We start from the raw sequence: 93,631 nt of genomic DNA on the forward strand, positions 1-93,631 counted from the left end.
AGAACTCAACGGACGACCACGCCAAACCCTCGACTGGCACAATCCAGCCGAGGTACTCCACAAACACCTGGTTGCAACCGCCGCTTGAAACCGCCAGGCCGGGACAGCGCGGTTTCCAGGAAGCCGAGTCGACCACGGCCCGGCGCACGGCCCGGCGCACGGCCCGGCGCACGGCCCGGCGCACGGCCCGGCGCACGGCCCGGCGCACGGCCCGGCGCACAGCCGGGCGCTGCGCGGGGTCAGCGGCCGAGGATCAGCAGCAGCACGGTGGTCAGCAGACCTGCGCCGAGGACCACAGTGATCGGTCGGGGGCCGAGCACCGCGTGTCGGCGGTCGGCCAGCACCCGGGCCGGCACCAGGCCGACCAACGGCCCGAGCAGCGTCACCACCAGCGCCAGCACCGGTAGTCCGACCGCCAGGTCCCCGCCGTACCCGACGCCCAGCGCTCGGGCGCCGGCGCCCAGCGCGTACGCCAGCACACCGCCGGCCACCCCGCAGAGCGCGAGCAGCGGGTTGACCGAGCCCGGCAGCTCACCCGGTTGACCGGCCCGGTCGAGCAGGTCACGGGCTTTAGCGAGCAGCAGCACCGGGTCGGTGGCCCCGACGCCGTTCGCCGGGGCGGGCGGGCCGCCGAGGCGTCGGGCGCCGAGGCGCGAGCGGACCTGCTGCCACAGGTGGGCCACCTCCGCGTCGACCCGTTCCTGCTGCTCACGGGCGGCGACAAGCTCCTCCTCGGCGCTCTGGAGCTGCTCGACCGCGTCGGCGACGGCCCCCTCGGCAGCAGCACACTGCCGCTCGTGCCAGGTGTGCGCCTCCGCGCGCTGCTCGCGCACCCGCGCGGTGAGGTCGGCCAGCCGCCGCAGCTGCGCCGCGTACGTCTCGCTGGTCACCGGTTCGTTCATCGTGTCAGTCCATACGGGATGATCACCTGTCCGGTGCGGTGGACCGCCCGGTCGAAGAAGAGCCCCCGCCAGGGGCGGGGATACCAGTCCGGGCCGCCGGTGCCCGGGTAGAGCGACGAGCCCAGCTCGCCGCCGTGCGCGTCCAGGGCCACCCAGGCGCCGATCTGGTCGGTACGGGCGGCCGGCCCACCGAGATCGGCGCGCATCCGGGCCACACCCCGCCACCAGGCCAGCACGTGCGTGCGTCGTTCCGGCCCGTCGTGCATGATCCGGCGCAGCTGCTCCAGGCCGGTACGCCGACCCGCGCGGGCGGCCAGCGCACCCGCTGCCGCGTCGACAGCGAACAGCAGCAGGTAGTGCGGGCTTCCCGGGCCGCTGAGCCCGTCGGCCGTCTCGGCCATCAGCTCGCCGACGGTCTCCTCGTCGTACCAGGCGGCGTCGTCGGCCAGGTCGTCGTAGAGGGCGCGGGCGATCGGGTCGGCGTCCGGGTCGAGGCAGGCGATGGAGAACCGGGCGGTGCCCGGCGGGTGCTGGCGGGCCAGCGACCGGGCCGCCGCGTCCAGCACCGCGCACGCCTCGTCGACGCGGGTCCCGAGCACCGCGAGGTTGCGGCCCGGGGCACGCGGCAGCCGCAGCGACGCCGAGCGGGACTGCACGTCGATGATCTCGCCGAGCAGCGCCACCGGGTTGCGCGGCGCGGTCCCGTCCGGGGGTGCGGCGAGCGCCCGGAAGTCCGGGGCGTCCGCCAACCGGGGGATCGCGTCGCCGTCGAAGAGCCGGGCGGGCGCCGCGTCGGGGGCGCGCATCCGCCACAGCCGGTGCTGCAACCCGCTCCAGGTCTCCCAGTCGCTGGCCGACGGGATGCGGGCGACCTCGTTGCCCTCCACCATGCCCGACTCGGCGTTGACCACCGCGTGCCAGCGCGGCAGCGACTGCGCCGCGTCGTTGCGCTCGGCGAGGATGCGCAGCGCCTTGGGCAACGCGATGCGCAGGGTGAACTGGGCGACCAGCGCGGGGCGGCCCCACAGCGCCTCGATGCCCCGCACGTCCTGCGATGCCAGGACCAGGTGGATGCCCTGGGACCGGCCGCGGCGGGCCAGGTCCTCCAGCAGGTCGGCCGCCTCCCGGGCGACCACGTCCCGGCCGGCCAGCAACATCTGGAACTCGTCCACCACGGCGACGATGCGTGGCCAGTGGCCGGTCGGGTCGACCGCCCGCAGCTCGGCGAGCTTGGTCACCTCGTGTTTCTTGGCCGCGTCGGCGCGCCGGCGCAGCTCCTCGGCGAGGAAGCGCAGCAGCGCCAGCCCGAACTCCCGGTCGGTGTTGACGTTGATGCCGACCAGCCGCATGTGCGGCAGCCAACTCGGGTCGCGCCGGCCCTGCGCGAACCGCGCGAAGGAGACCCCCTCCTTGAAGTCCAGCAGGTAGAACTCCAGCTCGGCGGGGGAGTAGCGGGCGGCAAGGGCGCCGATCCACGCGAAGATCAGGTTGGTCTTGCCGGTGCCGGACGGCCCGCCGATCAGCGCGTGCGGTGGGTAGTCGCCGAGCGTCAACCGCACCGGCCGGCCCTGTGGGCCCTCACCGATCGGCGCGGTCAGCCCGTCGGCGGAGTCCTCCCGCCACATCAGCTCGGGCGGGGGCAGCAGGTCGGTGAAGGGAGTCGGCGGGGGGCCCGCGTTCACCCGGGCGGCGACGTCCCGGCAGGTCTCGGTGACCAGCGTCGCCGGTGGCGGTGGGTCGAGACGGACCGGCAGCCCGGCCGAACCGCCGATCCGTGCGCCGGACACCCCGGCCACCACGCGGGTCACCGTCGGATCCTCCGGCAACGGCACCCCGTGCACCACCAGGTGTACGCCGCAGGCCGCGCCGGCCCGCACCACCCGGTCCAGTTGCCCGCGCTCGTGCCGGTTCAGCTCCTCACCACCGAGCAGCACCGCCACCCGCCACGGCTCGGGTCGCCGGCCGGTCGCCGCCGCCAGTTCGCGCAGCGACGCGTACTCGCCGGCGAGGACCGTCTCGTTGATCCGGCGGATCTGCTCCACCAGATCGTCCAGCAGCGGGCCCAGCCCGCCCGGGCCGACGAAGGTGAGCAGCCCCGCCGTGCCCAACGGGGCGAAACCGGCCAGTCCGCCGCCGAGCTGATCAGGGTCGTACCCGATCAGTCGTACCGCCCCGGGGTCGGCGCGGCCGACGGCCCGCAGCAGCAGCGCGGACACGACGGCGTCGCAGCCGGCGCGGTCGTTCCCGGAGAGGTGGACGTGCCCGGCGTCGAGCAGCGGCACCAGCGCGGGCACCGGGTCGACGCCGTCGATCCGGACCGTGCCGACCCGCAGCGAGCCGGGCGGCTCGGCCCGGCGGGCGGGCGTCGGCGTCCATCCGGCCCAGTCGGCCCCCGCGCAGCCGGGCGCCTCCTGGCGGGCCGCGTCGGCGGCCCGCCGGGCCAGCTCGGCGATCCGGGTGGAGTAGCGGGCGTCGATCTCGGCGATGCGGCGGTCCCGTTGGGCGCCCACCCGCGTCGGCACGGCGGCGGCGGCCCGCTGCACGCGGGCCAGTCGTTCGCGCCCGGCGGTCAGGTCGGCCTGGGCGGCGGACAGCCGGGTACGGGTGGCGCCCAACGCCTCGGCGAGGGTGTCCCGGACCCGGCTGGCCAGCTGACCGCGCCGGTCAGCCATCGGAGCCCCGACGCGTCGGCGCGTCCCGCCAGGGGCTGCCCGAGCGCGGGGGCAGCCCACCGGGGGGCGGCGGCCGCCCATCCGCGCGCAGTGGCAGCTCATCCGCGCGCGGTGGCAGCTCATCCGCGCGCGGTGGCAGGCCACCGGAGCGCTGCGCGGCGGCGCGGCCCGGCCGCTGCATCGCACTGCCGGCGCGGGGAACCGCGCCCGGTCGCCCGGTCCCGCCCGGTTGCTGCGCGCCCGTCGGTTGCCCCGCGCCCGTCGGTTGCCCGGCCCGCGCCGCTTGCCCCGCGCCGCCCGGTTGTCCGGTGCCCGCCGGCTCTCTGGCGCCCGCCGGTTCTCTCGTGCCGCCGGCCGGCAGGTCCCGGCCTAGGCGGGCGAGCAGCAGCCCGGTCGCCACCCCGGCGGTGACCGCGGAGTCGGCGGCGTGCGGTGGCTCCCCGGAGGCGCGCGGTGGCGGCATCCGGCACATCCGGGTCAGCAGCGTCTCCAGCACCGGGGGCGGCAGCCCGGGCAGCAGGTCGCGGACCCGCCCGTCCAACTCGCCGCGCAGCCGCCCGAGGTCGGTGGCGCGCGGCGGGTGCCCGAGCAGCTCACCGGCCAGCTCGCGCAGCAGCGGCGGCGCCAGCGCGGCCATGCCCAGCCCCACGTCGGCCGGGGCCCGGCGCAGCTCCTTACGGAGCCGGTCCCGGTCGCCGGAGCGGACACCACCCGCCACCCGGCGCAGCAACTCCTGGGAGTCGTCGACCCGCTCGTCGGGCTCGTCGTCGGCGCCCTCGCGCCCGCCGGTCAGCTCGGCCACCCGCACCGACCACCAGCGGCGCATTCGCACCTGCTCGGCCGGCTCCGGCGCGGCCGCTGTGGGCCCGGACGCCGGTGGCGTGTCGTGTCGGGAAGCGCGTTGCTCAGGGCGGGGCGCCGGGGCGCCGTCCGCGCCGAGCCCGATCGCCGTCAGGTAGGCCGACAGCTGTTCCTGTGCCACCCGCAGCGCGTAGCCGGCGCTCTCGGCGTGCTCGGTGGCGGCGGACAGCTCGGGCACCCCCATCGGGTTGGCCGACTCCTGTCGGACCCAGCGCAGCCGCTCCGCGGCCAGGCCGAACTTCTCCAGCGCCTGCCCGAGCAGCGCCACCGGGAACTCCTCGGTGGCGGCGCGGACCTGCCCGCCGACATCCTCGATGATGGACATGGCGGCCTACAGGGTGGAGACGTAGAGCTGCGCCTGCTCCACCGCGACAAGTGTCGCGGCGAGACACTCCTCCAGCTCCTGGCTGGCCTGGGTCAGCGACGCCTGGGCCGCCTCCACCGTCTCGTGCCCGCTGCCCTCCAGCGCCCCGGCCAGGGTCTGCTGTGCCTCGGACAGTTTCTCGCCGGCCGCCTGCACGGCTGTCTGCCCGTCCCCGATCTGTTGGAGGGCGACATCGATGGCAGCCTTCAGCTCGGCGACGCTCGCCACGGCGGAACCTCCTGGGGGCGGGGAGATCTCCATTAGAGCCTATCGGCGGTTCCTAAAGAACATCCGCCCTGTCGGTGTTCCTGCCCGCCTGTCCGGAAGGCCCTCGCAAGTGCCGGGAGTCCGATCTGTGGGAGTCCCAGTGCGAGAATTTCTCAGTTGCTGGTCGGGTTCTCCCGGAGCCAGCGGGGGCCGTACACCTCTGCGCCCAGCGCCGTCACCCGCCCGCGCAACTCCCGGTCGGCGGTGACCACCAGCCGCCGACGACGCGGCGCGCCCTCCACCAGCTCGACCACGGTGTCGTCGCCGGAGCCGGCGGCGGAGACCACCCGGACGCCCTCGGTGCCCGGCACGTCCCGCGCGGCCCCCTCGACCACCAGGACCACCTCCACCGGGGCGGTCAGCCGGGCCGGCAACCCGACGCTCGCCACCGGGGCGAGCGAGTCGCGCAACCGGGCCGCGGCCCCGGCACGATCACGCCACCAGCCGTTCGGGCGCGAGCCCACCACGTTGGCGCCATCCACGATCAGCAGCGGGGTCTCATCCATCCCGTCAGCCTGCCACCATCGGCCGGCCCTGACCCGACGCCACTCCCGGGGATGCCGGTCCTCCGCCACCTGCGGCGTTTGTCGGGGCGCGCGCCGGGTAGCCCCTGCCGACCGTGCCGAGCCCTACCGCGGAGGACAGACATGATGGGACCCGGTGACATCGGCTCCGACCCGTGGGACGAATTCCTGGCCAGGTACTTCGGCCGGGGCGAGGGAGGGCGCCGACCGCCGCACCGGGTCGACATCACCCGACTGATGACGGCCGACGCCCGGGAGATGCTGGCCGACGCGGCCCGGCGGGCCGCGCAACGGCAGAGCAGCGACCTGGACACCGACCACCTGCTCTGGGCGGCGCTGCAACGCGAACCGCTACGTGACCTGGTACGCCGGGCCGGCGCCGACCCGGACACCCTGCTCAACGCCCTCGGCGGAAAGGGCGACGGCGCGCCGCGCGGGGAGGTGCCGCCCAACCTGTCGCTGACTCCCGCCGCCAAGCGGGCGCTGCTCGACGCCCATCAGCTGTCCCGGGCGATGGGCGCCAACTACATCGGCCCCGAGCACATCCTGATGGCGCTGCCGCTCAACCCGGAGTCGCCGGCCGGGCGGATGCTGGCCGCCGGCCGGATCCAACCCGAGTCGTTGCAGGCCGCCAACGCCGAGCGTGGGCCGATGACCGGGCCGAAGCCGGACCGCGGCACCCCCACCCTGGACCAGTACGGGCAGGACCTCACCGACCTGGCCCGCAACGACCAGATCGACCCGGTGATCGGGCGGGCCGACGAGATCGAGCAGGCCGTGGAGATCCTGTCCCGGCGGACCAAGAACAACCCGGTGCTGATCGGCGAGGCCGGCGTCGGCAAGACCGCCATCGTCGAGGGGCTGGCCGAACGGATCTGCGACGGCGACGTGCCGCAGACCCTGCTCGGCAAACGGGTCGTCCAGCTCGACCTGGCCGGTCTGGTCGCTGGCACCCGCTACCGGGGCGACTTCGAGGAGCGGCTGAAGAAGGTGATCGACGAGATCCGGGCGCACCGGGACGAGCTAATCATCTTCATGGACGAGATCCACACCCTGGTCGGAGCCGGTGGCGCCGGCAGCGAGGGCGGAATGGACGCGTCCAACATGCTCAAACCCGCCCTCGCCCGGGGCGAGCTGCGGGTGATCGGCGCGACGACGCTGGACGAGTACCGCAAGAGCATCGAGAAGGACGCCGCCCTGGCCCGGCGCTTCCAGCCGGTGCTGGTGCCCGAGCCCAGCGTCGACGACACCATCGCCATCCTGCGCGGGCTGCGCGACCGGTACGAGGCACACCACCAGGTGCGCTTCTCCGACGAGGCGCTGGTCTCGGCCGCTGAACTGTCCGACCGGTACGTCACCGACCGGTTCCTGCCGGACAAGGCGATCGACCTCATCGACCAGGCCGGCGCCCGGGTGCGGTTGCGGACCCGTACCCCCGCGTCCGACGTGCGCGAGCTGGAGCAGGAACTCGACGAGGTACGCCGGGACAAGGAACAGGCCGTCACCGACGAGCAGTACGAGCGGGCTTCCGCGCTGCGTGACCGGATCTCCGAGTTGGAGGAGGACATCCGACGCGCGAACGGCGAGGACGGCGCGTCCGGCTCCCAGGTGCCCGAGGTGGGCCCCAAGGAGATCGCCGAGGTGGTCTCCCGGGCCACCGGTATTCCGGTCAGCCAGCTCACCGAGGAGGAGCGCGACCGGCTGCTGCGCCTGGAGGGTCACCTGCACCAGAGAGTGGTCGGTCAGGACGACGCGGTCACCGCGGTCGCCGAGGCCGTGCGCCGTTCCCGGGCCGGGCTGGCCGACCCGGAGCGGCCGATGGGCAGCTTCCTGTTCCTCGGCCCGACCGGCGTCGGCAAGACCGAGTTGGCGCGGGCCCTGGCCGAGGCGTTGTTCGGCGAGGCGGACCGGATGGTCCGGGTGGACATGAGCGAGTTCCAGGAGCGGCACACTGTCAGCCGGCTGGTCGGCGCTCCGCCCGGATACGTCGGCTACGAGGAGGCCGGTCAGCTCACCGAGGCGGTGCGTCGCCGCCCGTACGCGGTGGTGCTGCTCGACGAGATCGAGAAGGCCCACCCGGACGTGTTCAACATCCTGCTCCAGGTGCTCGACGACGGGCGGCTCACCGACAGCCAGGGTCGCACCGTGAACTTCAAGAACACCGTCCTGATCATGACGAGCAACCTCGGCTCGGAGCTGATCACCGGCGCGCAGCGCTCGGTCGGCTTCGGCACCGGCGACGTGGGCAGCGAGCAGGAGAGCAACGAGCTGCGGGAGCGGCTCATGCGCCGCCTCCAGGAGAACTTCCGCCCGGAGTTCCTCAACCGCATCGACGAGGTCATCATCTTCCGCCGGCTGGAGGCCGAGCAGCTGCGCGACATCACCGCCCTGCTGCTGGAGGAGACCCGCCGCCGGATGCACGCCCAGGACCTCCAGGTCGAGTTCACCACCGCCGGCATCGACTGGCTGGCCGAGCACGGCTACCAGCCGGAGTTCGGCGCCCGCCCGCTTCGCCGGGTGATCCAGCGGGAGGTGGACAACCACCTGTCCCGGATGCTGCTGGAGTCGGCGATCTCGCCGGGGCAGAAGGTCATTGTGGACGTCCGCGACGGCGCTCTCACCTTCGACGTGACAGCGGGCGAGCGGGGGTACACCGCCGCCACGACCACACACCCGCGATGAGCGGGTCGGCGCGAACTGACGACCACGAGGACCCGCACCGGAGCGCGGAGTCCGGGAAACCCCGGGACGAGGACGACCATCCCGACCCGATCCTGGCGCCGCCCACCGCCAACCCCCGCCGCACGCGGGTGCCCGCGGAGGGCCTGCATCCGAAGACCGACCAGGACGACCCGGAGACGTCCGGGCCGCCGCCTGCGAGAGGAGACCAGATGGTACGCGAAGCGCGGCTCGACCCCGAGGTGGAAGTGCTCTGGGAGGACTTCCACGCCGAGGTCAACGTCCCGTCGGAGCAGCTGCGGACCTGGCTGCTGACCCGGGGTTCGGGGGAGGAGTCGTTCAGCCCGAACCCGAACCTGGACCTGCCCCAGCCCGGCCGGGAGATCCTCAAGGTGCTCAACAAGCGCAAGGTGGACCTCACCCCGGAGGACATCGAGGTGATGCGGGAGGCGGTCGAGCGGATCCGCGAACTGATGGACGCCAAGCCGTCGCGCGGCAACGCCGACGACAGCTGGCGGCACTCCCTGCTGGACCTGGGCCACGACCCGCTCGTCGAACTCTGAGCGAGGTTCACCCGCGACGGTGCCGTCCCGAACCCGGGACGGCGCCGTCGCGGCGCGCTACTGGCCCTGGTCGGGCTCCAGGCTCGCGATGGTCAGGCCCGCCGCGTCGGCGGCGGCGTCCCGGTCGCCGCGGGTCTGGTCCTCCCGGGTGAGCAGGTTCGCGTATTCGGTCACGTCGGCCGGGTCGGGCACCGTCGGCAGGCGGCGCAGGAACGCCTCCACCTCGCGGGTGGCGGCGGTGTGCGCGGCAGCCGCCTGGCGCAGCAGTTCGCGGTCGTCGGCGGGCGGGTAGAGGTCGGTCATGTCCGCCAGATACCCGGCCCACGGCGGTTCGCACCGCCAGCGGCCGGGAATACCGGCAGCTCAGCCCGGTCGGACCCCGGTGGGCAGTCGGACGCCGAAGCCCGGGTTGCGGGGCAGCCAGGCCAGGTACGCCGGATGCGGCGCCAACGAGTCGACGTACGCCGCCTTGGCCGTCTCCAGCACCAGCTCCGCTCCCTGAGCGGCGGGGGAGTCCGGATGCCAACCGAGCAGTAGCCGCCAGCGCAGCGGCGTCCCGGCGAGTTGACGGGTGACCAGACCGCTCACCGGGCGGAACGTCGCCTGGCACAGGGCCACCGCCACTTCGGCCTCCACCAGGTCGACGCAGCCGCGGATGTCGGTCTCGTACACCTTGCGGGGGGTGAAGCCGGCGCGGGCGCAGGCAGCGGCGAAGCAGTCGGCGAAGCAGCCGTCGCCCGGCGCGGCGACCCACTGCTCGTGGCGCAGGTCGGCCAGGCGTACCTCGTCCTGCGCTGCGAGGGGATGGGTCTCCGGCAGCAGCACCAGCACCGGGTCGACGGCCACCTCCTGCCAGCTCAACCCGAACCCGGCCGACGGGCTGGCGTCGCCGCACACGCCGGCCAGCGCGAAGTCCAGTCGACCGCCGGCCACCAACTGCGCCAACTCGTCGACCGACCAGGACGCGTACGTGGTGATCTGGGCGGGCGGCTGCTCGGCTGCCAACCGGTGCACCATCCGACCCAGGATCGGGCTGTTCACGCCACCGAAGCGGTAGGACGGCAACGTGTCGCCCGCCCCGGCCAGTCGGGCGGCCTCGTCCTGCAGGCCCTTCATCGCCGGCAGCAGCACCCGGGCGCGGGCCAGCACCAGCTCACCGAGCGCTGTGGGCCGGGCCCCGCGCCGGTCCCGGTCGAACAGCGGGCCGCCCAGCGTCCGTTCGATGCGTTGGAGCTGGGCGGTGAGCGCCGGTTGGGCCAGGCCGAGCGCCGAGGCCGCCTTCGTCACACTTCCCGTCTCCGCGATCGCGCAGACCACCCGCAGGTGACGCAGCTCCAGGTTCATAGGGTGACGGTAGGACTACGCGTCTGCTGGCGGAATAGCCCAAGCGGATCGGTGATAATGAATGCATTGCCTGCGGTGGCCGGTCACCGGTCGCGCGGTGGCTCCGGCAGGTCCGCCAGGTACGTCGGCCGGCGGGTCACCGCGTCGAGGACCTTGTCCACCACCCCGACCGCCGGCTCCACGATCCGGTTCCACGGAGGGGTGGCCGGCGTGCCCGGGTGCGGTCGGGTCGGCGCGGCCTCCTCGGCGATCTCCAACCGGTTGCCGAGCCGGATCAGCTCCTCCTCGGTCGCGACAGCGCGCAGCTCGGCGACCAGCGCGCCCACCCCGTCGACGTGCCGGCGGACCCGCTCGGCGACCTCGGTCAGCGCCTCGTCCGTCAGCCCCTTCAGCGCGGTCAGCAGGGCCGCGTCGGCGTTGATCTCCGCGTCCACCCGCTCGGTGGTCGCCGGCAGCGCCGCGCGGACCGCCGGCAGCAGGTACTGCTCCTCGGCGGACACGTGCCGCGACAGCGCGGCGGTGAGCACCGCCAGCCCCTCCTGCGGCGTGGTGTCCGGGCCGGAGAGCTGGTCCAGCAGCGCCAGCAGTTGCTTGTGCTCCCGGTCGACGATGTCGGCGATGCTGCGACCGGCGGGTCGGTAGCCCTCCTCGGGTGCGGGCGCGGGCGGCAGCGGCGGCAGGGGAACAGCGGACATGGTGCCCTCCTCGACTGGCGGGCGGAAGCTCCGGCAGGGACGTACGGTCGTGGGCGGCGGTACCCGAACGCGGCCACGGCGAAACCGGCCCGTCGATGCGTCCCCCCGCGCCGGCCTGTCGAGCAGCCCGGGCTGGTATGAAGAGGCGATGACGAGCGATGCCGCCTCCGCCCGACCCGACCCGACCGCAGAGGTCGTGGATCTCTGCCGCGACCTGCTGCGCATCGACACCACCAACACGGGTGACAACGACACCAGCGTCGGCGAGCGCCGCGCGGCCGAGTACGTGGCGGAGAAGCTCGCCGAGGTGGGCGTGGAGTCCGTCCTGCACGAGTCCGCGCCGGGCCGGGCGAACGTCGTGGCTCGCATCCCGGGCACCGACCCGAGCCGGGGCGCGCTGCTGGTGCACGGCCACCTGGACGTGGTGCCCGCCGACGCCGACGAGTGGTCGGTGGACCCGTTCTCCGGCGAGCTGCGCGACGGCTACCTCTGGGGCCGGGGCGCGATCGACATGAAGGACTTCGACGCGATGGTGCTCGCCGTGGTGCGGCACTGGCAGCGCACCGGCGTGCGACCCCCGCGCGACATCGTGCTGGCGTACACCGCCGACGAGGAGGCGGGCAGCGACTACGGCGCGCGTTTCCTGGTCGACAACCACCGGGGCCTCTTCGACGGCTGCACCGAGGCGATCGGTGAGGTCGGTGGGTTCTCCTACTCGGTCAGCGACAGCCAGCGGCTCTACCTCATCGAGACGGCCGAGAAGGGCATCGACTGGCTGCGGCTGCACGCCAAGGGCCGCCCCGGGCACGGTTCGATGATGCACGACGACAACGCCGTCACCGCGCTCGCCGAGGCGGTCGCCCGGATCGGCCGGCACCGCTTCCCGGTGGTCGTCACCGACACCGTGCGGGCCTTCCTGACCGAGGTCTCCGACCTGCTCGGCATCGAGTTGGACCCGGACGACCCGGAGACGGCCATCGCGAAGCTCGGCCCCATCGCCAACATCATCGGCGCGACCATCCGCAACACCGCCAACCCGACCCGGTTGAGCGCCGGCTACAAGGACAACGTCATCCCCGGCCGGGCCACCGCCACCATCGACTGCCGCAGCCTGCCCGGCCAGTCCGAGCTGCTGGAGCGACAGCTGCGCGAGCTGGTCGGCCCGGACATCGCTATCGAGTACGTCCAGCGGCAGCCGGCGCTGGAGACCACCTTCGACGGTGACCTGGTCGAGGCCATGTCGGCGGCACTGCGCGCGGAGGACCCGGGGGCGCGGCCCGTCCCGTACATGCTCTCCGGTGGCACCGACGCCAAGGCGTTCTCGCAGCTCGGCATCCGCTGCTTCGGGTTCGCCCCGCTGCGGCTGCCCGCCGACCTGAACTTCTCGGCGTTGTTCCACGGCATCGACGAGCGCGTTCCGGTCGACGGACTACAGTTCGGCGTGCGGGTTCTCGACCGGTTCCTCCGCACCTGCTAGTCGTGTCCGGCGGTGACCGCCGGCACGCAACCTCCCCATCGTGAAGGGACTGCCCCACATGACCGACCAGCATGGTGAGCTGGACGCCGCTCTCGAGCGGGTGATCGAAGCGGCCCGCCACCACCTGGCTGCCGTACGCGCCGCGCAGGGCCGCGTCGACGACGACGACGTCTGGCAGGCGTACGTGGCGTTGAACAACGCCTCCTTCGCGTACGACGAGCGACTGCTCGACGCCTTCGGCGAGGTGACGCCGTGGGATGTCGACTCGATCGACCCGGACGAGGCCGACGAGCGTTTCGGCGGCGGCGAGGGAGCCGAGGCCAGCGACCCGCACCCCCGGGTGATCTCGGTGCGTCAGCGTCGTGACTACCGGGTGCCGAGCGTCGCCGCGCTGCTGCGGGTGGCCGAGGCGGCCCGCCGCGAGGGCACCCCGGAGGACGACGAGCCCGCGCCGGTGGAGGGCGTCGGCGAGGCGGTGCTGGAGCTGCTGCAGAGCGGCGACGGCTCACTCGGCGCGTTGGACGTCCCCGAGTTGGAACCGCTCGACGGGGTGGTCATGGTGAGCGAGGTGGGCACCCCGGTCGACCTGGAGTCGTTCGACGACGACGACGCGATCGGCCCGTTCCAGCCGGCGGCCGACGACCGGCTGGTCGGTCGGCTCGACGAGCACCCGTTCCTGGAGCTCGACGACGACCACGACCACGCCGGGCACCAGCACTAGGCCGGGTGCCGCCCGGGGCCGACTCCGGCCTCGGGCGGCACCGCCGGCTCGTCAGTAGGACAGACCCGGCTGCGGCTGGTTGACCCGCCGACGACGCAGCACCACCTGCCGCGTGCCGTCCCGGTACAGCCGCACCCGGGCCAACTCCCATCCGGAGAACTCCGCCTGGATCGCCAACTGCGCCGCGGCGGTCAACCGGTCGACGTTCGGCGGCAGCCGCAGTGGCGCGTACTCGTAGTCCATGCCCTCCATGCTGCCCAGCCCAGCGCCCCTCCGCCACCCCCTCCGGAGTGACCAACGACGCCACCGCGGGCGCCCCGTCCCGCCCCGTCCCGCCCCGTGCCCCCCGTGCCACCCCGTGCCCCCGTCCCCCCGTGCCCCGTCCGGTCCCTCGCGCGCCGATCTTGCACGTTCTGTCGCCGAGATGAGTGGAACGCTCCCTATGTCGCGACAGCAACTGCAAGATCGCGGAGAGGACCGGCTCCGGCCGGTCGATCATGGAGTTATGGTGTCTGGTTTGGTCTTGTTGCGGTGGCTTTGTCGCCCACCACAACTCCATGATCGGCGAGGCAGTGCTGCTCGGGGACTCAGTCAGCGGGGAGGTTCGCCGTCAGCAGGGCGGCGAGGGCCGGCGCGGCCAGGGCGACCGCTCGGGCGCTGCCCGGGTCGACCGCCAGCCCCCAGGACGGGTCCGGCCAGTCCTCGAACAGCTCGGCGCAGGGCAACGCGACGAACGGCACCCCGTCCCCGGCGAACGCGTTGAGCGCCCCGGGCGAGGTGAAGACCGGCAGCAGCGGCGCGCCGGTCGCGTCGCCGACCACCGTCCACGGGAAGTCGGCATCCGGCGTCGGTTCGCCGGAGAGGGGGACGCACACGGTGGCGCCGGCCAGCACTCCGAGGTAGCCGGGCAGGTCACGCCGGTCGACGGCCGCCGCGAGCACCGCCACCACCGCCGGCTCCGCGTCCTCGGCGGGCGCCGATCCAGGTCGCGCAGCCGGCACCGCCGGTCCAGGCTGAGCAGCCGGCGCCGCCGATCCAGGTCGCGCAGCCGGCGCCGCCGGTCCAGGCTGAGCAGCCGGCACCGTCGGTCCAGGTCGCGCAGCCGGCACCGCCGGTCCAGGCTGAGCAGCCGGCGCCGCCGATCCAGGTCGCGCAGCCGGCACCGCCGGTCCAGGCTGAGCAGCCGGCGCCGCCGATCCAGGTCGCGCAGCCGGCGCCGCCGGTCCAGGCTGAGCAGCCGGCACCGTCGTTCGGGGCCGCGCGGCCGGCACCGCCGCCGGGCCGGGCCGCGCGGCCGGCGGCAGCGCCCGGCAGGAGAGCGTGCCGGGCTCGTCGGTCAACACCTCGGCGGCGGTACGCGTCACGAACGCGCTGAGCCGCTCCACCTGCTCCGGAGTGCGCGCCGCCTCGTACCACCAGCCCTCGTCGCCGGTCGGGCGGTGCCAGCCGAGCGCGGCCAGGCGTGCCTCGTCGTGGCCGGGGCAGATCACCCGCACCACCTGGCGGCGCACCAGCAGCCGGATCCCGCGCGAACCGGCGGAGAGCTCCAGGTCGGTGTCCCGCTCGCAGCGGGCGACGGTGTCCCGCAGCCGAGCGGCGATCTCCGGCCAGGTCGGCGACGGCGACGTCACGCCGGCGCGCCCGGCAGGCGGTCGTCCAGCCGCCCGAGCTTGGCCACGGTCTCCTCCAGTCGGCCCAGCGCCGAGAAGTCCCCCGGCGTGCCGAACAGGTCGCCGAGCCCAGCGCCGAGCGCGACGTCCAACCCCTCGGTGTGCTCGTCGACGTGCCCGGAGGCCACCTCACGAGCCCGCCGGTACGCGTCGAGCACCAGCTCGGCCACCCCCTCCGTGCCGATGCGCAGGGCGGCGGGCGCGAGGGTGAGGCCGATCAGCGCGCCGGTGGCGTCGACTGTCGCCGAGACCAGCCCGCTCTCGTCGGCCGCGGTGCCGGACAGCTCGGCCAGGTCGTCGCGGAGGCCCGCGAACCGGCGTTCGATGTCGGCGATCCGCCCGGCGAGCGCGTCGAACGCGGACGTCGGGTCCGTCATGAGATTCCTCCCCGTGGATCGTGCGACCGGGTGGTGCCCGGCGGCCGGGAGATCGTATCGTCGGTGCGCTCGACTCATGGGGGAGGAACGGCATGCCACCGGATATCGATGTCGACGTGCAGGCGGTCCGTCGACTGGAGACAGCCGCCAAGCAGGTCGCCAGCTCGCTGGCCGCGCTGGAGGGGCAGATCGTCTCGGCCGGCGACGTGCCGTCTGACGCCTTCGGCCACCTGCCGTTCGCGAGCGACATGCTTCGTGACAAGTACGCCGAGCAGGTCACCGGCGGCAAGGAGTTGTTCGCCGCCGCGAACGCCGCGTTCGGCCGGGTCGCCACTGCGCTGGCCGACACGGCCGAGGCGTACGAGCACAACGAACGGGACCTCGACGCCGGGTTCAAGGCCATCCAGTCGGGGTTGCCCGGATGAGCGGCCCGGCCGGCAGCGCCGTCGAATTGTGGAACGGCCTGGACAGCGCGCTCTCCGGGGTGCAGGACGCCGTCGACAGTGTCTGCCGGACCCTGGCGTGGCCACTGATCCAGCTCGTCGACCTGGTCGACGGCGAGCCCGCCGTGCTGCGCGCGAAGGCCGCCGAATGGGACACGCTGGCAGCGCAGGTGCGCGACCTGGCCCAGGGGCACCGAGGCACCCGGGAGTCCGCGCAGGCCGGCTGGCGCTCACCGTCCGGTGTGGCGTACGGCCAGCGGTTGGCCGAGGTGGAGCAGCAACTCCTCGACGTCGCCGAGCAGTTCGCTGCGACCGCGGAATACCTGCGCAGTGTCGCCGACGGCCTGCAGACCGTGCACGACGTGCTGGTGGACCTCTGCGTGGAGTTCGTGAACTTCCTCCTGGTGACGCTGGTGACGGCGTTGCTGATGGCGCCGGTGACCATGGGCGCGTCCTGGGCCGCCGGCGTGGGCGTGGCCGTCACCAGGGGCCTGATCGTGGTCACCCGGATGTTGAAGGTCATCCGGCCGCTCGCCGTGCACCTGCAGAAGGTCATCCGGCTGCTGCAACGGGTCCTGCTGTACCTGCGCAAGCTGCGCACCCACCTGGACAAGCTGGTCGACATGCAGAAGGCGCTGCGCGCCGGCAAGAAGTACGCCGACAAGCGCCGCGCCGCCGGCAAGCTCGACAAGTGGCACCACAAGTTCCTCGACCCCTCCAAGGGCACCTACAAGCTGGGCAAGTCCGGTTCCCCGTTCGACATGGGCGCCCTCGACCGGGCCGCCGCGCTGCGCGCGCACGGGGTCGCCGACGGGGCTCGGGTGATCGCCCGGGACTGGGCGACCCACCTGCCGTGGAACGTGCCGAACTCCGTCGTCCACGGTGTCACCTGGGGGACTGTGGCGTTGACCAGCGGGCTCTCCGTGCCGGGCAGCGAACAGGTCGGCGACCAGATCGACCAGGCGGTGCAGGGCGGCGCCGACTGGATCGACCAGAATGTCTTCGGGCAGCCGCCGGCAGGTCAGCCGGCGGGCCGCTAGGGAGGCGACGGGTGATGTCAGGGGAGCGGGGTCGGCTGGGCCGGTTCACCGACGCGATGCTCGGCGGCGCGCGGGCCGCCCGGGACAAGGCCCGTGAGCTGCGGGACGAACTCCGCACCAGCGACGAGCCGGAGCGCGCCCTGGTGGCGCCGCTGCTGGCCGGGCAGGACCTCCGCTACGTGGGGCTCGGGCCGGTGCGCCTGTCGCAGACCCACCAGGCCGGTCGGCAGCTCGCCGACGACGTCAGCGCCGAGTTGGCCGACGCGCTCGACCCGAAGGTGCTGTTCGGTCTGCTCAACATCGTCAACCCGGTGGTCTGGGTCGACGCCGTGCTGGCGCCGGTGCGGTTGGCCGCGGGTGTGCTGCTGCTGCCGGGCAAGGCCGGCGCCATCGCCGCCGGGGTGCCGGAGTTGGCCGCGCCGGAGCCGGGCCTGCCCCAGCAACCCGCCCAGCGGGAGCCGATCCCGCTCACCGAGGAGCAGGAGGCGTTCCGCGCGCTGTTCCGGCTGAGCCTGTACCGGCCGCTGGCCGAGCAGCTCGCCGAGATCGCCTACCGCCGCCGGTACGTCTTCAGCGGCGACCTCGCCACCCTCGCCGGCAGCCTGCTGCTCTTCCTGGAGCGTTACAGCGGCACCCCGTTGGCGGTGACCGACACCCACCTGCACCTGCTGCGGATGGGCCCCCGCCCGGACGCCGACCGGCCCGACCGCCGTCAACCGCGGGTGCTGTGGAGTGTGCGCCGCGACCGGGTGGCCCGGGTCGACTCCGAGCGTGGGGCGAGCGGGCTGGTGCAGCTCACCTCCACCATCGTCTTCGACGACGGCTCGTGGGTCCGGCTCACCCAGCCCGCGCTGCGCGACGACCAGTCGCGCTTCCTGACCGCCATCCACGACCTCCCCGGACAGCGCCCGACGCCGTGACCCGGGGGCGCGGGGCCAGCCGGGACCCGGCCGGCGGGTCAGCCGTCTCGTTCGGGGTAGCCGACCGGCACCGCTGACACGTCGTCCAGCGCGGTGGTGATCTCCTCGGGCAGGGTGATCCGTTCCACTGCGAGCGCGCCGAGCAGCTGCCCGACCGTGCGGGCGCCGAGGATCGGCGCGGTCACCCCAGGCCGGTCCCGGATCCAGGCCAACGCCACCTCCAGCGGCGACACCCCCAGCCCACCGGCCGCTGTCGCCACCGCCTCCACGATGCTGGAGCAGCGCGGCTCCAGGTAGGTCGAGACGAACCGTTCGAAGTGCGGCGACGCGGCCCGGGAGTCGGCCGGACGGCCGTGCCGGTACTTGCCGGTGAGCACGCCCCGGCCCAGCGGCGACCAGGGCAGCACGCCGAGGCCGAGCGCGTCGCACGCGGGCAGCACCTCCCGCTCCACACCGCGCTCCAGCAGCGAATATTCCACCTGGGACGCGACCACCGGCGCCCGCCCCGGCCAGGCGGTCTGCCAGGCGGCGGCCCGCGCGGTCTGCCAGCCGGAGAAGTTCGACACGCCGACGTAGCGGACCTTGCCGCTGGCCACCGCGTGGTCCAGGGCGGCCAGGGTCTCCTCCAGCGGGGTGTCCGGGTCGTACCCGTGCACCTGGAACAGGTCGACGTGGTCGGTGCCGAGCCGGCGCAGCGACGCGTCCAACGTGCGCAGCAGGTGCCCCCGGGAGCCGTCCCGACGTCGGCCACTGCCGGGGCGCAACCCGGCCTTGGTGGCGATCAGCAGATCTTCGCGGGGCACGAGGGACCCCAGCAGCGAGCCGATCACCGACTCGGCGTCGCCGTCGCCGTACACGTCGGCGGTGTCGATCAGGTTGCCGCCCGCGTCGAGGTAACTCTTCAGCTGAGCGGCCGCATCGTCGGCGTCGGTGTCCCGGCCCCAGGTCATGGTGCCGAGCGCGAGCCGCGAAACCGCCAGCCCGCTTCGGCCGAGCGGTCGCTGTTGCATGGGTGAACCTTATTTCGAACCTGCCGCCACCGATATCCTCGCTCCCGTATCTCTGCCGGTTCTGCCGGTTCCGCCGCCCCGGGCTGCCCCGATGGAGGGGGAATCAACTGTGTCGAGCCGGTGAACGAGTCCGTTATCGGCATTGCGTAACCTGGGGCGACCTGTGCCACGGATGGGGGAGGACCAGTGCGACTCGGGCTCAGTCTCGGATACCAGACGGCGTGGAGCACACCGGCCGACCACCTGGCGCTGGCCCAGGAGGCGGATCGGCTGGGCTATTCGGTGGTGTGGGCGGCGGAGGCATACGGCTCCGACTCGCCGAGCATGCTCGCCTGGATGGCCGGCCAGACCGAACGGATCGACGTCGGCGCCGCGGTGATGCAGATCCCCGCCCGTACGCCGGCGGCCACCGCCATGACCGCCGCCACTATCGACGCGCTCTCCGGCGGCCGGTTCCGGCTCGGCCTGGGTGTCTCCGGCCCGCAGGTGTCCGAGGGCTGGCACGGCGTGCGTTTCGCCAAGCCGCTCGCCCGGACCCGCGAGTTCGTCGACATCGTCAAGCTGGCCATCGCCCGCAAGGAGGTGGCGTACGACGGCGAGCACTACACGTTGCCGCTGCCGGACGGCCCGGGCAAGGCCCTGCGTCTGGGCTTCCACCCACCCCGCGAGCACATTCCGATCTACCTGGCCGCGGTCGGCCCGAAGAACCTGGAGCTGGCCGGCGAGATCGCCGACGGCTGGCTGGCGGTGTTCTACGCCCCGGAGTTCGCCGAGGAGCAGCTGGCCTCGGTGCGCGCCGGGCGGGCCAAGGTCGGCAAGGAGTTGGCCGGGTTCGACGTGGTGCCGTCGGTGCCCGTGGTGATCGGCGACGACGTGGCCTCCTGCGCCGAACTCGTCCGCTGGTACGCCGCTCTCTACGTGGGCGGCATGGGCAGCCGGCAGCAGAACTTCTACAACCAGCTCGCCACCCGGATGGGCTACGGCGACGCCGCCCGCGAGGTGCAGGACCTGTACCTGGCCAAGCGGCAGCGCGACGCCGCCGCCGCCGTACCCATGGAGTTCATCGACCGCACCTCGCTGCTCGGCCCGAAGGAGCGCATCGCCGAGCGGATGCGGGAGTACGCGGCGGCCGGCGTCACCACGCTGTCGGTGACCCTCTTCGTGGCCGACCGGGACAGCGGTGTGCAGACCCTGCGTACCGTCGCCGAGGCTCTCGACCTTTCGGGAGTCGGCGAGTGACCTGGGTCGAGGCCATCGTCCTGGGCATCGTCCAGGGACTGACCGAGTTCCTTCCGGTCAGCTCGTCGGGGCATCTGCGGATCACCTCGGCGATCTTCTTCGACCGGGACGCCGGCGCGTCGTTCACCGCGGTCACCCAGCTCGGCACCGAAGCGGCCGTGCTGATCTACTTCGCCAAGGACATCTGGCGGATCACCCGGACCTGGCTGGTGGGCATCCGGGACAAGTCGGTCCGCTCCAGCCTCGACTACCGGATGGGCTGGTACGTGATCGTCGGCTCGATCCCGATCGGGCTGTTCGGTTTCGTGTTCAAGGACCAGATCAAGACCGCCGGGCGCAACCTGTGGGTGGTGGCGACCACGCTGATCGTGTTCGCCTTCGTGCTGGCCTTCGCCGAGTACTGGGGGCGGCAGACCCGCACCCTGGAGAACTTCCGGATGAAGGACGGCATCGTGATGGGCTTCGCCCAGGCCATGGCGCTGGTCCCCGGGGTGTCCCGCTCCGGCGGCACGCTCACCGCCGGCCTGCTGCTCAACCTGACCCGGGAGGCGGCGGCACGGTACTCGTTCCTGCTGGCCATTCCGGCGGTGGTGATGTCCGGCGTGTTCAGTCTCGGGGACGTCTTCGAACCGTCCGCCCCTGGCACGTCAGTGCCCACCGTGGCCCAGACGATCGTGGCCACCCTCATCGCGTTCGGCATCGGCTACGCGGCCATCGCCTGGTTGCTGCGTTACGTCGCCCACCACACCCTGTACGTCTTCGTGCTGTACCGGGTCGCGCTGGGCACCCTGGTCCTGGCCCTGCTGCTGACCGGCACCATCGACGCCACCTGACCGATCTGCCGACGGCCCCCGGCTCCGCCCGCAGGCGAAACCGGGGGCCGCAGTCGTCGGGTCGCCGCCCGCGACGGCCCGGCCCGGGGGCCAGGTCATAGGGTGGTCCCGTGGCGACCCTTCTGCTTCTGCGACACGGCCGAACCACGGCGAACGCCGATGGCGGTCTGGCCGGTCGGCAACCGGTCGAGTTGGACGACACCGGGCGCGCCCAGGCCAGCGCGGTCGGCGAGCGGTTGCGGGCGGTGCCGCTGGCCGCCGTGGTGACCAGCCCGCTCATCCGCTGCCGGCAGACCCTGGAGTTGGCGCTCCCGCAGGCCGCCCCGGTGGTCGAGGACGGGTTGATCGAGTGCGACTACGGCAGCTGGGAGGGGCAGCCGCTGAAGAAGCTCGCCAAGGAGCCGCTCTGGCCGGTGGTCCAGCAGCACCCCAGCGCGGCGGTCTTCCCGGGTGGGGAGGCGATGGCGGCGATGGCGGCGCGTGCCGTGGCGGCGGTGCGTTCCTGGGACGCCCGGGTGAACGCCGAGCACGGGCCCGAGGCGGTCTGGTTGGCGTGCAGTCACGGTGATGTGATCAAGGCCATCGTGGCGGATGCGCTCGGCGTACACCTGGATGCCTTTCAGCGGATCGTGGCCGATCCGGCGTCGGTGACGGCGATCCGGTTCACGCCGCTGCGTCCGTTTCTGGTGCGGCTCAACGACACCGGTGGCGACCTGGCGCCGCTGGTGCCGCCGCCGGCCAAGCGGCGTCGGCGCGCGACCCGCGTGGCCGACTCGGACGCTGCCGTCGGCGGTGGGGCGGGTGCGTCGCGGTGAGGCGCGTCACGACACCACCCCCGGTCGGGGCGTCAGCGCACCCCGCAAAGGCCGCCACGCCCGGGTTTAGCCCCTGGTACGCCGGGCGCGCCGTGGCTGCGGCGATTCGTGTCGGTGGGGTGCGCGATGCCGAGGCGGGCCGGATAGGGTCGTGGGTATGACCCACCAGGTGCACGCCTTCGAACCGCCGGAGCGGTTCGTCGCCGGGACTGTCGGGGCGCCGGGGGAGCGCACGTTCTTCCTGCAGGCCCGCGGCGGCGGCAGGCTGGTCAGCGTCGCGCTGGAGAAGGTCCAGGTGTCCCTGCTCGCCGAGAAGCTGGAGGAGCTGCTCACCGAGGCGCAGCGTCGCTTCGGGGTGGACCTGCCCGAGCTGGCGCCGGTGATCGGCGACAACGAGCCGCTGGACACTCCGGTCGACGAGGAGTTCCGGGTCGGGACGCTCGGGCTGGCCTTCGACGTGGACACCGCGACCGTGGTGATCGAGGCGATCGCCGCGGGCGAGGTGGAGCCCGAGGTCGAGCTCGGCGACGAGGACGACGATGACGAGGACGACGACGAGGACGAAGAGCCGGACGAGGACCTGGATCGGCTCCGGGTCCGGCTCACCCCGCAGGCGACCCGCCAGTTCATCGAGCGGGCCCGGCGAGTGGTCAACGCGGGCCGGCCACCGTGCCCGCTCTGCGGCCAACCGTTGGACCCCGCCGGGCACCTCTGCCCGCGGCACAACGGTTATCACCGGTGACCTCGTCCGGCCTCCAGCCTCGCCAGGACGGCGACGCCGCGCTGCGGCTGCTGCGTGACGGCGTCCTGGACCTGGAGGGTCGCCTGATCGACGCGTCGAACACCACGCTGCGCGGCATTCTGACCCTGGACGGGCTGACCGCCCGCTGCGTCTACAAGCCGGTCCGGGGCGAGCGCCCCCTCTGGGACTTCCCCGACGGCACCCTGGCCGGTCGGGAGGTCTCGGCGTACCTGGTCTCCCGGGCCACCGGATGGGACCTGGTGCCCCCCACGGTGCTGCGGGACGGCCCGTTCGGCCCCGGCTCCTGCCAGCTGTGGATCGACGAGCCGGAGGACGCCGAACCGCTCGTCGGTTTCCTGCCCGCCGGGGAGTTGCCGCCGCGCTGGATCCCGATCGCCGCGGCCCGGGACGACGACGGCGCCGCGTACGCCCTCGCCCACGCCGACGACCCACGGCTGGCTCGGCTCGCGGTGCTCGACGCGGTGCTCAACAACGCCGACCGCAAGGGCGGTCACGTGCTCGTCGGTGCCGACGACCGAATCTACGGCGTGGACCACGGGGTGAGCTTCCACGTGGAGGACAAGCTGCGGACGGTGCTCTGGGGTTGGGCCGGCAAGCGGCTGCCCGCAGACGCCGTGGAGATGCTCGACGCGCTTGCCGGGCAGGTCGCCGGTGCGCTCGGCGCGGAGCTGGCCGACCATCTGACGATCAGCGAGGTGGCCGAGGTGGGCGCCCGGGTCGACCGGCTGCGCGAGACCGGCTGCTTCCCCCAGCCTCCGGAGGACTGGCCGGCGATGCCCTGGCCGCCCATGTGACCCGCTGTCATCTTGATCACCCGTGGGGCGCTCCGGCGTTGTCGCAGGGCTGGCTAGGCTGATCCCATGGAGTCTTGGGCGGGACACGAGGTGCCACGGCTGCCGGGCAGGGGCGAGCCACTGGCGTTGTACGACTCGGCGCGGCAGGGTGTCCACCCGAGTGAGCCGACCGACGCGGGAAGCATGTACGTCTGCGGCATCACCCCGTACGACGCCACCCACCTCGGCCACGCCGCCACCATGATCACGTTCGACCTGGTGCAGCGGATGTGGCGCGACGCCGGCCGCCCGGTGCGCTACGTGCAGAACGTCACCGACATCGACGACCCACTGCTGGAGCGGGCCGCCCGCGACGGCGAGGACTGGGTGGTCCTGGCGATGCGCGAGACGGCGCTGTTCCGGGAGGACATGGAGGCGCTGCGGATCATCCCGCCGGCGCACTACGTGGGCGCTGTCGAGTCGATCCCGGACATCGCCGACAAGGTCGAGGTGCTGCTCAAGGACGGCGCCGCGTACCAGCTCGACGACGGCACCGGCGACGTCTACTTCGACATCTCCGCCACGCCCCGCTTCGGCTACGAGTCGAACCTGACCCGCGAGCAGATGCTGGAGATCTTCCCCGAGCGCGGCGGCGACCCCGACCGGGCCGGTAAGCGGGACCCACTGGACCCGCTGTTGTGGCGCGGCACCCGCGAGGGCGAGCCGTCCTGGCCGGGCGGCGAGCTGGGCCCGGGCCGCCCCGGTTGGCACATCGAGTGCGCTGTGATCGCGCTCAACCTGCTCGGCGACCGGATCGACGTGCAGGGCGGCGGCAACGACCTGCTGTTCCCGCACCACGAGGCCTCCGCGGCGCACGCCGAGCGGCTCACCGGCCAGGCGCCGTTCGCCGAGCACTACGTCCACGCCGGCATGATCGGTCTGGACGGCGAGAAGATGTCCAAGTCCCGCGGCAACCTGGTCTTCGTGTCGCGGCTGCGCGCCGACAAGGTCGACCCGATGGCGATCCGGCTGGCGTTGATCTCCGGGCACTACCGCAGCGACCGCACCTGGACCGACGACCTGCTGACCGCCGCGCACGAGCGCCTGGCCCGTTGGCGGCGGGCCGCCGCCGCGCCCGCCGGGCCGTCCGGGGCTGAGCTGCTGGCCGAGGTACGCGCACGCCTGGCCGACGACCTGGACACCCCCGGAGCGCTGGCCGCAGCCGACCGCTGGGCCGAGGCCACCCTCGCCGGTGCCACCGACGACCCCGAAGCGCCCGCCCTTTTCGCGAACAGTGTCGACGCCCTCCTGGGCATCCGCCTCTGACAGCCCACGCGCGTGGCGCCGTGCGCCCGCGTTGATCGACTCGGTTTTCAGCCGAGTCGATCAGACGGCTCAGTCGGGGCCGGGGCGCGCCCTCGATCGGGTCACGGAATGAACCTCACCTCGGGGAAGGACCGGCTCGGGCCGCTCAGCAGGTGGCCGCCCCGGTGCCGCAGGTGCAGGTCGAAGAATGCCAGCGGGTACGCCTGCCCGATGCGGACCGCGCGGGCGGGGTCGAGTGCGCCGACCCAGCCGGCGAGCTCCTCGTCGCTCATCCCGATGAGCCGTGCCAGCTGCGGTATCAGCCACTGGTTGTCGCCGTAGGACGAGTGGATCGCTTCGTCGGCCTGGACGTTGAGTCGCCATCCGCGTAGGTGCGTGAAGAACTCGGCGACGGCGGGCTCCGCGGCCTGGGTGAACTCCGCCGTCATCAGCATGAACGGCCGGTACAGGTCGACGGTGGGCAGCGGCTGGGACTGCATCGGGGCGTCCAGGCTCAGCCCCGCTCGGATCCGCCGGTCGGCGCCCATGGTCAGGGCCGTCGCGGTGCCGCCCTTCGACCAGCCGAACATGCCGATCCGGCTCAGGTCGAGGGCGGAGCCCAGCCCGGCCGGCAGCGGCGCGTGGTCGACGTCGGGGTTGCCCCCGGCGGCGAGGTCGGCGATCTGGTCGAGGACGAACCGGACGTCCCGGGTGTAGGTCCAGGGGGTGGCATCAAAGTCTTCTTCCTGGACGGTGACCCGGCCGTCGGGGAATTCGCCGAACCCGTCGTACGTATGGTCCACAGTGACCACCACGTACCCGTGGCTGGCGAGTTCCTGCACCACGATGGTGGTGTCCGAACGGTGGCTGCCGGCGCCGTGCGAGTACAGCACCACCGGCATCCGTCGACCGGAGTGCCGCACCGGGGCGCCCTCGTGCCCGGCCGTCAACGGCGCCAGCGCGGCGTGGGGGTCGAAGCCGGCGGAGTCCAGCAGCATGCGCATCGAGGCAGCTGTCATCCACGGGGAGCGTGGGTAGCGCCGCTCGTTGCGGGCGGGATACCAGACGCTGACCATCAGTTCCCGATACCGCCCCGGCCCGGCCAGCGGTTCCGGCCGCGACCGGTCGACCAGATGCAGCGGCACCACACCCACGCGGTACGGCCCGGTCGGCCGGGGGAGAGTGAGCCGGACCGGACCCGAATCGGCGGTGGCCGCCGTGGCACGGCCGGCAACGCCCATCGGTACGCCGACCCCGACCGCCAGCGCGGCTCCGACAAGGCAGCGACGCGTCATCCCCCGTGCACCAACAGGTTTCACGGTTGGCATTGGTCCTCCCCTGGTTGCCCGACGCCGGAACAGGACTGCCCGGCCGTCAATACACCCGCAGTATATATACTGAGTGTATAGTTGCAACGATGGCGGCACGAGAATTCCCAGAGCCCACCCCCTCGCCCGTCGCCCGTCGCCCCTCGCCCGTCGCCCCGCGCCCCGCGCCCCGCGATCTTGCAGTTTCTGTCCTGGCTAAAGGTGCAAAGCCGGGCATAAGTACGACCGAAAGTGCAAGATCGCCGGGCCGGGCCGGGCCGGGCCGGGCGGGGCCGGGCCGGGCGGGGCCGGGCGGGGCCGGGCGGGGCGGGGCGGGGCGGGGCAGGGGCGGGGGCAGGGGCCGCGAGGTGACCGTCAGCCCAGGACCAGGCCGGGGTCGGGTTCCGGGTCGGGGGTCGGGCCGGGGATCTTGTACTCCTCGGTGAGGGTGGTCATCGGGCCCGGCCAGGTCGCCTGGGACACCTCGATCGGCTTGCGGTGCGCGTCGTATGCGACGTGCAGCAGGTGCAGCACCGGGGTGTCCGGCCGGATCTGGAGGGTCTCGGCCTCCTCCCGGCTCGGCTGGCGGGCGCTGATCGTGTCGGTCGCCGAGACGTACCGCCGTCCGGTGGCTTCCTCGGCCTCCTGGTAGAGCGGCCGACCGAACGCCTCGGTGCGCTCCAGCGAGGTGCCGTCCGTGTCGCGGGGAAGGAACCAGGAGGCGCCCACCTCGACGGGGGAGTCGTCGGTGCGGACGAGGTGCCGGCGGCAGAGCAGGTTGGTGCCGTCGGCCACGCCGAAGGCGTCGGCCACCTCGGCGGGGGCGGGGGCGTGCCCCACGGAGACGAGCTGTTGGCGGTAACGGGCGGCCAGGTCGGTGTGGTAGCCGCGGAAGCCGCCGTACCGGCCTCGGGAGAGGCGGTTGAGGCGGCGGCGGGTGCCCCGGACGTACGTACCGGAGCCGGGTTTGGTGATCAGAATGCCCTCGACCCGCAGCTGGTCGACGGCGCGTTGCGCTGTCTGCTTGGCGACGCCGAACATCTCGGCGATGGCCGGAATGGACGGTAGCCGCTCGCCCGGCCCCCAGTCGCCGCGACGGACCTGGGCCTTGAGCTGCGCGGCGATCTGTCGGTGCGGGAACTCGGCGGCCCCGGGATTGATCTGCACACCCGCCTCCTTGATCACATCTAGGTTCCTAGGATGCCCTAGCAGGTGTGACGGCGCTACCCCGGACACGCGAAAACGGGCCTCCGGACCACAAAAGGTCCGAAGGCCCGCAGCGGGACAGTGCTACCAGGAGCCGGCGGTGGGGCCGGCCGAACCGCCCCGGCGGCGCAGGTACTTCTCGAACTCCTGGGCGATCTCGTCACCGGTCAACGGGGTGATCCCCTCGTCACCAACCCGTTCTTCCAGCTCGCGGACGTACTCGCCCAGCTCGGCGTCCTGCTCGGCGGCGCTGCGCACCCGCTGCTCCCACTCGGCGGACTCCTCGGCCAGGTCGGCCATCGGCACCGGCAGGTCGACGACCTCCTCGACCCGGTGCAGCAGGGCGAGGGTGGCCTTCGGGCAGGGCGGGTTGTTGGCGTAGTGCGGCACGTGCACCCAGAACGAGACGGCGTCCACCTCGGCGCGGGTGCAGGCGTCGTGCAGCACGCCGACGATGCCGGTCGGACCGTCGTACCGGGTGGGGGTGAGCTGGTAGCGCTCCGCGGCCTGCGCGTCGGAGGCGCTGCCGCTGATCGGCAGCGGTCGGGTGTACGGCACGTCGGCGAGCAACGCGCCGAGCAGCACCACCCGTTCCACCTCCAGGCTGTGGCAGATCTCCAGCACCTGCTCGCAGAACGTCCGCCAGCGCATGCTCGGCTCGATGCCGCGGATCAGCACCACGTCACGGTCGGTGCCCTCCGGGCTGGCCACCATGAACCGGGTCGTCGGCCACTCCACCCGCCGGGTCTCCCCGTCGGCCATGGTGATGGTGGGCCGGCTGACCTGAAAGTCGTAGAAGTCCTCCGGATCCAGCTCGGCGATCTGCCGGGCGTTCCAGACCTGCTCCAGGTGCTCGACCGCGGCGGTGGACGCGTCGGCGGCGTCATTCCAGCCCTCGAACGCGGCGATCGCCACCGGGGACCGCAGCACCGGCAGTCCGTCGAACTCGGTCACGCCGTCACCTCACCCTGCTCGTCGCGGCTGGCGCCGGGACCGCGCCCGGTCGTCATACCGTGTGGCACGGCGGCGTCCCTGTTGTCCTTCACGTCCGTCAGCCTACGTGCAGGGCGAGGGTGCGGCCCGTCGGCCGCGCCGGTCGGCCGCTCCGGCAGCAGGTCATACCCGAACGAACCAGACAGGGTGATCCCCGTGACACAATAGGGGATCGCTCGAGGATGGTCGTGGAGTCCGGCCGAATCGCACTAACCTGAACGGGTGCGGACTTCATTGATGGATGTGCTGGCTGATCGCATTCTCATCGCCGACGGCGCGATGGGCACGATGCTTCAGGCCGCGGACCTCACGCTCGACGACTTCGACGGGCTGGAGGGGTGCAACGAGATCCTCAACGTCACCCGCCCGGACGTGGTGCGCGGAGTGCACGACGCCTACCTGGCCGTCGGCGCCGACTGCGTGGAGACCAACACCTTCGGGGCCAACCTCGCCAACCTCGCCGAGTACGACATCCCGCACCGCATCCGCGAGTTGTCCGAGGCGGGCGCCCGGATCGCCCGGGAAGCCGCCGACGCGGCCAGCACCCCGGCGCGGCCCCGGTTCGTGCTCGGCTCGATCGGGCCGGGCACCAAGCTGCCCACCCTCGGGCACGCCGCCTACTCGACACTGCGCGACGCCTACCAGGAGAACGCAGCGGGTCTGATCGTCGGCGGCGCGGACGCGCTGATCATCGAGACCTGCCAGGACCTGCTCCAGGTCAAGGCGGCAGTGGTCGGGTCGAAGCGGGCGATGGCCGAGCTGGGCCAGTCGGTGCCGATCATCTGTCACGTGGCCGTGGAGACCACCGGCACCATGCTGGTCGGCAGCGAGATCGGGGCGGCTCTCGCCGCGATCGAGCCGCTCGGCGTGGACCTGATCGGGCTCAACTGCTCGACCGGCCCGGCCGAGATGAGCGAGCACCTGCGCTACCTGTCGCAGCACTCCCGCATCCCGCTGTCGGTGATGCCGAACGCCGGCCTGCCGGTGCTGACAGCCGACGGGGCGTACTTCCCGCTGACTCCCGTGGAGCTGGCCGAGGCCCTGGAGCGGTTCATCACCGAGTACGGCGTGGGGCTGGTCGGCGGCTGCTGCGGCACCACCCCGGAACACATCCGGGTGCTGGCCGAGCGGCTGCACGGCGTCACCGCCACGGCCCGCGAGCCCCGGCACGAGGCGGGCGTCTCCTCGGTCTACCACCCGGTGCCGTTCGCCCAGGACGCGTCGGTGCTGATGGTGGGGGAGCGGACCAACGCCAACGGCTCGAAGGCGTTCCGGGAGGCGATGCTCGCCGGCGACTGGCGGGCCTGTGTGGAGATCGCCCGCAGTCAGGCGCGCGACGGCTCGCACCTGCTCGACCTGTGCGTGGACTACGTCGGCCGCGACGGCACGCAGGACATGCGGGAGTTGGCCGGCCGGTTCGCCACCGCGTCCACCCTGCCGATCATGTTGGACTCCACCGAGCCGAACGTGGTGGAGGCCGGGTTGGAGATGCTCGGCGGTCGCTGCGTGGTCAACTCGGTGAACTTCGAGGACGGTGACGGCCCCGAATCCCGGTACGCCCGGGTGATGCCGATCGTTCGCGAGCACGGCGCGGCGGTGGTGGCGCTGCTCATCGACGAGGAGGGGCAGGCCCGTACCCAGGAGTGGAAGGTCCGGGTCGCAGCCCGGCTGATCGACGACCTGACCGGCCGGTGGGGCGTGGACCGCTCCGACATCCTGATCGACGCGCTGACCTTCCCGATCGCCACCGGCCAGGAGGAGACCCGCCGCGACGGCATCGAGACGATCGAGGCGATCCGGGAGATCTCCCGCCGCTACCCCGGTGTCAACTTCACCCTGGGCATCTCGAACATCTCCTTCGGGCTCAACCCGGCGGCCCGGCAGGTGCTCAACTCGGTGTTCCTGCACGAGTGCGTGCAGGCCGGCCTGACCTCGGCGATCGTGCACGCCAGCAAGATCCTGCCGATGTCGAAGATCCCCGACGCGCAGCGCGAGGTCGCCCTGGACCTGGTGTACGACAGGCGTCGCGAGGGGTACGACCCGGTGCAGCGTTTCCTGGAGCTGTTCGAGGGCGTCGACGTGACAAGCGCCCGGGCCACCCGCGCCCAGGAGCTGGCCGCGCTTCCGTTGGACGAGCGGCTCAAGCGGCGGATCATCGACGGTGAGCGCAACGGCCTGGAGGCCGACCTGGACGAGGCGATGGCCGGCGGCCGGTCGCCGTTGTCGATCATCAATGACATCCTGCTGGACGGCATGAAGGTGGTCGGTGAGCTGTTCGGCTCCGGCCAGATGCAGTTGCCGTTCGTGCTCCAGTCCGCCGAGGTGATGAAGACCGCGGTGGCCTACCTCGAACCGCACATGGAGACCATCGAGGACGGCGGCAAGGGCCGCATCGTGCTCGCCACAGTGCGCGGCGACGTGCACGACATCGGCAAGAACCTTGTCGACATCATCCTGTCCAACAACGGCTACGAGGTGGTGAACATCGGCATCAAGCAGCCGATCAGCGCCATCCTGGACGCCGCCGAGCAGCACCGTGCCGACGCGATCGGCATGTCCGGGCTGCTGGTGAAGAGCACTGTCATCATGAAGGAGAACCTGGCCGAGATGGCTACGCGCGGGGTCGCGGAGCGCTGGCCGGTCCTGCTGGGTGGGGCGGCGCTGACCCGGGCGTACGTCGAGGACGACCTGCGGTCGACGTTCCCCGGGCAGGTGCACTACGCGCGGGACGCGTTCGAGGGTCTGTCCCTGATGGACCGGGTGATGACCGCCAAGCGCGGCGGCGCCCCGGTGATCGACCCGGAGCGGGAGGCGGCTCTCGCGGCTCGGCGGGCGCGCCGGGAACGTCAGCGCTCGATGGTCACCACGTCGCTGCCCGAGCTGCACGACTCGTCGGTCCGCTCCGACGTGGCCGCCGACGTGGCGGTGCCCACCCCGCCGTTCTTCGGCACCCGCGTCGTCAAGGGTGTGCCGATGGCGGACTACGCGGCGCTGCTCGACGAGCGGGCCACCTTCTCCGGGCAGTGGGGGCTGCGCGGCGCCCGGGGTGGCAGCGGACTTTCCTACGAGGAGCTGGTCGAGACCGAGGGCCGACCGCGCCTGCGGTACTGGCTGGACCGGCTGATCGCCGACCAGGTCCTTGAGGCAGCCGTGGTGTACGGCTACTTTCCCGCGTACTCCGAAGGCAATGACCTGGTGGTGCTCGACGAGAACGGGCACGCGGAGCGCGCCCGGTTCTCGTTCCCCCGGCAGCGGCAGGAGCGGCGGCTCTGCCTGGCGGACTTCTTCAGGCCCCAGGGCGACCAGCTCGATGTGGTCGCGTTGCAACTGGTCACCGTCGGCCAGCCGGTCAGCGAGTACGCGGCGAAGCTGTTCGCCCGCAACGAGTACCGCGACTACCTGGAGGTGCACGGCCTCTCCGTGCAGCTCACCGAGGCGCTCGCCGAATACTGGCACCAGCGCATCCGTGCCGAGATGACCCTGCCCGACGGTCGTCCGCTGGGGCACGACGACCCGGCGGACCTGGCCGGCATCCTGCACAACGACTACCGGGGCTGCCGGTACGCGTTCGGCTACCCGGCCTGCCCCGACCTGGAGGACCGGGCGAAGATCATGGATCTGCTCGGCGCGGACCGGATCGGGGTCGAGCTGTCCGAGGAGTTCCAGCTGATGCCGGAGCAGGCCACCGACGCGATCGTGGTCCACCACCCGGAGGCCAACTACTTCAACGCCAAGTGACGGGCGCAGGTGCCCTCAACTGCACCTGAGGTCGTCCGGGAGGCTGCTGAACCCTGAACAGGGCCCGGCGGTAGCCGGCGGACGGCCCTTCTCCTGCGACCTGTGCACCCACGCCATGATCTTCGCGAGCATCTTGGAAACGAAGGTACCGATGGCCGTGTTGGTCTAGCGCCCTTCGCCAGGCTGGGGGTGGACGTTGTTGCACAGTGGAGTTCGGCTGGTGACGGTTTCCGGTGAGGGGAGTGGACGTGATCAGCGAACGACTGCGTCAGGAGCTGCAACGGCAGCCTCGGTGGTGGCCTTGGGCGACGCTCGTGTCCGCGGGGTGCACGTTCGCTTCACTGCTGATCAGCGATCCTAGTCACCGGTTCGGCGGTGAGGTGCTGTACGTCGTTGTCCTGGCTGGGTCCGGTGCGCTGGTCGCCCTGTCGATTGTCCTGCTGGTTCTGCGGAGTCGGACCGGCGGGGTGTCCCGCGGGTCCTGATACCCGATCTGCGAGGAGGCCCTGACGCCAGGAAGCGCAGCTGGCATGAGTCGGAACGGTCGGTGGTTACGATCCGGACATGTTCCGTGCGGCGCGGCCTGACGACTTCACGCAGATCATTCGCCTCTACCGGCAGTTGAACCCGGACGATCCGGTGCTGGAGGACGGCTCCGACGTGGACGCCTTCCAACGGATCCTCGGTTCACCCGGGCTGCGTCTGTTCGTCCTCGATCTGGACGGGATTGTCGTCGCCACCACGTACCTCAATGTGATCCCCAACCTCAGCCGGTCGGCGTCGCCGTATGCCGTCATCGAGAACGTCGTCGTCGAGGAGTCGCGGCGGGGCAACTCCTTACGGGCGAGTGCCTGATGCCAGGGAGTGCCTCCGACTAGGTCACCCGGCAGGGTCGTGGGTCCGCTGACTGCGCTCCGGGATGCGTGACGGCGGTGCATGGCAGCGGTAGCGTGGCAGGTGGGGGCCCGCCGGCGTAGAGGCCGGCGGTGCTGCCGCCCAGTCCTCTACCTGGGAGCGGCACCATGGCACCACACGTCGACCCGCGCTTCGGCGCGGCCCTTCGCGAACTCCGAGAACGCCGCGGTTTGTCTCTGCGCGCACTCGGTGACCTCGCCCACCGCGGTAAGAGCCACCTTCAGCAGCTCGAGGCCGGCGCCAAAGCGGCCACCGCCGACACCGCCCGCCATCTCGACCAGGTTCTCAATGCCGGCGGTGCTCTCGTCGGCCTCGTCAACGCGCCCGTCGACCACGCGGCCGAGGCCGACGAACTGCGCCTGCGGGTTGCTGCCAGCGACGTCGGCGCCGACACTTTGGACGGCATCGAGCAAGGCGTCGATGACCTGGCGAGCGCCTACCCGACCACCGCGCCCGACCAGCTGCTGCCGATGGTGCGCCGGCACCTGGCCTACGTGGTCAGGCTCCTCGACGGACGGGTCACTCTCGCCCAGCAGCGGCGTTTGGTCGTCGCAGGCGGTTGGCTGGCGGTCCTACGCGCCACCGTGCACATCGACCTGCAGCAGCCGACCGCAGCGACGGCGCACTTGCGGGCAGCCGCCGATCTCGCCGGCCACGCCCAACACCCTGAGATCCGGGGATGGTGCCTCGAAACCAGGGCGTGGGAGGTGCTCACCCGTGGCGACTATCAGTACGCCGTTGACCTGTCCCGGCAAGCGCAGCAGGTGGCACCGAACGGCAGCTCCGCACACATCCAGGCCACAGCGCAGGAGGCCCGGGCCCACGCGCGGATGGGTGACGTGAGGGAGACTCGGCGGGTCCTGGGCCGGCTTGACCGGCTTGTGGCGAACCTCCCCGTGCCGGAGCAGGCCGAGCACCACTACCGGTACGACCCGGCGAAGGCCGCGGCCTACACGGCTACCACCCTGGCGTGGGCCGGTGATCCGAGTGCGGAGCAGGTCGCCCGGTCGGTGCTGCGCGAGCTTGACCCGGTGGGGGACGGCGGTGCCCGACCCCGCCGGTCGGCATCCGCCCGTCTCGACCTCGGGCTGGCCTTGATCGCCGCGGGTCGGCCGGATGAGGCGGGTGCCGTCGCTACCGAAGCCGTCACCTCGGGACGGGTAGTTCCGTCGAACTGGTGGCGGGCACGGGAAGTCCTCGCCCGGGTAGAGCACGCTGGCGCGCCCGAAGCCGCCGGCCTGCGCGAAGCATGTGAGGAATTCGGCCCCAGTCGACGTCCGGCAGCAGCGGACACGACGGCCGGTTAGCGGACAGTCACGTTCTGGATCAGGCCCCCCGCGCGGGTGACGCTGTCTTCGTAGGCGGACGCAACCCCCGGCGACACCAGTAACACCGGCGGTCCGCGCCCCCACGCGAGGGGAGGGCGCTCATGGGCAAGATAATCGGATTCTGGCGCCGGCTCGTCGACGGGCCGTCAACGCCGCCCGCCGAACCTGCAGGGCCGCGCCACCAGGAACGCGAGCAGGCTGCCGCGAAGGATCGACTGCTGATCCAGGCTCGCCGCCGTGCCGCCGAGCATCGTTACGACGGGCTGAACCGGTGACCGCCCGGACGATGCCCGCCCAGGGCACCCGGCTGTCGGTCCGACCCGGGGAGTGGCAGATCCGACCCGGGCAGCCCGGCCACACCTACCACGACATCCGGGTCGTGTCTGTCCACGATTCTGACGACCCCGCGTATGCCTGGGTGTACGGCCACGGGTTGGAGTGCGCGTGGGAGTCCGCCGACTGCACGGCGCCGTTCTGCTGGGAGCTACTGGTCAACGTGGACGTCCTGGTCGCCACGGCAGCGGGGGAGCGCTCGTGATCGCCCGGACCTTGACCCGGCCGGCGACGCAGCCTCATCGAGTACCAGGCGGTAGACGGCCGCTGCCCGCGCCGCGGAAAGTGGGCCGAGTCGCTCGGGCAGCTCGTCGCCCGCGACCTACTGCTTCCCAGACAACCCGCGCGTCGGCAGCGAGATGACGACCCACCTCCCGGTCACGCCGGCCTGGATGTGCGGCGGCTGCGGTGCCGACTGGCCCTGTGCGACCCGTCGGCGCGAGCTGCTGGCCGAGTATCACCGTGCCCCGGTGTCACTTGCCCTCTACCTGGCCGCCCACCTCGTCGACGCCGCGCAGGACCTTGCCCACGTTCCCGCCGGGCACCTGCATTACCGCATTCTCGGATGGACCCGATGAGCATCCTGCGGCCGGGCGACGAAAAGTTCCACTACAGCGACGGCTCCCACAGGTGGATCCCGCCGGACCCGCACTACGACCAAGAGGTCTGGGACGAGCAGGTCCGCCAGCACAAGAACGGCCACCTCAGGAACGAGCGCCCGAAGGTCCGCATCCAACGTCTCGTCTGACGGCCAGCACCACAGCAACGAAGTACAGCAACTGTGCTAGCGCCGAGATCGATGGTCAGCCTGACGCGCTCGCTCTGATGAAAATAACCCGGCTCAGGAAGGGCTCACCCTGATGCTTGGGGCCCCAGACAACTGACCGCCTCAGACCTTTGTGTTCGCCACGACCCGATCAAGGACGAGGCGGCCCATGTCGTACATGACGGGGTTGGTCTCGACGTAGTACCAGATCGCACCGAGAGCTTGTTCGAAGCTCCATGCCTTACTGCGCTCCCACTCCAGGTCGTCGCAACCCAGCTCGTCACGGAACACCGCTCGGGAGGCATCGTCGAAGAAGTACCAGCCACACATGGCATCGAGGGCGGGATCGGCCGGTGCGAAGTCGCCGGTGTCGAGCACACCCACCAGCCGGCCGTCGGCCACCAACACGTTCAACGGCTGCAGATCGCCATGGGACATGACGTCGGCCGACGTGTGCGGAAGCTCTCGGAAATGACTCCACAGACGCCGAAGCATCGGGACGTCGAGCAGACCCTGGCTCTTCTCAAAACACTCCTCGACCCACTCGTCGTGGTCGGGTAGCTCGCCGCCACGGTTGTCGCCCTGGAACCGGCGACCCTCGGTATCGGCGGCCCGAAGCGCGCTGATCAAGGAGGCCAGGTCACGGGCGAGTCCCACGGACCCGTCGATGTCAACGGGGGCGATGCTCCCCGGCACCCACGACTGCACCGACCACGGCAGCGGGTAATTCTTTCCCGGGGCTCCGATCGCAATCGGCAGGGGAGCCGGGAAGGGGCTGTGTTCGGCGAAGCGCCGGGCGGCCTCGGCCTCGCGCTCGAGGAGTTCAGCGGCCACGCTGACATCGCGTGACCGCAGCAGGAATCGGGCCGCCACATCGTCGCCGATGCGGAAGATGGCGTTCACGGTGCCGTTCGACTCGACGCGCCGGACCGGCGCCGTCTCCCACTGAGGAAACTGGCTGGCGATCAGCTCTCGGACGGAGTCGTCGCTGATGGCGATCTCATCGTCATGCATGGCCATGCGGAAAATCCCCGATCCTGGTCGGTTAGACGGCGCACGTTAGTCGATCACACTATCGGTCAGGCATGGTCAGCCCTCGACGACGGAGCAGAATGTCGAGAGCGGCCACGTGGCTCCGTCTCGGGGGAGGATGCGGTCGCTGGGACCGCACCGGAGCAGGGAGATCCAGCATGGCGATCCAGCGGATGGACAACGTCCTCATCGTTGTCGAGGACGAGCTGGCGAGGTTCCACCGGCCGACGGCGATCAGCGGGGAACCGAAGGACGCGCCGGCCAACACGCTGGGCATTCGACGGATCATGTTCGCCGTCGACGACATCGAGGGCGTGATCACCCGGCTGCGCGGTCACGGCGCCGAACTCGTGGGGTCGTTGGAGCGGTACGAGGACGTCTACCGGCTCTGCTACGTCCGCGGCCCCGAGGGCATCATCGTCGGCCTGGCCGAACAGCTCCGCTGACGGCCGCCGCAGCTCGGTCCCACCCGCAACGTCGGGATGTAGGGGCCTCGTGGGCGGCGGAGATCACCACATCCCTGTAGTAGTGCGGATCTTGGGGTGCGCTAGGACCCCGAGCCGCGCGGGAAGGTTTCGCGTAGGGCCGGGTCCAGCGGGCGACCGCTCGTGGGTTCGATGAACAGGTCGGCGAGCAGGAGGTCGGCGAGGTAGCTGGGGTTCACCCCCGATTCCTTGCGGCCGATGGCCTGTAGCGCGCCACCCAGTCGCAGGGCGGCCTTCGCGGCGCCGGACGGCATCCGCGCGACCCGGCGGCGCCGACCGACAGCCTCTGCGATGCGCCCGATCATGTCGGTCCAGGTGAGGTTCTCGTCGGCGACCGGGATGTCCGCTCCGCTGGCCTGCTCCAGGGCGTCGACCGCGACCTCGGCCACGCTGCGGGCGGAGGCCGCGGCGCTGCCGCCGGTCGGGGCGACCAGCGGGGTACGCGAGCGGGCCCACCGGTCCAGCGGACCGGCCCAGTTGGGCAGTCGGTCGCCGGCCCGACCGAAGACGAAGGGCAGTTCGAGTACGGCGACCGGCAGGCCCTCGCCGGCGGCCGCCCGCCCCTCCTGGGCCTGCTCCAGGCGGCACCGGATGTACGTGTGGCGTTCGGCGAGGCGCCACTGCGGGTGGAGCCGGTCGAAGTAGGTGTAGTAGGAGCCCATCACGACGCCCCGGGTGAGACCTTCGAGGCGGGCGGCGGTGAACAGTCGTACCACCGGGTCGACGTTGTCACTGCGGAACTCGGGATAGATCGGTTTGGGCAGAGGCCGTTGCTCCTCGGTGCGGGTGGCGTACACGACGCCGTCGTGACCGGCGAGCAACGGCCGCAGGTCCTCGATCGAGGCGGACCCGACATCGAGCAGATGGTCGACGCCCGGCTGGGCGGTACGCGCCACAGTGGTTGCTGCATGGCCACGCTCCCGAAGAACGTCCACGACGTGAGCGCCGATCAGGCCACTGCCACCCACCACAAGAATTCGCACGGTGCATCGTCCACTCTGGAACCGGCCCTTTGTCAAGCCGCAGAGGCTGCGGCAACGGCGCGGCTCGACCAGAATGGCACCCGCCCCAGCAGCTGCCACCTCGCCGCGGCGCAGGTTGACAACGGGCGAGGATGGCGTCCGCAACCCCGACATTCGCCTAGGTTCGAGGTACGGAACACCATCGCTGTGAAACGGGGTTGAGGATGCCGGAACCGCGCGCCTTCTGGCTGGACGAGCAGTTCGACCGCGAGCACGGCACCGACGGGCGCGGCCGGTACGAGGCCGAGGTGTTTCGTCGGATCGACGAGTTCGCCGACTCCTGGGATGACTTCGCGCCCGTGGCGTTCGCGGTGACCGCCTGGCGGCTCGCCACCGAGCTGACGCCGGGCTTCGTTCGCTGGCACCGGCGGATCATCTCGGCTACCTGCGCGCGCAGCCCGTGGGACGGCAGCCTGGTCTGCGCGGTGACAGTGGCCTCCCGTTGGCCGGCCGAGCTGACCTGGACCAGGCAGTGGCAGCGCGACCGTGGTTGGCAGAACTGGCCCCAGATGTTCGGCCAGTTCACCACACCCACCGAGCAGGACCAGACGCGCCGCCCGCATCTGCGCGCGATGCTCCAGGTGGAGGCGCCGGTGCCGCTCGACGACCTGCCGCCGACGCCGGCCGGTCCGGACGACGAGGTCGCCGTAGCGGCGCGCCGGGCCGTGGCGGTGCTGGCCCGGGAACTCAACGACCTTCTCGCGCCGATGATCGGGCAGCTCGACGCCGGGGTGCCGGCGGACTCCTGAAAAGCCCGCCGGCCGGTAGGGTCGTCGGCGTGGATTCCGACGACATCGCCGCCCGGCTCGGGGTGCCCGTCGAGGAGGTCGACCGCGTGCACCGGCTCGCCGGTGACAAGCCGTCAGCCCCGTTGCCCGCCAAGGCCGACGCGCCCGCGCTCCTCGACCGGCTCGCCGTGCCGCCGGACGACGTCGCCGAGGTCATGGCGGGCTGGCCCGACCCGGACTCTCCGCTCTGGACCCCGGAGCTGCGCTGGCTGCTCGACCGCTCGATCGCCCTGGTCCGCGCCGACCTCGGGGGCTACGAGTGGCTCTCGCCCGGCCCGGAGTTGCCGCGAGAGCGCGGGCTCGCGTGGCGACACCTCTACGTGTACGCGTACCTGGCTCTGGTCGACGTGGTGAGCGCGTACCACAGCGACCACGGCGTCCCCGAGGCCGTGACCTGGGTGACCCTGGCCGACCTTGGCCGCAACCTCGCCATCGACCGACGGATGCGCGGCGAGGGGTGGCCGATCATGCAGAGCTGGCTGACGCTGCACTCGCGCGGCAGCGTCTACGAGCTTGGCCGGCTACAGCACCAGCGTGGCGACGGCGCCATCGGCCTGCACGTCCCCGATTCGGGGCCGTTGACCCCGGAGGCGGTCGCGGCGTCCCTCGACGAGGCCCGCGCGTTCTTCCCGCGGCATTTCCCGGACGAGCGCTACACCGCGTTCTCCTGCGCCTCGTGGCTGCTCGACCCGCAGCTGCGGGAATACCTTCCCGAGGCCTCCAACATCGTGCGGTTCCAGCGCCGCTTCGAGCTGGAGCCCTACGACGAGTCGGCGGGGCCGGACGCCGACATCGAGGTGCTGCGGTTCGGGTTCCGGACCCTGACCACGCCGCTCGACGAGCTGCCGCGCCGCACGGCGCTCCAGCGTGCGATCATCGACCACCTGCGGGCCGGCGGCCACTGGCACTGGCGCCACGGCCGCTTCCCGGTCTAGGCACCCGCGTCCCACCACGCGCCGTTGGCGGCCGCCTGGCCCGCCGGTTCGATGACCTCCCACACCTCCGCGATGAATCCGTCGGCGATCCGCAGGACGTCGACGACCACGATTTCCGGCCCCGCGTCGGGGAGTCGGCGTCGCGAGTGCACCACGACGTGGTCACCGTCGGCCAGCAGGTGCAGGATGTCGACCCGCATGCCGGCGGTCGGGCCCAGCGCGGCGCGGACCGCGGCGAGCCACTGCGCCCTCGTCGAGGTCGTCGAATCCGACCGGTGATGGGTGAAGTCCTCGCTCAGGTACGAGGCGAGCGTGTCGACGTCGCCGGCGTCGACCAGCCCCGCCAACGCACGTCCGACGATGCTCTTGTTCTCGGTGGTCATGGCCGCAAGTGTTTCCCCGGCCCGGGAGCCTGTCGATGACATCGCACTTCATGGCGTTCCGAGCGACGATGAGTAGGCTCATGATCGTGTATGCGGTCGGGGAACTCCTGCGGCAGTGGCGCAAGCGCCGGGGGCTCAGCCAACTCGACCTGGCGATCGCCGCGGATGTCTCGGCTCGGCACGTCAGCCTGGTCGAGACCGGTAAGTCCACGCCGAGCGCCGACATGATCCTCCGGCTCGCCGACCAACTCCACGTGCCGTTGCGTGATCGCAACCAGCTGTTGCTCGCCGCCGGCTTCGCGCCCCGGTACGCGCAGCGCCCGCTTGACGACGCCGCCCTGTCGGGCGCCCTCGACGCGGTCCGCAGGGTGCTCCGGGCGCACGAGCCGTATCCGGCGCTGGTCTTCGACCGCCGGTGGAACATCGTGCTGACCAACCGCGCGGTCGACCCGTTCTTCGCGTACGCGGCGCCCGAGCTGTTGCGGCCGCCGGTGAACCTGGTTCGGCTGGGCCTGCACCCGCGGGGGCTCGCCCCCCTGGTCGTCAACCTGGCGGACGTGCGGGCGGTGTTCCGCAGTCGGATCTCGCGCCAGCTCGCCGCCGCCCCCGACGCGGAACTCGCGGCGCTCTACGAAGAACTGCTGAACCCGCTGCCCGAGGAGCCGCCGGCCCAACGGGTCGACGCCGACGTGGTGATCCCGATGATCCTGCGGATCGGTGGACGCGAGCTGCGGCTGTTCTCGACCATCACCACGTTCGGCACCCCGATGGACATCAGCATCGAGGAGATCGCTGTGGAGTCCTACTACCCGGCGGACCAGCAGAGCGCCGCCTACTTCACGCGGTAGGGCCCGGCCTGGTCACCGCCCAGGCCGGGCCCACCACGTGCGCGTCAGCCGGTGGTCAGGACGAACCTCTCCCAGGACCCGACCGACGCCCGGTTGGCGATCAGTGATCCGGCCCCGGCGTTCTCGGCGGCCACGATCTGGTTGTTGATCGTGGCCCGCAGGCTGACCGTTCCGTCGGAGTTGTTGATGATCTGGAACGTCTCCCACGGTCCGATCGCCGTGCGGTTCGCGATCAACGGTTCCGCTCCCGCGTTCTCGGCGGCGACGTACAGCCCGTTGGCGCGGGACCGCAGGGCGATGTTGCCGTTGCCGGCGTCCACCCGGTCGAACTGCTCGGTCGTGCCGACGCTGGCCTTGTTCGCGATCAGCGCGGTGCTGCCGACCGCCGACACGTACTGGTTGTTGACCTGCGCCCGCAGCGTGGTCACCGGGGTGCCGCTGCTGGTGCCGGTGGTGAAGGTGAACGCGTCGACGTCGAACAGGTTGCCCGAGCCGCCCTTGAAGACCAGGTACAGCGTGGTCGTCGAGGAGGGCGGGTTGCTGATGGCGGTGGAGACGTCGACGAAGGTCTCCCAGCTACCGGTCACCGGCACCGTGGCGGTGCCCAGCAGGGTGCCGGTGGCGGACCCGGCGCGTACCTCGATGGTGCCGCCGGCGCCGGCCGAGGAGACCCGCGCGGTGAACCGGTTCGCGTTGGACAGGTTGTACGGCTGGTAGGAGATCCAGTCGTTGTTCTCGATGAACCCGGCCGTACGGCCGCCCTCGGCGTTGGTGTGGTCGGTGGCCTGGACACCGGACTGGGCGCTGAAGTGCTCACCCTGGCGGTGCTTCGGTTGCAGCGTCTTGATGCTGTGCGTGGTGAGCCCACCGTTGTCGGTGTACGCGGCGTCGAAGACCCCGTAGATGTTGGCCGCCGCGTCATGCTCACCGTCCGTCGGGACGGTGATCGTGCCGCTGCACCCGGTCTTCGAGGTGATCTGGTGTGCGTGGCTGTCGTGGCCCAGCGCGTACGTCAGGCTCACCTTGGAGCAGTCGATCGTGCCGTCCTGCGGGTCGCTCACCGAGATCTGGTACGGCACCGTGTCACCGAAGGTGAACAGCTGTCCGTCGGTGGGCGAGGTGAGCGACACCGTCGGTGCGGTGTTGCCCACTGTGACGATCAGGCTCGCCGTGCCGGACAGGCCGGTCGGGTCGGTGACCTTCAGGGTGGGGCTGTAGCTGCCGTTCGTGGTGTACGTCTTGGTGGGGTTGGCCGCCGTCGACGTGGTGCCGTCGCCGAAGGTCCACAGGTAGCTGAGCGCGCCGCCCTCGGGGTCGGAGCTTCCGGCCGACGAGAAGTTGACAGTCAACGGGTTGGCCCCCGACGTGGGGTTCGCCGAGGCGACCGCGATCGGGCTGCGGTTGCCACCACCGATGTACTCGATCCGGAAGAGCGCCTGGTTGTTCGAGCCGGTGCCGTAGTCCAGCACGTACAGGGCGCCGTCCGGGCCGAAGGCCATGTCCATGACCTGGGTGCCGGTCCACGGGAAGTTGGAGATCTCCCCGCGCGAGCCGTCCGAGTTGACAGCGATGGCCTTGATCCAGCGGCGGCCGTACTCACCGGCGAAGAACTGACCGTTCAGCGAGGCCGGGAACTTGATGCTGGAGTTCAGCGAGGCGTCGTACCGGTAGACCGGCCCGCCCATCGGCGACTCCGAGCCGCTGCCGAACTCCGACGGCGAACCGGAGTCGCCCGCGTACTTGATCCAGGCCGGCTTCGCCGCGGGCAACGTGCCGAGCCCGGTGTTGCGGAACGAGTTGTTGGTCGGCCCGCCCGTGCAGTTGTACTTCGACTGCGACGGCCCGGACGGGAAGGTGTATTCATTGTATGTTTCCGTGCTGGTGTTGCTGCCGGTGCAGTACGGCCAGCCGTAGTTGCCGGGTGCCGCGATGCGGTTGAACTCGACCTGACCGGAGGGGCCACGGCTGGAGTTCGTGGACCCGGAGTCGGGGCCGTAGTCGCCGAGGTAGACGACACCGGTCGCCTTGTCGACGCTCATCCGGAACGGGTTGCGCAGACCCATGGCGTAGATCTCCGGGCGGGTGCCCGACGTGCCGGGCGCGAACAGGTTGCCCGACGGGATCGTGTACGTGCCGTCCGCCTGCGGCTTGATCCGCAGCACCTTGCCCCGCAGGTCGTTGGTGTTGGCCGACGAGCGCTGGGCGTCGAACTGCGGGTTGCGGTTGGTCTGTTCGTCGATTGGCGCGTAGCCGGACGACTCGAACGGGTTGGTGTCGTCGCCGGTGGTCAGGTACAGGTTGCCGGCGCCGTCGAAGTCCAGGTCACCGCCGACGTGGCAGCACTGCCCACGGTCGTTGGCCACCTGGAGCACGATCTTCTCGCTGCCCAGGTTGAGCGTCTCGTCGCTGTTGAGGGTGAACCGGGACAGTCGCAGGTGCCCCTTCCACCGGTCCCAGTCGGACTGCGAGCCGGTGGTCGGGGCGTCCCCGGACGGGGTGCTGAGAGTGGGGGAGTAGTACAGGTAGATCCACCGGTTGCTGGCGAAGTTGGGGTCGACGGCGACGCCCTGCAACCCCTCCTCGTCGTGGGTGTAGACCGACAGGGTGCCGGAGACCTTGGTGTTGCCGGCCACGTCGGTCACCCGTAGGACACCATTGCGGGCGGTGTGCAGCACCGAGCGGTTGGGCAGAACGGCCAGGGACATGGCCTCACCCAGCTCGCCCGAGCCGGTGGCGAGCTTGACCTGCTGATAGTCGGAGGCGGGGATCACCGCAGCCTGTGCGGTGGACGGTGCAGCCACAGCGAGGGCCGCGCTCGCGACGGTGAGAACCGCCGCGAAGAGCGCCCGGGGCCAGCGCCGGGGGTACGAGAGCATGATCGTCCTTTCTCGACGATCGGTGGACGGGCGCGCGGGGGCGCGCCACGACCAGGTGGGGGTGGTGGAGAACGAGCGGGGGGACCGGGTCAGTTGGTGGTGACCAGGTCGAACTTCTCCCACTGACCGATGGCGGTCCGGTTGGCGATCAGCGGGGACGCGCCCGCGTTGTCGGCGGCGACGTAGCGGTTGTTCACAGTGGCCCGCAGGCTCACCGTGCCGTCGGAGTTGCGGACCAGCTGGAACGTCTCCCAGGCGCCGGCGGTGGCCCGGTTGGCGATCAGCGCGGCGGCCCCGGCGTTCTCGGCCGCGACGAACTGCCCGTTGCTCTTGGCGCGTACCGCCACGTTGCCGTTGGCGAGGTTGACCAGGTCGAACCGCTCGCTGGTGCCGACGGAGGTCTTGTTGGCGATCAGCGCGGTGGTGGCGTTGGGCGCGCTGACGTACTGGTTGTTGGCGCGGGCCCGCAGGGTGGAACCGCTGGCGGTGGGCGGCGGGGTCGTCGTGCGCGGCGAGCAGTCGGCCGTCACGGAGCCCGCAGCGACCTGGAGGCCGCCGAGCAGCATCCGGGTGAAGTTCGGGTCGGTGTACGACGCCTCGGTGTGCCCGAGGCCCGTGTACCAGGCACGCCCGCCGCCGTACGCCTTGCACCAGGTGATCGGGTGGTCGCCGCTCATGTTGCCGCCGCTGTAGGACGACTCGTCGAGGCTGGCCAGCACCCGCGCGCTGGACCGGGGGTTGGTGCGGTAGTTGTACCACTCGTCGGAGCGGACCCAGGTGGTGCCGAGGTGGGCGGTCGACGGGTTGGTCTGGTCCTCGATCTTCACGGTCGCCGTCTGGATCGCCGGGTGCGAGTCGAACCACGCTCCGACCAGCGAGCCGTACCACGGCCAGCTGTACTCGGTGTCGGCCGCGGCGTGCACGCCGACGTAGCCACCACCGGCGGCGATGTACGACTCGAACGCGCTCTGCTGACTGGCGTTGAGGACGTCGCCGGTCGTCGACATGAAGACCACCGCCTGGTATTGGGCCAGGTTGGAGGTGGTGAACTGGGCGGCGTCCTCGGTCGAGGTGACGGTGAACCCGTTGGCGGAGCCGAGCTGCTGGATCGCGGCGATCCCGTTGGGAATGGACGAGTGCCGGAAGCCGGCGGTCTTACTGAACACCAGCACCTTGGTCAGGGGTGCCGCCGAGGCGGGGGTCGGCAGGGCGACCAGGCTGGCCAGCATGACGGCCAAACCGGTGACGAGTGCCAACAGGCGGGGACGGGAACGCATGGTCTTGCTCCTCTGCTGAGCGTCGACCTCAGGCCGTGCATGTGAGCAGGCCAGGGGTCGCGATGGCGGTGGTGCGGAAGCCGGGCCGCCGACGCTCGGCTGAGGTGGTGCGGGGTGGTGGGGATGGGTTCGGTGAGACCAGTCGACGAAGCAGACCACCACTGTGGATGGTCACATTTCATCGACTGGCATCGTTGACGCAGTAAACCTCCGATGTCTGGCCCCGTCAAGCCCACGGGCCCCGGCCCGGGTGACGGCGAGGCTTCAGCCGCTCAGCGCACCGGGTCCGCTGCGAGAGCGCGCCAGTTCAGGCGGTCCCGGTAGCGGTGTCGCAGGACGAACCAGCTGACCGAGAACGGGATGGCCCCCATGGCCACCACGCCCAGGACGTCCGCGCCGACCACGTCGAAGACCGCCCCGACGTCGCCGAACAGCTGAGCGACCGTCTGGAAGGCGACGTGCAGGCCGATGCCGGCCCAGATGTCGCCGGTGGCGGCGCGGAAGGCCCCCAGCAGCAGCGCGAAGACGAGGAAGAGCGCCAGTCGGTCGACGGATCTGGCCGCCCCGATGAGAAACCCGAACACCGTGAACAGCAGTGCCTGCCCGATGACCGCCTGCCAGGCGGGCAGCCGGGTGGCGAGGTTGTGTTGCAGGTACCCGCGGAAGAGCAGCTCCTCCGGCAGCGCCTCCTTCAGGAAGACCAGCACGACCAGCAGCGCCGCCACCCGCAGCACGTCCGCGACGGACGTCCGGACGCTGATCTCGACCCAGCCGAGGCCGAGGCAGAGCGCGAACCCCGCCGCGGCGGGGACGAGCCAGCAGGCCATGCCGAACAGCAGACGCCGCCAGCCGGCGCGCAGCGACGGCATCCCGAGGCCGGCCCAGGGCCGTCGGTCCAGGACGCGACGGGCGACGATCACCAGGGGTACGACGACAGCGGTGGTGAGGACCGCCCCGACCGCATGGGTGGGTCGGTCGTAGTCACCGTCGAGCAGGGTGCCCAGGAACAGCCAGACCAGCACGGCGGCGGTGGCCACGACGAGGATCCGCCAGGGCAGGGCGAGACGGGATCCGGCGCTCACCACGCGCAGCCTAGCCAGCGGCGTCAAGGGTGGACGGTCAACGGCCGAGGACGAGGTAGCCGAGGCCGAGGACACCCCGGTAACCGCCGACGTACTGGCGCAACCGGTCGTCGAGTTCCGCGCGGACCTCTGCCGCACGGGGATCCTCCGGGTACGCCAGCAGCCACTCCTGCCGGCCGGCGAGCCAGGTGGACTCGAAGTCGTCCCACTCCCGCTGGTCCGCGGTGCTCAGGTGCAGCAACCGCCAGCCCCGCTCGCGGGCGGCCTCGACCAGCCCGGGGAGGGTCGGAACCTCCGGGCCGAAGACCTCGGCGATCTCCGTGGTGGGGGACCGATCCCAGTACGCGTCGCCGAACAGCAGCCGCCCACCGGGCCGGACCACCGTGGCGAGGGCGTCGAGGGCGGCCTCGGTGCCGCCGAAGGCGTGTGCCGAGCCGATGCAGAGGACCCGGTCGGCCGGCTCCTGCCAGGCCGCCGCTTCCCCCATCACGAAGGCGACGTGCCGGTTGAGCGACCGCCCGGCAGCAAGCCGCCGCCCTCGGGCGAGCGCGGCCTCGTCGGTGTCGACGCCGACGCCCCGCGTCGCGACCGGGCCGGAGACACCGCCAGCGGCGACCGCCCGCAGCAGCAGCTCACCCCAGCCACAGCCGAGGTCGAGCACGCGCGCGCCGGGGCGGACGTCGAGCCGTTGCAGCAGCAACGCGGCGTGCTCCGGCGAGAGCGGAGTGTTCCAGCGCATCCGTGCGTGACGGCTGGCGGCGAGGTGGTCGGTTGACTGCATCCGTTGAGGGTGTCAAGCGGTGCGCCGGGTCCGGCACCGGGGCGTACGGCAGGATCGGTGGGGTGGACGCGGAACGTGCGGGGCCGCCGCGGCGGCCGACCCCGCAGGAGGTGGCGGCGGCGGCCGGCCGGGGTCTGCCGGACATCATCGGGCCCGGGCTGCGCGTGCTGTTCTGTGGCTTCAACCCGGGCCTCTACTCGGCTGCGGTGGGGGAGCCGTTCGCCCGCCGGGGCAGCCGCTTCTGGCCGGCCCTGCACGGGGCCGGCTTCACCGACCGCCAGCTGCACTCGTGGGAACGCGACGAGCTGCTGCGGCAGGGTCTGGGCATCACCAGTCTGAGCAACCGGGCCACCGCCCGCGCCGCCGAGCTGACCCCGCAGGAGTTGGTGGCCGGGGTGACCGGGTTGGCGGTGAAGGCCGAGCGTTACCGGCCGCGCTGGGTGGCGATCCTCGGGGTGACCGCGTACCGGATCGCCTTCGCCCGACCGAGGGCCGGGCTGGGCCCGCGACCGGACCGGCTGGGGCCGGCCCGGGTCTGGGTGCTGCCGAACCCCAGCGGCCTGAACGCGCACTTTCCGCTGCCGGCGTTGACCGTCGAGTTCGCCAAGCTGCGGCGGGAACTCGACCCCTAGCCGGCCGCGGCGACCAGCCCCTGGTAGTAGGGCTGCATCGCCGGGTGGTAGTCGTCGAACTCCGGGCGGGGCGAGCCGTCCCGGGAGGCGACCAGCAGGTCCAGGTAGTACTCCCAACCGGCGCCCACCTCGGCGATGCCCTCGACGCTGCTCAGGTGCTGCACGAACCGCAGCTCGGTGGCGCCGTCGCTCTCGGTCAGCGACAGCTCCAACAGCCAGCTGCCGTAGCTGTCGACCATCGACACGGCGAGGCGCTGGTGCGGTTCACACGCGTCGATGCGCACCTCGCACCAGGGCTGCTGCTCCTCGTACGCCATCTGGACCCGGATGGTCCGTCCGGGCCCGGCGTCGCCCTCCCACGGGCCGAACCAGCGGGCCGTACGCTCCGGCTCGGTCAGGCTGGCCCAGACGTCCGCCGCCGGGGCGCGGAAGGTCCGGGTGAGGACGAGATCGTGGCCGGTGTCGGTGCGAAACAGGCGTCCGGCGGGTGTGCGGATCATGCCGTGTGCTCCCTTCGGTGCTCCGCCGGGCCGCGGCTGCGGCGCTCTCGGCGGGTGCGATAGACCTCGGTCTCCAACGCGTCGAGGTGCCGGCCCCACCTGTCGACTGTGGTGAGCGCGGTGAGCCAGTCGAGCAGCGGGGCGAGCGGGCCCGGATCGAGCCGGTAGATCCTCCGCCGTCCGACCAACTCGTCACGGACCAGCCCGCTGTCGCGCAGCAGCCGCAGGTGGCGGCTGATGGCGGGCCGGCTGATCGTGAACCGCTGGGCGATCTCGCCGGCGGACAGAGATTCGGCGCGCAACATGGTCAGGATGTGCCGCCGTACCGGGTCGGCGATCGCGACGGCCACCTCATCCATCCCGGAAGCGTAACCTACAGGTTACGGGTCTTCGCCATCCCTGCGTCGATGGTGGGCACATGATCACCTGACCTGGCACTCTGTACGGCATGGCCGCCCTGCTTCGCTCCCGCCTGACCGACTGGACCTTCGCCGTACCCGTGCTCGCCGTCCTGGTACTGATCGTCACCTGGGGACGGAACCTGCCCGGCCCGGTCATCGTGGTGGTCGCGGTGCTGCTCGGAGGCGCCGTGCTCGCAGCCGTGCACCACGCGGAGGTGGTCGCCCACCGGGTGGGGGAGCCGTACGGGTCGCTGGTGCTCGCCGTCGCTGTCACCGTGATCGAGGTCGCCCTCATCGTCACGCTGATGATCAGCGGGCCGGAGAAGACCCAGTCGCTCGCCCGGGACACCGTCTTCGCCGCCGTCATGATCACCTGTAACGGGATACTCGGCCTGTCCCTGCTGCTCGGGGCGCTGCGCCGTCGCGTCGCGGTGTTCAACCCGGAGGGCACCGGCGGAGCCCTGGCCACGGTGATCACCCTGGCCACCCTGAGTCTGGTCATCCCGACCTTCACCACGGCCCGACCCGGCCCGGAGTTCAGCCCGGCCCAGCTCGCCTTCGCCGCCGTCGCCTCGCTGGCGCTCTACGGGCTCTTCGTGCTCGTGCAGACCGGCCGGCACCGCGACTACTTCCTGCCGGTCGACAGCCGGGGCCAGGTCATCGACGCGGAGGAGCACGCCAAGCCCCCGACCACCCGCGCGGCGCTGGTCAGCCTGGGGCTGCTGCTGGTGGCGCTGGTCGCGGTGGTCGGCGACGCCAAGACCGTCTCACCGACCATCGAGGCCGGCGTCGCCGCGGCGAACCTGCCGCACGCGTTCGTCGGCGTGATCATCGCCCTGCTGGTGCTGCTGCCGGAGACCCTGGCCGCCGCCCGCGCCGCCCGCCGCGACCGGGTGCAGATCAGCCTGAACCTCGCGCTCGGCTCGGCGATGGCCAGCATCGGCCTGACCATCCCGGCCATCGCGATCGCCTCGATCTGGCTGGACGGCCCGCTGCTGCTCGGCCTCGGCGGCACCCAGCTCGCCCTGCTCGCGCTCACCGCCGTGACCGCCGTCCTCACCGTGGTGCCCGGCCGGGCCAACGTGTTGCAGGGCGGCGTACACCTCGTGCTGATGGCCGCCTTCGTCTTCCTGGCCGCCAGCCCGTGACCCGCACCGCCCGCCGGATCAGCCGGCGGGCGGCGGGTCGCCCCCGAGACGCTCGGCGCGGGCGTTCAGGTAGCGCTGCTGCGCCAGGTTCGTCGAGCGCGCCGCCGCCATCCGGTACGCCTCCCGCGCGGCGACCCGCTCACCCTCCCGCTCCCACAGGTGGGCGCGGGCGGCCGGCAGTCGAGGGTCGTCGGCGAGGCGGGGGTCGTCGGCCAGGTCGGCGAGCAGCGCCAACCCGGCCGGCGCGCCCCGGCTCATCGCCACCGCCACCGCGTGGTTGAGCGCCACCGCCGGGTTGTCGGACATCCCCAGCAGCACCTCGTACAGGGCGGTGATCTGCGCCCAGTCGGTGGCTGCCGCGCTGGGCGCCTCGTCGTGCACGGCCGCGATGGCCGCCTGGAGCTGGTAGGCCCCGACCACCCCGCGCGACAGCGCCGAGGTGATCAACTCGACCCCCTCGGCGATCTGGTCGGCCCGCCACCGGGAGCGGTCCTGCTCGGCCATCGGCACCAGCTCACCGTGCGCGCCGATCCGGGCCGGCGCGCGGGCGTCGGTGAGCAGCATCAACGCGAGCAGCCCGGTCACCTCGGGATCCTCAGGCACCAGCCGGCGCACCAGACGGGTCAGCCGGATCGCCTCGGCGGTCAGGTCGGCGCGCAGCAGCCCGGGCCCGGCCGTGCGGGCGTACCCCTCCGTGAAGATCAGGTAGAGCACATGCAGCACGGCGGCGAGCCGGTCGGCGCGCTCCGGACCGGTGGGCGGCGCGAACCGCAGCCCACTGTCGCGGATCCGCTGCTTGCCCCGACTGATCCGCCGGGTCATCGTCGCCTCCGGCACCAGGAACGCGCGCGCCACCTCGGCGGTGCTCAGCCCGCCCACCGCCCGCAGGGTGAGCGCGATCTGCGACGCCGCCGACAGCGACGGGTGGCAGCACAGGAACAGCAGGATGAGTGTGTCGTCGGCGTCCGCCGGCGGACGGTCGGCGGCGGGGGCACGCCACTGCTCCGGCAGCACCCACCGGGCCACCGTGTCCTCCCGCCGCATCCGAGCCTGCTCGCGACGCAGCAGGTCGGTCAGCCGACGGGACGCCACGGTGATCAGCCAGCCCCGCGGATTGTCCGGTACGCCGTCGCGCGGCCAACCCTCCGCCGCTGCGATCAGCGCCTCCTGCACCGCGTCCTCGGCCGTGTCGAAGTGCCCGTAGCGGCGGACCAGCGCGCCGAGGACCTGCGGCGCCAGCTCGCGCAGCAGGTCCTCGGCGGGAATCTCCGGCACCGGGTCAGCCGGCCAGGTCCTCGACACCGTCGAGCACCGGCCGCACGTCCACGTACCCACCGGGGGCGTCCGGGTCGACCAGTCCGGCGGCGATCTCGGTGGCCCGGTCGAAGCTGGCGCACTCCACGATGGTGTAACCGGCGAGGACCTCCTGCGTCTCCGGGTACGGGCCGTCGGTGACCACTGGTGCTCCCTCGCGCACCTGCACCCGGCGGGCGTGCACCGGCTCGCTCAGGCCCCGGGCGTCGACCAACTCGCCGGACTCGGCCAGCGCCTGGTGGAAGGTCTCCATGTGCTGGTGCATCGCCGCGATCTGCTCGGCCGACATCGCCGGCCGGTCGGAAGCCCGCCCCGACAGCACGTCATAGTCCTGCTGGGACCCATAGAGCAAAATCATGTACTTCACGGTTCTCCCCCTCCTCCTGCGGGACACCACCCCGGCGCCCCCACAGAGAACGTCGAACCCACCCCTCGCATCCGGACACACCCCCAGGTCTCCCACCCCTCACCCGAACCGGTGATCATGAAGGTGGCGTCACGACACGCCGAGTGGGATGACGCCAACTTCATGATCAACGGGGTCCGGGGGTGGTGCGTCGGGCCTAGGTTGGCGGGATGACTGTGGTGTGGGTGGTGGTCGGGATCTTTGTGGTGGTGGCGGGTGTGGCGGTTGGCGTTGTCGTGCGGCGGGGGCGGATCCGAGAGGTTGGGGGTGACGACCTTCGGGCTGGGCGGGACGCTCGGGCGCGGCAGCAGCGGTACGAGGCCGAGCGGCATGGTGACCAGGGCGACACGTGGCAGCGCGACCGGGAGTCGGGCGGTTGAGCGACCCTACCGGCCGTACGAGCGGCGCAGTCGACCCGGGACCACCGGGCGTGAACCGTCCGACCACCTCGTGCGTGAATCGGTGATGGGCGTGGCGGTCGTATCGTCGGGGTACATCGCGGCGCGAGCACCGATGTCTGGGGAGGCACAGTGGGCGCACGGTTCGGACGCGACGCGCGGGGCCCGCTGGCGGGACTGCTGATCGCCGCCCTGGTCTCCCTCGCCTGCGCCGGTGGTGGGCTGGCCGAGCCGGAGGCCGAGCGCCCCGGGGCGAACCCGTCGGCCGCCTCGCCGGGGCCGAGCACCACCCGGGCCGACAGCACCACCAGCGTCGCCGAGTTCGAGCAGGACGTCGCCGACGCGCAGGCGGTCGCCGAGCGGTACTGGGCGGCCCAGTTCAAGGAGTCCGGGCAGCGGTTCCGACCGATCCGGCGGATCACCCCGTACCAGCGCGAGGGCGAGGTGTCCTGCGGCGGCCAGTCGTTGCCCCGCAACAACGCCGTCTACTGCTCGCAGGGCGACTTCATCGCGTACGACGTCGCCTGGTCGGTGGCGGCGTTCCGCCAGGTCGGCGACGCGTTCGTGTTCTACCTGCTCGGGCACGAGTACGCGCACGCCATCCAGGTGCGGCTCGGCATCAACTACAGCTTCACCATCCAGCAGGAGTTGCAGGCCGACTGCATGGCCGGGGCGTACCTCGGCGACTCGGTGCGCTCGGGTGCCCTGACCCTCGCCGAGGGCGACCTGGACGAGTTCCGGGAGGGGGTGGCGGCGGTCGGCGACGACCCGGACCAGCCGTGGTTCGCGGAAGGGGCGCACGGCACCGCCGAGCAGCGCACCGACATGTTCTTCCGGGGGTACGAGGGTTCGCTGGAGGAGTGCGACCTGGGCTGAACGGGGTTGCCCGGATCACCCTGGCGCCCGTTGCCGCCACCGGCCACGGAAGGTGCTGGCAGGATCGCCGGTGTCGGTCACGACCCTGGAGGTTCCGCTGAGCAGCCATCACCCCGCCGCTGTGCTCTTCGACATGGACGGCACGCTGGTCGACAGCGAGAAGCTGTGGGACGTCGCGTTGCAGGAACTCGCGAAGGAGTACGGCGGGGAACTCTCCCTCGACGCCCGCCAGTCGATCATCGGCACCGCCATGGCCGAGTCGATGCGCATCCTGCACGACGACCTGGGGCAACCCGAACGTGATCCGGAGATCAGCGCGGCGTGGATCAACGCCCGCATCCTGGAGTTGTTCCGTACCGGTCTGCCCTGGCGGCCGGGGGCGTTCGACCTGTTGCGCGCGGTCCGCGCGGCGGGGATCCCCACCGCGCTGGTCACCTCCAGCCCACGGGCGCTGGTCGAGGTCGCCCTCGACACCCTCGGTCGGGACAACTTCGACACTGTTGTCGCCGGCGACGAGGTGGTGGCGGCCAAGCCGCACCCCGAGCCCTACCTGACCGCGGCCCGGCTGCTGGGTGTGCCGATCGAGCGCTGCGTGGCGATCGAGGACTCGCCGACCGGCGTGGCCAGCGCGGTGGCCTCGGGCGCGGCGGTGCTGGCCGTACCGGCGGAGGTGGCGTTGCCGAGCACTGTCGGCGTACACCAGGTGGAGAGTCTGACCGGCGCGGACCTGGAGTTGCTCGCGGCGCTGCTGACCGATCGGGCCGCGGCCTGACGGACGCGGAAGGGGCCCCGCGACGGGGGCCCCTTCTGCGTCACGGCGTCAGTCGTGGGCGATGGCGCCCAGGACGTTGATCCGGGCCGCCCGGATGGCCGGGAGCACCGCGGCCACCACGCCGATGATGGCGGCGAGACCGAGGAAGACACCCATCTGCCCCCAGGGCAGGATCAGGTCGGTGATGCCCTCGTCCTTGAGGGCCTCGACCACCGCGGCGCCGAGGCCGGTGCCCACCACCACGCCGAGCAGAGCGCCGAACACCGAGATCACCACCGCCTCGACGGTGATCATGCCCATCGTCTGGCCGCGGCGCAGGCCGATGGCCCGCAGCAGACCCAGCTCGCGGGTCCGCTCCAGCACCGACAGGGCCAGGGTGTTGATGATGCCCAGAACGGCGATCACGATGGCCAGCGCGAGCAGGATCTGGATCATCGTGAGCAGCCCGTCGAGTGAGCTGGTCTGCTGCTTGATGAACGCGTCCCGGTCGGCCACCGACACCTCGGGGCTGTCCGCGAGCAACGCCTCGACCTGTGGCTGGACGTCGGACACCCGGGTGCCCGGGTCCAGCTGGATGAAGCCCTGGATGGGCTGCGGGATGGCGAAGTCCTTCGCCGCGGTCGCCGGCAGCGTCACCGGGTTGGTCAGCTGTGACGACTCGTAGATGCCGCTGATCGTGTAGGTGCGTGCCTCGCCCCGGGTCAGCTGCACGTTGACAGTGGAGCCCACCGACCAGCCACGGGACGTGGCCGTGTCCGAGCTGGCGAGCATCTGGGTCGGCCCGAGCCGATCGATGTCACCGGCTGTCGGCTTCGCGCCGAAGATCTGCCGCAGCGACGCGATGTCGCTGCTCGCCGCGACCCAGGTGCTCTCACCGTCGATCCGCCCCATGTCGCCGTACTCGCCGTCGACCAACCGCACACCGGGCACGGCCTTGGCCTTGTCCAGCACGCCCGGGTCGAAGGTCGGCGGACGCGGGCCGCCCTGCTGGCCGGCGATCACCAGCTCGGCCTTGATGGTGTCCTGGGCGAGCGCGCTGATGCTGCCCTTGGCCGAGTCGAGGATCACCGTGACGCCGGTGACCAGCGCGATGCCGACCATCAGCGCGGCGGCCGTGATCGCGGTACGACGTGGGTTGCGCCCGGAGTTGAGCCGACCCAGCTTGCCCGGCACCGACCAGGAGAAGATCGCGCCGAGCAGGCTCACCACCGGCCGGCTGATCAGCGGGGTCAGCAGCGCCACGCCGATGAAGGCGAACAGCACCCCACCGAGGATGGTCGACAACGTCTGACCGCCGGCGTTGCCGCTGAGCCCGAGGAACAGCAGCACCGCGCCGACGCCGGTGACCAGCGACCCGGCCACCGTGATCTTGGTCAACGGGCGGTCCGGGGTGGCCACGTCCTGCATGGCCGCGATCGGCGGGATCCGGGACGCCCGCAGCGCCGGCAGCAACGCCGCCACCACGGTGATCACCAGACCGACGGCGAACGAACCGATCACCGCAGCCGCCGGCACGCCGATCCCGGCCAGGGTGAGCCCACCGGCGAGCTTGCCGAACAGGAACGCCAGCAGCGCGCCCACCCCGATGCCGGCGGCGAGGCCGAGCACCGACGCGATCAACCCCACCGCGATGGCCTCCAGCACCACCGAACCGATGATCTGCCGGCCGCTGGCCCCGATGGCGCGCATCAGCGCCAACTCCCGGGTCCGCTGCGCAACGATGATCGAGAACGTGTTGAGGATCAGGAAGGTACCCACCAGCAGCGCCACAGCGGCGAAGCCGAGCAGGATCTTGTTGAAGAAGGACAGGCCCTCCTTCAGGCTGGCCGAGGCGTCCGCGGCCACCTGCTCGCCGGTCTTCACCTCGAAGTCCGCGCCCAGGGTGCGCGCCACGTCGTCGCGCAGCTTCTCGTCGGAGACCCCGCCGGCGGCCTGCACGGTGATGCTGCTGAACACGTCCGGCTCGCCCAGCATCAGCCGCTGCGCCACCGGCGTGGTGAAGAAGACCTCGTTGACCCCGCCGATCGAATCCCGGTCACCGCTGTAGCCGAAGACGCCGACCAGTGTGAAGTCCCGCTTCTTCGACTCGAACGCGGTCAGCACGCCGACCTTCTGGCCGACCTGCACCTTCGCGGCCGTTGCCAACGCCTTGTTGATGACGATCTCGTCCTCGGCCTGCGGCGCGCGCCCCTCACGCAGCTTCAGCAGCTCGCTCTCGCCGGTCCAGTTCTCGCCCAACTGCGGCGGGCCGAACGAGGTGACGACCTTGCCGTTGCTGCCGATCACCCGGGCGCCGTCGGCGTTGACCACGCCGGTCGCCGAGGCCGCCCCCGGCACCTGCTTCACCCGGTCCACCAGAGCGGCCGGCAGCGGGGCGACGGTCTGCTCGCCCTCCATCTCGTTGACCTGCACCTTCGGTTTCGCCGCGACGTTCACGTCGATCTCGGAGAAACCGTCGGCGAAGACCGAGTCGAAGGAGCGACCCAGCGTGTCGGTGAGCACGAACGCGCCGGAGACGAACATCACCCCGAGCACCACCGCCAGGCCGGACAGGATCAGCCGGACCTTACGGGCCAGCAGACTCTTCAGTGTCGCGCGGAACATCAGTTGCCCACCTCGGCCGCAGTGTCCAGCTTCTTCATGGTGTCCAGCACCGTCTCGGCGGTCGGCTCGATCAGCTCCGAGACGATCTCACCGTCGGCGAGGAAGACCACCCGGTCGGCGTACGCGGCTGCCGTCGGGTCGTGGGTCACCATCACGATGGTCTGGCCGTGCTCCCGCACCGAGTTACGCAGGAAGTTGAGCACCTCCGCGCCGGAGCGCGAGTCCAGGTTGCCGGTCGGCTCGTCCGCGAAGATCACCTCGGGGCGGGAGACCAGCGCCCGGGCGCACGCCACCCGCTGCTGCTGCCCACCGGAGAGCTGCGCCGGCCGGTGGTCCAGCCGGTCCGTCAGACCCACCGTCTCGATCACCGTGTCGTACCAGGCCGGGTCCGGCTTGCGCCCGGCGATCGACAGCGGCAGCAGGATGTTCTCCTTGGCGGTCAGCGTCGGCAGCAGGTTGAACTGCTGGAAGATGAAGCCCACCTTGTCGCGCCGCAGCTTCGTCAGCCCCGCGTCGCCCAGCCCGGTGACAGTCGTCTCACCGATCGACACCGTCCCCCGGGTCACCGAGTCCAGGCCTGCCAGGCAGTGCATCAACGTCGACTTACCGGAACCCGACGGGCCCATGATCGCGGTGAAGCGGCCACGTTCGAACTCCGCGCTGACCCCCCGCAGCGCGATGACCTGAGCCTCGCCGCTGCCGTACACCTTCCACACGTCGTTCGCCCGGGCCGCGGCCTGCGCCTGCTGGCCTACCGTCGCGGTCACGTCATCTACCTCTTCCGTCTGTCCGAAAATGCACGCCGCCCCCCGATGGTCCGGCGCGACTGTTCAATCATCGGTGCTGAGTACGCCCACCCCGTCCGACCCTGGGGGGACCCGGCGCGGATTTCCCGCTGCGGGTGCACCCCCATGCCGCATCAGGGTTGCCCCTGAGTCGACTGCCGGTCGACCGTTTTTTCCCACTGCGGCGGGCGGCAGCACCGACACTTGCACCTGACGCCACAGGAGGGTCAACCGAACCGAGCCATCTCCGGTCACGGTAGGTGACGGCGGCAACGGCAGCCGTCCCCCCATGGAGGGATCTTCGAGTACGCCGAGTGAGGTACCCGGGCCGGCGGAACTACGCCCGTGGGCGGACCAGACCCGACTCGTACGCCAGGACGACCGCCTGCACCCGGTCGCGTAGCCGCAGCTTGGTCAGCACATGCCCGACGTGCGTCTTGATGGTGGTCTCGCTCACCGACAGGACCGTCGCGATCTCGGCGTTGGACAGCCCTCGGGCGACCTGCACGAGCACCTCGCGCTCCCGGTCGGTGAGCGCTTTGAGCGTCGCTGACGGCGTCGCCGCCGGGTCGGGCAGGAGTTCGGCGAAGCGGTCCAGCAGTCGCCGCAGGATCCGGGGTGACACCACCGCGTCCCCGCCGGCGACCGTGCGGATCGCCGCGATCAGGTCCTCAGCCGGCACGTCCTTGGCCAGGAAACCGCTGGCGCCGGCCCGCAGCGCGCCCACCACGTACTCGTCCAGGTCGAAGGTGGTGAGCACCAGCACCCGTACCGGCAGTCGGGCGTCGACGATCGCCCGGGTCGCCGCCACCCCGTCCATCCGGGGCATCCGGATGTCCATCAGCACGACGTCGGGCAGCAGCCGGCGGGACAGGTCCACCGCCTCCACGCCGTCACCGGCCTCCGCCACCACGTCCAGGTCGCTCTCGGCGCCCAGCACCATCCGGAACCCGGTCCGCAACAGCGGCTGGTCGTCGGCGAGCAGGATCCGCACCGGCCGCGCCGAGGGCGCCTGGTCGCTCATCTCGTCTCCCGTCCCGCCGACGTCGTGGCGCGCACCGGTCATCCTCGCGCACCGGAGCCGGTGCGTCGCGGATCACCGTAGAGGCCGGCCGGTCGCCCTGTCCCGACCGTGGCGGCACCGCTGCGGTCGGGTCTTCGGCGTGCGGCGGCGTGCGGCAGGCGGTCCCGGCGGCCTGAATCGCCGCGTCGGGCGTACACGTCGGTCAGGAGGCCGTCACTCGTCGGCGCCCGGCGCCACCGGTGTGGACCGGGAGTCGCGCAGCGGGTCGGCGCTCGCCGCGGCGACCGGGAACGGCGGCGGGGTGCCGCCGAAGCTGGGACAGAGCGCCTGGTGGCTGCACCAGTCGCAGAGCCGGCTCGGCCGGGGCCGGAAATCCTGCCGGGCGGTGGCCTGCTCGATCGCCCGCCACAGCGCCACCACCGTGCGCTCGAAGCGGACCAGCTCGTCGGCGTCGGGGGTGTAGTCCAGCACCTCGGCGTCGCGGAGGTAGAGCAGCCGCAGCACCCGGGGGACCACCCCCCGGGTGCGCCACAGCACCAGGGCGTAGAACTTCAGCTGGAACAGCGCCCGTGCCTCGAACGCCTCCCGCGGAGCACCGCCGGTCTTGTAGTCGACCACCCGCAGCGCGCCGTCCGGCGCGACGTCGAGCCGGTCGAGGTAGCCCCGGATCAGCAACTCCTCGTCGACGACGGCGGAGATCAGGCTCTCGCGTTCGGCCGGCTCCAGTCGGGTCGGGTCCTCCACCGCGAAGTAACCCTGCAACAGCCCGGCGGCGGAGCGGAGGAACTCCACCGGGCCGGCCGGCTCCGCGCCGTCGAAGATCCCGGCCAGCTCCGGCTGCTCGGTGACCAGCCGGTCCCACTGGGGGGCCACCAGGTCGCCGGCCGCCTCCGGCGTGCGGCCGGTGGCCGGCAGGTCGAACAGGCGCTCCAGCACCGCGTGCACCAACGTGCCCCGGGCCTGCTCGATGGTGGTGCGCTCGGGCAGCCGGTCGATGCTGCGGAACCGGTAGAGCAGCGGGCAGGTCTTGAAATCCGCCGCCCGCGACGGGGACAGCGAGGCCCGCACCGTCGGCGGCGCCTGCGCCGGGGGGGAGGGCTGGGAGGTGGTGACCGATTCCGCCGTCATGTCGGCAAAGGTTAGGGCACCGGTGTGACACCGACCGCCGCCCGCCCCACACAGCGACGGTCCGTAGCATCGTGGCGATGGAGCAGACAACCAGGCCGCCGCGCCGACCAGACCGACGCCTCGGCCTGAACGTCGGCCGGGTGTTCGGGGTGCCGCTGCACCTCAACGGCTCCATGGTCCTGCTCGCGGTGCTCATCGCGGTGCTGTACGGCGAGTTCGCCCGCCGACAACTGGACCTGCCGCAGCTCAGCGGCTACCTGATCGGCTTCGGGTTCGTCGTGTCGCTGCTCGGCTCGGTGCTGCTGCACGAGCTGGGCCACGCCCTCACCGCCCGGCGGTACGGCATCGGTGTGCGCGGCATCACCCTGGAGCTGCTCGGTGGTTACACCGAGATGGACCGGGACGCCCCGTCGCCCCGCGTCGACCTGCTGGTCTCGCTGGCCGGCCCGGCGGTCTCCGCGGTCCTCGGCGTCCTGGCGGTGGCCGCCACGCTCGCCCTGCCCGAGGGGACCGTGGCGCACCAGCTCGCCTTCCAGCTCGCGGTCAGCAACGTCATCGTGGCGCTGTTCAACAGCCTGCCCGGGCTGCCGCTCGACGGCGGCCGGGCGCTGCGCGCCGCCGTGTGGGGGCTGACCCGTGACCGGCACCTCGGCACCGAGGTCGCCGGGTGGGCCGGCCGGGTCGTCGCCGTCGGCACCGCGGCCCTGGTCCTGCTGCTCACCGTCGAGCGGCGGCTGGCACCGCTGGCGCTGCCGCTGATGCTGCTGGTCGCCGTCACCCTCTGGCGTGGCGCCGGGCAGTCGATCCGGGCCGCCCGGGTCAGCCGCCGGTTCCCGCTGATCGACCTCGCCCGGCTGGCCCGTCCGGTCTGGCCGGTGGCCACCGGTACGCCGCTGGCCGAGGCCCAGCGTCGACGCGCCGAGAACGGGCAGTTCGGCGCCGCGCTGCTGGTGACCGACTCCACCGGTCGACCGGTGGCGCTGGTCGACCCGGTCGCCGCCGACGCGGTGCCGGTCGAGCGCCGACCGTGGTTGGCGGTGGACGCCGTCGCCCGGTCGCTGGGCACCCTTCCCACGTTGTCGGTCGGGTGGGACGGCGAGCGGGTGATGGAGGCCGTACAGACCCACCCGGGCGCACAGTACGTGGTGACGTCAGGCGAAGATGTCGTCGGCATTCTGCACATCGCGGACCTGGCACAGCTCCTCGAACCCAACCGGAAGATGACACCGTGACCGCAACTCCCTCCACCGTCGCCGCCGACCCCGCCAACCCGGCGCTGACACCCGTGCACCGAGGGCCGTTCCGGCCCGGCGACCGGGTCCAGCTGACCGACCCCAAGGGGCGGATGCACACAGTGACGCTGGAGCCCGGCAAGGAGTTCCACACCCACCGAGGCATCCTGGCGCACGACGCGCTGATCGGGCTCCCCGACGGCAGCGTGGTGACCACCTCCGGGGGCGGCACCGCGTTCCTGGCCCTGCGGCCACTCCTGTCGGACTACGTGCTGTCCATGCCGCGCGGCGCCCAGGTGATCTACCCGAAGGACTCCGCGCAGATCGTCGCGATGGGCGACATCTTCCCCGGCGCGAAGGTCCTCGAGGCCGGCGCCGGCTCCGGCGCGCTGAGCTGCTCCCTGCTTCGCGCCGTCGGCACCGAGGGCGAGCTGCACTCGTTCGAACTGCGCGACGACTTCGCCCAGATCGCCAAGCGCAACGTCGAGGCGTTCTTCAACGGGCCGCACCCCTCGTGGAACCTGCACGTCGGCGATGTCGCGCAGTGCCAGGAGACCGGCTTCGACCGGATCATCCTGGACATGCTGACCCCCTGGGAGACCCTCGACATGGTCGAGCGGGCGCTGGTGCCCGGTGGGGTCTTCATCGGCTACGTCGCCACCACACCGCAGCTCTCCGAGCTGGTGGAGGCGCTGCGCGAGCGCGGCGGCTGGACCGAGCCCCGGGCCTGGGAGTCGCTGGTGCGCGACTGGCACGCCGAGGGCCTCGCCGTCCGCCCGGACCACCGCATGATCGCGCACACCGCCTTCCTGGTGTCCGCGCGCAAGCTGGCCCCGGGGGTCACCGCTCCGCCGCGCCGGCGCAAGCCCAGCAAGGGCACCGAGGCGTACGCGCAGCGCCGCCAGGACCTGCGCGAGGCGGAGGCGGCCCGACAGGCCGCTGCCGCGCAGGCGGCCGACGCGCAACCCAACGGTGCGGGGGAGATGGACAGGCCGTGACCAACGAGCTGGGTGTCGGCAGCGCCGAGCAGGGGGAGACGCTGGCATGAGCCGACCGGGCTACGGCGGTGGAGACCTCCCCGCGGTCTTTCCCGACTGGTCGCCCTACCAGGATCTGGAGTCGGCGGCGCGGGCCTACCTGCGCGACCCGGACGTCGCCCTGGAGGCGCTCGGCGGCGTGCTGCGTGGCGCGTCGGTGCTCGGCTTCACCCTGGAACGCTTCGTCAACGAGGTCAACGGGGTGTGGCAGGAGGTGGTGATCTGCGACGGCAGCCGGCTCATCCTCTGGCACGGCGAGGACGTGCCGCCGGAGGAGGGCCCGCCGGGCTCGATGACCTCGTCGCTGCGGGTGGTGCCGGTCTCCACAGTCACCGAGGTGGGCTGCCGACGGCGGCTCAACCGTGCCGAGAGCGGCGAGATCCGGGTCGACAGCATCGACGTCTACCTGCTGCTCACGTCGTTGGACGAGGCGCCGCCGAGCGAGGAGATGGTCGGCACACCCCGGCACGACGCGCTGCGCTTCGGCAAGACCCTCGACGACGGCGGGGCCGGGCAGATCGCCCGGTTGGAGGAGTTCGCGCGGTTGGTCGCCTCGGTGGTCGGCCGGCCGATGCTCTGAGGCGTACCCCATTCTGGACCCGGCCGGGCCGCGCGGCCCGGCCGGTGGGTCAGTCTTCCTCGGCGTCCGGGCCGGCGACCTCGACGCCGTCGCCGCGCACCACGTGGATGCAGTCGCCCGGGCACTCCTTCGCGGAGTCGATCACCTCGAGTCGCAGGTGGGCGGGGACGTCGACCCGGCTGCCGGGCGCCATCCGCAGCTCACCGTCGACGCCCTTGACGTAGGCCAGGCCGTCGATGTCGAACTCGAACACCTCCGGCGCGTACTGCACGCAGAGCCCGTCGCCCGTGCAGAGGTCCTGGTCGACCCAGACCTGCAATTCGTCGGTCGCGACCTCGGCCACCTGTGCACCCCCCATGTTCTCCCGTGCCACGCTCCGACGGTACCCGAACGCCGGTAACGGCCCGTCAGGCCACCCTTGGCGATCAAGGTTCGGTGACGAGGGTGTTGCGTGGGACCGAATCGGCCTCATAGCGGCTAGTGTTAGGGCAGAACGTTCAAGCCCCCCGGGGAGGTGGGACGTGGCAGCACGTAGCGACGACGCGGACTCGCGCGCCGCACGGTGGGAGAAGGAAGCCCACGATCTCTCCACGCAGGTCGCGTTCCTGCAAGAGGAACTCGCCCTGGTGCGGCGCAAGTTGACCGAGAGCCCCCGACACGTCCGGCAGCTCGAAGAGCGGCTGGCGGCCACCCAGGCACAGTTGGCGCGGCTGACCGAGAACAACGACCGGCTGGTGAGCACCCTCAAGGAAGCTCGCACGCAGATCGTGACGCTCAAGGAGGAGATCGACCGGCTCGCGCAACCGCCGAGCGGTTACGGAGTCTTCCTGGCCAAGCACGAGGACGGCACTGTGGACGTCTTCACCGGTGGCCGCAAACTGCGGGTCGCGGTCTCGCCCTCGCTCGAGGTGGGTGACCTGCGGCGTGGCCAGGAGGTCCTGCTCAACGACGCGCTCAACATCGTCGACGCGTTCGGTTACGAGCGGGTTGGCGAAGTGGTGATGCTCAAGGAGATCCTGGAGGGGCCGAACGGCGGGCCGGGCGACCGGGCGCTGGTGGTCTCCCACTCCGACGAGGAGCGCATCGTGCACCTCGCCGAGACGCTCATCGGCTCGGCGATCCGGGCCGGCGACTCGCTCATGATCGAGCCCCGCTCGGCGTACGCGTACGAGCGGATCCCGAAGAGCGAGGTCGAGGAGCTGGTCCTGGAGGAGGTGCCCGACGTCGACTACGGCGACATCGGTGGCCTCCAGTCGCAGATCGAGCAGATCCGCGACGCTGTGGAGTTGCCGTTCCTGCACGCGGACCTGTTCCGTGAGCACCAGCTCCGCCCACCCAAGGGCATCCTGCTCTACGGCCCGCCCGGCTGCGGCAAGACGCTCATCGCCAAGGCGGTGGCCAATTCGCTGGCCAAGAAGATCGCCGAGCGGCAGGGCAAGGAGAAGCACACCAGCTTCTTCCTCAACATCAAGGGCCCGGAGCTGCTCAACAAGTACGTCGGTGAGACCGAGCGGCACATCCGGCTGATCTTCCAGCGCGCCCGGGAGAAGGCCGGCGAGGGCACGCCGGTGATCGTGTTCTTCGACGAGATGGACTCGATCTTCCGGACCCGCGGCTCCGGTGTCTCCTCCGACGTGGAGAACACCATCGTTCCGCAGCTGCTCAGCGAGATCGACGGCGTGGAGGGGCTGGAGAACGTCATCGTCATCGGCGCCTCCAACCGGGAAGACATGATCGACCCGGCGATCCTGCGCCCCGGTCGCCTCGACGTGAAGATCAAGATCGAGCGACCGGACGCCGAGGCGGCCAAGGACATCTTCTCCAAGTACATCCTTGCCGGGCTGCCCCTGCACCCGGACGACCTGGCCGAACACGGCACCGACCCCCAGGCGACCGTCGCGGCGATGATCGACGCCGTGGTGCTGCGGATGTACTCGGAAACCGAGGAGAACCGATTCCTCGAGGTCACCTACGCCAACGGTGACAAGGAAGTCCTCTACTTCAAGGACTTCAACTCCGGCGCGATGATCCAGAACATCGTCGACCGGAGCAAGAAGATGGCCATCAAGGAGTTCCTCACCTCGGGCCGCAAGGGGCTGCGCCTTCAGCACCTGCTCGACGCCTGCGTCGACGAGTTCCGCGAGAACGAAGACCTCCCCAACACCACCAACCCCGACGACTGGGCGCGCATCTCCGGCAAGAAGGGTGAGCGGATCGTCTACATCCGCACGCTCGTCTCCGGCGGGAAGGGCGCCGAGGCCGGCCGGTCCATCGAGACCGCCAGCAACACCGGTCAGTACCTGTAGGACCAGCGCCAACCGGGGCGACGCGTTTCGACGCGCCGCCCCGGTTGTCGTTCCGCCGGCGTCCGGTGGGCTGTCCCGTGGGTCAGCTCCCGCCGTCGGTGAAGATCCACTTGCGGGAGACGAAGAGATTCAGCACCGCCAGGCCCCCGGTGGTGAGCACCTTCGCGACCAGGTACGGAAGGCCGGCCCAGGTCAACCCCTGCACGAGGGCGACAGTGAGGGCCAGGTTGACGATCACCAGCAGCAGATACCGCCAGGCCTGACCGCCGACGTCGCCGGTCGAGCCGAACGACCATGCGCGGTTGAGCCCGAAGTTGACCACGAACGCCACGGCGAAGGCGAGCACCGTGGCGAACGGCAGCCACACCCCCAGCACACCGTGGAACAGGTAGAGCGCGCTGGTGTCGGTGATCGCGCTGAGACCACCGACGATCAGAAACCGCACCTCGCTGCGGCGTGTCAGCCCGGCGAGCGTCGCCGAGGCCGCCCTCATCGCTGAACCTTGGATGCGGACCCGCCATGTGTCGTCACGGTGGAGCACGCTATCGTCTCCCCGTCCCGCGATCGCCCCGAGACCCCCCGAAGGTGTTCAGTGACCGACATGCCGAGCGTCTCCGTCCACCCGACAGCCGAGGTGGAAGCCGGGGCCGAGGTCGGAGCCGGGACTCGGATCTGGCATCTGACGCATGTCCGGTCGACCGCCCGCATCGGCGCCGACTGCACGCTCGGCCGCAATGTGTTCGTCGACGCCGGGGTCACCATCGGTGACCGCGTCAAGGTGCAGAACAACGTCTCGGTCTACCACGGCGTCACGCTCGAGGACGAGGTGTTCGTCGGCCCGAGTGCGGTCTTCACCAACGACCTCAACCCGCGCGCCCAGAACCCGGACTGGAAGGTCACGCCGACCCTGGTCCGCACGGGCGCCTCGATCGGCGCCAACGCCACGATCGTCTGCGGCACCGAGATCGGGGAGTTCGCCCTCGTGGCCGCGGGTGCGGTCGTCACGCGGGATGTGCAGCCGTACCAACTCGTGGCCGGCAACCCGGCCCGGCATCTCGGCTGGGTCGACCGCAACGGCGAGGTGGTCGCCCGCGGCGACGAGCAGTTGCCCGCCGGCGTACTCGAAGGCCGCTGAACCTCTCAGGAGATAACCCCCATGTCTATTCCCATCACTTCGGTGGTCATCGGCCCCGAGGAAGAGGCCGCTGTCCTGTCGGTTCTGCGGTCCGGCAGGCTGGCTCAGGGGCCGATGGTCGCCGAACTGGAGCGGTCCTTCGCGGAACTCTGCGGCGTCCCCCACGCCGTGGCCGTCAGCAACGGCACGGTGGCCCTGGTGGCCGCCCTCGAAGCGCTCGGTCTGCAGCCCGGCGACGAGGTGATCACCACTCCCTTCAGCTTCGCGGCGACCCTGAACGCGATCCTCGAGTCCGGAGCGACGGTCCGCTTCGCCGACATCCGTGACGACTTCACCATCGACCCGGACTCGGTCCAGGCGCTGGTCAACCCACGGACCAAGGCCATCCTCCCGGTGCACCTGTACGGCCTGCCCGCCGACATGCCGGCCCTCACCGCGATCGCCGACGCCGCCGGGCTCGCGATCGTCGAGGACGCCGCCCAGGCGCACGGCGCCCGCGTCGGCGACCGGGCGGTCGGCTCGTTCGGTGTCGGCTGCTTCTCCATGTACGCCACGAAGAACCTGCAGTGCGGCGAAGGTGGCCTGATCACCACCTCCGACGACGCCATCGCGGACCGGCTCCGGCTGCTGCGCAACCAGGGCATGCGGGTGCGCTACCAGTACGAGGCGCCGGGCCACAACTGGCGACTGACCGACCTCCAGGCGGCCATCGCCGTGCCGCAGGTCGGCCGGCTGGCCGAGACCACGGCCCGCCGGGCCGCGAACGCCGCGAGGCTGAGCGCCGGCCTCGCCGACCTGCCCGGGCTGACCACCCCGTCGGTGCCGGCTGGGCGAAGCCACGTCTGGCACCAGTACACAGTGCGTATCGACGCCGACGCGCCACTGAGCCGCGACGACCTCGGCAAGCGGCTTGACGAGCGGGAGATCGGCTACGGTCTGTACTACCCCCGCCTCATGCACCACTACGACTGCTACGTGGGTCACCCCCAGATCGGCACGGACGAGACCCCTCGTGCCCTTCGCACCGCCGAAGAGGCGCTTTCCCTTCCTGTTCACCAGCACCTGGCCGACGACGACGTCGACCAGGTGATCGAGGCCGTACGAGGTGCGTTCAATGCCTAATTTGGCGATCATCGGCGCGGGCATCATGGGCGCGAACCACGGTCGCGTGGCCCGCTCCACGCCGGACGTCACCGTCACCACGGTCTGCGATCCCGACCCCCAGCGGGCCGCCACCCTGGCCAAGGCCATCGGTGCGCAGTACACGACGGACCTCGACGAGGCGCTGGCCGGCGTGGACGCCGCCATCCTGGCGACCCCGAGCGAGACGCACGGCGAACTGGGCGCGCGCATCCTGCGCAGCGGCCGCGACCTGCTCGTCGAGAAGCCCATCGCGACCTCCGTCGCCGACGCGCGGCACCTCATCGACCTCGCGGAGAAGCACGAACGCGTGTTGATGGTCGGCCACGTCGAGCGCTTCAACCCGGCGGTCACGGAGCTCCTCCAACTGGTGGACGACCCACTGTCGTTGGAGATCACCCGGGTCGGCCCGTTCTCCAACCGCGCCCTCGCCGACGTCCTGCTGGACCTGATGATCCACGACGTCGACCTGGCACGGACGGTGGCCGGCTCGGAGATCGTCACGCACCGCGCGGCGACCCGGATCGTCCGCTCCGCCGAGCAGGACCTGGCCTTCGCCCTGCTCATGTTCGAGAACGGCATGATCGCCAACATCACGGCGAGCCGAGTCAGCCAGCAGAAGATCCGCCGCGTCACCCTCACCCAGCGCAATGACTGCGTCATCGCCGACCTGCTGCGTCAGCAGGTCGAGGTGCACCGCATCGAGCACTCCGAGTTCCTCTCCGAGGGCGGCGTGCGCTACCGGCAGAGTGGGCGGGTCGAGATCCCCTTCCTCTCGCAGCACGGCGAACCGCTGATGCACGAGCTGCGGCACTTCGCCGACTGCGTCGTCAACCGTCGCCGACCTGTGGTCAGCGGCGAAGACGGCCTGGCCGCGCTCGACGTGTGCCTCCAGATCCGCGACACCGCCCTGGTCGGCTGAGCATGTACAAGGGTCAGAAGGTCGCCGCCGTCGTCCCGGCCTACAACGAGAGCCGGCTGATCGGCAAGACGATCACCACGATGCCCGACTTCGTGGACCTCATCGTGGTGATCAACGACTGCTCCACCGACGACACGTCCGAGCGCGCCCGCGCGGTGGGCGACCCGCGGGTCGTCGTCATCGACCACGTGAAGAACACCGGCGTCGGTGGTTCGATCATGGATGGGCACGAGCGTGCCCTCGCCCTGGGCGCCGACATCAACGTCGTGATGGCCGGTGACGCCCAGATGGACCCGACCTACCTGCCGGCGCTGCTCGACCCGATCTGCGACGACGGCTACGAGTTCACCAAGGCGAACCGCTTCTTCTCCCGCACGTCGTTCGCCGACATGCCGGCCGTACGGATGCTGGGGAGCGTCGCCCTGTCGTTCGCGACAAAGGTCGCCAGCGGCTACTGGAACCTCTTCGACCCGCAGAACGGTTACACAGCGGTGTCCCGCTCGGCCCTGCTGCGGCTCAACGTCGCCGCCGTGGCCCGCGGCTACGAATTCGAGAACGACCTCCTGATCTGGCTCAACATCGCCAACGCCCGAGCCAAGGACGTGCCGATCCCCGCCAGCTACGGCGAGGAGGTGTCGACGATGCGCATCCACCGGGTGGCCCCCCGCATCGCCAGCCTCCTGTTCCGCGGCTTCTGGCGGCGGATGCTGCTCAAGCACGTGCTCGCCTCGTTCTCCGCCGTCGCGCTGCTCTTCTTCACCGGCCTGTTCCTCATCCTGTTCGGCGGTGGCTGGGGGATCTGGGTGCTGGCCGAGACGCTGGGCCCGCCGGTCGCCACCACCGGCAGCGTCCTGCTCTGCGTCGGGCCGCTGCTGACCGGCATCCACATGCTGATCTCCGCGCTCACCCTGGACATCCAGTCGACGCCGGACTGACCGGTACCGGGCCCTGATCCGATCCACGCCCCCTGAAAGGCAGCGCAGAGAACCGCGATGACCGAACAACCTGCGGCCGGCGACGGCGACCGCGCCGTCGCCGGCGCCCGCCGGGTCTGGATCCTGGCGTTCGTCGGCTTCCTGCTGACCATCGGGGCCTGGTCGGTCGCCGCCCCCTACGACGGCACACCGGACGAGCGGGAACACATCATCCGCGCCGCCGGTGTGGCGGCGGGGGAGATCGCCCCGCCGCCGGCAGCCGCCAAGAAGGGCTCCGGAGCCTTCCAGGACGTGCCCGCCGGCCTGGTCAGGGAGCAGTGCTGGCAGTTCAAGCCGGCCGTCTCCGCCGCCTGCGCGGTCCCACCGGGCAGCGACGACACCCCCGTACGCGCCGGCACCGGCGCCGGTCGCTACCACCCCGTCTACTACGCCCTGGTGGGCTGGCCGCTCGACCTCTGGCCGGGCTGGTCCGGGGTGCTGCTCGCCCGGTTCATCAGCGCCGGCATCGCCGCCGCGCTGCTGGCCAGCGCGTTCGTCGTGGCGGTGAACTGGTCCCGGCGTCGTCTGATGGTCGCCGGCCTGCTGGTCGCCGTCACCCCGATGGCCGCCCAGATGGCCAGCGCCGTCAACCCCAACGGCGTGGAGATCGCCGCCGGGGTGGCGTTCTTCGCGGCGACCATCCCGCTCTTCCTGGACCGCCGACCGAAGCCGCACCACGGGCTGCTCATCCTGGCCGGCATCAGCGGCCTGCTGCTCGCGATGTTGCGGCAGACCGGGCCGCTCTGGCTGGCCGCGGCGTTCGTCGCCTTCGCCTTCCCCTGGCGGCAGAGCAACGTCGGCCGGCTGGTGCGCGAGAAGGCCGTCTGGTGGTGGGTTGGCGGCATCGCCGTCGCCGCCCTCACCGCGGTCGGCTGGGGCGTCGTGATGAAGTCCTCCGACCTCGGCAAGTACGGCGGCCACGTGTACACCTACGGCCAGGCCGCCCTCGCCGAGGCCGACCGGTGGCGCAGCTACCTCGACCAGATGGTCGGAGTGACGTCGTGGCTGGACACCCGGATGCCCGCGCCGATCTACCTGACCTGGCAGTTCGTCGCCGCGACGCTGCTGATCGGGGCGTTCGTCTTCGGCCGGTTGGTCGACCGTTGGCGGCTGCTCGTCCTGGTCGTCGCCGGCACCGTCGTGCCGTCCGTGATGCAGGTGGCCCTGGTCAAGCAGACCGGGTTCGTCACCCAGGGCCGCTACATGCTGCCGATGCTCGGCGGGGTGATGCTGTTCGCCGCGTACGTCTGGGAGGAACGAGGGCTCGACGCCACCCGCAGCCGCACCCTGGTCCGCCTCAGCGTCATCCTGCTCCTGCCGATCCAACTCTTCACGCTGATCCTGACGATGGTGCGGTGGCAGGACGGGCTGCCCAGATACCTGACCTTCCGCACCTTCAACCCCTTCGCGGGCGACTGGCACCCGCCACTGGGCTCGATCACGCCCCTGCTGGCGAGCGTGCTCGGCCTGACCCTGCTCGGCGTCCTCGCCTGGCGGGTGTCGATGCGCCCACTGAGCGAGCCCGACGAGCCGACGCCCGCGATCGCCGAGCAGACACCGGCGACGGATCTGCGCTGATCGGCCGACCGGCCGACCACGCCCGGTGCGGGCGTTGCTGTCGGATTCGGACTAGGCTGGAGTGCAGGGCCGATCGAGCGGTAACGCGCCGGCCGGCGGTGGGCGTCGACCGGTACGTCAGCGAGCTGAAGCGGGGCGCGGCATGAGCGTACGGCGAATCATGGGCACCGAGGTCGAGTACGGCATCTCCGTGCCCGGGCAGGCCGGAGCCAACCCGATGGTCACCTCATCGCAGGTGGTGAACGCCTACGGGGCGCGTCCGGAGCTCAACCGGGGCGGCCGGGCCCGGTGGGACTACGAGGAAGAGTCGCCGCTGCGCGACGCTCGCGGCTTCACCTACTCCGGCGCCGCGTACGACCCCGCCGAGGCACTCGCGGACGAAGACCTCGGCCTGGCCAACGTGATACTCACCAACGGCGCACGCCTCTACGTCGACCACGCCCACCCCGAATACTCCACGCCGGAGGTCACCACCCCCCGGGACATCGTGCGCTGGGACAAGGCCGGCGAGCGGGTGATGGCCGAGGCGTCCCGCCGGGCCGCCACCATCCCGGGCACCCAGCCGATCCACCTCTACAAGAACAACACCGACAACAAGGGCGCCAGCTACGGCGCCCACGAAAACTATCTGATGCGCCGGCAGACGCCGTTCGCCGACATCGTGGCGTACCTGACGCCGTTCTTCGTCACCCGGCAGATCGTCTGCGGCGCCGGCCGGGTCGGCATCGGCCAGGACGGCGGCCAGAGCGGCTTCCAGATCTCCCAACGCGCCGACTTCTTCGAGGTCGAGGTTGGCCTGGAGACCACGCTCAAGCGCCCGATCATCAACACCCGCGACGAGCCGCACGCCGACGCCGACAAGTACCGCCGGCTGCACGTCATCATCGGCGACGCCAACCTCTCCGAGATCTCCACCTACCTCAAGGTCGGCACCACCGCCCTGATCCTCACCATGATCGAGGAGAAGGCGCTCGGGGCCGACCTCGGCATCGCCGACCCGGTCAGCGAGCTGCGTGCCGTCAGCCACGACCCCTCCCTGACGTATCGGATGCGACTGCGCGACGGCCGCCGGCTCACCGCGCTGGACCTGCAATGGGCCTACCTGGAGCGGGTCCGGTCCTTTGTCGACGACCGGTACGGCACCGACGCGGACGAGCAGACCGTCGACGTGCTCGACCGGTGGGAGAGCGTCCTGGACCGGCTGGGTCGCGATCCCATGCTCTGCGCCGACGAGTTGGACTGGGTCGCCAAGCTGCGGCTGCTGGAGGGCTACCGGGAGCGGGAGAAGCTCGGTTGGGGCTCGCACAAGCTCCAGCTCGTCGACCTCCAGTACTCCGACGTCCGACCGGAGAAGGGTCTCTACCACCGGCTGGTCAGCCGGGGGGCGATGAAGACGCTACTCACCGACGACGAGACGCGCAGCGCGATGACCGAGCCGCCGGAGGACACCCGGGCCTACTTCCGCGGTCGTTGCCTCGCCCAGTACGCCTCCGAGGTGGTCGCCGCGAGCTGGGATTCGGTGATCTTCGACGTGGGCCGCGAGTCGCTGGTCCGGGTTCCGATGATGGAGCCGGAGCGGGGCACCCGCGCGCACGTCGGTGCTCTCTTCGACCGCTGCGCCAGCGCCAAGGACCTGCTGGAGACGTTGACCGGGGGCTGATTCCGGGTTCGTCAGCCCGTCGTGTGCCGCAAGCCGGCGCGCGGCGGGCTTTTCGTCGCCCGCGCGAGGTAAGTTCATCGCAGACGATCGTGGAGGAGGCAGCAGTGGCCACTCATGACAGCGGCGGCCAGTCGCAGTCCGGCAAGTCCCGTCAGGGCGAGGAAATCGAGGACGTCACCACCGAGGCCAACCCCGAGGTGGCCGAGCGGCACGCCGAGATCACCGAGGACGTCGACGACCTCCTCGACGAGATCGACTCCGTCCTCGAAGAAAACGCAGAGGAGTTCGTGAGGGGTTACGTACAAAAAGGAGGTCAGTGAGCATATAGTGCTAATTCGGACATGCCTATTGCGGGTGATGATCGGGACGGGCTCCGTCGCTGCCGGGATTGCAGCGAATGGAAGGCGCTCGATCAATTTTGCGTGAGTTCCAAGCGGCCAGGCGGTCGGGGCAGCTACTGCAAGCTCTGCTTCAACGAGCGATCCAAGGCGAGCTATGCGCGCCGGGTGAGGGCCAAGTTCGATCGTGAGGTACGCGAAGGTCGCGTCGTACCGGCGGGCTACAAGTACTGCCCGGACTGTGGTGCGGTCAAGCCGTTCGATGCCTTTCCCCGTAACCGGGCGGATGCTTCCGGTTGTGCCACCTACTGCAAGCCCTGCCACAACACGAAGACCAGGGAGACCAAGGAGCGCCTCTACGGAGGCAACCGCGAGTACCACCTGCGGCGGCGGTACGGCGTGGGTGAGAAAGAGTTTCAGGAGCTCCTGGCCGAGCAGGGCGGGCTCTGCGCGATCTGTGGCCGCGCCGACCCGCAACATCTGGACCACGATCATCGCACCGGATGGGTGCGCGGGATACTCTGCTTCAACTGCAACGGTGGTCTTGGCCAGTTCCGTGACAGTCCCATGAGGCTGGCCAGGGCGATCACGTACCTGAGAGGAACCACGTGGCAGCGGGCTTTGATCCATCCGGGCGTCTACCAGATGTGTTCACCAACGCGGGGACGTCCTCCTTCACGACGTTTCTGAGTCGGGTGGCCCCCGAGATGTTGCCCGGTCGGCGACCGCTGCCGCCGGGCATGGCCGCCGACCTGGCGCCGCACGCGACCACCATCGTGGCCATCGCGGCCGCCGAGGGTGTGGTGATGGCGGGCGACCGACGGGCCACCATGGGCAACCTGATCGCCCAGCGCGACATCGAGAAGGTGCATCCGGCCGACGCGTACTCGCTGGTCGGCATCGCGGGCACCGCCGGTATCGGCATCGAGCTGATGCGACTGTTCCAGGTGGAGCTGGAGCACTACGAGAAGATCGAGGGCGCGATGCTCTCGTTGGACGGTAAGGCCAACCGGTTGGCTTCGATGATCCGGGGCAACCTGGGGGCGGCCATGCAGGGGTTGGCAGTGGTGCCGCTCTTCGCCGGGTTCGACCTGGCCGCCGCCGACCCGGCGCGGGCCGGTCGGATCTTCAGCTTCGATGTGACCGGTGGCCCGTACGAGGAGACCGGCTACGACGCGATCGGGTCCGGGTCGTTGTTCGCCAAGTCAGCGTTGAAGAAGCGGTACCGGGTCGGGCTGTCCGTCGAGGACGCGACGCGGCTGGCGGTCGAGGCGCTCTACGACGCGGCCGATGACGACACCGCGACCGGCGGGCCCGACCTGACCCGGCGCATCTACCCCGTGGTGATGACCGCGACTGCCGAGGGCACCTACCGGCTCACCGACGCCGAGACGGCGACGATCGCCGAGGGCGTGGTCGCCGGCCGGATGGAAAACCCGGGCGGCTAGTTCCGCCCGACCACCCCCACCAGCCAGCAGTCGTCAGCACAGCGCCGTTAGGAGAACCGCCGCCGTGGCCATGCAGTTCTACGCCTCGCCCGAACAGATCATGCGTGACCGCTCCGAGCTGGCCCGTAAGGGCATTGCTCGCGGGCGTAGCGCAGTGGTCCTGAGCTACTCCGGCGGGGTGCTCTTCGTCGCGGAGAACCTCTCCAGCGCCCTGCACAAGGTCAGTGAGATTTACGACCGGATCGGCTTCGCCGCGGTCGGCCGTTACAACGAGTTCGAAAACCTCCGGCGGGCCGGCGTGCGGATGGCCGACCTGAACGGGCTCAGCTACGACCGGCGGGACGTCACCGGTCGGGCCCTGGCCAACGCGTTCGCGCAGACACTTGGCGCGATCTTCACCGAGCAGTCGAAGCCGTTCGAGGTGGAGATCTGTGTGGCGGAGGTCGGGGCCACTGCCGCTGACGACGAGCTGTACCGGCTCACCTACGACGGTTCGGTCAACGACGAGCCTGGGCGGATGGCGATGGGTGGTCAGGCTGAGGCCATCACCGGCGTGCTGAAGTCCAACCACCGGCCGGACATGTCGCTCGGGGAGGCGGTCCAGGTCGCGGTGCAGGCACTGAGCACTGTCGGTGGTGAGGGTGGCGCCGCCCGGACGATCGCCGCGAACCAGCTCGAGGTGGCGGTGCTGGACCGGCAGCGGGTCGGCCGGGCGTTCCGGCGGATCACCGGGGCTGCGCTGACCGCGCTGTTGGACGGGGAGTCGGCGCCGCCGACCAGCGACCGGCCGGACACGCCGAGCGTGCCGACCGGGGAGGCCGGTAAGCCGACCAGCTCGGCGGGGTCCGCTGACCTGGAGGACCGGCCGGGTCAAGCCGACAGCTGATCAGGTGACGAGACAGCGCCGGGGCCCGCACACGCGGGCCCCGGCGCTGTTGTGGTTCGGTGGTCAGCGGCGCTGGAGCAGGGGCCGCGCGAGGGCCCAGTAGCCGGCGGCGACGGCGTTGAACACGCCCATGCCGGGCGGCGAGTCGACGTTCGAGGGGGCGACCCGGGCGGTCATCAGCTCGGCGATCACCCCGTCGGGCACTGTGCGTTCGGCCTGGAGTTGACGGCGGCGGGCGCCGACCCAGGACCGGTTGCGCCACAGCCAACCCCAGCCGCGGGTCTTCTGCCGGGTCCAACCGCCGGCGAGCGCGGCGGCGAGCATGGCGGCTTCGGTGAGCAGTAGCATCGGGGCGAGCACCACCAGCGTCCGGGTCTGGTACGCGGTGAGCAGGGTGACGAGCCGGTTGCGTTCCACCAGGTAGAGCTTGAGGTCGTTGCGGGAGAACTCGTAGTGGTGGCGCACGACGGCGTCGGGTACGTACTCCAGACGTAGGCCGCGTTGCCAGAGCCGCAGGCTCAGCTCGGTGTCCTCGTGGTAGGCGAAGTATTCGGCGGCGAAGCCGTCGAGTTCCTGCCAACGCTGGCGGCTGATCACGAAGCAGCAGCCGCTGAGCGACGGCACCCTGCCGCGTACGGCGTGGGCGGTGGCCGGCTCGCCGTTGCCGCCGGCCCAGGATAGCCCGGTGAAGTGCAGTGGGTTGCCGGAGGTGTTGATCAGCTCGGGAGTGTCGGCGAGCCGGATGGAGGCCATGGCGGCGCCGACGCCCGGTTCGGCGGCGACCGCGACCGTCTTGGCGAGGGCGTCGGGAGCGACGATGGCGTCGGAGTTGACGAAGGCGAGCCAGTCTCCGGTGGCCTCGGCCGCGCCGATCCGGCAGCCCCCGGAGTAGCCGGTGTTCTGTTCGGGGCGGACCACCCGGACCTGGGGGAAGCCCTTGACGATGTCGATGCCGTCGCCGGTGCAACCGTTGTCGACGACGACGAGCTCGATGTCGACGTCGGTGCTGGCCAGGACGGCTCGGGCGGCGTTGACCAGGTACGGCTCGGCGCCGTAGGCGAGCATGACGGCGGTCACCTGTGGGCGGGTCATCGGAGGCCTCCGGATGCGGCAGGGGCGACGGCCTCGGCGAGCGGCCGGTTGGGGGTGGTGGTTCGGCGGACGCCGCCCCGCAGCAGCAGTGTCGCCATTGTTGCGGCGACGATGACGGAGCCGATGGTGTACGCCAACTCGACTCGCAGCGTGACCGGAGCCGGGATCAGCGTCACGGCGATCAGGGCGGCGACGCCGGCGGTCCAGGCGAGGGCCTGGGCGCGGTGCCGGTCGAGGGCGAGCAGGGCCTGGCCGAGCACCATCGCCCACAGGTAGGCGAGCGTGGCGGCCGCCAACCAGGCGAAGTCGCCATGGCCGAGGACGCCGGGCGCGTCGAAGAGTGTGCCGACCAGCCACGGGCCGAGCAGCACGGCGCCGAGGGCCCCGGTGAGGCCGAGCGCGGTGACGATGCCGAGCGCCCGACGCAGCAGGCTGTGGAAGCCGGCCCGGTCGCCGGTGGTGGCGGTGGTGGCCAGGCCGGGCAGCAGTGACGCCTGTAGGGAGCCGAAGACGAACAGGGGGATTCGGACCAGCACGAGGGCGGAGAGCAGCGCACCGGCGGCTGCCGCGTCGGAGGGGGCGAGCAGCTGCACGTTGATGACGCCGATGTTGACCACGACCTGGGAGAGCAGGCTGGAGGCGGTGAGCAGGCCGAGGCCGCGCAGCAGGGTGGCCCAGGCGACCGGCGGGCCTGCACCGATGGCGCGCAGCACCGGCGGCAGGGTGAGCAGGACGCTGACCAGCGGGGCGGCGACGAGGACCAGCCCGTACCAGACGGGGGAGGTCACTCCGGCAAGCCCGAGCAGGGCGACCATGATGATGCGCAGGCCGCCGTCGATCCCGAGTTGGGTGCCGTACCAGGGGAACAGTTGCAGGCCGGAGAGGACGCCGCGGGTGGCGTAGGCGACGGCCATCGCGGCGAGTGCGCCGATCAGCACGGTGACCAGGTTGCCGTCACCGGCGAAGAGCTTGTCGGCGAGTGGCTGACGGCCGATGGTGACGGCCAACACCAGCACGGCGAGCAGCACGGCGGCGACGGTGACGCCGCGGGCCAGCACCGGCCCTGGGGGCAGCCCCTGGCTGTGCCGGGCGGCGACGACGCGGGCGACCTCCTGCTCGATCGGCATGAACACGCCGATGCCGAGGGTGAACACGATCGACCAGAGCACCGACAGCGAGGAGTAGTCGGCCTTGCTGAGGCTGTGGCCGGCGACCGCGAGGTGGACGTAGGAGGCGAGGCCAAGAAGGCCCAGCCCGGCACCAACAGCGATGGTGCCGGGCGGGATCAGGCGTAGCAGGCGTTGGATCACCGGCGAATGAGCGCCAGCGTGAGGACGGCGAACGCGCGGCCGAGGTAGATCATCGCCCGGGCGGGGGAGTGGCTGGGCGTGCCGGCCATCCGCTTGCGCATGGCGACCGGCACCTGCCGGATGCGGTATCCACGGCGGGCGGTGTGTACCAGGGTCTCCACCGTGTCGCCGAGGTACTCGGCCGGGTACCAGGTGGCGAACATCTCGATGACCCGCCGGTTGGCGGCCCGGAAGCCGGACGTGGTGTCGGTGAGCTTGGTGTGGGCGACCCGGGACAGCACGGCGGAGAGCATCACCATGGCCCAGCGGCGGGGGCCGCGGACCATGTAGTCGCCCTCGCCGGCGAAGCGGGCGCCGATGACGAGGTCGTTGTCGTCGAGGAGGTCGACGAGCTTCGGCACGTACCGGGGGTCGTGCTGGCCGTCGGCGTCGATCTGGATGGCGACGTCGTAGTCGTGGTCGCGGGCGTAGCGGTAGCCGAGGCGCATGGCCCCACCGACGCCGAGGTTGTACGGCAGTTTGGCGACCTGGGCGCCGGCGGCGGCGGCGACGGCGGCGGTGCGGTCGGTGGAGCCGTCGTCGACGACGAGTACGTCGACACCGGGCAGCTCGCCGCGAACCTCACCGACGACGTCGGCGATGGAACCCGACTCGTTGAGGGCCGGAATGATGATCAGTGTGCGCTTGCCGTTAACCATCGGTCGACACCAGTTCGTCACGGGCCGCCCGATCCGCGTCGATCTCCGCGCGGAGCAGGGCGAAGTCTTCGGCCAGGGTGCGGGTCTCTTCTTCGAGGGCGCTGACCTCCCAGCTCAGGTGCACGCACACGAGCAGCAGGAAGACGATGCCGAGGAAGAGCACCAGGCTGACACCGGAGGCGACGCCGAGGAGTTCGGCGACGTTGTCGAGCAGCCGGGGGAACAGGGACAGCGGGATCACGACGACCAGTACGGCGAGCCAGAGCATGCCGTACTTCTCGCGCAGTTGACGGCGGCGCAGCAGCTCGACGATGGTGCCCAGGAGCAGCAGGCCGGTCAGGCCGGTGACGAGGGTGAGCTTCATGCGACCTTCCACGGGGCGGGTGGAGCGGGGGAGTGGAACGCGTCAACCAGGGCGCTGTGCCAGTCCGGAAGCGGGGGCAGACCCACGGCTGCCCAGCGGCTGTGCCCTAGCACACTGTACGCAGGCCGGGGGGCGGGACGCGGATACCGGTCGCTGGTGGTGGGTCGGATCCGGTCCGGGTTTAGACCGGCCAGCGTGAACGCGGCGCGGGCCAGCCCGTACCAGGTCGTCTGCCCGGCGCAGGTGCCGTGGTAGACGCCGGGCGTCGCGTGACCGGCCAGCGCCGCGTCGGCGAGCGCGACGAGCCGCTCGGCGAGCGCGTACGACCAGGTGGGTTGGCCGTGTTGGTCGTCGACCACGTCGAGGTGTTCGTGCTGGGTGGCGAGCCGGAGCATGGTGGCCACGAAGTTCGGGCCGTGCGCGCCGTACAGCCAGGCGGTGCGCACCACGTACCCGGTGTCGGGTAGCAGCCGCGCGACGGCCTCTTCGCCGACCAGCTTGCCGCGGCCGTAGGCGTTGACCGGCGCGGTGGGCGCGTCCTCCGGGTAGGGGGTGTCATCGTTGCCGGCGAGGACGTAGTCGGTGGAGACCTGGATCAACCGAGTGCCGCCGGAGGCGCACGCCGCGGCCAGGTTGGCCACGGCGTGGCCGTTGACGGCGGTCGCCGCGGCCTCGTCGGCCTCGGCGGCGTCGACGTTGGTCCACGCGGCCGCGTTGATCACCAGGTCGTGCCCGGCGACGGCGGCGTGTACCGCCGCGCGGTCGGTGACGTCCAGGTCGGCGCGGGTGGCGGCGGTCACCTTGAGGTCGGGCCGTGCCCCCAGCACGGTGACCAGGTCCCGGCCGAGCATCCCGCCCGCGCCGGTGACGAGGAGTCGGGTCATGCGGTCGGCGCGGCGGACTTGAGGGGTTCCCACCAGCTGCGGTTGTCCCGGTACCAGCGGACGGTGTCGGCGAGGCCCTCGTCCAAGGTGATGCTGGGGTGGTAGCCGAGCTCCTCGCTGATCTTGGTGATGTCGAGGGAGTACCGGCGGTCGTGGCCCTTGCGGTCGGTGACCGGGACGACCCGGTCCCACCCGGCGTCGCAGGCGTCCAGGAGCAGACCGGTGAGTTCCTTGTTGGTCAACTCGGTGCCGCCGCCGATGTTGTAGACCTCGCCGGCGCGGCCCTTCTGCTGGACCAGGGCGATGCCGCGGCAGTGGTCGTGCACGTGCAGCCAGTCCCTGATGTTGCCGCCGTCGCCGTAGAGGGGGACGGTGCCGCCGTCGAGCAGGTTGCTGACGAACAGGGGGATGACCTTCTCGGGGAACTGGTACGGGCCGTAGTTGTTGGAGCAGCGGGTGACGACCACGTCCATGCCGTGGGTGCGGTGGTACGACAGCGCGAGCAGGTCGGAGCCGGCCTTGGACGCCGAGTACGGCGAGTTGGGGGCGAGGGGCCAGGTCTCGGTCCAGGAGCCCTCGTCGATCGAGCCGTAGACCTCGTCGGTGGAGACGTGCACGAACCGGCCGGTGCCGTGGCGCAGCGCCGCGTCGAGCAGCGTCTGGGTGCCCAGCACGTTGGTGGTGACGAACGGCGCGGCGCCGGCGATCGAGCGGTCGACGTGTGACTCGGCGGCGAAGTGCACGATCACGTCGTGCTCGGCGACCACCTCGTCGACCACGACCGGGTCGCAGATGTCGCCCTGCACGAACCGCAGTCGCGGGTCCTCGCGGACGGGGTCGAGGTTGGTCAGGTTGCCCGAGTAGGTCAGTTTGTCCAGCACGGTCACTGCGGCCGGCTCGAGCGGCGGCACGCCGTCTGCACTGCCGAGGGGCTTGCCCAGTAGCAGGCGAACGTACTCCGACCCGATGAATCCGGCTCCGCCGGTGACGAGGATCCTCACGGGTCCGGAAGTATACGCGACGGGCGACACGGCGCCTGGTATGAGACCCCCGAACAACGTGTGCGGGTGCGGCTAGGCTTCCCCGGTGCGCGGAATCCTACTTGCCGGCGGCACCGGGTCCCGGCTCTGGCCGATCACCCGGGCGGTCTCGAAGCAGCTGATGCCGGTCTTCGACAAGCCGATGATCTATTACCCGCTCTCCACCCTGGTGATGTCCGGGGTCCGGGAGATCCTGGTGATCACGACCCCGGACGACCAGGACCAGTTCCGTCGGCTGCTCGGCGACGGCAGCCAGTTCGGGCTGCGGCTGGAGTACGTCAGCCAGGAGCGCCCGGAGGGCATCGCGCAGGCGTTCATCCTCGGCGCGGACTTCATCGGCACCGAGTCGGTGGCGTTGGTCCTCGGCGACAACATCTTCCACGGCGTGGGGCTGGGTCGGCAGCTCGCCGACCACTGTGACCCGGTCGGCGGGCGGGTCTTCGCCTATCAGGTGGCCAACCCGCAGGAGTACGGCGTGGTCGACTTCGACGCCGATGGTCGGGTGCTCTCGATCGAGGAGAAGCCGGCCCGGCCGAAGTCCCGCTACGCGGTACCCGGCCTCTACTTCTACGACAACCGGGTGGTCGACATCGCCCGCAAGCTCACCCCGAGCGCCCGCGGCGAGCTGGAGATCACGGCGGTCAACGAGGTGTACCGGGAAACCGGGGAGCTGGCGGTGACGGTGCTGGACCGGGGCACCGCCTGGCTGGACACCGGCACGTTCACCTCGATGATGCAGGCCGCCGAGTTCGTCCGGGTGGTCGAGGAGCGGCAGGGTCTCAAGATCGGTTGCGTCGAGGAGGTCGCCTGGCGGGCGGGCCTGATCGACGACGCGCAGCTGCGCGCGCTCGCCGAGCCGCTGACCAAGAGCGGTTACGGCAACTACCTGCTCGGTCTGCTCAGCGATCAGGCCGGCGGCGACGGGGGTTCCTGGTGAAGATCCGGGAGCTGAGCATCGAGGGCGCCTGGGAGATCACCCCCCAGCAGCACGGTGACCCGCGCGGCATGTTCATGGAGTGGTACCGCTTCGACAAGCTCGCCGAGGTGGTGGGGCATCCGCTGCGGCTGGCCCAGGCCAACCTGTCGGTCTCCGCGCGGGGCGTGGTGCGCGGCGTCCACTTCGCCGACGTCCCGCCCGGGCAGGCCAAGTACGTCACCTGTGTGCGGGGCGCGGTCCTCGACGTGATCGTGGACCTGCGCGTGGGCTCGCCGACCTTCGGTCGTTGGGAGGGCGTCCGGCTGGACGACACCGACCGCCGGGCGGTCTACCTCAGCGAGGGGCTGGGGCACGGGTTCTGCGCGTTGACCGACGACGCGACGTTGAGCTACCTCTGTTCTGCCACCTACAACCCGACGGGCGAGCACGCGGTGCACCCGCTGGACGAGGAACTGGGCATCGAGTGGCCCGCCGACGTTCCGTTGCTGTCCGCGCGCGACGACGCGGCGCCGACCCTCGCCCAGGCCCGCGAGCGGGGGCTGCTTCCGGAGTACGACAGCTGCCGGCGCTTCGTGGCGAGCCTCGGTCCGGACGGAATGTCGCACTCAACCGGTATGTGACCGCGCTCGGGGCACGACCTGTGGTCTGACAGTGACGAACCGGGCCTCCGGGCGGCTAATGTCACACCATGGAGCGGCGAATCTTCGGCCTCGAGACCGAGTACGGCGTCACCTGCACCTATCGCGGGCAGCGGCGGCTGTCCCCGGACGAGGTCGCGCGGTATCTGTTCCGTCGCGTGGTGTCCTGGGGTCGGTCGAGCAATGTCTTCCTGCGCAATGGGGCCCGGCTCTACCTGGACGTCGGGTCGCATCCGGAGTACGCGACACCGGAGTGCGACTCGGTGACCGATCTCGTCGCCCACGACCGGGCCGGCGAGCGGATCCTGGAGGGCTTGCTCGTCGACGCGGAGAAGCGGCTGCACGACGAGGGCATCGCGGGTGAGATCTACCTGTTCAAGAACAACACCGATTCGGCCGGCAACTCGTACGGCTGCCACGAGAACTATCTGGTCTCCCGGCACGGCGAGTTCGGCCGGCTCGCCGACGTGCTCATCCCGTTCCTGGTCACCCGGCAGTTGATCTGCGGGGCCGGCAAGGTGCTGCAAACCCCGCGCGGCGCGGTCTACTGCCTCTCGCAGCGGGCCGAGCACATCTGGGAGGGCGTCTCCTCGGCGACCACCCGCAGCCGCCCGATCATCAACACCCGCGACGAGCCGCACGCCGACGCCGAGCGCTACCGGCGGCTGCACGTGATCGTCGGCGACTCCAACATGAACGAGGTCACCACGCTGCTCAAGGTCGGCACCGCCGACATCGTGCTGCGGATGATCGAGGCCGGGGTGGTGATGCGCGACCTGTCCCTGGAGAACCCGATCCGGGCCATCCGGGAGGTGTCGCACGACATCACCGGCCGGCGCAAGGTGCGGCTGGCCAACGGCAAGGAGGTCAGCGCCCTGGACATCCAGCAGGAATACCTCGCCAAGGCCACCGAGTTCGTCGAGCGACGCGGCGGCGACCAGGCCGCCAAGCGGGTCGTCGAGCTGTGGGGCCGGGTGCTCAACGCGGTGGAGAGCGGCGACCTGGAGCCGGTCTCCCGGGAGATCGACTGGGTCAGCAAGTTGCGGCTGATCGAGCGCTACCAGCGCAAGCACGACCTGCCGCTGTCGCACCCCCGGGTGGCCCAGATGGATCTGGCCTATCACGACGTGCGCCGTGGCCGGGGTCTCTACGGGCTCCTGGAGCGTCGCGGCGACGTCGACCGGGTGACCACCGACCCAGAGATCTTCGAGGCCAAGGAGACCCCGCCGCAGACCACCCGGGCCCGGTTGCGGGGCGAGTTCATCCGGCACGCCCAGGAGAAGCGCCGGGACTTCACCGTCGACTGGGTGCACCTGAAGCTGAACGACCAGGCGCAGCGCACCGTGCTGTGCAAGGACCCGTTCCGGGCGTACGACGAGCGGGTGGAGCGGCTGATCGCCAGCATGTGACCGGTTGTCGGCCCCGGCGGTGCGTTGCGCCGACGGGGCCGGTCAGCCCGGCGCGCTGAGCGGTTAAGCTGAGCGCGCCATGACGACTTCTGGACCTTCCGACCGCTCCGAGCGCGGCGCCGAGCGGCAGAACTGGATCGAACGCCGGCGGGAGAAGATCCGCGCCGAGATCGACCGCAACCGGCGCGGTGACTACACCGTGCCGACCTGGGTGTTGGCCCTGGCGCTGGTGCTCATCGTGGGCGGCTGGCTAGCCCTGATCTTCCTGGCCTAACCCACCTGCCCCCCACCCTGCCCCCGCCCCCTGCCCCTGCCCCACCTCGCGTTGATCATGAAGTTATCGCCATGACACGCCGAGGCGGCGGGCAATAACTTCATGATCAACCGGGTGGGGCCCGGGAGTCGCCGGTTAGGGGAGGTGGGTTGCGGCGTGGCGGCCGGCGGCGGCTGCCGCCAGGAAGTACGCGTGGTCGGCGTCGAGGCCACGGCCCATGGTGGACAGCGGAACGGCGCTGGCCCGAAGCGCGGCGTCCAGACCGTCGGTGGGCACCTGGACGATCCGATGCCGGGCCGCCAGGGGCGCCAACGCCGCGTGCACCTCGGTCGCGAGCGACGGCGCCAGGTCCTCGGGCACCACCAGCTCCGCCGGGGCGAGCGCCACCCGGCCGTACGCGGTGAGGCTGTGGTGTGACACGCCCCGGTGTCGGGGGCGGGGGTCGGCGTCGGAGAGGCGCAACGAGCCGACCGGCTTCCCGCCCAGCGTGGCGATCGCGTTGACCGCCTCGCCGACGGCGACGCCGGAGAAGCCCCACCGGGTGCCGGTGCCCAGGTTGCCCGGCCCCTGCGCCACGATCGCCACGTCCGCTTCGAGCACGTACCGGGCGGCGAGCAGACCGCCGTGCAGGGTGGTGGCCTCCAGGTCGCCGCCGAACGCCTGCCCGACAGTGATCGTGCCGGCCAGCTCGGCCCGCAGCCCGGCGAGGGTGCGGGAGAACCAGGCGGGCAGTGCCCCGCCGTCGGTGAGCAGGTACGCCACCCGCGCCTGTGGGGCGTCGGCCCGGATACCGGCCAGGATCGCCGGGAGCGCCGAGTGCAGGTCGGCAGTGACCACCGGCAGCCCGCCCAGGTCGTCCGCGTCGGCCAGCACGTCGCGGTGCGGGGAGGCCTCCTCGTCGACACCGAGGAGGATCGGCTGCAACGGCGTGTAGCGGGCCTTGACCAGGTGCCCGGCATCGCGGGTGTCGGCCACGTCCGGCGGGTCCGGCGGCAGCCGGTCCGGCAGGGCGACCACCAGGGCGTACCCGCCGGTGCCCAACCCCATCAGCAGCGCGCCGGCGTTGAGCAGCACCCGGTCGCCGGGCTCGGGCGTGCCGACCAGCTCCGGGTAGGCCAGCGCCCGCATCCGGGTGCCGTCGGGCAGGTCGACGTCCAGCTCCACCGCCCCGGTCCACTGCCGTCGCAGCGTCGCCACCGTCCCCGTACGCCATCGCACCATGACGGGCACGCTAGCCGCGCGGGCCCGGCGGCCCGCGCCCGGGTGCGGGTCAGGTCGGTTCGGGGCCGCCGGCCTCCGGGCTCGGCCCGGCCTGGGTGTGCCGGACGGTGCCGGTGGCGCCGGGCACCGAACGGGTGGGGTCGAGGAAGACGAAACGAATCTCCGGGTACCGGTCGGTGAGCCGCCGCTCGGCCTCGTCGGCGGTGGTCTCGATCTGCGCGCCGGTGGCCTCGTCGCGGAAGTCGACCTTCGCGGCGACCAGGATGTCCTGCGGGCCGAGCTGCATGGTCAACAGGGTGTCGATGCGCTCCACCTCGGGCAGCCCGGCCAACTCCTGCTCGATCTCGTGGCGCAGCCGCTCCGGGACGGCCCGGCCGACCAGCAGCGACAGATTGTTGCCGGCGAGGACCCCGGCGACCGTCAGCAGCAGCAGCCCGATCAGGATCGCCGCGACGCCGTCCCACACCTCGTCGCCCGTCGCGTGCGACAGGCCGACGCCGAGTCCGGCCAGCACCAGGCCGATGAGGGCCGCGCTGTCCTCCAGGAAGACCGCCTTGACCGTGGTGTCGGCGGTCAGCCTCAGGAACCGCCGAGGCGTGGTCTGCCAGCGTCGCGACTCGCGGCGGACCTGCCGAACCGCCCGGGCCAGTGAGATCGACTCGATGACGAACGACACCCCGAGCACGATGTACGAGATCAGGTAGTCGCCGCTGTGCTCGTGCACCAGGATCGTGGTGACGCCGTGGGTGACGGCGAAACCGGCGCCGGCGACGAACGTGAACATGGCCGCGAAGAACGCCCAGACGTAGCTCTCCTTGCCGTACCCGAAGGGGTGTCGCTGGTCGGCCGGGCGGGCGCCGCGGCGCAGCGCCTGGAAGAGCAGCACCTCGGTGGTGGTGTCGGCGATCGAGTGCGCCGCCTCGGAGAGCATCGCGGCGGATCCGGAGATCAGCCCGGCGATCAGCTTGGCGATCGCGATGGCGAGGTTGGCGGCGCCGGCGACGACGACGGTGCCGACGCTCTCGCTCTCGGGCCTGGTGTCCGCTTGCGACATGAGGATCACCCTATGACCGCGGACGGCGACGCGCCGGGGGAGGCCCGATCCGAACAAGTGTGCGGCACGCCCGCGTGGGTGCACGGTCTGGGCGGGTCGGCTGCTAGCGTCTACCGCGTGTCGCGGACCCGCACCGAACGCCTGGTCAACCTGGTGATCTGCCTGCTGTCCACGCGACGGTTCCTGACCGCCGCGCAGATCGCCGCGACCGTGCCCGGTTACGAGCACGATCCGGACGACGCGCGCGACCACGAGGCGTTCCAGCGCAAGTTCGAGCGGGACAAGGCCGAGCTGCGCGAGCTGGGTGTGCCGCTGGAGACCGGCACGGCGAGCGCCTTCGACGCCGAGCCCGGCTACCGGATCGCCCACCGTGAATACGCGCTGCCCGACATTTTGCTCGAACCGGACGAGGCCGCCGCGGTCGGCATCGCCGCCCGGCTGTGGCAGCACGCCGGGTTGGCCGCCGCCGCGTCGTCGGGGCTGGCCAAGCTGCGCGCCGCCGGGGTGGACGTGGACCCGCAGGCCACCCTCGGCCTGGAGCCGATGGTCACCGTCGACCCGGCGTTCGCGCCGCTGACCGCCGCCGCCCGGGACCGCCGCGAGGTGGGATTCGACTACCGGGTGCCCGACCGCGACGCGCCCAGCCGGCGTCGGCTGCAACCGTGGGGCGTGGTGTGCTGGCGTGGCCGGTGGTATGTGGTCGGCCACGACCAGGACCGGGAGGCGACCCGCTGCTTCCGGTTGTCCCGGGTCGTCGGCGCGGTCCGGGTGACCGGCTCCCCCGACGCGTACGAGCCGCCGGCCAACGTCGACCTCATCAGCCACGTGGCCCGCTGGTCGGGTCCGGTGGAGCGCACCGGTCGGGCCACCGTGCTGGCCGCGCCCGGGCGGGCCGCCGGGCTGCGCCGCTGGGCGGTGGAGGTGACCGCCGGGCCGGACGGCGACCGGCTGGTCCTGCCGTACGCGGAGCCGGACGGGCTGGCCGGTCATCTGGTCGGCTACGGCCCGGACGTGCGGGTCCTCGACCCACCGGAGGTCCGCGAGGCGGTCATCCAACGACTCAAGGAGATCGCCGTGCGCCACGACGAGCTGGCCGTCAGCGGGGGCTCCCGGTGACCCGCCCGGCCGCCCGCAACGGTTCCCGCGCGTCCGCCGACCGGTTGGCCCGACTGCTCAACCTGGTGCCCTACCTGCTGGCCCGGCCCGGCATCGAGGTCGCCGAGGCGGCCGGTGACCTGGGCGTCACCGAGCGCCAGCTCCGGGAGGATCTGGAGCTGCTCTGGGTGTGCGGGCTCCCCGGGTACGGCCCCGGTGACCTGATCGACATGGCGTTCGACGGTGACCGGGTGACCATCACCTACGACGCCGGCATCGACCGGCCGTTGCGGCTGACCCCCGACGAGGCCCTGGCACTGGTGGTGGCCCTGCGGATGCTGGCCGAGACGCCCGGGGTGGCCAACCGGGAGGCCGTCGAACGCGCCCTCGCCAAGATCGAGGACGCGGGCGACCTGGTGGGCGCGCCGGTCGCGGTCCGGTTGCCCGGGGACACCCCCCGGGTCGAGGCGCTGCGCGCCGCCGTGGAAGGCGGCAAGGCCCTGCGGATCACCTACTACACGGCCGCCCGGGACGAGACCACCGAGCGCGTCATCGACCCGCTGCGGATACTGATGGTCGGCGGTCGGGCGTACGTGGAGGCGTGGTGTCGGCGTGCGGAGGCCGTCCGGCTGTTCCGCGCCGACCGGATCGACGCGGTCACCGAGTTGGACGAGCCGGCCGCGGTGCCGCCGCAGGCCGTCCCGCACGACCTCACCGAGGGCGTGTTCCGCCCCTCGGCCGACCTGCCGTTGATCACCCTGCGCATCGGTCGGGGCGAGCGGTGGATCACCGAGTACTACCCGTGCGAGCGGGTGGAGGCCGGCGACGGCGACCAGTGGCTCGTCTCCCTGCGGGTGACCGACCTGGGGTGGGCCCGCCGGTTCGTGCTGGGCCTCGGCCCGGAGGTGACAGTGGTCGCCCCGGCCGAGTTGGCCGATCAGGTGCGGGCGACGGCGGCCGCCGCGCTGGACGCGTACGCCGTGCCCGCGCCCACGACCGCGCCCCTGCCGGCGGAGGTCGACCCGGAGCGCCCGCCGTCGGGCGACCCGGCGGTGGCCGGCCGCACCCAGTAGGCTGACCGCCGTGCTGATCTGGATCGTGCTCGCGGTGGTGCTGCTACCCCTCGTGGCGCTCGCGTTGGCCGTGCGCCCGGTGCTGGCCCGGCTGCCCCGACTGCAACGGGCCGCCGTGGCGTTGCAGCGGCGGGCCGCCGAGGCCGAGGCGCTGCGGGAAACCGCCGAGGCGCTGCAACAGCGTGCCGAGGAAGTCCAACGGCGGCTCGACACCACATCGCGGCGACTCGCGGTGATCAGGGCCAAGCGCGGCTGATCGGGTACGCACCCGGCGGTGGTTGACGGATCATCGCGGGTTGGTCAAGACTTCACCTCCCACCCAGACCACCACCACCCAGCGGGTGGCGGGCAGCCGATCCGCACGTACGATGGGCTGCGTACCACCCCCCGGACACAGAGCGACTGGAGCTTCTCATGGGTGCCCTCAAGCCGTGGCACATCGCTGTTCTCGTGGTTGTGCTGATCCTGCTCTTCGGTGCGAAGCGGCTCCCCGACGCGGCCCGCTCGCTGGGTCGGTCGCTGCGGATCATCAAGGCCGAGACCAAGAGCCTGCAGGACGACGACCGCGACCTCGCCGAGAAGGCCGACGCGCAGGCCGGCTACCAGCCGCTGCCGCCGCACGCCGGGCAGCAGGCACCGTACGCTGGCCAGCCGCAGCAGGCCCCGTACCAGCAGGCGCCGCCGCAGCAGCCGGTCGTCGACCCGGTGCACCGCGTCCGCGACAACTGACCGAAGGGCCTCACTCCCGTGGCCTTCGCACTGCGTAAACGCGCCCCAAAGGCGTTCGAACGGGCCGCCGACGGCTCGATGACGCTCATCGAGCACGTCCGCGAACTGCGCAACCGCCTGTTCCGCGCGTCGCTGGCGATCATGATCGGCTTCGGCGTCGGCATCTGGCTGGCGACGCCGGTCCGGATCCTGTTGTCGGAGCCGTACTGCAGCCTCCCGGCCTCGATCGATCCGGTCTCGGGCAAGTGCAAGTTCGTCCAGCTCGGTGTCGCGGACGTCTTCCTGCTGAACCTGAAGATCGGTCTGTGGGTGGGCCTGATCATCGCGGCCCCCATCTGGCTCTACCAGCTGTGGGCGTTCATCGCGCCGGGCCTGCACCGGCACGAGCGGCGCTACGCGTACATCTTCACGGCGCTGGCCGCGCCGCTGTTCGCGGCCGGCGCGGTGCTGGCCTTCTTCGTCACCACCAAGGGCCTCGAGTTCCTGCTGAACGTGTCCGGCGATGACATCTCGACGAATCTGGAAGTCACCCGGTACATCTCGTTCGTCACCAACCTGATCCTGCTGTTCGGTGTGGCGTTCGAGTTCCCGCTGATCGTGCTGATGCTCAACTTCGTCGGCCTGGCCAGCGCGAAACGGCTACTCAGCTGGTGGCGGGTGGCGATCTTCGTGTTCTTCGCCTTCTCCGCAGTGGTCACTCCCACCCCTGATCCGTTCGGGATGACCGCTCTGGCGCTCTGCCTGATCGCGCTCTACTTCGCCGCGGTCGGCGTCGCGTTCATCAACGACCGGCGGCGTGGGCGGGGCAAGGAGGTCTACGCCGGCATCGACGACGACGAGGTGTCGCCGTTGGAGTTCGACGCGGACCCGGTCGTGGCCGGGCAGCGGGTCGACTCGACAGCGCCGATCGGGGTACCCGAACCGGTCGCCCCACCGGCGCCGATCGAACGCCGCTACGACGACATGACCTGACGGCCCCGCGCCGACCGGTCCACCGACGCCGTCCCCGTTCTCCGGGGGCGGCGTCGTCGCGTCACCTCGCGCGCCGGCGGCGGAACTGATGGTGACGGCACCTGCCCCTGGTGAACGGCGGCTGTCCGACCGGTACGGTGCTGCCCGTGACCGCAGACGATCACCTGCAGGGCCCGGTCGCCGTGCTCGCCAACCCGACCGCCGGCCGCGGACGGCACCGGGCGCTGCTGCCCCGGCTGCTGGAGGGCTTGGCCGCCGCCGGGCGGCCGATCCGGTTGCTGCCGGCGTCCAGCCCCGCCGAGGCGGAGGCGGCCTGCCGGGCCGCCGTGGCCGAGGGCGCTGGCGCGCTGGTGGCGGTCGGTGGGGACGGCACCGTCCACCGGGCGTTGCAGGCGGTCGCCGGGACCGCCGTGCCGTTCGGCCCGATCCCGGCCGGGACCGGCAACGACTTCGCCCTGGACACCGGCTTCCCGGCCGACCCCCTCGCGGCGGCGGCGGTGATCGCCGAGGCGGTGCGTGACGGCCGCAGCCGACCGGTCGACCTGGCCCGGATGGTCGGGGACGACGGCGTCGAGCGCTGGTACGGGGCGGTCCTCGCGGCCGGGTTCGACGCGATCGTCAACGAGCGGGCCAACCGGATGCGCTGGCCACGCGGCCCGCGCCGGTACGACCTGGCGATCCTGGTCGAGCTGGCCCGGCTGCGCCCACGCCGCTACACGCTGCGCCTCGACGGGGTGTCGTACGACCTGGACGCGGTGCTGGTGGCGGTGGGCAACTGCCCCACGTACGGCGGTGGGATGCGGATCTGCCCCGACGCGGACCCGACCGACGGGCTGCTCGACGTGGTGGTGGCGGGTCGGGTTAACCGGCGGACCCTCGTCCGGGTGAAGCCGCGCATCTACCAGGGCACCCACGTCAGCCACCCGCTGGTGCGCAGCTTCCGGGCCCGCACCGTGGAGTTGGCCGCCGAGGGCATCACCTCGTACGCCGACGGGGAACGCTCACTGAAGCTGCCGGTGACGATCAGCGCGGTCCCGGGCGCCCTGCGGCTGCTGCGTTGACCCGTACCGCGCCGATGCTGGCGGCGATGACGAGCACGATGGCGGCGCATTCCAGCACTGTCAGCGCCTGCCGCAGCACCAGCCACCCGGCGAGCGTGGCGATGGCCGGGCCGAGGCTCATCAGCACCGCGAAGGTGGCGGTGGGCATCCGCCGCAGCGCCAGCAGCTCCAGGGTGTAGGGCAGCCCGGAGGCGAGCACCGCGAGGACGGTGCCGAGCGCCAACACCGGCGGGTCGAGCAGCACCGCGCCGCCGTCGATGACGCCCAGCGGCAGGGTGACCAGGGCGGCGAGGGTCAGCGCCAGGGCCAGCCCGTCCGCGCCGGGGAAGCGGCTGCCGACCCGGGCGCTCAGCACGATGTACGCCGCCCACATCGCGCCCGCGCCGAACGCGAACGCCACCCCGGCCGGGTTGAGCCGGTCGAAGCCGCCCTGCCCGAGCAGCGCCACCCCGGCCAGTGCAAGCCCCGCCCAGGCCCAGCTGGCCGGTCGTCGGGCGGTGAACACCGACAGCGCGAGGGGGCCGAGCACCTCCAGCGTCACCGTCAGGCCGAGCGGGATGCGTTCGATGGCCTGGTAGAACAGCGAGTTCATGCCGGCCAGTGCCAGCCCGAACGCGCCGGCGGCGAGCCAGGCCGACCGGTCGTGCCCGCGCAGTCGGGGCCGGCACACGACGAGCAGCAGCACCGCCGAGATGGTCAGCCGCAGGGTCACCGCGCCGGCCACCCCGGTACGCGGGAAGAGCAACGCGGCCACGGCGGAGCCGAACTGCACCGACAGGGCCCCGCCGAGCACCAGCCCCACGGCGGTGACACCGCCACGCCGGGCCGGTGGCGTGTCGGCCGGCGTTGGCGTGGGCAGCAGGATCTCGGTCACGGGCACGACGGTAGGCGGTCCGCTCCGGTCACCGTGCGGCGGTGTCCACCTGCCGAAAGGCGAGCTCTGTCCTGCGTCGGGCGGCGGGAGGGATCGGGTGTGCCGCCGTCGGCCCTGCTTGCGCTTTGGGGGATACGAGAGCCTCGATGAACGGCTACCCTGCTCGGAACGGTATTGATCCACAGTTGGGAGCTGGAATGCGCCTCGACCTGGTCACGGTCTCCGCTTCGCCGCGAGAGCCCGCCCGGTACTGATCGGGCACCACCGGATTCCCGCCGGTGGTCTGGTGCTCCTCGCCGCGGAGCGGTCTCACGACGACCGTTTCCTTCCCTGGCTCGAGGAGCTACTTTGCGTGTCCTTGTATCCGCGCGTCTGGGCGCGGACTTCAGCAAACTGTGGACCGCCGCCGCGGTGTCAAACGTCGGCGACGGCGTCACCATGGCCGCCGGCCCGTTACTGGTCGCCTCCATCACCGACAAACCGGCCCTCATCGCCGGGGCCGTCTTCGCGCAGCAGTTGCCCTGGCTGCTGTTCGCCCTGATCAGCGGAGCGTTTGTCGACCGACTCGACCGACGCCGCATGGTCGTGGTCGTCAACCTAATGCGCGCCGCAGCCCTGGTGGGCTTGGCGGCCACCATTGCGACCGACACCGTCACCGTGATCATCATCTACGTGGTGCTCTTCCTGCTGGGCGCTGGCGAAACCCTCGCGGACACCGCCATAGCTGCCCTACTCCCGGCGGTGGTCGCCCCCGACGATCTGGCGAGCGCCAACGCCCGGCTCTACGCGAGTTTCACCATCGGCAACCAGTTCGTGGCCAAGCCGCTTGGCGCCTGGTTGTTCGTCATCTCCGCCGCCGTACCGTTCGGTGTCGACGCGTTCACATTCGCGATCTCCGCAGCGCTGATAGCGGGTATCCGACGAGTTCCGGTCTCCGAGAAGCCTCGTCGGCGGACGTCGCTGCGCACCGAGGTCGCGGCTGGTGTGCGGTGGTTGTGGCGGCACCGCCTGCTGCGGACCCTCGCCCTCACCATGGGCCTGAGCAACGTCGCGTTCGGTGCCGCCTTCGCCGTTTTCGTGCTCTACTGCCGGGAACGTCTGGGTGTCTCCGGTGTCGGCTACGGTGTCCTGCTGACCACATTCGCGGTCGGCGGACTGGTCGGTACGACTGTCGCCGCGAAACTGACCCGCGCGTTAGGCAGCGCCGCCGTGCTGCGGGCCGGTCTGATCATCGAGGTCGTCACGCACGTGTCCCTTGCGATCACGACGACACCGCGGATCGCCGCCGTCGTCCTGGTCGTGTTCAGCATCCACGCCATGGTGTGGGGCATCACCGTCACCTCGGCCCGGCAGCGGGTCGTGCCGCCGCACCTACGCGGCCGCGTCGGCAGCGTGTACGCGTTGCTCGATCTCGGCGGAGCCGCGCTGGGGTCACTGCTCGGCGGCCTGTTCGCCAGCGTCTGGGAGATCACCACGCCGTTCTGGATCGCCGCCGTCGTAATGGTGACGATCACTGTTCTCGCCTGGCGTCCCCTGCGCGAAGCAGGAGCCGTCTGACCGCCCCGGCCCCGGTCCGAGCGGCGGTGTCTCGCCGCTCGGAACCGGGGGTATCCGGGGTGGCGCTCCGAAGCCCCGACCGCAGTTCGTGGGCCGGGGGACGGGGAAGCCGACACGGCCGTAGATGTTCGCCACCGCGGTGCTACCGGCGTACGGTCCCTGGTATGACGGGCGCGATGCGGAAACTATCGATCTCCGTGCCAGCCGACGTGGCTGAGCGCCTGGAGCGCGAATCCAACGACAGCGCCTACATCACCCAGGCTGTCCGTGACCGAATGCGGTTGGACGCCTTGGACGCGGAGCTGGCTCACCAGGGCATCCCGATCACTGAGCAGGGTGTGGCCGAGGCGCGCGCTCGTCGGGCCGCCGTGGAGGCCGACTGGTCGCCGGAGCGCCGCAGCGCCCTTCGCGAGCGGGTCCGCCAGCACACGCTGGACGCCGCCGGGTCACCGTGTGGGCGACCGGGCGGCGCCTGGCTGTGGACCGGGTGGTGACCGAGGTCGGTTCGGCGCTCGACGGGCGCCGCGAGAAGTTCGTCGCGTTGCTGCGCGACCCGGGCGTGTCGACGATCGTGGTCGAGCACAGGGACCGTTTCGCCCGTTTCGGCGCCGAATACGTCGAGGCCGCCCTTGCCGCGCAGGGGCCGCCGTCTCCTGGTGGTCGATCCGGCCGGGGTGGACGACGATCTCGTGCGTGACGTCACCGAGATCCTGACGTCGTTGTGCGCCCGCCTGTACGGCCGCCGCGCCGCCGCGAATCGTGCCCGTCGCGCGGTCGAGGCCGCCACCGGGGACCGGGCGTGAAGACGATCCAGGCGTACCGGTTCGCTCTTGATCTCAGCCCCGGGCAGGAACGTGACGTGCTGGCGCACGCCGGGGCGGCCCGGGTGGCCCACAACTGGGCGTTGGCCAGGGTCAAGGCGGTCATGGATCAGCGGGCCGCTGAACGCACCTACGGTGTGGCGGAGGAGATGCTGACCCCGACCTTGTCGTGGACGCTGCCCGGCCTGCGTAAGGCGTGGAACGTCGCCAAGCCCGACGTCGCGCCGTGGTGGCGGGAGTGCTCGAAGGAGGCGTTCAACACCGGCCTTGACGCTCTCGCTCGCGCGTTGAAGAACTGGGCCGACTCGCGCTCAGGTAAGCGCGCCGGCCGGCCGGTCGGGTTCCCGGGGTTCAAGTCCCGTCGGCGCACCATCGCGTCCGTGCGGTTCACCACGGGGGCGATCCGGGTCGAGTCCGACCGTAAGCATGTGGTGCTGCCCCGGCTGGGCCAGCTGAAGCTGCATGAGTCCGCCCGCAAGCTCGCCCGCCGCCTCGACAACGGCACCGCCCGGATCATGTCCGCCTGCGTGCGACGTGACGGCGGCCGGTGGCACGTGGCTTTCTGCGTCGAAATCGAGCGCCCCGAGCGGCGACCCGCCCGGCCGGGCGCGGTGCTCGGCGTTGACGTCGGCATCAGGCACCTGGCGGTGCTGTCGACCGGTGAGCTGATCGACAACCCGCGATACCTGACGGCCGCGCACCAGCGGATGCGGGCGCTCGGTCGAGCGCTGGCGCGCAAGAGCGGCCCGGACCGGCGCACGGGCCGACGGGCCTCGAAGCGGTGGGAGCGGGCGGCAGCCCGGCTCGGCCGGGCGCATGCCCGGGTGGCGAATCTGCGCCGCGACGGACTGCACAAGCTCACCACCCGGCTGACCCGCGAATACGGCACGGTCGTCATCGAAGACCTCAACGTCACCGGGATGCTGCGCAACCGCAAGCTTGCCCGGCACAT

The 93,631-nt window shown here is 71.5% G+C and carries 97 protein-coding genes and 1 pseudogene; 57 read left to right on the plus strand and 41 right to left on the minus strand.

Going from position 1 to position 93,631, the window contains the following annotated elements; genetic code table 11:
- Window positions 1-239: 239 nt before the first annotated feature.
- From ABZS40_RS25765 to ABZS40_RS25785, 5 genes are all read right to left on the minus strand, one after another.
- Window positions 240-902 (minus strand): hypothetical protein, encoded by a 663-nt coding sequence (locus tag ABZS40_RS25765; protein WP_354946073.1) that lies wholly within the window; start codon window positions 900-902, stop codon window positions 240-242.
- Complete coding sequence (locus ABZS40_RS25770; RefSeq protein ID WP_354946074.1) at window positions 899-3,574, minus strand: FtsK/SpoIIIE domain-containing protein; 2,676 nt, start codon at window positions 3,572-3,574, stop codon at window positions 899-901. Before ABZS40_RS25770 ends, ABZS40_RS25765 begins: the two co-directional genes overlap by 4 nt.
- Entirely contained in the window at window positions 3,567-4,760 is a 1,194-nt protein-coding gene (locus ABZS40_RS25775; RefSeq protein ID WP_354946075.1) for a hypothetical protein, read from the minus strand. The genes ABZS40_RS25770 and ABZS40_RS25775 overlap by 8 nt, the downstream gene beginning before the upstream one ends.
- Before the next feature lie 6 nt (window positions 4,761-4,766).
- Entirely contained in the window at window positions 4,767-5,027 is a 261-nt protein-coding gene (locus ABZS40_RS25780) for a hypothetical protein (protein ID WP_030332749.1), read from the minus strand.
- Between the two features lie 152 nt (window positions 5,028-5,179).
- Window positions 5,180-5,572, minus strand: coding sequence for a hypothetical protein (locus ABZS40_RS25785; protein ID WP_238679125.1), 393 nt, complete (start codon window positions 5,570-5,572; stop codon window positions 5,180-5,182).
- A 141-nt stretch (window positions 5,573-5,713) separates the two neighbouring features.
- Here ABZS40_RS25785 and ABZS40_RS25790 point away from each other — a divergent pair, with 141 nt between their 5' ends.
- Together ABZS40_RS25790 and ABZS40_RS25795 are read left to right on the plus strand one after the other, a co-directional pair.
- Window positions 5,714-8,272, plus strand: a complete 2,559-nt coding sequence (locus ABZS40_RS25790) for an ATP-dependent Clp protease ATP-binding subunit (RefSeq protein ID WP_354946076.1) — start codon at window positions 5,714-5,716, stop codon at window positions 8,270-8,272.
- A 209-nt stretch (window positions 8,273-8,481) separates the two neighbouring features.
- Window positions 8,482-8,832, plus strand: coding sequence for a DUF3140 domain-containing protein (locus tag ABZS40_RS25795; protein WP_238672160.1), 351 nt, complete (start codon window positions 8,482-8,484; stop codon window positions 8,830-8,832).
- Window positions 8,833-8,889: 57 nt separating this feature from the next.
- On the opposite strand, the gene ABZS40_RS25800 is transcribed toward ABZS40_RS25795, so the two are convergent.
- From ABZS40_RS25800 to ABZS40_RS25810, 3 genes are all read right to left on the minus strand, one after another.
- The gene (locus ABZS40_RS25800) at window positions 8,890-9,135 is read right to left on the minus strand and encodes a hypothetical protein (protein ID WP_238646958.1); all 246 of its coding nucleotides are present in this window, start codon (window positions 9,133-9,135) and stop codon (window positions 8,890-8,892) included.
- A 60-nt stretch (window positions 9,136-9,195) separates the two neighbouring features.
- A complete protein-coding gene (locus ABZS40_RS25805; RefSeq protein WP_354946078.1) occupies window positions 9,196-10,176 on the minus strand; it encodes a LysR family transcriptional regulator in 981 nt (326 codons plus the stop codon).
- A gap of 83 nt (window positions 10,177-10,259) precedes the next feature.
- Window positions 10,260-10,871, minus strand: a complete 612-nt coding sequence (locus ABZS40_RS25810; RefSeq protein ID WP_354946080.1) for a hemerythrin domain-containing protein — start codon at window positions 10,869-10,871, stop codon at window positions 10,260-10,262.
- 148 nt (window positions 10,872-11,019) lie between these two features.
- On the opposite strand from ABZS40_RS25810, the gene ABZS40_RS25815 reads away from it, so the two are divergent.
- Complete coding sequence (locus ABZS40_RS25815) at window positions 11,020-12,348, plus strand: M20/M25/M40 family metallo-hydrolase (RefSeq protein ID WP_354946082.1); 1,329 nt, start codon at window positions 11,020-11,022, stop codon at window positions 12,346-12,348.
- 58 nt (window positions 12,349-12,406) lie between these two features.
- Entirely contained in the window at window positions 12,407-13,069 is a 663-nt protein-coding gene (locus ABZS40_RS25820; RefSeq protein WP_354946083.1) for a hypothetical protein, read from the plus strand.
- 51 nt (window positions 13,070-13,120) lie between these two features.
- Here the strand turns inward: ABZS40_RS25820 and ABZS40_RS25825 are convergent, their stop codons facing one another.
- The 3 genes from ABZS40_RS25825 to ABZS40_RS25835 form a co-directional block, all read right to left on the minus strand.
- Entirely contained in the window at window positions 13,121-13,312 is a 192-nt protein-coding gene (locus tag ABZS40_RS25825) for a DUF5703 family protein (RefSeq protein WP_013734349.1), read from the minus strand.
- Window positions 13,313-13,656: 344 nt separating this feature from the next.
- Entirely contained in the window at window positions 13,657-14,700 is a 1,044-nt protein-coding gene (locus ABZS40_RS25830) for an SseB family protein (RefSeq protein WP_354946085.1), read from the minus strand.
- The gene (locus ABZS40_RS25835) at window positions 14,697-15,116 is read right to left on the minus strand and encodes a YbaB/EbfC family nucleoid-associated protein (RefSeq protein ID WP_238679132.1); all 420 of its coding nucleotides are present in this window, start codon (window positions 15,114-15,116) and stop codon (window positions 14,697-14,699) included. Before ABZS40_RS25835 ends, ABZS40_RS25830 begins: the two co-directional genes overlap by 4 nt.
- Window positions 15,117-15,208: 92 nt before the next feature.
- On the opposite strand from ABZS40_RS25835, the gene ABZS40_RS25840 reads away from it, so the two are divergent.
- From ABZS40_RS25840 to ABZS40_RS25850, 3 genes are read left to right on the plus strand one after another with little or no spacing between them, the layout of a single operon-like run.
- Complete coding sequence (locus tag ABZS40_RS25840) at window positions 15,209-15,541, plus strand: hypothetical protein (RefSeq protein WP_124822552.1); 333 nt, start codon at window positions 15,209-15,211, stop codon at window positions 15,539-15,541.
- A complete protein-coding gene (locus ABZS40_RS25845) occupies window positions 15,538-16,599 on the plus strand; it encodes a WXG100 family type VII secretion target (protein ID WP_354946086.1) in 1,062 nt (353 codons plus the stop codon). Before ABZS40_RS25840 ends, ABZS40_RS25845 begins: the two co-directional genes overlap by 4 nt.
- A 14-nt stretch (window positions 16,600-16,613) precedes the next feature.
- Entirely contained in the window at window positions 16,614-17,519 is a 906-nt protein-coding gene (locus ABZS40_RS25850; RefSeq protein WP_354946088.1) for a hypothetical protein, read from the plus strand.
- A 38-nt stretch (window positions 17,520-17,557) separates the two neighbouring features.
- Here ABZS40_RS25850 and ABZS40_RS25855 read toward each other — a convergent pair whose 3' ends face one another.
- Window positions 17,558-18,529 (minus strand): aldo/keto reductase, encoded by a 972-nt coding sequence (locus ABZS40_RS25855; RefSeq protein WP_091408467.1) that lies wholly within the window; start codon window positions 18,527-18,529, stop codon window positions 17,558-17,560.
- 186 nt (window positions 18,530-18,715) lie between these two features.
- Here ABZS40_RS25855 and ABZS40_RS25860 point away from each other — a divergent pair, with 186 nt between their 5' ends.
- From ABZS40_RS25860 to mshC, 6 genes are all read left to right on the plus strand, one after another.
- Complete coding sequence (locus ABZS40_RS25860) at window positions 18,716-19,768, plus strand: LLM class F420-dependent oxidoreductase (RefSeq protein ID WP_030332780.1); 1,053 nt, start codon at window positions 18,716-18,718, stop codon at window positions 19,766-19,768.
- Entirely contained in the window at window positions 19,765-20,601 is an 837-nt protein-coding gene (locus tag ABZS40_RS25865; protein ID WP_112587410.1) for an undecaprenyl-diphosphate phosphatase, read from the plus strand. Before ABZS40_RS25860 ends, ABZS40_RS25865 begins: the two co-directional genes overlap by 4 nt.
- A gap of 110 nt (window positions 20,602-20,711) precedes the next feature.
- Window positions 20,712-21,416 carry an MSMEG_4193 family putative phosphomutase gene (locus ABZS40_RS25870; RefSeq protein WP_354946091.1) on the plus strand — a complete coding sequence of 235 codons (705 nt, stop codon included), beginning with the start codon at window positions 20,712-20,714 and terminating at the stop codon, window positions 21,414-21,416.
- A 157-nt stretch (window positions 21,417-21,573) separates the two neighbouring features.
- A complete protein-coding gene (locus tag ABZS40_RS25875) occupies window positions 21,574-22,158 on the plus strand; it encodes a DUF3090 domain-containing protein (protein WP_354946093.1) in 585 nt (194 codons plus the stop codon).
- On the plus strand, window positions 22,155-22,973 hold the full coding sequence (locus tag ABZS40_RS25880; protein WP_354946094.1) for an SCO1664 family protein: 819 nt from the start codon (window positions 22,155-22,157) through the stop codon (window positions 22,971-22,973). The genes ABZS40_RS25875 and ABZS40_RS25880 overlap by 4 nt, the downstream gene beginning before the upstream one ends.
- A gap of 66 nt (window positions 22,974-23,039) precedes the next feature.
- Entirely contained in the window at window positions 23,040-24,278 is a 1,239-nt protein-coding gene (gene mshC, locus ABZS40_RS25885) for a cysteine--1-D-myo-inosityl 2-amino-2-deoxy-alpha-D-glucopyranoside ligase (RefSeq protein WP_354946095.1), read from the plus strand.
- A 101-nt stretch (window positions 24,279-24,379) separates the two neighbouring features.
- Here the strand turns inward: mshC and ABZS40_RS25890 are convergent, their stop codons facing one another.
- The 3 genes from ABZS40_RS25890 to ABZS40_RS25900 form a co-directional block, all read right to left on the minus strand.
- A complete protein-coding gene (locus ABZS40_RS25890; RefSeq protein WP_354946096.1) occupies window positions 24,380-25,552 on the minus strand; it encodes an acetylhydrolase in 1,173 nt (390 codons plus the stop codon).
- Between the two features lie 387 nt (window positions 25,553-25,939).
- Window positions 25,940-26,731, minus strand: coding sequence for a GntR family transcriptional regulator (locus ABZS40_RS25895; protein WP_354946097.1), 792 nt, complete (start codon window positions 26,729-26,731; stop codon window positions 25,940-25,942).
- A gap of 123 nt (window positions 26,732-26,854) precedes the next feature.
- Entirely contained in the window at window positions 26,855-27,724 is an 870-nt protein-coding gene (locus tag ABZS40_RS25900) for a PAC2 family protein (protein ID WP_030332815.1), read from the minus strand.
- Between the two features lie 261 nt (window positions 27,725-27,985).
- Here ABZS40_RS25900 and metH point away from each other — a divergent pair, with 261 nt between their 5' ends.
- The 7 genes from metH (at window position 27,986) to ABZS40_RS25935 (ending at window position 34,825) form a co-directional block, all read left to right on the plus strand.
- The gene (gene metH, locus ABZS40_RS25905; protein ID WP_354946098.1) at window positions 27,986-31,501 is read left to right on the plus strand and encodes a methionine synthase; all 3,516 of its coding nucleotides are present in this window, start codon (window positions 27,986-27,988) and stop codon (window positions 31,499-31,501) included.
- A gap of 564 nt (window positions 31,502-32,065) precedes the next feature.
- Window positions 32,066-32,356 carry a hypothetical protein gene (locus tag ABZS40_RS25910; protein ID WP_354946099.1) on the plus strand — a complete coding sequence of 97 codons (291 nt, stop codon included), beginning with the start codon at window positions 32,066-32,068 and terminating at the stop codon, window positions 32,354-32,356.
- Window positions 32,357-32,523: 167 nt separating this feature from the next.
- A complete protein-coding gene (locus tag ABZS40_RS25915) occupies window positions 32,524-33,723 on the plus strand; it encodes a helix-turn-helix transcriptional regulator (protein ID WP_354946100.1) in 1,200 nt (399 codons plus the stop codon).
- 122 nt (window positions 33,724-33,845) lie between these two features.
- A complete protein-coding gene (locus tag ABZS40_RS25920) occupies window positions 33,846-34,019 on the plus strand; it encodes a hypothetical protein (RefSeq protein WP_354946101.1) in 174 nt (57 codons plus the stop codon).
- Window positions 34,016-34,282, plus strand: a complete 267-nt coding sequence (locus ABZS40_RS25925; protein ID WP_354946102.1) for a hypothetical protein — start codon at window positions 34,016-34,018, stop codon at window positions 34,280-34,282. The genes ABZS40_RS25920 and ABZS40_RS25925 overlap by 4 nt, the downstream gene beginning before the upstream one ends.
- Window positions 34,283-34,436: 154 nt before the next feature.
- On the plus strand, window positions 34,437-34,655 hold the full coding sequence (locus ABZS40_RS25930) for a flavin reductase (protein ID WP_354946103.1): 219 nt from the start codon (window positions 34,437-34,439) through the stop codon (window positions 34,653-34,655).
- On the plus strand, window positions 34,652-34,825 hold the full coding sequence (locus ABZS40_RS25935; protein ID WP_354946104.1) for a hypothetical protein: 174 nt from the start codon (window positions 34,652-34,654) through the stop codon (window positions 34,823-34,825). Before ABZS40_RS25930 ends, ABZS40_RS25935 begins: the two co-directional genes overlap by 4 nt.
- Before the next feature lie 141 nt (window positions 34,826-34,966).
- Here ABZS40_RS25935 and ABZS40_RS25940 read toward each other — a convergent pair whose 3' ends face one another.
- A complete protein-coding gene (locus ABZS40_RS25940) occupies window positions 34,967-35,863 on the minus strand; it encodes an aminoglycoside phosphotransferase family protein (protein WP_354946105.1) in 897 nt (298 codons plus the stop codon).
- A gap of 170 nt (window positions 35,864-36,033) precedes the next feature.
- On the opposite strand from ABZS40_RS25940, the gene ABZS40_RS25945 reads away from it, so the two are divergent.
- Entirely contained in the window at window positions 36,034-36,321 is a 288-nt protein-coding gene (locus ABZS40_RS25945) for a VOC family protein (RefSeq protein ID WP_354946106.1), read from the plus strand.
- Window positions 36,322-36,422: 101 nt separating this feature from the next.
- Here the strand turns inward: ABZS40_RS25945 and ABZS40_RS25950 are convergent, their stop codons facing one another.
- Window positions 36,423-37,343 carry an NAD-dependent epimerase/dehydratase family protein gene (locus ABZS40_RS25950; protein ID WP_354946107.1) on the minus strand — a complete coding sequence of 307 codons (921 nt, stop codon included), beginning with the start codon at window positions 37,341-37,343 and terminating at the stop codon, window positions 36,423-36,425.
- Window positions 37,344-37,546: 203 nt separating this feature from the next.
- Here ABZS40_RS25950 and ABZS40_RS25955 point away from each other — a divergent pair, with 203 nt between their 5' ends.
- Entirely contained in the window at window positions 37,547-38,131 is a 585-nt protein-coding gene (locus ABZS40_RS25955) for a hypothetical protein (protein WP_354946108.1), read from the plus strand.
- Window positions 38,132-38,160: 29 nt separating this feature from the next.
- On the plus strand, window positions 38,161-39,105 hold the full coding sequence (locus ABZS40_RS25960) for an acyltransferase domain-containing protein (RefSeq protein ID WP_354946109.1): 945 nt from the start codon (window positions 38,161-38,163) through the stop codon (window positions 39,103-39,105).
- Here ABZS40_RS25960 and ABZS40_RS25965 read toward each other — a convergent pair.
- Window positions 39,102-39,488 (minus strand): nuclear transport factor 2 family protein, encoded by a 387-nt coding sequence (locus ABZS40_RS25965; RefSeq protein WP_354946110.1) that lies wholly within the window; start codon window positions 39,486-39,488, stop codon window positions 39,102-39,104. The two genes, ABZS40_RS25960 and ABZS40_RS25965, sit on opposite strands and share 4 nt — an antisense overlap.
- Before the next feature lie 80 nt (window positions 39,489-39,568).
- Between ABZS40_RS25965 and ABZS40_RS25970 the strand changes: the two genes are divergently transcribed.
- A complete protein-coding gene (locus ABZS40_RS25970) occupies window positions 39,569-40,336 on the plus strand; it encodes a helix-turn-helix transcriptional regulator (RefSeq protein WP_354946111.1) in 768 nt (255 codons plus the stop codon).
- A 44-nt stretch (window positions 40,337-40,380) separates the two neighbouring features.
- On the opposite strand, the gene ABZS40_RS25975 is transcribed toward ABZS40_RS25970, so the two are convergent.
- The 4 genes from ABZS40_RS25975 to ABZS40_RS25990 all read right to left on the minus strand — a co-directional run bounded on the left by ABZS40_RS25975 (window position 40,381) and on the right by ABZS40_RS25990 (window position 46,352).
- Window positions 40,381-43,212 (minus strand): PQQ-dependent sugar dehydrogenase, encoded by a 2,832-nt coding sequence (locus ABZS40_RS25975; RefSeq protein ID WP_354946112.1) that lies wholly within the window; start codon window positions 43,210-43,212, stop codon window positions 40,381-40,383.
- An 89-nt stretch (window positions 43,213-43,301) separates the two neighbouring features.
- Window positions 43,302-44,489, minus strand: a complete 1,188-nt coding sequence (locus tag ABZS40_RS25980) for a ThuA domain-containing protein (protein WP_354946113.1) — start codon at window positions 44,487-44,489, stop codon at window positions 43,302-43,304.
- A gap of 272 nt (window positions 44,490-44,761) precedes the next feature.
- Window positions 44,762-45,571: a CPBP family intramembrane glutamic endopeptidase gene (locus ABZS40_RS25985; RefSeq protein ID WP_354946114.1), complete on the minus strand. Its 810-nt coding sequence runs from the start codon at window positions 45,569-45,571 to the stop codon at window positions 44,762-44,764.
- A 37-nt stretch (window positions 45,572-45,608) separates the two neighbouring features.
- Window positions 45,609-46,352 carry a methyltransferase domain-containing protein gene (locus ABZS40_RS25990; RefSeq protein WP_354946115.1) on the minus strand — a complete coding sequence of 248 codons (744 nt, stop codon included), beginning with the start codon at window positions 46,350-46,352 and terminating at the stop codon, window positions 45,609-45,611.
- Window positions 46,353-46,414: 62 nt separating this feature from the next.
- On the opposite strand from ABZS40_RS25990, the gene mug reads away from it, so the two are divergent.
- Window positions 46,415-46,984, plus strand: a complete 570-nt coding sequence (mug, locus tag ABZS40_RS25995) for a G/U mismatch-specific DNA glycosylase (protein WP_354946153.1) — start codon at window positions 46,415-46,417, stop codon at window positions 46,982-46,984.
- On the opposite strand, the gene ABZS40_RS26000 is transcribed toward mug, so the two are convergent.
- The gene (locus tag ABZS40_RS26000; protein WP_354946116.1) at window positions 46,981-47,484 is read right to left on the minus strand and encodes an SRPBCC family protein; all 504 of its coding nucleotides are present in this window, start codon (window positions 47,482-47,484) and stop codon (window positions 46,981-46,983) included. The genes mug and ABZS40_RS26000 overlap by 4 nt on opposite strands.
- The gene (locus ABZS40_RS26005; RefSeq protein ID WP_354946117.1) at window positions 47,481-47,843 is read right to left on the minus strand and encodes a metalloregulator ArsR/SmtB family transcription factor; all 363 of its coding nucleotides are present in this window, start codon (window positions 47,841-47,843) and stop codon (window positions 47,481-47,483) included. Before ABZS40_RS26005 ends, ABZS40_RS26000 begins: the two co-directional genes overlap by 4 nt.
- 89 nt (window positions 47,844-47,932) lie before the next feature.
- Here ABZS40_RS26005 and ABZS40_RS26010 point away from each other — a divergent pair, with 89 nt between their 5' ends.
- Window positions 47,933-49,033: an ionic transporter y4hA gene (locus ABZS40_RS26010; RefSeq protein ID WP_354946118.1), complete on the plus strand. Its 1,101-nt coding sequence runs from the start codon at window positions 47,933-47,935 to the stop codon at window positions 49,031-49,033.
- An 18-nt stretch (window positions 49,034-49,051) separates the two neighbouring features.
- On the opposite strand, the gene ABZS40_RS26015 is transcribed toward ABZS40_RS26010, so the two are convergent.
- Together ABZS40_RS26015 and ABZS40_RS26020 are read right to left on the minus strand one after the other, a co-directional pair.
- On the minus strand, window positions 49,052-50,335 hold the full coding sequence (locus ABZS40_RS26015; RefSeq protein WP_354946119.1) for a DUF6596 domain-containing protein: 1,284 nt from the start codon (window positions 50,333-50,335) through the stop codon (window positions 49,052-49,054).
- Window positions 50,313-50,705, minus strand: a complete 393-nt coding sequence (locus tag ABZS40_RS26020) for a YciI family protein (RefSeq protein WP_238680394.1) — start codon at window positions 50,703-50,705, stop codon at window positions 50,313-50,315. Before ABZS40_RS26020 ends, ABZS40_RS26015 begins: the two co-directional genes overlap by 23 nt.
- Before the next feature lie 218 nt (window positions 50,706-50,923).
- On the opposite strand from ABZS40_RS26020, the gene ABZS40_RS26025 reads away from it, so the two are divergent.
- From ABZS40_RS26025 to ABZS40_RS26035, 3 genes are all read left to right on the plus strand, one after another.
- On the plus strand, window positions 50,924-51,133 hold the full coding sequence (locus ABZS40_RS26025) for a hypothetical protein (protein WP_354946120.1): 210 nt from the start codon (window positions 50,924-50,926) through the stop codon (window positions 51,131-51,133).
- Between the two features lie 150 nt (window positions 51,134-51,283).
- Entirely contained in the window at window positions 51,284-52,027 is a 744-nt protein-coding gene (locus tag ABZS40_RS26030) for a neutral zinc metallopeptidase (protein WP_354946121.1), read from the plus strand.
- Between the two features lie 121 nt (window positions 52,028-52,148).
- A complete protein-coding gene (locus tag ABZS40_RS26035; RefSeq protein WP_354946154.1) occupies window positions 52,149-52,799 on the plus strand; it encodes an HAD family phosphatase in 651 nt (216 codons plus the stop codon).
- Window positions 52,800-52,847: 48 nt separating this feature from the next.
- Here ABZS40_RS26035 and ABZS40_RS26040 read toward each other — a convergent pair whose 3' ends face one another.
- The 4 genes from ABZS40_RS26040 to ABZS40_RS26055 all read right to left on the minus strand — a co-directional run bounded on the left by ABZS40_RS26040 (window position 52,848) and on the right by ABZS40_RS26055 (window position 58,340).
- Window positions 52,848-55,403 (minus strand): FtsX-like permease family protein, encoded by a 2,556-nt coding sequence (locus tag ABZS40_RS26040; protein WP_354946122.1) that lies wholly within the window; start codon window positions 55,401-55,403, stop codon window positions 52,848-52,850.
- Window positions 55,403-56,170, minus strand: a complete 768-nt coding sequence (locus ABZS40_RS26045; protein WP_354946123.1) for an ABC transporter ATP-binding protein — start codon at window positions 56,168-56,170, stop codon at window positions 55,403-55,405. The genes ABZS40_RS26040 and ABZS40_RS26045 overlap by 1 nt, the downstream gene beginning before the upstream one ends.
- A 355-nt stretch (window positions 56,171-56,525) precedes the next feature.
- A complete protein-coding gene (locus ABZS40_RS26050) occupies window positions 56,526-57,212 on the minus strand; it encodes a response regulator transcription factor (RefSeq protein WP_354946124.1) in 687 nt (228 codons plus the stop codon).
- A 213-nt stretch (window positions 57,213-57,425) separates the two neighbouring features.
- Window positions 57,426-58,340 carry a PD-(D/E)XK nuclease family protein gene (locus ABZS40_RS26055; RefSeq protein WP_354946125.1) on the minus strand — a complete coding sequence of 305 codons (915 nt, stop codon included), beginning with the start codon at window positions 58,338-58,340 and terminating at the stop codon, window positions 57,426-57,428.
- 77 nt (window positions 58,341-58,417) lie between these two features.
- Here ABZS40_RS26055 and ABZS40_RS26060 point away from each other — a divergent pair, with 77 nt between their 5' ends.
- The 3 genes from ABZS40_RS26060 to ABZS40_RS26070 are packed head-to-tail and all read left to right on the plus strand — an operon-like array spanning window position 58,418 to window position 61,189.
- A complete protein-coding gene (locus ABZS40_RS26060) occupies window positions 58,418-59,572 on the plus strand; it encodes a site-2 protease family protein (protein WP_354946126.1) in 1,155 nt (384 codons plus the stop codon).
- A 44-nt stretch (window positions 59,573-59,616) separates the two neighbouring features.
- Window positions 59,617-60,570 (plus strand): tRNA (adenine-N1)-methyltransferase, encoded by a 954-nt coding sequence (locus tag ABZS40_RS26065; RefSeq protein WP_354946155.1) that lies wholly within the window; start codon window positions 59,617-59,619, stop codon window positions 60,568-60,570.
- A gap of 46 nt (window positions 60,571-60,616) precedes the next feature.
- Window positions 60,617-61,189, plus strand: a complete 573-nt coding sequence (locus ABZS40_RS26070; protein WP_354946127.1) for a hypothetical protein — start codon at window positions 60,617-60,619, stop codon at window positions 61,187-61,189.
- Between the two features lie 49 nt (window positions 61,190-61,238).
- Here ABZS40_RS26070 and ABZS40_RS26075 read toward each other — a convergent pair whose 3' ends face one another.
- The gene (locus tag ABZS40_RS26075) at window positions 61,239-61,532 is read right to left on the minus strand and encodes a ferredoxin (RefSeq protein ID WP_091408893.1); all 294 of its coding nucleotides are present in this window, start codon (window positions 61,530-61,532) and stop codon (window positions 61,239-61,241) included.
- Between the two features lie 178 nt (window positions 61,533-61,710).
- On the opposite strand from ABZS40_RS26075, the gene arc reads away from it, so the two are divergent.
- Window positions 61,711-63,495 (plus strand): proteasome ATPase, encoded by a 1,785-nt coding sequence (gene arc / locus ABZS40_RS26080; protein WP_354946128.1) that lies wholly within the window; start codon window positions 61,711-61,713, stop codon window positions 63,493-63,495.
- 82 nt (window positions 63,496-63,577) lie between these two features.
- Here arc and ABZS40_RS26085 read toward each other — a convergent pair whose 3' ends face one another.
- On the minus strand, window positions 63,578-63,988 hold the full coding sequence (locus ABZS40_RS26085; protein ID WP_354946129.1) for a GtrA family protein: 411 nt from the start codon (window positions 63,986-63,988) through the stop codon (window positions 63,578-63,580).
- A 108-nt stretch (window positions 63,989-64,096) separates the two neighbouring features.
- Here ABZS40_RS26085 and ABZS40_RS26090 point away from each other — a divergent pair, with 108 nt between their 5' ends.
- From ABZS40_RS26090 to prcA, 10 genes are all read left to right on the plus strand, one after another.
- A complete protein-coding gene (locus ABZS40_RS26090; protein WP_354946156.1) occupies window positions 64,097-64,630 on the plus strand; it encodes an acyltransferase in 534 nt (177 codons plus the stop codon).
- Between the two features lie 21 nt (window positions 64,631-64,651).
- Complete coding sequence (locus ABZS40_RS26095; protein WP_354946130.1) at window positions 64,652-65,752, plus strand: DegT/DnrJ/EryC1/StrS family aminotransferase; 1,101 nt, start codon at window positions 64,652-64,654, stop codon at window positions 65,750-65,752.
- Window positions 65,745-66,692 carry a Gfo/Idh/MocA family oxidoreductase gene (locus ABZS40_RS26100; RefSeq protein WP_354946131.1) on the plus strand — a complete coding sequence of 316 codons (948 nt, stop codon included), beginning with the start codon at window positions 65,745-65,747 and terminating at the stop codon, window positions 66,690-66,692. Before ABZS40_RS26095 ends, ABZS40_RS26100 begins: the two co-directional genes overlap by 8 nt.
- A gap of 2 nt (window positions 66,693-66,694) precedes the next feature.
- Window positions 66,695-67,627, plus strand: coding sequence for a glycosyltransferase family 2 protein (locus ABZS40_RS26105; RefSeq protein WP_354946132.1), 933 nt, complete (start codon window positions 66,695-66,697; stop codon window positions 67,625-67,627).
- A 57-nt stretch (window positions 67,628-67,684) separates the two neighbouring features.
- On the plus strand, window positions 67,685-69,244 hold the full coding sequence (locus ABZS40_RS26110; protein WP_354946133.1) for a DUF2142 domain-containing protein: 1,560 nt from the start codon (window positions 67,685-67,687) through the stop codon (window positions 69,242-69,244).
- A 142-nt stretch (window positions 69,245-69,386) separates the two neighbouring features.
- Window positions 69,387-70,904 (plus strand): depupylase/deamidase Dop, encoded by a 1,518-nt coding sequence (dop, locus tag ABZS40_RS26115; protein WP_354946134.1) that lies wholly within the window; start codon window positions 69,387-69,389, stop codon window positions 70,902-70,904.
- Window positions 70,905-71,008: 104 nt separating this feature from the next.
- The gene (locus tag ABZS40_RS26120) at window positions 71,009-71,224 is read left to right on the plus strand and encodes a ubiquitin-like protein Pup (protein ID WP_030332902.1); all 216 of its coding nucleotides are present in this window, start codon (window positions 71,009-71,011) and stop codon (window positions 71,222-71,224) included.
- Between the two features lie 21 nt (window positions 71,225-71,245).
- Window positions 71,246-71,932 (plus strand): endonuclease VII domain-containing protein, encoded by a 687-nt coding sequence (locus tag ABZS40_RS26125; RefSeq protein WP_354946135.1) that lies wholly within the window; start codon window positions 71,246-71,248, stop codon window positions 71,930-71,932.
- Complete coding sequence (gene prcB, locus ABZS40_RS26130; protein ID WP_196926847.1) at window positions 71,851-72,690, plus strand: proteasome subunit beta; 840 nt, start codon at window positions 71,851-71,853, stop codon at window positions 72,688-72,690. Before ABZS40_RS26125 ends, prcB begins: the two co-directional genes overlap by 82 nt.
- 64 nt (window positions 72,691-72,754) lie before the next feature.
- The gene (prcA, locus tag ABZS40_RS26135; RefSeq protein ID WP_354946136.1) at window positions 72,755-73,576 is read left to right on the plus strand and encodes a proteasome subunit alpha; all 822 of its coding nucleotides are present in this window, start codon (window positions 72,755-72,757) and stop codon (window positions 73,574-73,576) included.
- A 63-nt stretch (window positions 73,577-73,639) separates the two neighbouring features.
- Here prcA and ABZS40_RS26140 read toward each other — a convergent pair whose 3' ends face one another.
- The 6 genes from ABZS40_RS26140 to rfbB are packed head-to-tail and all read right to left on the minus strand — an operon-like array spanning window position 73,640 to window position 78,925.
- Window positions 73,640-74,668: a glycosyltransferase family 2 protein gene (locus ABZS40_RS26140; protein WP_354946137.1), complete on the minus strand. Its 1,029-nt coding sequence runs from the start codon at window positions 74,666-74,668 to the stop codon at window positions 73,640-73,642.
- Window positions 74,665-75,978, minus strand: coding sequence for a polysaccharide biosynthesis protein (locus ABZS40_RS26145; protein ID WP_354946138.1), 1,314 nt, complete (start codon window positions 75,976-75,978; stop codon window positions 74,665-74,667). Before ABZS40_RS26145 ends, ABZS40_RS26140 begins: the two co-directional genes overlap by 4 nt.
- Entirely contained in the window at window positions 75,975-76,676 is a 702-nt protein-coding gene (locus ABZS40_RS26150; protein ID WP_354946139.1) for a glycosyltransferase family 2 protein, read from the minus strand. The genes ABZS40_RS26145 and ABZS40_RS26150 overlap by 4 nt, the downstream gene beginning before the upstream one ends.
- Entirely contained in the window at window positions 76,669-77,040 is a 372-nt protein-coding gene (locus ABZS40_RS26155) for a DUF2304 domain-containing protein (RefSeq protein ID WP_030332916.1), read from the minus strand. The genes ABZS40_RS26150 and ABZS40_RS26155 overlap by 8 nt, the downstream gene beginning before the upstream one ends.
- Entirely contained in the window at window positions 77,037-77,924 is an 888-nt protein-coding gene (gene rfbD, locus ABZS40_RS26160) for a dTDP-4-dehydrorhamnose reductase (protein ID WP_354946140.1), read from the minus strand. The genes ABZS40_RS26155 and rfbD overlap by 4 nt, the downstream gene beginning before the upstream one ends.
- Window positions 77,921-78,925 carry a dTDP-glucose 4,6-dehydratase gene (rfbB, locus tag ABZS40_RS26165; RefSeq protein WP_354946141.1) on the minus strand — a complete coding sequence of 335 codons (1,005 nt, stop codon included), beginning with the start codon at window positions 78,923-78,925 and terminating at the stop codon, window positions 77,921-77,923. Before rfbB ends, rfbD begins: the two co-directional genes overlap by 4 nt.
- An 85-nt stretch (window positions 78,926-79,010) precedes the next feature.
- Here rfbB and rfbA point away from each other — a divergent pair, with 85 nt between their 5' ends.
- The 4 genes from rfbA to ABZS40_RS26185 all read left to right on the plus strand — a co-directional run bounded on the left by rfbA (window position 79,011) and on the right by ABZS40_RS26185 (window position 82,222).
- Window positions 79,011-79,901, plus strand: a complete 891-nt coding sequence (gene rfbA, locus ABZS40_RS26170; protein WP_354946142.1) for a glucose-1-phosphate thymidylyltransferase RfbA — start codon at window positions 79,011-79,013, stop codon at window positions 79,899-79,901.
- Complete coding sequence (rfbC, locus tag ABZS40_RS26175) at window positions 79,898-80,521, plus strand: dTDP-4-dehydrorhamnose 3,5-epimerase (protein WP_238672307.1); 624 nt, start codon at window positions 79,898-79,900, stop codon at window positions 80,519-80,521. The genes rfbA and rfbC overlap by 4 nt, the downstream gene beginning before the upstream one ends.
- Window positions 80,522-80,589: 68 nt before the next feature.
- Entirely contained in the window at window positions 80,590-81,948 is a 1,359-nt protein-coding gene (gene pafA, locus ABZS40_RS26180) for a Pup--protein ligase (RefSeq protein WP_238680390.1), read from the plus strand.
- A 79-nt stretch (window positions 81,949-82,027) separates the two neighbouring features.
- Complete coding sequence (locus ABZS40_RS26185) at window positions 82,028-82,222, plus strand: hypothetical protein (protein ID WP_238680391.1); 195 nt, start codon at window positions 82,028-82,030, stop codon at window positions 82,220-82,222.
- A 135-nt stretch (window positions 82,223-82,357) separates the two neighbouring features.
- Here ABZS40_RS26185 and ABZS40_RS26190 read toward each other — a convergent pair whose 3' ends face one another.
- Window positions 82,358-83,443, minus strand: coding sequence for a DUF3866 family protein (locus ABZS40_RS26190; protein ID WP_354946143.1), 1,086 nt, complete (start codon window positions 83,441-83,443; stop codon window positions 82,358-82,360).
- A 49-nt stretch (window positions 83,444-83,492) separates the two neighbouring features.
- Window positions 83,493-84,497: a cation diffusion facilitator family transporter gene (locus ABZS40_RS26195; RefSeq protein ID WP_354946144.1), complete on the minus strand. Its 1,005-nt coding sequence runs from the start codon at window positions 84,495-84,497 to the stop codon at window positions 83,493-83,495.
- A gap of 117 nt (window positions 84,498-84,614) precedes the next feature.
- Between ABZS40_RS26195 and ABZS40_RS26200 the strand changes: the two genes are divergently transcribed.
- The 6 genes from ABZS40_RS26200 to ABZS40_RS26225 all read left to right on the plus strand — a co-directional run bounded on the left by ABZS40_RS26200 (window position 84,615) and on the right by ABZS40_RS26225 (window position 89,427).
- Window positions 84,615-85,613, plus strand: a complete 999-nt coding sequence (locus tag ABZS40_RS26200; RefSeq protein WP_354946157.1) for a WYL domain-containing protein — start codon at window positions 84,615-84,617, stop codon at window positions 85,611-85,613.
- Entirely contained in the window at window positions 85,610-86,665 is a 1,056-nt protein-coding gene (locus tag ABZS40_RS26205; RefSeq protein WP_354946145.1) for a YafY family protein, read from the plus strand. The genes ABZS40_RS26200 and ABZS40_RS26205 overlap by 4 nt, the downstream gene beginning before the upstream one ends.
- A gap of 10 nt (window positions 86,666-86,675) precedes the next feature.
- A complete protein-coding gene (locus ABZS40_RS26210; protein WP_354946146.1) occupies window positions 86,676-86,921 on the plus strand; it encodes a hypothetical protein in 246 nt (81 codons plus the stop codon).
- 158 nt (window positions 86,922-87,079) lie between these two features.
- Window positions 87,080-87,394, plus strand: coding sequence for a Sec-independent protein translocase subunit TatA (gene tatA, locus ABZS40_RS26215; protein ID WP_124855346.1), 315 nt, complete (start codon window positions 87,080-87,082; stop codon window positions 87,392-87,394).
- Window positions 87,395-87,412: 18 nt separating this feature from the next.
- A complete protein-coding gene (gene tatC / locus ABZS40_RS26220; protein WP_354946147.1) occupies window positions 87,413-88,366 on the plus strand; it encodes a twin-arginine translocase subunit TatC in 954 nt (317 codons plus the stop codon).
- Window positions 88,367-88,503: 137 nt separating this feature from the next.
- Window positions 88,504-89,427 carry a diacylglycerol kinase gene (locus ABZS40_RS26225; RefSeq protein WP_354946148.1) on the plus strand — a complete coding sequence of 308 codons (924 nt, stop codon included), beginning with the start codon at window positions 88,504-88,506 and terminating at the stop codon, window positions 89,425-89,427.
- On the opposite strand, the gene ABZS40_RS26230 is transcribed toward ABZS40_RS26225, so the two are convergent.
- A complete protein-coding gene (locus tag ABZS40_RS26230) occupies window positions 89,390-90,307 on the minus strand; it encodes an EamA family transporter (RefSeq protein ID WP_354946149.1) in 918 nt (305 codons plus the stop codon). The two genes, ABZS40_RS26225 and ABZS40_RS26230, sit on opposite strands and share 38 nt — an antisense overlap.
- Before the next feature lie 342 nt (window positions 90,308-90,649).
- Here ABZS40_RS26230 and ABZS40_RS26235 point away from each other — a divergent pair, with 342 nt between their 5' ends.
- The 4 genes and pseudogenes from ABZS40_RS26235 to tnpB form a co-directional block, all read left to right on the plus strand.
- The gene (locus ABZS40_RS26235) at window positions 90,650-91,858 is read left to right on the plus strand and encodes an MFS transporter (RefSeq protein ID WP_354946150.1); all 1,209 of its coding nucleotides are present in this window, start codon (window positions 90,650-90,652) and stop codon (window positions 91,856-91,858) included.
- 176 nt (window positions 91,859-92,034) lie between these two features.
- On the plus strand, window positions 92,035-92,352 hold the full coding sequence (locus ABZS40_RS26240; RefSeq protein WP_354946151.1) for a hypothetical protein: 318 nt from the start codon (window positions 92,035-92,037) through the stop codon (window positions 92,350-92,352).
- Window positions 92,346-92,661, plus strand: a pseudogene (locus tag ABZS40_RS26245) (IS607 family transposase); the annotation flags it as partial. The gene ABZS40_RS26240 and the pseudogene ABZS40_RS26245, both read left to right, overlap by 7 nt.
- Window positions 92,658-93,631 (plus strand): IS607 family element RNA-guided endonuclease TnpB (tnpB, locus tag ABZS40_RS26250; RefSeq protein WP_354946152.1); only part of this gene is annotated, 974 nt, incomplete at its 3' end. The pseudogene ABZS40_RS26245 and the gene tnpB, both read left to right, overlap by 4 nt.

The organism is Micromonospora sp. NPDC005324 (assembly GCF_040607155.1).
GTDB lineage: Bacteria > Actinomycetota > Actinomycetes > Mycobacteriales > Micromonosporaceae > Micromonospora > Micromonospora trifolii.

Excerpts from the sequence above, each read along its gene's own strand:
- ABZS40_RS25785 (WP_238679125.1), bottom strand. The coding sequence starts at position 5,572 with ATGGATGAGACCCCGCTGCTGATCGTGGATGGCGCCAACGTGGTGGGC.
- ABZS40_RS25845 (WP_354946086.1), top strand. The coding sequence starts at position 15,538 with ATGAGCGGCCCGGCCGGCAGCGCCGTCGAATTGTGGAACGGCCTGGAC.
- tatA (WP_124855346.1), top strand. The coding sequence starts at position 87,080 with ATGGGTGCCCTCAAGCCGTGGCACATCGCTGTTCTCGTGGTTGTGCTG.
- ABZS40_RS26050 (WP_354946124.1), bottom strand. The coding sequence starts at position 57,212 with ATGAGCGACCAGGCGCCCTCGGCGCGGCCGGTGCGGATCCTGCTCGCC.
- ABZS40_RS25855 (WP_091408467.1), bottom strand. The coding sequence starts at position 18,529 with ATGCAACAGCGACCGCTCGGCCGAAGCGGGCTGGCGGTTTCGCGGCTC.
- ABZS40_RS25945 (WP_354946106.1), top strand. The coding sequence starts at position 36,034 with ATGGCGATCCAGCGGATGGACAACGTCCTCATCGTTGTCGAGGACGAG.
- ABZS40_RS25965 (WP_354946110.1), bottom strand. The coding sequence starts at position 39,488 with ATGACCACCGAGAACAAGAGCATCGTCGGACGTGCGTTGGCGGGGCTG.
- ABZS40_RS25890 (WP_354946096.1), bottom strand. The coding sequence starts at position 25,552 with ATGACGCGTCGCTGCCTTGTCGGAGCCGCGCTGGCGGTCGGGGTCGGC.
- ABZS40_RS26000 (WP_354946116.1), bottom strand. The coding sequence starts at position 47,484 with ATGATCCGCACACCCGCCGGACGCCTGTTTCGCACCGACACCGGCCAC.
- ABZS40_RS26090 (WP_354946156.1), top strand. The coding sequence starts at position 64,097 with ATGCCGAGCGTCTCCGTCCACCCGACAGCCGAGGTGGAAGCCGGGGCC.
- dop (WP_354946134.1), top strand. The coding sequence starts at position 69,387 with ATGAGCGTACGGCGAATCATGGGCACCGAGGTCGAGTACGGCATCTCC.
- ABZS40_RS26140 (WP_354946137.1), bottom strand. The coding sequence starts at position 74,668 with ATGACCCGCCCACAGGTGACCGCCGTCATGCTCGCCTACGGCGCCGAG.
- ABZS40_RS25915 (WP_354946100.1), top strand. The coding sequence starts at position 32,524 with ATGGCACCACACGTCGACCCGCGCTTCGGCGCGGCCCTTCGCGAACTC.
- ABZS40_RS25940 (WP_354946105.1), bottom strand. The coding sequence starts at position 35,863 with ATGGCCATGCATGACGATGAGATCGCCATCAGCGACGACTCCGTCCGA.
- ABZS40_RS25850 (WP_354946088.1), top strand. The coding sequence starts at position 16,614 with ATGTCAGGGGAGCGGGGTCGGCTGGGCCGGTTCACCGACGCGATGCTC.
- ABZS40_RS25955 (WP_354946108.1), top strand. The coding sequence starts at position 37,547 with ATGCCGGAACCGCGCGCCTTCTGGCTGGACGAGCAGTTCGACCGCGAG.
- ABZS40_RS26155 (WP_030332916.1), bottom strand. The coding sequence starts at position 77,040 with ATGAAGCTCACCCTCGTCACCGGCCTGACCGGCCTGCTGCTCCTGGGC.
- ABZS40_RS25970 (WP_354946111.1), top strand. The coding sequence starts at position 39,569 with ATGATCGTGTATGCGGTCGGGGAACTCCTGCGGCAGTGGCGCAAGCGC.
- ABZS40_RS25800 (WP_238646958.1), bottom strand. The coding sequence starts at position 9,135 with ATGACCGACCTCTACCCGCCCGCCGACGACCGCGAACTGCTGCGCCAG.
- ABZS40_RS26095 (WP_354946130.1), top strand. The coding sequence starts at position 64,652 with ATGTCTATTCCCATCACTTCGGTGGTCATCGGCCCCGAGGAAGAGGCC.
- ABZS40_RS25840 (WP_124822552.1), top strand. The coding sequence starts at position 15,209 with ATGCCACCGGATATCGATGTCGACGTGCAGGCGGTCCGTCGACTGGAG.
- ABZS40_RS26070 (WP_354946127.1), top strand. The coding sequence starts at position 60,617 with ATGAGCCGACCGGGCTACGGCGGTGGAGACCTCCCCGCGGTCTTTCCC.
- ABZS40_RS25825 (WP_013734349.1), bottom strand. The coding sequence starts at position 13,312 with ATGGACTACGAGTACGCGCCACTGCGGCTGCCGCCGAACGTCGACCGG.
- ABZS40_RS26020 (WP_238680394.1), bottom strand. The coding sequence starts at position 50,705 with ATGATTTTGCTCTATGGGTCCCAGCAGGACTATGACGTGCTGTCGGGG.
- ABZS40_RS26025 (WP_354946120.1), top strand. The coding sequence starts at position 50,924 with ATGACTGTGGTGTGGGTGGTGGTCGGGATCTTTGTGGTGGTGGCGGGT.
- ABZS40_RS25990 (WP_354946115.1), bottom strand. The coding sequence starts at position 46,352 with ATGCAGTCAACCGACCACCTCGCCGCCAGCCGTCACGCACGGATGCGC.
- ABZS40_RS25790 (WP_354946076.1), top strand. The coding sequence starts at position 5,714 with ATGATGGGACCCGGTGACATCGGCTCCGACCCGTGGGACGAATTCCTG.
- ABZS40_RS25815 (WP_354946082.1), top strand. The coding sequence starts at position 11,020 with ATGACGAGCGATGCCGCCTCCGCCCGACCCGACCCGACCGCAGAGGTC.
- ABZS40_RS26240 (WP_354946151.1), top strand. The coding sequence starts at position 92,035 with ATGCGGAAACTATCGATCTCCGTGCCAGCCGACGTGGCTGAGCGCCTG.
- ABZS40_RS25935 (WP_354946104.1), top strand. The coding sequence starts at position 34,652 with ATGAGCATCCTGCGGCCGGGCGACGAAAAGTTCCACTACAGCGACGGC.
- ABZS40_RS25910 (WP_354946099.1), top strand. The coding sequence starts at position 32,066 with ATGTTCCGTGCGGCGCGGCCTGACGACTTCACGCAGATCATTCGCCTC.
- ABZS40_RS25770 (WP_354946074.1), bottom strand. The coding sequence starts at position 3,574 with ATGGCTGACCGGCGCGGTCAGCTGGCCAGCCGGGTCCGGGACACCCTC.
- ABZS40_RS26005 (WP_354946117.1), bottom strand. The coding sequence starts at position 47,843 with ATGGATGAGGTGGCCGTCGCGATCGCCGACCCGGTACGGCGGCACATC.
- ABZS40_RS25835 (WP_238679132.1), bottom strand. The coding sequence starts at position 15,116 with ATGACGGACCCGACGTCCGCGTTCGACGCGCTCGCCGGGCGGATCGCC.
- ABZS40_RS26185 (WP_238680391.1), top strand. The coding sequence starts at position 82,028 with ATGACGACTTCTGGACCTTCCGACCGCTCCGAGCGCGGCGCCGAGCGG.
- ABZS40_RS25920 (WP_354946101.1), top strand. The coding sequence starts at position 33,846 with ATGGGCAAGATAATCGGATTCTGGCGCCGGCTCGTCGACGGGCCGTCA.
- ABZS40_RS25810 (WP_354946080.1), bottom strand. The coding sequence starts at position 10,871 with ATGTCCGCTGTTCCCCTGCCGCCGCTGCCGCCCGCGCCCGCACCCGAG.
- ABZS40_RS25775 (WP_354946075.1), bottom strand. The coding sequence starts at position 4,760 with ATGTCCATCATCGAGGATGTCGGCGGGCAGGTCCGCGCCGCCACCGAG.
- ABZS40_RS26195 (WP_354946144.1), bottom strand. The coding sequence starts at position 84,497 with ATGTCGCAAGCGGACACCAGGCCCGAGAGCGAGAGCGTCGGCACCGTC.
- ABZS40_RS26100 (WP_354946131.1), top strand. The coding sequence starts at position 65,745 with ATGCCTAATTTGGCGATCATCGGCGCGGGCATCATGGGCGCGAACCAC.
- ABZS40_RS26125 (WP_354946135.1), top strand. The coding sequence starts at position 71,246 with ATGCCTATTGCGGGTGATGATCGGGACGGGCTCCGTCGCTGCCGGGAT.
- ABZS40_RS26085 (WP_354946129.1), bottom strand. The coding sequence starts at position 63,988 with ATGAGGGCGGCCTCGGCGACGCTCGCCGGGCTGACACGCCGCAGCGAG.
- ABZS40_RS25875 (WP_354946093.1), top strand. The coding sequence starts at position 21,574 with ATGACCCACCAGGTGCACGCCTTCGAACCGCCGGAGCGGTTCGTCGCC.
- ABZS40_RS26150 (WP_354946139.1), bottom strand. The coding sequence starts at position 76,676 with ATGGTTAACGGCAAGCGCACACTGATCATCATTCCGGCCCTCAACGAG.
- ABZS40_RS25795 (WP_238672160.1), top strand. The coding sequence starts at position 8,482 with ATGGTACGCGAAGCGCGGCTCGACCCCGAGGTGGAAGTGCTCTGGGAG.
- ABZS40_RS25975 (WP_354946112.1), bottom strand. The coding sequence starts at position 43,212 with ATGCTCTCGTACCCCCGGCGCTGGCCCCGGGCGCTCTTCGCGGCGGTT.
- ABZS40_RS26040 (WP_354946122.1), bottom strand. The coding sequence starts at position 55,403 with ATGTTCCGCGCGACACTGAAGAGTCTGCTGGCCCGTAAGGTCCGGCTG.
- mshC (WP_354946095.1), top strand. The coding sequence starts at position 23,040 with ATGGAGTCTTGGGCGGGACACGAGGTGCCACGGCTGCCGGGCAGGGGC.
- ABZS40_RS26110 (WP_354946133.1), top strand. The coding sequence starts at position 67,685 with ATGACCGAACAACCTGCGGCCGGCGACGGCGACCGCGCCGTCGCCGGC.
- ABZS40_RS26105 (WP_354946132.1), top strand. The coding sequence starts at position 66,695 with ATGTACAAGGGTCAGAAGGTCGCCGCCGTCGTCCCGGCCTACAACGAG.
- ABZS40_RS26190 (WP_354946143.1), bottom strand. The coding sequence starts at position 83,443 with ATGGTGCGATGGCGTACGGGGACGGTGGCGACGCTGCGACGGCAGTGG.
- ABZS40_RS25820 (WP_354946083.1), top strand. The coding sequence starts at position 12,407 with ATGACCGACCAGCATGGTGAGCTGGACGCCGCTCTCGAGCGGGTGATC.
- ABZS40_RS25930 (WP_354946103.1), top strand. The coding sequence starts at position 34,437 with ATGACGACCCACCTCCCGGTCACGCCGGCCTGGATGTGCGGCGGCTGC.
- ABZS40_RS25765 (WP_354946073.1), bottom strand. The coding sequence starts at position 902 with ATGAACGAACCGGTGACCAGCGAGACGTACGCGGCGCAGCTGCGGCGG.
- ABZS40_RS26060 (WP_354946126.1), top strand. The coding sequence starts at position 58,418 with ATGGAGCAGACAACCAGGCCGCCGCGCCGACCAGACCGACGCCTCGGC.
- rfbD (WP_354946140.1), bottom strand. The coding sequence starts at position 77,924 with ATGACCCGACTCCTCGTCACCGGCGCGGGCGGGATGCTCGGCCGGGAC.
- ABZS40_RS25805 (WP_354946078.1), bottom strand. The coding sequence starts at position 10,176 with ATGAACCTGGAGCTGCGTCACCTGCGGGTGGTCTGCGCGATCGCGGAG.
- ABZS40_RS26010 (WP_354946118.1), top strand. The coding sequence starts at position 47,933 with ATGGCCGCCCTGCTTCGCTCCCGCCTGACCGACTGGACCTTCGCCGTA.
- ABZS40_RS26055 (WP_354946125.1), bottom strand. The coding sequence starts at position 58,340 with ATGACGGCGGAATCGGTCACCACCTCCCAGCCCTCCCCCCCGGCGCAG.
- pafA (WP_238680390.1), top strand. The coding sequence starts at position 80,590 with ATGGAGCGGCGAATCTTCGGCCTCGAGACCGAGTACGGCGTCACCTGC.
- ABZS40_RS25980 (WP_354946113.1), bottom strand. The coding sequence starts at position 44,489 with ATGCGTTCCCGTCCCCGCCTGTTGGCACTCGTCACCGGTTTGGCCGTC.